Here is a 103697-nt window from a genome sequence, read left to right as displayed (position 1 = left end):
GCTCCGAACTCATGGCCCGCCTCACCGCCGCCGAAGCCAGCGTCGATCTCGATCGGCTCATCCGCCGCAAGCTCGGCGACCACGACTGGGCCAAGGTCATCAAGGTCTCCGACCGGATGCAGAACGCCCGCAACTTCATCCTCGACGACTCCCCGAACCTCACACTCTCCAAGATCCGCGCCCGGCTTCGATGGATGGCCGGACACGGCGCGCCGGCCGCCATCGTCATCGCCGACTACCTCCAGCTCATGAGCCCCGAAGGGTCAAGCAGCAACACCAGCCGCGCCCAGGAAGTCGCCCTGCTCAGCCGCGGTCTGAAGCTCCTCGCCATGGAGTTCGAGATCCCCGTCGTCGCCCTCGCCCAATTCAACCGGGGCTCCGTCGGCCGGCAGCCGCTCGTGACCGACTTCAAGGACAGCTCGGCAATCGAGCAGGACTCTAACGTCATCCTCCTCATGCACCGGCCGCTCGCCGAAGACGGCACCGACACCGGACCGCGAGCGGGCGAAATCGACGTGATCGTCGCCAAGAACCGCAACGGCGCTAACGGTCGCATCGTCCCGCTGATCTTCCAGGGCCACTTCGCCCGCCTCTCCAACTACCAGCACGGCTAGCCGAAAGGACACCCGATGATCACCTGGCCCGAACTCGTCGCCGCGGAACCGCGGCTGGCCGAACTCGAAGAAGCTGTCCGCGCCGAAGCCGCCACATCCGCCCCTGACCCCATGTGGTCCTTCTCGATCTACTGGTCGCGCACCCTCCGTCCCGCCATCCGGCCCCTCGTCGGATGGGACCGCGACACTGGCGCCCACCCCCACCTCGAATCCGAAGAGGCGTGGCATGCGGCCATCAGCCACTTGATCGGCCTGCTGCCCGCAGGCGAAGGGCTGTGGGCGACATGAGCCAGCTCAGCGTTGAGGAGATCGCCGAACTACGGAAAGACCCAACGAGCTTCCGCGACTACCTCCGTCACATCACGGGCCGCACCGTCGAAGCCGAACCGGCCAAGCCCACCCTGATCGCGGTCCCCGACCCCGGCTATCGGGTCGCCCACACCGGCGGCTGGCCCCTCGGCAGCGCCGCCACCGGGCCTACCCCGACAGGCGACACCTGCACCTGCGCGAAATGCCGGAGCAACCCCGCCAGCACCGTCGTGCGCCAGACCCAGGAAGGAACCGCCGCATGACCACCACAACCGACATCGCCCGCACCCACGGCCACGCCGGGTCGACCGCCTGTCAGGACTGCGGCACTACCGACAACCTGCACCTCGTCGTGTGGGGCGACCCGGAATCCGGCGAGAGCGGCACGTTCCTGGAGTGCTGCGGATGCGGTATCGCCGCCGGTGACCCGCCCGAGATCCACGACGACTGCGAGCCCGATGAGCCGGACGAGGAAAACGAAGACCCCGGCCCGACCGCCCGCGTCTTTCGCCGCGAGGCCGGCTGGACGCTCAGCCCGGCCCTCCCCCCGTCGCAGACCCCCGAGCCGTGCACCAGCAACCACTTCCGCCAGCAGGACGGCCGACCCGCCTGCACCGCCATCGCCGCATGGAAGGTCGTCGAAGACCACGGCATGCACCTCAGCATCGGCTTCTACTGCGACGCCGACCTGCCCGACGAGCACAAGCCGCAGGAGGCCACCGCATGAACGGCTTCCTCGACTTGTTCGCCGGCGGCGCCGGCGGCTGGCACTACGGCCTCGCCGCCCACGGCCTGACCTCGCGCGGCCTGGAGTTCGACCGCTGGGCTGTCGCCTCCCGGCGTGCGGCCGGCCATGACGTGCTGCTGTGCGACGTCACAACGGCCGATCCGCTCGAGCATGCCGTCGACGGTTTGGCTGCGTCGCCGCCGTGCCGCCCGTTTTCGCCGGGCGGCAAGCGGGAGGGCCTCGGCGACCGGGACGTGGTCGCGGAGGCGATCGACGACTTGGCGGCCGGCCGCGACAGCCGCGACCGGCTTCTCGCTCGCTGCGTCAACCCGGACAGCCTGCTGGCCGCGGAGCCGATGCGGTGGATCCGTGCGCTGCTGCCGCGAACCGTGGTGATGGAGCAGGTGCAGGCCGTGCTGCCGCTGTGGCAGCCAGCATCCGCGAAGCCGTCGGCCCGCTCTACGACGGCAGCTACGAGTACCGCGTGCTCGCCACCGTCGACTTCAGCCGGCGCCCTGGCCCGGACAACCCGGAGACCCGGGAGACGTGGTGGTCATCGCTCGCCACCATCCCCGCCGCCCCGTCTGCCTGACCCGCACCGGCGGCTCGCATCCCTAGTGCGAGCCGCCGGCCACCGGAACTCTCCCATCGACCTGAACGGAAGACCATGACCACCGACCAGACCCCGCACCGCGCCGTCCTCACCGTGACGGTCACCAGCCGCCCGGATGGCGGCCACTACTTCGACCCGGCCGACTTCGCTGCACACGTCACCGGATGGGTGCGTGCGGGGTTGAAGGGCCGACACGCGGTCGACGAGGTGACGATCGTCGACCAGGCCGCCGAGTTGGCGCGGGCGCAGGCTGAGGCGCACCAGTATCGGACGGCGCTTCAGGGCGTGGCGCGCAGGGAGGCCGCGACTTCTGTCCCGTCGCCGTCCGCAGACCGGGCCACGCTGCGGGACCGGATCCGGCGTGCCGTGTGCGTGGCCGAGGGCTTCGGCTTCGCGTGGGGCACCGACATGTTGGAGCCCGACGAGTACGGCGAGGTCGCTGACAGGGTGCTGGCTGTCCTGCCCGACCGGCCCGCGTTCGACCAGGCTGCCGATGTCGCCGAGGACGTGGCGGAGAGCCTGCGTAAGGACCACGAGTTCGAGCGCAGTACTGGCGCGCTGGACGTGATGACCGAGCTGCGTCGTCTGGCCGCCGAGCAGCCCACCGAGACGCAGGCCTCCACCGCCGACAAGGCCGCCGCGCAGGGCATGTCCCCGGCCGAGTACCGGGCCGCCTCCCACCGTTCGGCCGTCGAGCAGATCCGGACGGCCGCCCAAGGCCTGTACGCCACGGCCGCGATCAGGGTGATGGCCGCGCTGGACGCCGAGCAGCCCGACACCCTCACCCCGCGCCGTGGCGACCCGGTCGAGGCGTGGCTGAAGGCGCGGCGAAAGTACACGACGACGTGGCACGACTGGCACACCCTCGACGACCTCCTCGACGCGTACCGGCTGCACGCCGACACCGGCACCCCGCTCGGCAAGCACGTCTGCGAGGGCGACGGCTGCGACCACCAGGAGCAGCCCGACACCCAGACACGGGAGGCCGCGCGCTGCGTGTGCGGCCATCCCATCGAGCTCCAGGACGAGGACGACCCCACCACCTGGATCCACACCCCCGGCAGGGACACCCACTGCGTCGACGCCCGGCCGCTCCCCTCGGACACGGCCGTCGTCCTGCAGGTGGTCTCCAACTGGCACCGCGGCAGCGAGAGCCGGGACGTCCTGGTCGAGGAGCTGACGCTGGCCGGGTTCGCGGTCCCGCACTCCTGCAAGAACTGCGAGGGCATCGACCCCGACACCTGCCTGATGAACCCCGACCGGCCGTGACCACCCTGCCCGCCTGCCTCCCGGCCGGGATCGCCGTGTGTGTGGTCGCGGCCGGGGTGTGGGTGGTGGTGGGGGTGGTGTCGGCGGGGATCGACTGGCGGGAACGCAGAGCCGCCCGCGCGGACCGGAAACAGCCCCGAGAAAGCCCCTGACGGCCCCTGGGAGCCGCGAACTCGCCTCCCGGGTCCCCGTGAGCCGGAACCAGCAGAGAGGCGCTGAGAGCCTCTGCCCCGCCTATCCGTCAGGAGTAAGCCGTGAAGCCCTACCGAGTCCTCGTCACCGGGTCGAGGGACTGGCCCAAGCCCGCCGACGTCTTCGCCGCCCTCAACGAAGCCCAACGCCAAGCCGACGGCCGTCTCCTCGTTGTCGTCCACGGCGTCTGTCCCACCGGAGCCGACGCCCACGCACGCCAGTGGGCACGCGCCCGGCAAGGCCAGGGCGAGGCCGTCATCGAAGACCCGCACCGCGCGAACTGGCGGCCGGGCGGAGTCCTCGACCGCTCCGCCGGGTTCCGCCGCAACGCCGACATGGTCCGGCTCGGCGCGGACGTGGTGCTCGCCTTCACCGGCCCGTGTGCCAAGCCGAACTGCCGCGAGCCAAAGCCTCACCCGTCCCACGGCACGTCGCACTGCGCCGATCTCGCCGAAGCCGCCGGGATCCCCGTGAGGCGGTGGACCGCATGAGCCTTCCCGACGGCACCACCCTCGGCGCCCTCCGCCGCGAACTCGCCCAACTCGTCGCCATCGCCGACAGCGCCGAACGCCCCAAACCCACCCGCATCAACCCGCCCGACCACCCGATGCCCGGCCACGAATGGACCGTCACCGAACACGGACACCCGTACACCCAACGCACCTTCGACTGGGTCATCCGCTCCGTCGACCAGTCGGAACACACCGACGCCGTGTACGTCTCCTCGCCTGACTGCACCAACCCCGGCGAGGACTTCACGCCCATGACGCCGACCGACGCCCGCCGCCTGGCCATGGCGCTCCTCGCCGCCGCCGACCGGGCGGACCACCTCACCGCTGGCGTGCCCCGCCTCGAAGAGCGACGCACCCCCGCCTGACCCCCTGCTCTTCGGCCGCCCCCGCCCGGGGCGGCCCGAAAGGAAACCCGACGTGACCGAACAGTCCACCCCCGAATTCGGCAAGCCCTTCGTCCTCGTCCGCGATACCGACGTGTCAGGCGTCTCCGGTGTCGGCATCGTCGCCAACGGCATCCTCTGGCCCGACGGACAAGCCGTCATCCACTGGACCGGCAGCGCCTACCCCACCACCACCCCGCACCCCGGCGGCATGGAATCCGTGATCGCCGTCCACGGCCACGGCGGAGCCACCCGCGTCGTCTGGCAGTCCATCGAGGCCAAGATCCCCAAGCCCCGCTACGGCGAGGTGTGGCCCGAACTCGTCGGCTACGTCCAGGAAGCCGTGAACGACGGCGGCCAGATCGACCCCGCCCACCTCGCCGCCTACATGCGGGAGCTGCGGCACAAGGCCATGGCCCCGACCCGCGAGTGGATCCGTTCGATGACCCACGCCAGCGGCGACACCGACACCCCCGCCTGAAGGAGACCGCGATGCCGATCACCCAGCACGACCAGCCCGTCTACAAGCTCGTCTGCAGCAACATCAACTGCTACAGCGACGACTGGACCGCCCTCGACCCGGACGGCGACCCCAAGTACTTCGACAGCCAGCAGGCCGCCCGCCAGTGGGGCCGCGCCAACGGCTGGGACACCGGCGACCCCGTCCTGTGCCCGGCCGACGCTGCCGACGCCCGCGCCCGGCGTGAGCAGGCCGCCGACATCGCCGACGCCATCCGCGACGCCCTGTAGCCCGCCCCCGCCTGAGCCGCACGCCCGACCCGAAAGGCCACGCCGTGAACGACAGTCCCGCCGACCAGCTCCGAGCAGCAGCCGCCAAGCTGCGCCAGGCCCGATTCCCTGCGGCCATGACCGCCACAGCCAGCACCGCCGCCCTGATCGGGGCGCGACTGCCGCTGGCCGACTGGCTGGACGAGACAGCCCGTAACTCCGAGCCGTTCGAACAGATCAACCACCACGCCCTCGCCGTGGCCCGCGCCATCCTCGGCACCCCGGACCAGCCATGACCGACCCCCTCCACGCCGCCATCGGTGCAGCCCTCCACCCCCACGGCATCACCAACCCAGACGTGATCACCGCCGCAGCCGAAGCCGCCGCAATGATCCTCGGCCGCGACCGCTGCACCCACGAACGCCGCATACACGCACAACACCACCACACCACCGTCGACGACTGCCCGTGGTGCATGACCAGCAGCCCAGCCGACCGGACACCCGCACCAGCCGTCGCCGTCGCGGTCGCCGCGAAGGGAGACCTCCTATGACCCCCCAGACGAAAGCCCGCTACAGCACCGCCGCAGCCACCCTGTTCGCCGCCGCCGGCATCTACGCCGGCGCCACACACCCCGCCCTCGGCGCGCCGGGAGCGGTCGCGGCGATCGCCCTGTACCTCGTTGCCCGTTCCTACCGGCGTGAGCACTGGCAGGCGGCCGTCGACTGCGAGCAGGCCCGGCGCGTGGCGATCGTCATCCCCGACCCGGCGCCGATGCCCGACTGGGAGCAGCTCGCCGAACAGGCCCGGTACGACGAAACGTTCGGCGACATGATCAGCCACTGGAACGAGGACGCCGCGTGACCTCCCACCCCATCGACGAGAACCATGGGCACTGGTGGCTGGTGACCGGCCGCTGGCAGCGCCTGCACGCCATCCCCGCCGACAAGATCACCCCCGTTCAGATGCGTACCGCCATCGACAACAACGAGCCCATCGGAGCCCCTTCCGTCTGCGGATGGCCCCGCGGATGGGAGATGCCCGGCATCGCCTCCCGCCTCGGACTCCGCCGCTGCGTGCACTGCTGTCGTGCCCTCGGCATCCCGCCCGGGAACGGAACCCCGGCCAACGAAACCGACCTTGCGGCGAAGGGATCCACGACATGACCCGAGGTCCTGCCCGCATGCCGCTCACCCCCAGACAAGCCCAAGTCCTCACCGCAGCCGCCACCGGAGCACCCCTCAGTCAGGTCGCCTCCCGGCTCGGCATCACCCGCGAGCAGACGGCATCGCATCTCTCCCGCGCCTACCAGCGGCTCGACGTCACCCACCTGCCCCGCGACCAGCGGCGGGCCGCAGCCGTCCGCATAGCCGTCCGACGCGGACTCATCCCCAACCCGACGGAGACAGCACCATGACCGACACCCCCGTACACGGCTGCACGATCGACGGGCAGCCCGCCATACCCATCCTCGTCGCCGAGTACAACCGGCTGATCACCGAACTCGCCGAAGCCCGCGCCACGAACCAGCGCCTGAACTACCGCGCCCAACAGTCCGAGTCCGAACTCGCCGCCTATCGCCGGGCCGTCCGCCAGTGGGAGATCACCGACAACAGCACCTACGTGCCCCTGCGCAGCATCGCCGCCATCGCCAAGGCCGCAGGCATCGACGTGCCTGAACGGTGGGAACTCCACTACCAGCGCGTCGAACGCGCCGAAGCGGAGATCCAGCGGTACGCGGAAGCCGAGTCGGCAGACGCGGCGGCCGGTTCCTACGCCGGCCGCGCCGAAGCGGCCGAGCGCGAGCGCGACGTGGCCCGCCAGCATGCGGCAGCCATCTCCGCCCAACGCGACCGCCTCCGCCAGCGCATGAACGCTCTCGCCGACCGGTGGGACCACGCCCTCGCCCCCGACAAGCCCTACGCCCGCACCCTCCGCGACGAGATCAGCTGCGCGCCGTTCGATCCCGAAGGCGCGATGAAGGTGCAGGAGTACCGGGAGCGCGGGCGACGGCTGTGGGCGTTCCGCTGCTGGGGCACCGACACCTGCGACGGCTGGCTCGGCCTGGGGCACTACACGCAGTCGTCAGCGCTACTGGAACGAGAGCGCCATGTGGCCGAGGAGCACGCTGCGGCCGCGCACGGGCTGGCCGCTGAACAATCGCGAACAACCCTGAACAACCCGCCCGGCAGCAACAACGCGCCCGAGCCGGCTGCCCGTATCCGCCAACTGCTCGACCTCCTCCACGAGATCTTGGACGAGCAGTACACGCCGATGCGGGAGGGCGACGGCACCGGGGCGGTCGACTACTACCAGGCGCCGCGCGCCCTGCCGATCGTGTATGACCGGTGGGTGGCGGAACGCGACGGGAAGGTGCGGACGTGACCCGCGCCCACGCCCCCAAGCCCAACCAGCGGGAACGCGCCGAACGGCAGACCACCATCGACACCCTGCTCCAGCGCGCCCTCCGCGGCATGCTCACCATCCCCGAAGCCGCCCTCCTCGCCGAGTACTGGCGGGCCGAGCAGCGGCTCGCGGACAAGACCCGCCGCAGCCTCGGCGCCACCACCCGCGCCCTCGACAGCCACCGGGCCGCCGCCGACGCCGAAATCCAGCGACTCGAAAAACAGATCGAAGACCTCGCCGCCGACCACAAACCGCAGGAGCACGCCGCATGACCGTGCACCATCACCCCGCACCGATCCTCGACCAGCACTGGCAAGGGGAAGAGCTCGCCGCCGACGACACCCACCGCTACCTGTGGCTGTGGCACGGCTTCAACATCCGGCTCATCGCCGTCCCCCGCGACGACAACCTCGGCTACGACCATGGCTGGTGCTATCCCCGCGACCAACAGACAGTCCGGGACGCCGTGGCCGCCTGGAACCCCGACACCCAAGACGAGCCCGCCGGCTGGCACAAACGCCCCACCGCGCCGGTGCGACGTGCCCCGTGCCGCGACGAAGAACCCGACTACAACCGGCCGCGCTGCGTCCACGGCAGCTACCTCCATGACGGATGCCGCACCATCGGCTGTCCAGAGCAGAGCTGGCTGTGACGAGGGGCCCTCACCCGACCCGGGTGCGGGCCCTCGAGCCCGTCAGGGCTGCTTTTCCTGTTCCCGCAGGAACTCCTCCACCACCGCCGTGTTCCGGCGCATCGCAGCCCTCAGCTGGTTCCGCTGGAAACGGTCCCGCCCGTCGTTGACGACCTGCTGCCAGCCCTCCCGGCCGTCCGCGAGCCGCTCGCACACCAGGAATTCGATGATGTCCTCCAGGCTCGGCCTGAACCGGCGGCCGCCCACCGGGAAATGAAGCTTCTCCAGCGGCCGCTTCTCGTCACCCTGCCGGTTCAACGTCTCCAACGCCGACGACTGGCCGTGAACCTGCAGGTGAGCGCTGGTGTACTTGTCTTTCTCCCGCTCATAGTCGAAATGGCACAAGCAGGTTTCCAATTCCTCATCGGAAAAGATCCCGCAGTACGACTTGTGGACCGTCAGATAGCGGCATTCGTGATCCAAATGAACCTGGTAGCTGAGGTTCATCCAGACTCGCGGCTTCTTGTTGTCGATCCGCACAGGAAAACCCGTCGGCTGCGTCAGATTCGAACGCGACAGACCACTGCCCACAGTGAACACCGGCACACTCTCAAGCGGGCGTTGCACAGCCCGCAACCGCACATCGCGGCAGATCGTGGCGTTCAGTACTCCCTGGAGCTCCTGGGCGAAGTCGTAGGCCTTCCGCTCCAGGTCAGAGGTCAACCGTGCCGCCAATCGATACCCACAGGGCGTGCGCCTGGGACGACGCGAAGTCGCGAAGCCGCGCCTGCTCCTTCAGTTCGGCGTAGGTCAGACCAAGTTCGGCGAGAGCCTGCCGGGCCGCTTCCCGGAATTCCTCCGCAGTCACGACGATCACAGTCTCGTCGTCGTGATCCGTCGCCCACTGCTCGATCACGGTCATCGCTATCCCCCCAGACGGCGTTTGATGTTTTCAGTCTGCTGCATAGGTCTGACAGCGTGACCCAACTAGCCAGCAGACACTAGGGGTATGCCCCAGATAGTCGAAGAGTTACCAACTTCCGAGTGACCAACACCACCCGCTGATGACAAACAATCAGACAATGAACAGCCGCCCCAACTGGCGGCTGGGGGTCGCTGCTAGGCCGTCGGAGCGCGACCGGGCCGCCGCCGCGGCGAACGTGACGTCACCCGAACGGGGCGGCTACTCACCCGCGCCGCGGGCAGGCATCCTGCATGGCAACCCTCATCGCTGTCGACCGGAACGGCATCCAGCACGTCCTCATCGCCAACGCCACCGACGCGCCCTGCCCCGACCCCGACTGCACCGTCGACAACCTTGTGACAACAGAGATCGTCCACGCCGACCAGACCGCAGAGATCAACTACGACGGATGCGGCCACGAATACCTCACCGCGACACCCACACTCGGCGAGACACTGCAAAACAGCAGGTCCGCCCGCTGAACAGCGAAGCAGTATCAAAGCGGTACCGCTTTCGGATAGCCTCAATAAGCGGTAGCACTTTCACCGGGAGGCAGCGATGAGCAGCGAGCCGTGGACCATCGAGTCGATCCGCGACGCCCTCGGCAACCCCGCCCTCGCCCAGCGCTTCCTCAGCGAAGTCAACCGGGCACCCGCCCACCAGCTGCTCACCGTTTTCGCGAAATGGCAGGGCATCGCAGAGCGCACCCTCGCAGCCGTCCAGCGAGGCCGCGAAGCCGCCGCCGTCGAAGCGGCCGGCGGAGAAGTGCCCGGCGACTGGCGTGACGTCACCGAACGTGTTCTTCAGGAAGCTGAGCGGATTCGCTCACGCGGAGCCGCCTGACCTGCTTGAGTGAAGGCGTGTACGCCCTCCGCTGCGACGCCGTGAACCAAGCAATCTGGGACGGCCTCCCCGACGAAGCCAGCGCCCGACTCGCCCTCGCCCTGGCCGACGCCTGCACCGACCCCATCGCCGCCACCCAGCCCTACGGCGAAGACGACGGAATCATGCGCACCCTCGTCACCGGCGACATCCTCATCGTGATCTACCTCGGGCAACAGACCAAGACGCTGCACATCTTCCAGATCGACTACCTCGGCTGACCGCCCCCGAGGCCCCCGGCGCCCGTGGCACGATGCCGTCCCACACGCACCAAAGGGGGCAACCATGATCGAAGCCAAAGGCCACAACGGCCAGATCGTCTTCGACGGCCAACACGTCACCATCACCCGCAAAGGCATCCTCGCCCGCACCAGCGTCGGCAAAGGCGAAAAACGCTGGCACATCAGCCAGATCAGCGCCACCCAGTGGAAGCCAGCCGGAGCCTTCATCAACGGCTTCATCCAGATCTCCGCAGCCGGCGGCAACGAACGCCGCAGCACCTTCGGCAGCCAAACCCGCAGCGCCGTCCAAGACGAAAACTCGGTGATCTTCACGCGGAAGCAGCAGGCCGGCTTCGAACAGCTGCGCGCCGCCATCGACCAAGCCATCGCCGCACAACACGCAGCCCCGCAAATTGCCCAGCTCGCTGGCGTCGCCGACCAGCTCGCCAAGCTCGCCGACCTCCACAAGCAAGGCGTGATCACCGTCGAGGAGTTCGAAGCCGGGAAGAACCGCATCCTCGGGGGGTGACGGAACGACGAAGGCCCCCACCCGCACGATGCGAGTGGGGGCCCTTTGGCGTGCCGTCAGGCGCGCGACACCTCGATCTCCCCAACGGCCGCCTTCACGGCGTCGATTGGATCGCCGAGGGACGTCAGATCGAACCACTCGCCTCGCACGCGGTAGACGTCGAAGTGGACGTGAAGATCGCGTTCGTAATCCCCAGCCATGGACCACAGCAAGTGGAGGTCCATCGGCTGACCCGTCTGGAGCTCCCTCAGCCGGCGCATCGGATCCTTTGCGATGCCAATCTTCACCAGCTGCGTACCGTCTGCCGCGATCAGATAGGTGTGCGGCTTGGTGCCGATCGCCGTCTGTTTTGGCGATCGGGGAGGAATGTCGGCAGGCCTGGGCTGCTCAGGCACCAGCTGAACGTCTTCCGGATGTGGGATGCCCTCGCGAGCGTAAGCCCACCTTCGGAATTCCTCATCCATCGGCTTACGAGGTTGCGCCGTTGAGGGGCGGGAGCAGAGCCACTGCTCCTTGAACCACCACGCGGGCCGGTCGATCGTGTCGTGGAACTTGGGTACCACTTCCAAATGGTTGGTCAATGAGTCTCCTTGGCGGGGGCGAGCGTGTTGTCGAGGTGCTCCTGCACGGGCTCGAACAGTCCGTAGGGCACGTACTGCGGGATCTCGTCGAGCCCGACCCAGGCGACGGCGTCGAGCTCGTCGGCGTCGGCCACGTGTGCCTCCCCGTCGACCACATCGCAGGCGGTGTAGCTCATCTCCCGCTGCGTCTTCGGGTGCACACGCTGCCCGATCAGCCGAGCAGCCTTCACCGTGAGGCCGGTCTCTTCCAGCGTCTCGCGCACGGCCGCCTGCTCCGGAGACTCGCCCGCCTCGATCGCGCCCGCGGGGAACTGCCACATAAGCTCTCCCTCGGAGATCCGGCGCCGCACCATCAGCACCTTGCCGTCGGCAACGATGATGGCGGCGGCGATGCCAGGCTTCTCGGTCTTCGTCTCGGTCATGCCAGCGCCTCCCGATCAACCTTGTCGGCGGTCCTGCGGATCCATTCACGGCTGAAAGGGACGTGTTCCGAGATGAGCGTCAAGGAGCAGCCGGCACGGCGCGCTTCGGCGATCGTCTGCTCCAGCTGCGCTCGCCTCATGCGGTGCTCGGCCGCGGCCTCATCGACGAGGCGTAGAAGTTCCTGGGCCCTGGGGCTGTCGAGGGAGAGTCGAGGAGGCTTGGGCCGCAAAGCCTCGGCTACGGCTTGCTGTACGAGCGGAATGGGGTCGCTGTCGAAGGCGAACCACTCGCCGTGGCAGCGGCGATCAGCGAAGTGTCGGTGAAGCTTTGCCTCCAACTCGCTTCCGCCCGGGTGCGACCAGAGGACTGCAAGCGGCACTGGCGACATGCGTTGGATGTCGGCGACGCGTTTCGTCAGGTTCGTCGTTCGGCCGATCTTCACGGTGTTGCTGCCTGGCGTACCCAGTACGTAGACCAGCTCTGCGGTCACCGAGCCCCCTGTTCGTAGCTCCAACCACTGCCAGTACCTCGATACTCCGAGACTGGGATCGGGTGCGCGCCTTCCCTCATCCGCTGTCGGTACAGCAGGCCGTGCAGGTGGTCGACTTCGTGTGCGACGAGTCGAGCCATACCCCGCTCGAAGATCGTGATCCGCTCCTGTCCGTCGATGTCCATGTGCTCGACGCTGATCGCCAGCGGCCGGGGGACCCTGCCGCGCACGTCGAAGAAGCTGAGGCAGCCCTCGTACTGCTCATCTGTCTCGCGCGACTCTTCGACGATGCGCGGGTTGAACAGGGTGATGGATCCGCCGTCAGGGGGGCGGACGATTGCGACGGCCCGGTCGATGCCGATCTGCGTTGCTGCCATACCCATGCCCTTGCCGAAGACGTGCACGGTGGACGCCCGTTCGGCAGCGGAGATCAGTTCGGCGACAACCCGGCGCGCGTCCTCGGCTTCGTCCGGTAGGACGAACGGGCGCGCGGTCTTCGTCAAGATCGGGTCGCCCTCTTGGACGATGCCAACGGCGCGCATCCTCTCGCTCGCGGTGGCTTCGGGCTCCAATACGTGCAATGTATTCTCCTGGTTTGGGCGGGTTCGGAACTTCCATTCAAGCCGATAACGGGCGTGCAGAGGCGGGTCTTCGGTCGACCACGAGAAGACGCGCCGGTCGTCTTCTTCAGTGCGGCGGATTGCGGTGCGGAACGGCATCGCCTCAGCGGTCATGCTCGTCTCCGTGCCCCACACGACTGGGTCGAGGGCAGCCGGGAAATCGAGGCGAACGCTCATGCGCCGCGTCGGCAGCCGCACCGCTCGCTGGAACCATGAGCCCCACTTCTCATCGCCCACGGTGTAGCTGTACTCCAGCCACACCGACTCGCCCGGGTATAGCGGGTACTGGCCGAAGAGTAGCCACAACTCCTTGAAGGCGTCCCGGTCATGCTTCACCCGCCACGTCAGGGGCTCGCCGTCGATCGAAGCGCTGAGGCCGATCTCCTCCCACGTCAGGGGATGTTCGCGATAGTGCTGGTTCGAGCGCTCGGGATCTCCCGGATAGCGGTCGACGGAGATCCGGACCAGGTATCGGGTCACCGGGTCGGGGCTGTCGTTGTACAGCCGGCGCCGCTGGGTGGCCCGGTAGGTGCGGCCGTCGTAGTGGAGCGTCGTGTCCTCGTGCTTCACGATCAGGCTGGTGGCGTGCGAGTCCTCGCCATTCGATGCAGTGTGCGGTGTCGTAGCCGGGCGTCCTTGAGTCTCAAGTTCCCGGAACGTGCGACGCAGAGCGCCGCCGGTGTTGAGGACGTCGTCTGCCTGGTTGGCGAAGGAATCCGAGGGGGCAAGCTGGCCGCCCTCGACCTTCGACACATAGGACGGCGTGTATCCGACCCGGTTGGCGAGGGCGGATTGCGAGAGTCCCCGCACGTCGCGCCAGTACTTGAGCTCAGCGATGAACGCCTCTGCTGCTGCCTGCTGCTCGGGCATGGCTCCCCTGCCTGTGCCTGTGATTGAGGTGTGAGTGATCGGCTCTCAAGATGTCGTCACAGCCTCCCCAGGCGCTTTGCTGCTGGTGAGGGGAGGTTCCGACATGCTGCTTCAACCTGCAGTTGGACCGCTATGCGTCCCGCTTCGCGCTTCGCACTGTGCGCTCCCGAAGTGGCGGTACGCCAGCCGCGTTCGCGATCCGGCGGATGTGGTTGCGGTCGTAGGGGGTGTGCTTCTCGACCTCACCTGGCCTGAGGTTGCGCTCCATGAGGTGCTTCACGATCGCGGAGTGGAGCGCGTCGCGCCGCTTATCGAGAGCCCTCTCCGCCGCTTCGTAAGCGGCGCTGAGCTTGTCGAGCTCCTTCGATGCGGCGTCCCGCCGGGCGTTCTCCTCATCCGTCATGGCGAGATGATCCCACACCCCTCGATTGCAACCTGAGGGGTCAATAACTACGAGATCCGGCCACCTTCCCCTTTGGGCTTGCGCTTGATGCCTCATGTTGCAACTATAGAGCGCATCAGGCCGCTACGACAGGGCAAGAAGAAGCCCCATTCGGTGCTGGAACACCGAACGGGGCGATGGTTCGGATCGTGAGAGGACCCAGAACCATGAAGAGCATCGCACATCTCCCCGCCGAGCGCGGGGTAAGCCTGTCCCTCGAAGCCGAGGTGATGGCGGACGTCGACACCGGCCAGCTGGCACTTGTCGCATCCGCCAACCCCCGGCTCTCCGACTTCGCCGAGACGTCGCCGGCCCGCCTGCGTCAGATGGTGACGGCGGCCCGGGCGCGTCTCGCCGAGTTCGAGCGTCTCGCGGACGAGCAGGAGGCCCGCGACACGCTGGCCGCCCTCCTCGCCGAGCACGGGATGCGCCTGCAGGAGTGGGACCTCAGCTCCCTCGACTCGCAGATGCGCGACCACATCAAGGCCGTGCACGACCCGACTGTGGGCGGCGGCCACGTCGTCATCGTCCCCACGGGCCAGGACCCGATCGCTCGCCTGGCCGCCGTCCGCGACCTGATCGCAGACGTGCGGGGTGCCGAATGAGCGCCCCGGTCCCCTCCCCGTCGCCCGGCGACATCCTCATGGCCGCCCGCGTTGCCGACCACCGCGCCCACTGCGCCAGCTGCAGCGGGCGCGCCGAGGAGGCCGAGGCCCGGTACGCCGCATACGGCGAGTCCTTCCGACGCGTCGACCGCCTCACCCTCGGCCTGCACGCCGCACGCCGCACGACGGTGACGTCGTGAGCGCCCCGACTGTCTCGACTGACCGTCTCGCGCATGAGGCGGCGTCGCATGTCCGGGTGACCCCTGAGGTGCAGCGCGCGGTGGCCGACGACCACGGCAAGACGAAGGATGCGTTGCCGTCGAGGCCGCGCGGACCGCACCCGTACCGAACGGCGGCAGTCTGATGGGCGCCGAACTGGAGCGTCTGGTCGCCGCGCAAGCTGCGGCGGATGCCGTGGTCCGCGCGGTTGGTCAGCCCGTCGGCTGCGGTCCGCTGCTGCGGGTGGCTGTGACGGACGCCGAGACGAACGTGCGGCTCGCTACCTGCTTCGTCAGCTACGAGGTGGACGCCCGGCCGGCCCTTCGACTGGTCGGGGAGCAGCGGTGACCGACGACCAGTACGCCGAGATGCTCCGCAAGCTCCGCGAGGCCAACAAGCGATCCGAGGAACGCCCGAAGTAGTCCCCTAGACCGCCGCGGTGCGGTCCGACAATCCCCCCGTCCCGCACCGCGGCACCCACTTCGCACCACCCCCCCGTCCCCACCGACCCAGAAGGGCCGATGCGCCATGTCTCAGATCCACATCAGCGCCCTGGATGAGGGCGATGAACTCGGCATCAGCGAGACCCCCCAGTGCTGCGACGCCGTCATGGACACATACCCCGGCGGCTTCCAGTGCGGCCGCTGTGACTCTTTCGTCAACTACGACGGCAATCGCACCGTCACCCACGTTCAGATCAACTGACCACCCCCCATCGCACCTTCTGACCCGAGAGGGCCTGTGATCCACGATGTCTCCGTTCCTGTTCGACGCCGATCTCGCCGCCACCGATCTGGGCCGCCGCGCCCGCGCTGTGACCTTGGTGGGTTCCGTGCCGGTCATGTCGATCTCCGACTTGTTCGTCGAGTATGCGGCCGCGGTCGCCCGCCGGGACACGGCCCGTCAGGCGGAGATCCGCCGCGGCGCCGGCCCCGACCTGCTCGCTGAGCTCGACGGCTTCCACTACCTGGCAGCGGCGTGAAGACCACCGACCCCGACGACCTGCGAGCCATCGCCCGCGAGTACCGGGCCATCGCCGACCGTCACGAAGCGAAGGGGCGGCAGCGCCTCGCCCGAAACTTCCGGGCTCACGCCGACGACTGCGAGCGACGCGCAACTGGAGAGGAGGCGTGATGTTCACCCGCTGGCGCAGGATGCGTGCCGACCGCCGCCGTTGGGCTGCCGCGCGGACTCTCGCCGATCTGGGTGGGCTGATGGCGCTGTGGCTGGAGGGCGAACTGTCCTTGTGGCCGGGCTACACGCCGGGCTACGGCCCGGACGAGGAGACCGCGGACCTGGTCCCGGTTCTGGCCCGGGCGAATCGGGCCGGGTTCGTCACCGACCAGTCGCAGCCCGGCTGCGACAGCCCCGGCCATGACGGGCGGCGTTGGGAGCAGCGGGCCGCAGTGTCCGGGCTGGTCGGCGACGATCGGCTGCTTTTCGCACTGGCCAGGGTCGCCGAAGCCTGCCAGTTGACGTTCCTGGTCCGCACCGCAACCGACAGCGACCGGCCGGCTGTGACGGTCACGAAGGTCGACGGGGAGCCGTACACCGCATTCGGCGCCCCGCTCACCGGCCGGGACCTCCGCCGCCTGTGGCAGGGCGTATCGGCCGCCGCCATCGACGAGATCGGCGCCGCGTGGCAGGTGACGCTGGCCGACCCCCACTACGGGCCCAGCAACCGCCTGTGGACGGCGCTCGCCGACGCGGTCGACCTCCACGACGCACTCCTCGGCCTCGTCGCCGAAGCCGCCAACCCCCGCTGAACGAGCCGATAGGAGCCCGCCATGAGCCGCTTCACCGTCACCCGCCGGGGAACATCCGGTCCCGGTATCGGGGGCGAGTACACGTACAGCGCCCGCGCCGACAGCCCGGAGGAGGCCATCGCCAAGACCGCGGCCAAGGCGAACCGGCCGCTCGCCCGGCTCAACCGGGGCGGCACCGTCCTCGACCCCGACCCGATCAACGTCACCCGAATCGACTGAAGGGGATCCCCATGTCGAAGCCCTCGTGGCTGCCGAGCCAGCTCGCCGACCGGGCCCGGACAGCCGACAACCTCGCCGCCGCCGCCGACCAGATGAACCGGTGTCGCAGCATCGCCGCCGGCCTCAACGCGGACGGCAAGAACCACCACGACGACCCGATCTGGCAGGCCGCGGTCCGTGAGTCGCACCGGCTCGCGGCCATCGCCGAGGCCGACGGAACCGACATCCACGACATCGGGGCCGAAGCCGCCCGTCGACGCAGCTAATCATTCATCCGATCCGAAAGGGGTCCGACATGGGCTTATTCAGCCGAACTCCGGAACCGAAGGGCTACCGCCCCACTGACGATGAGGTGAAGGCCGCCGCCGACAGCCTCAACGCTGGCAGCCAGACCGCAGCCGACGATCTGTACGCCCATGCCGGCGACTACCGGCAGGAGACCGCGTTGCGGATTCTCGGCCACTGCGTCGAGGACCCGTCGTGAGCGGGGACGTGTGCGAGCAGTGCGAGGAGCACGCCCGCAACGGATGCCCCAACCGGCGCAAGCCCAGCTGGTGGTGACTGACCGCCAGCCCGATCCGCACCCCTCAAACCTGGGAGTCCGCCATGCAGTACGCCCTCATCGCCTTGTCGATCGCCGCCCTGGCGGCCCTCGTCACGGTCACCCTGATCGCCCTCTTCGCCCCAGCCCGCCGCGACCGCTGAGGGGCCGCAGCACCGCCACTGCCTGAACCGCCGAAAGGAACCCCAATGCCCGTATACAGCAAGGGCGACCGCGTGACTGTGGTTGCTGCAGGCCCGGAGAACGCAGGCACGGTCGGCAAGACCGGCACCGTCGTCGACGACGGCTCCCTGTCCGGCGGCCTCATCGCCGTCAAGGGCATCGACAGCCGGCTCGTTGAGGCCGCCATGGGCTACCGCGGCTACACCGCTGACCAGCTGCGGAAGGCGGAGTCGTGATGCACACCGGATCCGCCGACGAACTCCGCGCCAAGACAGCCCGCAGCCAGGAGATCGGCCGCCAGATCGCCGCCCTCCTGAACGAGGCGGAGCGGCTCGCCCCCGGCGGGGTGTCCGCGCAGGTCCGCGGCCTCGGATTCACAGTCCGGCGGACCGGGGCCGGCTTCACCGCAGACGCGAGGTGAACGGCATGCGCCTCATCTATGCGGCCGGGATTCTCCTGCCGCTACCGCTGATCGTCATCACCTACCTGATCACTCACTGACCCCTGGAAGGGACTGATCCACCGTGACCGCCACATCCGTCGAGAAGGTCAACGGCACGCCGAAGACCTCGCCCGAGCCCCGGTTCGACCCGGTCGCCCTGGCCGAGGCGGAAGCGATCCGGACCCGCGCCGCCGCCGAAGCGAACGCCGCCCGCATCGACGCCGAAGCCAAGGCGGAAGCCGAGAAGACCAAGGCGGCCGAGGAAGCCGAACGGCAGCGCATCCTCAACGAGCGCGCCCGCATGCGCCTGGAGAAGGAACAAGCCGACCACACCGCTGCGCTCGCCAGGCGCGCCGCCGACACCGCCAAAGCCAACGCCGAACGCGAGAAGGCGGAGAACGCCGCCGCAGAGCAGGACGCCGCGGACGCGAAGCGCGAGGCGGAGCAGCGGCGGTCGGAACACTGGTGGAAGTGGGGCGCCCGCAGCATCTACGCCACCGGCCTGATCATCGCCGCGCCCGTCCAGTTCATGCACTTCTGGGACCCTGCGCGGAAGTTCCTCATCGCCGCCCCCGCACTCCTCGAAGGGTTCGCCCTCGTCCTCGCCCTCGGTGCCGCATGGGCTGTCGCCCACCGCCGCGACGTCCTGCCGTACCGGATCGGCATCATGGCCGGCGCGATCATCGCCGCCGCCGTCAACCTGTACGGCGGCCTGACCGATGAGGCCATCGGATTCAACGCCGGCCTCATCGGAGCCCTCGCATCCGTCGGCGGCCCCGTCGTTCTGATGGCCTACGAGCACGGCATCGCGCAGCGCGCCGACGGCATCCCGTCCCGGCGTGAGCGCCGTGCCGCGCGCCGGGCGAAGGAAGCCTCCGACCGTGCGAAGGAGAAGGCGCGCGTTGAGAAGCAGGCCGCCGACGCGAACGCTGCCGCCGATAAGGCCGCCGCGCAGAAGGCTGCCGAGGAGGAGCAGGCCCGCAAGGACGCCGACCGGCAGGCGAAGCACCCGGACGTGTGGGAGGTCGCCGACGCGCTGCGCTCCGCCCGCGGCTCCCGGTACGTGACGGACCAGATCTGGGGCGAGACGTGGCTCCTCGTCACGGGCTGCAAGACGGTCGGGATCCGCGCCGAAATCGAAGCCCAGTCGCGCGCCGCACAGGCCCACATGCGGACCGTCACCGAAGCCCCCGTTCTCGGATCCATGTCACTGGTCAGTTCCCAAATGGGCCCCCGCCGCAAGAAGGACCCGAACACCCCCGACGGGCGCCGCAACAACGGCGGCACCCCGCCCGTCCGACGCCCCGGCGACACCGCCCCGTACAGCACCGCCGCGAAGAAGCAGGCGGCCATCGAGCAGACTGCTGCCGCCGCCAAGAACTCCCGCCCGAACGCCGACTAACCCACCCCGTTGAGAGGTCACCCATGAACACCGTCATCCGCCGGATCGCCGTCTCGGGCAGTGCCGCCGTCGCTCTCCTCGGAGGCGCCGCCACCGTCGCCGCCGCTTCGGAGACCGCGTCCGCCATCGAGATCCAGAACCGCATCGACCGCGCGACCGGAGCCCCCGTCGCCCTGCCCGACGGCCGCGTCATGCACATCCGCGGCCTCGACACCGCCGGCCGGTCCGCAACCCCGGAGCAGCACACCGCCGTCGCGGTCCTCGCCTCCTACAAGGCCGACGCCGACGACCCGGCCGGCATCACCAACGGCCTCACCCCCGACAGCGGCTCCGGCAGCGCCCTGCAGAACCCGCTCAACAGCGGCACCGGCACCGGCGCCGTGCAGACCGGCGTCAACGACCAGATCACCACCCAGGCCGGCGGCGGCACCATCGGCGTCGGAATCGTCTCCATCCTCGTCCTGGCGATCGTCGTATTCGTCAAGGTCAAGCACAGCGGCCTGAAGGTGGCCGACGCCGTCATCGGAGTGCTCTTCGGGATCGCCCTCGCCGGCACCACCTTTGGCGCGATGGGCTCCAACCTGACCAACTCGGTCGTCGGCTCGCTGGGCAGCATGCTCAGCAACCTCGGCTAGCCACCACCCGGCGGGGCCCACACCGGGCCCCGCCCCCTCCCGGAAAGGACCGGCCCCGTGGCCACCGAAGCCCAGCCCACCCCCACCGAGCAGCAGACCGGCATCCCGCCCATGCCCGCCGAACCGCCCCGAGCCCCCGGGCCGTCCCGCAGTGACCGCGCCAAGGACGTCCTCAAGGAGCAGTCCGGCCACGCCAAGGCCCGCCTCTCCGACTGGCTGGGCGGCGGCGACCTCGACCCCGTCACCGTCATCCAGCTCGCCACCGCTAAGAAGCAGCGCAAGCGCACCGAGCAGCTCGCCCAGCAGCAGCGCCGCGTCGCGGAGGGCTACGCCCGGCACGCCGTCGCCAAGGCGCAGGCCGAGGCCAGCGAGTCCGGCGGCAATGCGGGCGCCCTGGCCGCACTCAGCGGCCGGGTCGCGGCGGAGGAGACGAAGCTTGCCGAGATGCAGGCAATCCCGCTCCTGCCGCCGACCGACCGGGAGATCGCCGCCGCCCGCAACGGCAAGAAGGCATCCCGTGCCGCCATCGTCGCCGGTGGCGGGCTCGGCGCGATGTCCGTCCTCGGCACCGCCGTAGAGCAGGCGGCCAGCGGGCAGCCCATGCTGCTCGCGGCCCTCGGGACGGCGGCCGGGTACGGCTGGTACCTCGTGAGCCGCCCTTTCGACGCCGGCCAGCCTGCACCTGCCCCGAACATGGAGACGCAGCAGCTGGCCACCCCGGTCGTCCTGACGAAACCGGAATCACTGCCCCGGATGCGGGAGTTCAACGCCCCACCGCCGCCGGCGCTCACGGTTGAGGAACTCGACCAGGCCCTGCGCAACATCGGCGAAGTCAAGCCCAACGAGCAGATCCAGATCCTCGCCGTCCCGCAGCGAGATGGCGACGGCAACACCACCGTGGTGTTCGACCTGCCGCCGCGGACAACCGTCGCCGAGCTGAGGAAGAAGCTGCCCAAGCTGGCCGGTGCGCTCGGCCGCGACGTGTCCATGGTCGACGTTGAGAAGGCCGGCACCGAGGCCCGCACCTCGCTCTGGATGACCGACAAGGACCCGTTCGCAGACACCCGCCCGTCGCCTCTCCTCAAGAAGCCGGCCCAGATCGACGCCTGGAAGGACGGCGTGCCCGTCGCCTGGAACAAGCGCGGCATTGCCGTCCGGCTGGCGATCAAAGACCAGTCGTTCGTCATCGCAGGCAGGAGCCGGTCCGGCAAGGGCGTCGGCGCCTCCAACCTCGTCGTCGGCACCTCCTTCGACCCGCGGATCAACCTGCGCATCGTGGCCGGGAAGAACAACGGCGAGTGGGACCCCTACGCCAAGACAGGCAGTGCCTCCACCTACTTCAAGCCCAGCCCGGAGCGCCTGCTGGCCCTGCTCAAGGCGCTGCTCGCCGACAAGGACCGGCGCGAGGCTGCTCTCGGCGCGCTCGGCAAGAGCAAGCTCGTCACCCCGGTCATCGAGCAGGTCGGCGGCTTGGAGTTGCTGGTCATCGACGAGCTCGCCACTTACACCCGCCCGGGCAAGCTGCTGCGCGAGGAGATCCTCGAAGCCCTCATCGAACTGTCTGCGGTCGGTCTGAGCTCGGGCATCTTCATGATCCTGATTACGCAGTACCCGGAGGCGGATGTCATCCCGCAGGCGCTGGCCATGAATTGCGGCGCCCGCTGGGCGATGGCCGTGGAGAACGCCACCCAGTCCAACGCGATCCTTGGCGGCGGGCAGGCCAGCGCCGGCAGGGACGCCTCCAAGTTCGACCCGCCGCGGCCCGGTTTCGGATGGCTCGTGAACACGTCCGCTGGCGTGACCGACCTCGCGCGCTCCTTCGACCTGGACGAGGACGAGCGCGGCGAGATCACCATGCTGCTGGAGAAGTCGGCGAAGATCCGCGAGGCCGCGGGCCGCCTGGCCGGGCAGTGGGAGGACCCGATCGAGAAGCACCTCCTGAACGCGACGGGCCTGTCGTCTGCTGCCGGCGGCCCGAAGCGGGACGGGGCGCCGGGCCGGAACGTTCTCAACCGCACGCCGGAGCAGCGCATGCAGATGGACGCCCTCCGCGGGTGCCTGGTGGCGATGACGACGACGCTCGGGCGGGACGTGGCGCAGGTACGGGAGATGGCCGAGATCATCGGCGGCGGCATGGCGGAGACGCGCCTCAGCAAGCTCCTCCGGGACGCCGGAGCCGGCGGAACCGTCAAGGTCGACATCGAGGGCCTGGGCCGTGTGAACGGCTACCAGAAGGCAGACATCGCTGACGCGCTGAGTCTCCTCGAAGGCAACTGAACGACCTGCAATATGTGATGGTTTGCCCCGGACTGCGACCCTGGCAGCGCCCTATATGTCCCGGACTGGCCGCATAGCAGTCCGGGCGACACCCGGACGTTGTCCGGACGGCGTCCGCTCTCTGTCCGGCTCACCGAGGGGTGTAGTCCGGGGCAAACCATCCCATGTCCACCCGAACAAACCACCATAAACCAGAAATGGAGCCACACTCATGCCCAAGACCTGGGACCGCGGCGACGCCAAGCGATTCGCCCGCCAGCTCGAGCTCGGCCGGACCTACTGGATCGTCATGAACGTCGCCCGGAACATCGCCCCCTACGAAGACGCCCAACTCTGCTCCGCCTACGTCTTCACCAAGCGGCTGCCGTTCACCGGCACCCCCTGCACCGACGGCGACTACAGCGCCGAAACCCTCTGCCAGAACTTCGGCCCCGTCTACGACGAGAAGCCCCGCGGTATCCGCGACATCGCCGGCGCCGCCCCCCAGGTCGCCGGCCCGCTGCCCGCCGGCTACGAGGCGATCCTCGACCACGCCGAAATCCGCGGCGTGGAGAAGCTGGCCAGCGACGGATCCAACCCCCGCAAGCGCCGCCTCATCGGCACCTGGCGCGTCTGACCCCAACCCGAGAAGGAGAACCCCGATGTCCGACCTGGAGATCACGCACCAGTCCGTGCGCGACTACATCGCCGCCAAGAAGCGCGGCGACCACGCCACCACCGACCGCGTCGTCCGCGAGGTGCAGGAGCGCTTCGCCACCCGCGCCACCGACGGCAGCGAAGCCGCTCAGCTGCTCCACGCCACCATGCACGTCCGCTTCGGCGAAGACCTGTAACCCGACCCCGCCCACCGGGAAACGATCAAGGAGGACCCATGGGAATGCATTCCCCGACCATCCAGCGCTTCGTCGACGCATGGCTGCGCGGTGACGACGACGCCATCAACCGGATCACGATCGAAGTGAACGAGCGCGGCGACGACGCCGAAATTGTCGTCCTCGCACGCGCCATGGCCGCAAACCCCTACGGCGAAGGGGCGTGAACGCGATGTCCAGCCGAGAAGAGACCTTCAAGGCCGCCGTATCCGCAATGAGGCGCGGCATGCAGCTGAACACTCAAGGGGCCGACAGCTCCCACCCCGACTACGCCGCGGTGATGCCCACCCTGCACGCTGCCATCGCCGCCGGATACACCGACGCCGAGGTCTACCAGGCGGCCACCGCGCCGCAGTAGTTGAGCCGGGGCGCCCCTCGAATGCCTGGAAGCGACCAGGGGCGCCCCGTCCACCCCGCCGACACGAAACCGAACGAGGAGATCAACATCATGCCAGGTCGCATGACCGACCAGGAATGGGAAGCCCAGAACGGCGCCCTCTCCCCGGAGGAAGCCCGCGCGCAGGGCCTCTGCTGGCACTGCACCGGTAAGGGCAAGCTGTACACCGCCTTCGGCGGCGACCAAGTCACCGTCCCGTGCGGCGAATGCCGCGGCGACGGCAAGGACCGGCCGTGACCATTCGGACCGCGGCCCGCACCGCCACACCCGCACCCGCCGTCGACCTCGAGACCCGGCTCGCCCTCGCCGAAGCTGCCATGAACGTGAGCCTCGCCAACGCCTCCGCCGCCATCGAGATCAACACCGCCCACATCCCCATCGACCCCATCCCGCACGTCGACGCCGCGCTGCTGATTACCCCCGCCGCCAGCCCCTGCCCCTACCGGACCACCGTCGCCACAGCCCTATGGCGGGCCCGCAACCAGCTCGCCGCCCGAGGCTGGTGCACCGGGGCACTCCGCGACGAACAAGGCGCCATCTGCCTCATGGGAGCCATCCGGGCGACAGCCCCCAGCGGAAGCCTCGCCGACACCGCGATGGCGGTCCTCCTCGAAGCGATCCGCCGCGACTTCCCCCACGTCGACTCCGTGCCGGCCTGGAACGACACCCGCGCCACCCCACACCTCGCCGACCGCTACCTCGACCGCGCCGCCGAACTCGCCCACGCCCGCAACCTCTAAGGAACCCCATGGAATTCACTCGACAAGAACCCGACCGCGGAAGCCAGACCTGCGGCTACCAAATCCAGATCGGAAGCTGGCACAACGACGGCAACCGCTTCTGCACCAAGCAGAAGGTCAAGGGCCTGTACTTCTGCCAGGAACACCACGACTGGCTCGTTCAAGACGAGCCTGACGGGATCATCCGCATGGCCCCCGGCAACGCGATCGGGAGGTGACCGTGGGAATCTTCATCAGCCACGGCGTCCCGTCGACCCGGTCCGCCACCACCATCGCCAACCTCGGCCAGCATCTCGCCCACGCCCTCACCAGCAGTGAATGGCGTGAGGTCACCTACCTGTTCGACGGACACGTCTCCGTCCCCGTCTCCACCCCGGCCACCCAAGCCGGGCGCGTCGGCCAACTGCTCGGCAAGGCCGCCAACAGCCGCGCCATGAACCCGGAATGGGCCCAGCTCGCCAGCCTCCTCGCCGCATCCGCCAACCGGGCCGCAGCAGCAGGCCAGACCTGGGAATGGACCTGATGGCGGACACCTGGAACGGCCAGCCCCTGCCCAACCGCAGAGTGAAGCACACCAACATCAACTACCGGCTGTACGACCGCCGCACCGGACGACTCCTCAGCTTCAACTCCACGAACAGCCTCGACTCGCTCGTCACCGACGTGCTCCGCACCCAGCAAGAACACCCCAACGCCACGATCACCGCCATCGAATACGACGGCCCCGCCTACTGAGCAGAACGCCGCGACCGTCACGTTCGCCTGACCTCAGCCCAACACGCCGGGGCCCCGGCCGGAACCCTCACCGTCCGGGGCCTTCGCCCTACCGAGTACCGCCCGCGCCATCCACCGGGCGCCCGACACCTGCCGTGGCGGCATCGCCAACTGCAAGCCGGCCGCGACAAGCATCCGCAGGCCCTCCGCCGTCTCCGACTCGTCATCGCCCTGAACCGTGAACCTCAGCGCCATACCGGCAGTCTGCCCGGCAGGTGGGGGAGGCGGGGCGGGAATCGGAGAAGCAGCCGATGCTTCCGGCACCCGGAGCCGGCCTACTGCGCGGCTTCGTCTGCCTCCAGCGCGAGCGGCAGGGCTTCGGCGGCCGCCCGTACCTGAAATGCCTCGTCCGGGCAGGGCGATCCTGCGATGCCGGCGTTGGCGTCGCCGGGGCATTCGTGGAGGGTGTAGGAGGTGGCTCCGTTGACGATCTTCATGATCTTGTTTTTGGTCCGGGGATAGCTGCCGCCGGTCTTCTCGATGACGTCTTCGAGGTCGTTGGCGTTGGAGGCGATGGCGGCAATCTGATCAGCGCAGGCCTGCTCACCGACGAGGTTGCAGAGCCCGGGCTCGGTAGCGGCGAGTTTGGTGAACGTCGGCCCCCAGTCCTTGGCGAGGCCGGGGCCGGTCGGGCTGGGCTTGCTGTCGGCGTCCCCGCTGCTGCTGGTGCAGGCAGTCAGGAACAGCGCGGCGAGCCCAACGGCGGCGGTGATGAGGTGGTGCATGTGTCCCCCCTTGCGGCGTGTGCGGGCAGGGTAGGGCACGACACCGACAAGGGGTGAGGGGGATGGCGGAGGTTCACGCGAGAGAGGCCCCGCACCGGGTGATCGGGCGGGGCCTTCGCTCACGTCGAGGTGGATTCGTCGATCCAGGTGAAGCCGCTCAGGAGGATGGCGGCGAAGGCGAGGCAGCCTGCCGCGAGCGCGGCATAGTCGGTCCAGGGTTCGGTGCCCAGCCAGAGCATCAGGACGGCGACGCACGACAGGACGGCCCCGACAGCAAGCGCTGCGACCACCGTGACTGAAGGCCCTTGGCTGCTGTTCACGGTGTGGTCTCCTCGCCTGGACGCACCGGCGGCGCGTCGGGACTCGCTTCCCATACCTCGGCCACGGCCCCATCGTAGTCCCGTACCTCGAACCGCCCGGTCGGAACGAACACGGCCTGCGCGTGCGTGCCGTCGTCAGGCGGCTCCCACCTGGCGGGTGGCTCCGGCGGCAGCTCTGCTCGGTCGATCCAGCGGCCGTCCCAGCGGGGCGGCAGAAACCAGTCCGGTGCTCCGGCGGCCGCGCGGAGGACGACGAAGTCCGGCTCGCTCACGTCGTTTCCTTGGTCTGCCGCACGCCCACCACAGGACGCTGAGATGCGTCCGGGCCGGCACCCCCGCCGCTCTTTGCCTCACGCGCCTTCCGGGTGACGCGGTCGTGCATCAACTCGATGAGCACGTCCGACCGTGAGCGCCCTTCCTCGATCGTTGCGTCGAACTCCTTGAGCAGTTGCTGCGGCGGCCGGAACGAGATGGGTGGTGTCTGGCCGGTCTTGGGCCGCGCCATGAGTCCTCCTTGGATTCCGTATTACAGGAACCACTATCTATCTGCGGAAGTCGCTTGACAACCCTGCCGGTCCGGGTGCATTCTCGTATTACAGAAACTGCACCGCATCAGGGAGTCGAGATGAACTGGACCACCGAGACGCTTCGCTCCGGGATCGCCCTGGAGGTCGCCTCCGACGACCACGGACTCATGGGCACGCCCGGCACGTGGTACCGGGTCCGCCAGGGCGACCGCGTCGCGCTGACCACCCGCAACCGGGGTGACGCGCTGCGCCTGTTCCAGCGCCGGGTGCGCCTGGTCTCCGGCGCCTGACAGTCGAAGCGCCCTCGGGCGTCCGCCGCCCGGCTCTTCGGGGCCGGGCCCCGCCACCGTCCCGTACCCCGCCGTCGCCCGCGTCCAGTTCCTCGCCACCACCCTCGCCGCCTAGGAGCCCGTCATGCTGAACCCGCTCACCGGCTGGGAGCCCGGCCTCCAAGTCCGCTACCACGGCAGCCTCACCCAGCTGCACGGCGTGTACGCGGCCCACCCCTGCACGTGCCTCCGCTGCGACGACCCCGTCTACGGGACCGTCCGCTACCAACTCGCCGACGAGAACGGGACGGTCGTCGTGTCCTGCGTCCGGCCTGCCTCCATCACACCCGAACCCGACGAGGACGCCGAGCCGGAGACTGAGTGCGAACGCGGCGACTGCCTCGGCATCCACCGTAGCCCGGACGGCTACCGCGACTGCGACGGCAAACCCATCTGACCCATCGCCGCCGCGGCGGCCGAGAGGAGCATCCCCATGCAGGTCATCACCGTCACCGACGACGGCACCCTCCGAATCGAGTTCACCGCCGACGAGGCCAAGCAGATCCGCGAAGACGTCGAAGCGAACTGGACCCAGGCCAGCAGCGCGGGCAAGGAACTGGTCCGCTACATCGACACCCTGTACGGCGAGCAGCGACCCCGACACCACCGGCCCACGTTCCCCGGCGGCGGATTCTGACCCGAGCGCGCCCCGCACCAACCCGCGAGAGGATCCACCCATGACCGTCACCGACTGGCCATACGACGCCGACCGCGACGACCCGCTCACCGAGCTCCGTATCCCCGTCACCAGCACCCACCCGGACTGGCGATATATCGCATGCTTCGACCGCGAGTCCGAAGCACGACCCACCAGCATCGAAGCGCAGCAACTCGCGTCATACATCGAGCAGTACAAGGTCTACTTCTTCGGCGTCGACGGCTGGTACAAGCGCAAACTCGAAGAGAAGCCGTTCGACACCGACGCCGTCACCCGCATCTTCCACAAGTGGGGCGATGGCGACTGGTCCTATCGCATCGTCACCTGGACGTCCGGCCCGTTCTGGGTGCCGCTGGCACCCCGCAGTCGAGGGGGCCGCTACGACACCGTCAAGACTGGCCCACTCTCCCTCGAGCAGGTCATGGATCGCGACAAGCACATGCACACCGAATACCCAAGCAAGGACTGGGCCGCATGGAAGGCCACCCACCCGGACGTATTCCCGACGTGACCACCACAACCGTGTGGCCCTGCTTCGCCGTCCGAAGCAGGGCCACAGGCATGTCATGGGCCATTGGCCCGCATTGCCAACCACATGGTGCACCATTGGCCTAAGTGTCACCCTGCTTCCCGCACCACACGAGGAGCTCCGCCGTGAACGACCACCCCGCCGAGTCCACCAAGCTGTGTGAGTGCGGCTGCGGAACGCCGACCAAGCTTGCAAAGAATGCCGATGCCGCATCAGGGCGCAAGAAGGGCGAGCCGGCCCGCTTTGTGAAGGGGCACCACACCCGTCTGTTGCGGCGCGAAGGCTGCACCGTGCCTGACTGCGGTGGAAAACACTTCGCCACAGGGCTCTGCCAGAAGCACTACGCTCGCCAACTTCGGCACGGCAACCTCACCGGCCTGCACCCTCAGGGCACTGCGGAGGAGCGTTTCTGGCTCCGAGTCGAGAAGAGTGAAGGCTGCTGGAACTGGCAGGGGGGTCGAGGAGATCACGGGTACGGGCACCTCGCGAATGATGACGGAATCGACATCTCGACCCATCGCTTCTCGTACCAGCTTCACAACGGGCCTATACCGCCGGGGATGGTGATCTGCCACCGCTGCGATAACCGCGCCTGCGTGAATCCCGACCACCTGTTTCTGGGAACTCAGCGCGACAACGTGCAGGACATGATCCAGAAGGGGCGGCGCGTCTCCTATTGGGGCCAGAGGGCGCACTGCAAGAACGGCCACCCCTACGACGAGGCCAACACCGTCATCAGGGGCGACGGGTCACGTCGCTGCCGTGCCTGCAATCGAATGTGGGATGCGGAGAGGCGGGCCAAGAAGGCGGGGATTGCGCGATGAGCCAGGAGATGTGGTTGAAGTACGAGGGGTACGTCCCCCCTCCGTGCGTGTCTTGCGGCCGGACGCTCTGGGTGGTCGAGGCGGATAGGTTCGCTTGTCGGCCGTGTGAAGACGTCACCGTGACGCGCCTCGCCGAACTCCCCGGGCTGTACCGGCAGATCGACACCACCGCGATGCTCATGCGCGGAGCCCAACGGGCCGGCGGCGGAACGTCCGGCAGCAAGACACCGCCTGTCCCGCCCCGTCTTGAAGTACTCGCCCTCGTCGGCCCCGGCGGTGTCGCAGCCCGGCTGTCGGCGATCGAAGACTCCTGGCGGCGAACCCTCGGCTGGACCATCGCCCCCTGGCGCGGCAGCCCCGCCCAAGCCGTCCCCGAACTGGCCCGGTTCCTCGCCAACAACCTGCTGTGGGCATGCGGCAGCTACGAGCCCGTCGGCCAGGACATCGACGAACTCCGCAAACTGCACGGCGAGCTGAAGGCCCTCGCCTTCGGGGAGAAGCGAGCCGGGCGCGTCGGTATCGGATCCTGCCCCGCGCCCACCGAGGACGGCTGGTGCGGACAGCCGTTGACCGCGGCCACCGACAACCACCGCGTCCACTGCCGGGCATGCGGGGCGCGCTGGGACGGGCTTGGTGAATGGCGGGAACTCCGGGCCGCGCAGGAAGCCGTGGCGGCGGAGCATGCCAGGCAGATGGAGGCGGCAGCGTGACGTGGCGAGACGCCCTCCTGTACGGGCCGGGCTGGGCAGCCTGCGCGATCATGCCCGTCATCTGGTGGCTGGAACGACGCTTGAAGCGCAGCTGCGAGGCACGTTGGGGAGTCCCATACGACTCGAGGGACTTCACGTGAGCGACATCGCCGATTTCCTGCGGGCCCGGTACGCCGAACGGCGGGCGATTGCCGAAGCGGCTGCCGCCCTGCAATGCGACCCAGAAAACGGCTGGGTCATCCTCGACCACAGCAGCTATACCCAATCCGAGAAGCGCCGCTGGATCTCTCCGCACATCGGCATGCTCCACGAATCCGAGCCAGCCGAGCACATCGTGGCCAACAACCCGGCCGTCGTCCTCACCGACCTCGACGCCAAGCTCGGGATCGTCGACCATTACGAGAAGACCCAGGCATACGCAGAGGTCCAGCAGCGGCACGAGTACGTGCTTGCCGCTGGAGCCTGCGCGGTTGCGCTCAAGATCCTCGCGCAGCCCTATGCCGGCCACCCCGACCATCGAGGCGAGGAGTGGACACCGTGAACCTCCGCGACCTCGCCGACGAATGCGACCGCGAAGCCAACAATGCCTGGCGCCACACCGAACGCTGGCGACTCCGCAACACCGCCAACCTCTACCGGCGCATGATCTGCAACCGGGCCGCCGCCGACCCCACCACCCACACCCTCGACCACGCCATGCTCATCGACGTCACCGAACGCTGGTGCCGCCAACACGGCTACCGCGTCGCCGCCGGAATCGGCGGCGCAACCATCCAACGCGGCGACGAACCCACACTCGTCGTCCGGCCCGGAGACACGCTGCACTGGGATGGCGAGAAGATCAGCGTGGAGCTCGGGCGATGAACACCAAAGGCGCCCGCCCCTAGAAGGCGTGCTTGCCAGTTCAGCAACATGACTTGCCGGATGATCAGGGGCGAGCGTATGGTGTGCTCCAATCGATCTCGCTGTGTCTGGAGGGCCACCCAACAGGTGGCCCTTTCGCATGTCCGGGGGTGATCGAATGCCCCCGCAGCTCGTCACTGAAGACCTCGCCGCCTACTGGACCGGTCGGCCGCCAGCCACCATCCGCCGCTGGGCAGCCGAGGGCCGCCTCACCCGACACTACGACGCCGCACGGCGACGCAACGGTGTCCTCTACGACCTTGCCGAACTCCCAGCAGCCAAGCGCGACACGGACACCCGCGCGCTCATCGCCTCCGCCGACACGCCACCCGTCATCGAGCAGGCGCCGTTACTCGCCGCATAAGCCCCCTGCGCAGGTGCTCGCAGGGAGGGTCTTGAAGCGCCCAGCGCTCGGCCCAACCGTCCGCCCGGTCCTAGTGGGGGGCCGGGCGGACGACAATCCTCACGGAGGAGGCGTCGTGGCAGTGGTCGGAAGCAGCACCCTACGGTGCCCCATCTGCAGCATTGAACTCGAAGTGCCAGTCTCGGCGCTGCCTTATGAAGGCCGGTCCGCTCCGGCGATGTACCTGTCGTTCGACCTGGCCGAAGTCCGCGACCACGTCGCCGAACACGACATGGGGTCGCCCGTCGGTGTCGACATGCCGCTCGCCGAGACCGCATAGACCGGGGCTGGCCGCTCACCCCGGGCCCCGACGTCCCGCCGCCCGCGCCACCCCATGCCCGCAGGCGGCGGGACAGCCAACACACCGACGAGGAGGCCGCCGTGGCCGACACGCACACCATCACGATCACCGTGACCGCCACCGGCGAAGTCACCCACCCCCAGCCGGAGACCGACGAGTCTCCCCACGACGAGGAGACCACCGATGGCTGAGGGACTGTCCACCTCCCTGGTATCCAGCTGGCTCAACACCCTGCGCGCGGCCGGAGCCGCCTTCGGGCCGGTCAGCACCTACGCCCAGCTCCACACCGCGAACCCCGGCGCGGCCGGCACCACCGCCATCAGCGCCGGATCCACGGCTCGGTCCGTATTCACGTTCGCCGCCTCGTCGTCCGGGTCGGCGCTCGCGCTGACGGGTACGAACCCGTCGTGGACGAACGGCGGCACCTCGGAGACGATCACCCACCTTTCGATCTGGACGGCATCGAGCTCGGGCACGTTTCTGTTCTCCGTCGCCCTGTCCGCGTCGAAGGCCTGGTCGTCCGCGGACACCTTCACCGCGACCGCGCTCGGGCTCTCCCTCGGCGTCCAGGCCAGCTGATCGAACCCGCCGTCTGACCGTCGGGAGGCCGTCGTGGCACGGATGTGGACGACGGGCTTCGAACTCCAGTCGACCAGCCTGGAGTTCGGCGTCAACTCCGGGGCCGTCGTCACCGGATCGCCGTCGATCTCCACCAGCGTGCACCGCGCCGGCACCGCGTCCCTCCGCTCCAACCCGACGGCGGCGACGGCGTTCATCGAGCACCAGCTCACCACCGGCGTGGTCATGCGGACCATGCACCGGCTCTACCTGCGCGTCGACACCCTCCCCGACACCGCGACCAACGTGTACGGCATCGGGCAGAACGGATATTTCCCCGGCCTGCTGCGGCTCCAGACCGACGGCACGCTGGTCCTGCGCGACGGTTTCACCGAGACCACCCTCACCGGCACCTCGACCGCGCTCACCACCGGCGTCTGGCATCGCATCGAGCTGGACTACACCGACGTCGACAACGGCGGCGTCATCGCGAGCGGCATCTCCGCGTTCAAGGGCTACCTCAACGGCACCCTGTTCGCCGACACCCTCTGCTCCAACATCACCGGCTTCAGCCGCATCCGCATGGGCGTACAGCTCGCCGCGACCACCGACCTGTACATCGACGACGTCGCCGTCAACGACACCACCGGCACAGCCCAGACCGGCCTCCCCGGCGCAGGCAACGTCGTCCACCTGAAGCCCAACGCGGCAGGCGACAACAACGGATTCGCCACTGTCGTCGGCGGCACCGCCGGAGCCGCGAACAACTACACCCGCGTCTCCGAGACCACCCCCGACGACGCCACCTCCTACAACGCCACCACCGCGACCGGCACGACGACCATCGACGACTTCAACGTCGACTCGACGTCGTCCGCCGGCATCGGAGCCTCGGACACGATCACCCTCGTTCAGGTCGGCGGCCGAGTCGGCTCGAACGCGGCGACCGCAGCATCGATCGTGTACCGGATCAAAGGGCAGGCGTCCGGGACCGTCTCCGAGTCCGCATCCGTCTCCGTCGCGGTCAGCGGCTGGTCGACCCACAAGGTCGGGTCGCCGTTCCCGTACCAGCTGACCGCCTACACCAACCCGCAGACCTCCACCGCCTGGACGCCCTCGACGCTGGACACGGCGCAGATCGGCTACCGCGGCAACGTCAGCCAGTCCACCGCCCGGCGCGTCTCCACTCTGTGGGTGCTCGTCGAGTACGTGCCCGCCTCCGCAGTCGAAGGCGGCGGCAGCCTCGCCGCCACCGCCACGGGGTCTGCCACCGGGACGGTCGCGGTATCCGGAACGACAGCGCTCGCCGCGACCGCGACCGGAAGCGCGACGGGCGACCGGCAGGCGATCGCCAGCGGCACCCTCGCAGGCGTTGCCGGGCTCAGCGGCACGGCGGTACGCGCCACCGGCAGCACGGCAGCCCTCGCGGGCACTGCCACCGCCGCGGCAGACGCGGTCGTCGACGCAGCTGGGACCGCGGCACTCTCCGCGACCGCCACCCCGACCAGCGCAGGCAGCATCGGGCGCGCCATCGCAGGCGATCTCAACGCCACCGCTGCCGCCGACAGCACGGCACTGCGGGACGCTGCGGCAACCGGTGCCCTCGACGCAGTCGCGGCCGGGACCGCGGACGCGGCGATCAGCACAGAAGGCACAGCAGGGCTCGCGGCGGAAGCCACCGCCACCAGCACCGCCTTTACCGGACACGTCAGCAGCGGCCAACTCGACGCCATCGCAACAGCGACCGGCGAAGGCCTCCGCGCCGCCACCGGCAGCGCGGTCCTGGCCGGCACCGCCACGGCAGACGCCTCCGCCACCCTCCAAGCCCGAAGCGGCAGCGCACTCGCCGCAACCGCGACCCCGGCGGCGGATGGAACGGTCACCGGCAACGGCGAAGTCACGGCCGGCCTCACCGTCACAGCCGAGATCGCCGCCGACAGCCGCCTCGACCTCGTAGCCGCCGGCGAACTTGCGGCCGCCGCTGCACTGGCCGCTGCAGGAACCCGGGATGCGCGCAGCACGGCAGCACTGCCCGCGTCCGGCACGCTTGCCGCCACCGGCAGGATCGACACAGCCTCGGGCAGCGACCTGGCCGCCACAGCCGTCGCGGCGGCGGCAGGAACCGTCGACGTCCGCGCCGGCGGATCCCTCGCCGTCACCGCGACAGCGTCCACGGCGGCCAGCCTCAACCGGCTCCTCGCCGCGGCCCTCGCAGCCCACGCAGGCATCACCGCAACGGCAGGCGGCGACGAAGGCGCCAACGTGACGCTCACCGTCGGGCCGCCGACATCCCGGTGGTCGGCAGTCGTCCAAGAGCGGCGCCGGACCGCGACCGTGCTCCCGCCGCGATGGGAGGCCAGCGAACCGTGCAGCTAGCCCAGACCAGCCGTGAATACGTCCGCGTCGCCATCACCGCCACCGACGACAACGGCAGCCCGGTCACCTCCACCAGCCCGCGGCTCGCATTCCTCACAGGCGAAGGCAATCCCGAAGACGACGACTGGCACGACGCCGAGACCGTCAGCGGCTACGCCCGCGTCATGGTCGGACCCACCGCCATCGAACTCGACGTCGGCAACTACTGGGTGTGGATCAGCGTTTCGGCTGGCGCCGAACAGCCCGTCGAGCGAGCCGGCCGCCTCCGCATCTACTAGCTGTGCCATCTCATGAGGTTGGTGGCTTCGCTCTGAGCCAGACGTGCGTCAGCCCCGGCGGGCTCCGCCGGGGCTGATCTGTTCTCTGGTCCTGTCAGTGGTCGCCGGGGCGGCCCAGGTGGACGGGGCACGGTCCGTAGGCGCCGGGGTGGTTCGGGTCCTCGGGGTGGACGTGCGGGATGCCGGAGAGTCCGCACTTCGTCTTCGGGTCCTCGTCGCAGTACTCGATGCAGGTGCAATCGTCGATCTCGTCGAGGTCCTCGCGGGACAGCGTCGTCTCCACCGGCTTGGTCTTCTCGATCTTCATCAGCATGTTCAACCCCTAGTCAGCGCGAATTTCTGTATTACAAGAATGAGGCGACGCCGCGCCCTTGTCAACCCGACTGGGTAGATGGATGCTAATTTCTGTACGACAGAAATCCAGGGAGGGAGCATGGCAGGCAGGCCGGCCACAGGGCAGACGCCACCGGTCTCGTTCCGGCCGCCGGTCGCGCTCCGTCAGGAATTGGACGAGCTGGCCAAGGCCGAGGGGCGCGACCGCTCCGACGTGTTGATCGAAGCTGCGCACGATTGGGTCCGGAAAAAGCGGCGCGAGCAGACCGCGGCCAAGGAGCAGCCTGAAGCGACGTAGTGGGCCAGCGCTCCGTAATTCCCAACGGGCTGCCCGCACTGACGGCCACAATGACTACGGTCAACTGCAAGCCGTCACGAGGAAGGGAGGGACGCACGGTGCCGAATCTCGACCGCGCGGAACACCCTGTCCTCGTCGTGTCGATGGCTGCCGCCTGTGCGTACACCCATGGCCGGTCACCGCAACGCTCCACTCACACCCGAAGGTCGGCTGCGCCTCTGTCTGCGCGTAGCGGCTGGACGTCCGATCGCTCACGTCGCGGCTGAGGCCGGGATCTCCCGCCGCTGTCTGGCCAAGTGGTACGGCCGATGGCGGGCCCACGGCGAGGACGGCCTCCTCGACCACTCCTCCCGCCCGGCAGCCAGTCCGACGCGCACGAGCGAGGACATCGAGGACCTGGTGGAGACACTGCGACTTCAGCAGAAAGTACGGGCCCGCCCGTCTCGCCGCCGAACTGGAGCGGCTGTACGGCATCACCGTGGCGCTGGCCACCGTGCACCGCATCCTTGTCCGGCGCGGCCTGAACAGGCTGCGTGACCTGGACCCGCCGACTGGCGAGGACCTGCGCAAGGTCGCCCGCTACGAGCACGAGCACCCCGGCGACATGCTCCACGTCGACGTCAAGAAGCTGGGCCGCATCCCCGCCGGCGGCGGCTGGCGCATTCACGGCCACGGCACCGACGCCGCCCGCGCCTCCAAGCGCACCGGTCCGGACACAGGGAAGGTCGGCTACACCTACCTCCATACAGCCATCGACGACCACTCCCGGCTCGCCTACACCGAGTCCCTGGATGACGAACGCGCCGTGACTGCGGCAGCCTTCTGGCATCGGGCCGTCGCGTTCTTCGCCGCCCACGACATCACGCCGATCCGCCGGGTCCTCACCGACAACGGTTCCTGCTACCGCTCACGGGACTGGGCCGCCGCGCTCGCCGAGACCGGTACGAAGCACAAGCGGACCCGGCCGTACACGCCGCGGACGAACGGGAAGGTGGAAAGGTTCAACGGGACGCTGGCCCGTGAGTGGGCCTACGTGCGCGCCTACACCTCCGAGCACGAACGCCGGGCGGCGCTGGCTGACTTCCTGAACTACTACAACCACGAGCGTCCGCACTCCGCGCTCGGAGGCCGGCCACCGATCAGCAGAACCTCCGGGAGCGACTACCGCGTCGTGTTCGACCTGCCGCCGGAACCGCTGAGCACGGCCCCGCGGCAGCTCGCGTTCGAGGACCTCGTGGAACCAACGTCATGAGGCAACACAACTAGCCCAGGGAGCCCGCCATGGCCGACGGCCGCCCCAGTCCGTACAGCGGGCCGCTGGTCTCGGTCATCGCCCCATCCCGGGGACGCCCCAAGGCCCTCGCCGAAAGCATCGACGGACTCCTCGACCTCGCAGGAAACCCCAACCGCGTCCAGGTCCTCGTGGCCGCCGACCCCGACGACGCAGCCACCCATGCCGTCCGCCTCCCTGCGCAAGCATCGATCTGGACGGCGCCGGCGCGGTATGGCTACGCCCGGCTCCACGAGTACGTCAACGCGCTCGCCGCCCAGGCCCAGGGCAAGTGGCTGATGCTGTGGAACGACGACGCCCGCATCCTCACCCAAGGATGGGACCAAAAGATCGCCGAAGCCCAGCAAGGCGTTCTATGGCCGCACAGCAACGACATTCCGACCTGCAACACCTTCCCGATCTGGCCCCGCGCCTGGACCGACCACATCAGGCACGTCAGCCTGTCCCCGCACTGCGACTCATGGATTCAGTTCCTCGGACAGACCCTCGACCGGCACCAGCGCGTCGACATCGAAATCCTCCACGACCGGGCAGACCTCACCGGCGGCCACAACGACCAGACCCGAGCCGAATCACTGGCCGGCTATCGCACCGCCGACTACGGCAGCCCCCGCATGGAAGCCGCACGAGCCGCCGACATAGCCGGGCTCCGCACACTCCTCACCGCCTGACGGCCGGGCTCGAACCCGGACCCGCGCCCCGGAAGGTACACCGCACATGGCACGAATCGGATGGATCGGCCTCGGGAAACTTGGCTTGACATGCGCACTGACCCTGGAGAAGCACGGCGGCCACCAGGTCTACGCCTACGACCCGTCTCCACGCCCCCAGCAGATCCTCAATGGCGCCGTCCCGCCGCCCGAAGAGGCTGGCATCGAGGAGCTGCTCAACGGCTCTCGGATGCTGGTCATGCCGTCGCCGGACGATGTGGTCGAGGCCAGTGAGGGCATCGTCATGCTGTCCGTGCAGACTCCGCATGACCCCCAGTACGGCGGCGAGACCCCGATCGTCGACCAGCCGGCCGACTTCGAGTACGGCTACCTGGTCCAGGCTGTCCGCGACGTCGCGCAGGCTGCCGAACGGCAGGGCAAGGAAATCACCCTCGTCGTCATCTCCACCGTGCTGCCGGGCACCACCCGCGCTCATCTCGCGCCGCTGTGCGGGCCGAACACGCGACTCGTCTACGGGCCGTACTTCATCGCCATGTCGACAACGGTGCAGGACTTCCTGCACCCGGAGTTCGTGCTCCTCGGCTCCGACCACTCCGAAGCGGTCGCTGACGTCGCAGACCTGTACCGAACCGTCCACGACCGGCCAATCCATCCGGTGTCGATCGAGTCGGCGGAGCTCACCAAGGTCGCCTACAACTGCTTCATCAGTATGAAGATCGTATTCGCGAACATGGTCATGGAGATCTGCCAGAAAACCGGTGCCGACTGCGACCAAGTCGCCGACGGCCTCGCACTCGCCACCGACCGCATCACCTCCCCGGCTTACATGCGCGGCGGTATGGGCGACTCCGGCGCCTGCCACCCACGAGACAACCAGGCCATGTCCTGGCTCGCCCAGCGCCTCGACCTGTCCGCAGACCTCATGGGCTACGTCTCCACCGCCCGCGAACAGCAGTCCGTGTGGCTCGCCGACCTCGTCGAACACTGGCACCGCTTGAGCGGCCTGCCCATCTGCCTGCTCGGCAAGGCATACAAGCCCAACGTCACCCTCACCAACGGATCTGCCGGTCTGCTCCTCGCCCACCAGCTCCGCGACCGCGGCCTCGACGTCCAGCACCACGACCCGTTCGTCGACGGCAACATCACAGACGAGTCGCTGACACCCGCCGTGTACGCCGTCACCACCAGGCACGACTGCTTCCCCAACTACGGCATCCCGCCCGGCTCGATCGTCATCGACCCCCACGGCTACATGCCGGACCGCCCCGGCGTCACCACCATCCGTGTAGGGAGGAAGACGTGAGCGCTGAAGACGTCATCAACGCATGGGACCTCCCCGGAGCTCGCGACGCCATCCATCCCACACGCGGAATCTCCGAGGCCGCCTACCGGGCCTCCGGGAAGACCCAAGCAGACCTCCTCGCCGCCGACATCCCTGACGGAGTCAAGGTCATGGACTTCGGGTGCGGCGACGGCCGCGTCGCCATTCCCCTGAAGGCGATGGGGTACGACGTGACCGGCGTCGACACCTCTCCACGCATGCTGGCCGCGCTCGCCGAAACCGATCCCGACCTGGCGACGTTTCAGTCCGACGGCGGCGACTTCGGCAAGCACCTCGGTCGTCGCAAGATGGACGCCGTCGTCTGCCTCGCCGTCCTCATCCACCACGACTACGACACCGGCGAACAACTCATCGCCAACCTGCGATCCGTGGTGAAGAAGGGCGGCCTCCTCGCCCTCGACTGGCCCGCATCCGAACAGCCCGCAGAGGGCGGCAGCTGGATAGCCGTCACCACCTGGGACCGCAACCGGCAAGACGAACTCGCCGCGAAGCTGAAGATGCAGCGGGTCGAAGCCGGCCGGCCCTGGAGCGTCTGGCAGGCCCTGTGACCGTCGCCGCCGTCATCCCGTGGCGGCCCGGCAGCCCGGAACGCAACGCCCACCACGAGACGGTTCGCGCCCACCTCGCCGGGCTCTTGCCTGACGCGATCCACCTCGACGCCGACAGCGGGCACGATCCGTTCTCCCGGGCCGGCTCCCGCAATGAAGGCGTTCGCCAGGCACAGACGGCAGGCGCGGACGTCGTCGTCATCTGCGACGCCGACACCCTCGTCGAGCCCGAGCCCCTGCGTGCGGCCATCGCTGCGGCAGGCGACGGCGTCATGCACCTCCCATACGCCTGGTATCGAGGGCTCAGCGTAGACGGCACGGCCCAGCACCTCGCTGGGGCGCCGGCCGACGAATGCCCGGCCGACCTCGCACATCAGTGGGCGACCGGCGGCATCATCGTCATTCAGCCCGCAGCCTGGTGGCGGGCGGGCGGTATGGACGAGCGCTTCACCGGGTGGGGCATGGAGGACGCTGCGTACCGGATCTGTGCGGATGCGCTCCTGGGCCCGACGGTCCGCCACCCCGGCACGATCACGCACCTGTGGCATCCGCCCGAGTCGGGCCTCGGTAGCCCGCAGCATGTTGCGAACGGGCAGCACTGCCAGCGCTATGTCGACGTCACCGACGACCCGGACGCGCTCCGGGTCCTCATCGCCGAACAGAACGGCATCCCTGCGTGAGCGGCCAGTGGCTGGCCAAGCAGACCAGCGACACCGACGTGCACGTCATCCCGCTCGACGACCTGATCGTGCACGACTACACCGACCTCTGCCCGTGCGGGCCAACGCCGCGCCGCGAGCCGCGCGGAGACGGGTCGGACGGGTGGATCCACACCCACCACAGCCTCGACGGCCGCGAAGCCCACGAGACCTGAACCCACGGAAGGCCCGCGCCCATGGACCTCCACGCCTGGATCACGCAGGAAGTCGATCACCGCCAAGTCGCCTCGCTGGAACTCGCACTCAACCCGGCCGGAGTCCTACGTCGCTGCGAAGCGGACCGCCGGATCCTCGCCCGACACCAGCGCGACCCTGCAGCGGCGGACACGCCCCGCGCCGCGGCCTGCGAGGGATGCGGAGTCCAGTGGGTGCAGGACGAATGCGAGCCGAACGTCGGCAACATCAACGACTGCCCCGAACTCCTCGATCTCGCCCACGCCCACGGGCTCACACCCGAGACCCTCGCCGGTCTCGACCGACCACAGACGCCTGAGCCGAAGGCCGACGTCAACAGCCGGTACGCCAACGGCGGCATCCTCACCCCGCCAATCACCACCAGCGACGTACCCGAAGCGCTCCGCGGACCCCACTGGAAGCCCTGCCCCTGATCGGAGGTGCCCGTGGCCCTCCGACTCCGCATCCTCCTCGCGCTGGTCGCCGCCGCAGGCCTGCTGTTTGCCGCCGCCCCGCCCGCCAGCCCGGCCGCCGCACCCATCTACTCCGGCACCGGCTGGAAGATCGCCACCCGCTGGGGCATCTACAGCCTCAACCCCGACCCCTACACCGTCGTCTGGGCGGACACTGCGGCCCGCACCAAGCTCAAGCCGTACATGACCAAGTCGGCCGCGCACGCAACCTCCGTCACCGGCGTACAGATCACCGTCAGCGACACCATCGACACCAGCCCCGCAGACGTCTGCCCCGCCCGGCACCGCATCGTCGTCCGCTACAGCTACCGGCCCGTCGGCCTCGAAGGCATCTCCCAAGCCCGACCCTGCTACGAAACCACCAACGGCAGCGCCTGGGGCGGCAACATCCTCATCGACAACGAGTACTGGCTCTACCCCGGCTGGTTCTCCGCCGATCCCGTCAGAGACGACACCTACCGCGCCAACGTCGTCGCCCACGAACTCGGCCACATCCTCGGGTTGGACCACGCCAACGTCGACCTCGACAAAGACGGCAAAGTCGAAGATCAGGAATGCGTAGCCACCTCCGGCGGCAACAAACCACTCCTCTGCAGCCCCGTCGCCGGCGGCTACCACAACCCTACCGACGCCGGAAAATTCGTCCTCTCCTTCGACGTCCCCGGCCTCCGCCAGCTCGCCGCCAACTGGAACCTCCGCTAAACCCACCACCAGGAGCCCGCGCCATGGCCCGCTACCTCATCACCTACCTCGACGGCGAAAGCGAAAGCATCACCGCCGCCAAGCTTGAACCCTCCAGCGGCCAGTACGTCGCCTGGGTGGGAGACGGATCCGCAGCCGCCTACATCCCGATCAGCAACGTCCGCAGCGTCGTGCGCCAAGCCGACCAGGCGGTGACCGACTGATGGCCCGCATCCAGATCCTTGAACTCCCCACCATCTACCGCGACGAAGGCCCCGACGAGACACCCTTCATCCTCGTCATCGACCAAGCCCCCGCAGGCGGCGACGCCTACGACGTATTCCGCCGCAACCTCCAAGCACACGACGACATCGTCGAGCGCACCGGCGCCCGCGCCGTCCTCTGCTTCGCGGACACTATCGAAATCCCCGCCAACGAGACGCCCGTCGACCCTGACGGATACCCGCTCAAGATCCGCGTCGAAGGCGACTTCGAAACGTTCCGGGAGCAGGTCCAAGACGAGATCCGCAAGGCACAGCAGGACATGCGAGAGGCCGTCGATCGCCGTGCCTGACGTGACCGTCAAGGTGTCCGACGGAATCCGCGAGGTCACAATCGAGGTCAGCGGATCCGATCACGATCCACTCGAACGTGCCGAAGCTGCGGCCGTGCGACTCCTCGACCGGGCCGCCGTTATCGCACCAGCCGGACAACGCACCGGCTTCAACAGCTGGGCACTCGGCAGCGACACCGAACGCAGCCCCGAGGAGTAGCCGTGGCAGCCGTCGAACTCGCCGTCGACAACGAACTCCTCAATGACTACGACGTCATGCAGCCCTTCATCGGCGGACCCGAACTCGGGCGACGCATCGACCCCTTCGCCGACCACGTCACCTTCATCACCCTCGACATCGACGAAGCACCCGAGACCGCCGCCACCATGGAGATCATGATGGAGTGCGTCCTCCACCACGGCACCCGCATCGTCAGCGCCACCTACTACGACGAGGCCGGGACCAAGCTCGCCACCGTCGAGCGCCCCGCCGACAGCGGATGGATGCACCAGCTGTGAGCGGCGGCTGGTCCTCGTCCGACCGCAAGGCTCGGCTCCCGTCCGGATGGGCCAAGATCCGCGCGCGCATCCTGCAACGGGACCCGATCTGCAAGATCTGCAACGTGCGGCCGTCCACCCACTGCGACCACATCGTGGCCAAAGCCGACCTGAATGGGCCGTCGGATCTGCAAGGCGTGTGTGGCCCCTGCCACGACCAGAAGTCCAGCCGCGAAGGTAACGAGGCGCAGCGCGCCAACCCGAAGCCAGGCCGCGCGCGACCGCAAGAACCCCACCCCGGATTGAGGTGACCATGGCCGCCTACCTCGTCGTTCACTCCGAGCACCGCCGCGAAGACACCCTCATCGAAGACGCCAAGATCACCGTCGAATTCGTGGACGGCTGGGTCCTCTTCAGAGACCGCACCGTCTTCGAAGACCACCGCGTCGCCATCGCCATACCCGCCGCGCAAGTCCTACGCGTCGAACGGGTAGACCAACCACAGACACCCCAAGACCAGCATCCCGCGCCGGCCAAGGAGTGAACTGACGTGGCGAGCAAGGGACGAGGAAGCCGAAGCCGACGAGGCAACGCCGAGACACTGCGACGCTACTGGGGACCCACAGGAGCAGGCGGAGCCCGCATCAGGTGGGGCACACCAGGGGATTGGTCGAGATGCAACCGACTCCTTTCGAGGTACCTCGGAGCACGAGCCAAGGGCTACTGCCAGCTCATGCACATCAGGGCCACGGGCGTCGCCACCGGAAGCAGGCTCAACCCAGGCAGGCGCAGCCGGTAGGCAGCCGGCCGCAGGGCGGAGGAGGCAGGCATGGCAGCCGTCGGCGCGGTCCAGGTCCACTGTCCCGAGTGTGGCGTCGCAGTACCGATCACGACGCAGATCACGTCGGAAGGCCGCGAAGGCGACACGCTGATCATGAGCGTCGAGCCCGACCTGACCGATGTGATCGCCCACGCTTGGACTCATGATCAAGATCCAGATGGTCTTTGAATCCATGATCCAACACCGAAACGGACATAGGGGGCATATCCCCCTATCCCAAGATCAGGAAGCTCGGCCCCGTATAGCACCTGACATCGCCCCCGGGTTTCCAGGGCGCTGACCTGCAGGTATGCGAGGGCGGCCTGACGGCCTTCCGGCCGGCTGATCGTCCCGACACGGTAACTGTGCAGGTCAAATGGCTGTAGTCGTTAACTTGACTCGCTAGACTGGCTGCATGCCAGGGACGCTTCAGAAGTGCGAGCACTGCGGTGGTGACCTGCCGGTGGTGCACCGGTCGGACCGCCGCTACTGCTCGAACTCCCACCGCGTCCTCGCGGCTCGAGCCCGCAAACGCGCACGCGATGCGAACATCGCCGCCGAGCAGCAGGCACGCATCCCGACGGAGTTGACCTCCGGCCCCCGCTGGGTGCGGCACAAGGACAAGGTGCCGATGCGCGTCGACGGCCGCTTCGCCTCGGTGAAGGACCCGTCGTCCTGGTCGGACTACCCCGCGGTGGCCGGCTCGCGCACAGGCGACGGCATCGGCTTCGTCCTGACGGCCGGTGACGGCATCGTCGTAGTCGACCTGGACCATGCGGTGGAGGGCGGCCGGGTATTGCCGTGGGCGCAGGCGATCGTGGACCGGCTGCCGCCGACGTACATGGAGCGTGGCCGGTCCGGTACCGGCCTGCACCTGTGGTTCCGTGGCGCGGTCCCGGCTGGCCGGCGCATCCGCCGGGGGGAGTTGGCGGTCGAGGTGTACTCGGATCGCCGCTACATCATCGTGGGCGACCGGGTTCCTGGTACGCCGTTGAGTCTTGCCGAGCTGCCTGATGCGGCCGGTTTGGTCGCCTCGCTCTGACGCCCCGGCGGCGTCCGTGGGGCGTCGTTGTTTCCAGCCCTCTGCGCGCCCTGGTGGCGTGCTCTGACCCTGGAGGTCGTCATGGGCGCTCGTGGACCTATCGGTAAGCGCTCCGAGGAGCGCATGGGCCATCGCTCGAAGGAAGATAAGGACTCGATCACCAAGGCCCCTTCGGGCGCTCCGGACGATCTGCCCGACCTGCCGGAGCCGAGTCCGCTGTGGGATCCGATCGCGACGGACTGGTATCTGTCGCTGCGAAAGTCGGGCCAGGCTGCGTTTTACCAGCCGTCGGACTGGGCCGTGGCCCGCTATGCCGCGGAGTTGATGTCGCGGGTTCTAGACTGCTCGGAGCGCGGCCCCAACGGGCAGCTGGTGGCGGCTCTCAACTCGGTGATGTCGTCGCTGCTGACGACGGAGGGCGACCGGCGCCGGGCGCGGATGGAGCTGGAGCGGAAGAAGCCAGCTTCGCAGGGCGACGCCGATGTGACGGTCCTTGATGACTACCGCTCCGCCTTCAGCGGCTGAGGCCGACGAGTCGGTCCCGGAGGTAGTCGAACCCGTCGTCATCGGCCCAACGTGGACGCGTGACGAGGTCGGCAACTTTGTTGAGCCCGCGTTCACCCTTGGGCATCACGTCTGGCGGTGGGCTGAGAAGAGCCTCCAGCATGGTGCCGGTCGACCGTGGCGTTTCACCTCGGAGCAGATCCGGATCCTCTTCTGGTGGTATGCCCTTGACCCGAAATCCGGGGAGTTCGTCTATCGGGATGCTGTGCTCCAGAGACTCAAGGGATGGGGCAAGGACCCGTTCGGGGCGACATTGTCCGCCGCCGAGTTCGTGGGGCCTTGCAGATGGCACGGACGGATCGCGAAGCGGGGCGAGATCCCTGGGGTTCCCGAAGGGCAGCCTGTAGGGGAGTCCCACCCTGAGGCTTGGGTGCAGATCGCTGCTGTGTCGAAGGACCAGACCCGCAACACAATGATCATCTTCGGCTCACTGTTCACGAAGGAAGCCAAGGCCGAGTACGGCATCGAGGTCGGCAAGGAGATCGTCTACGCCCACAAAGGGCTTAGCCGCATCGAGGCAGTGACCTCGTCGCCTCGATCGCTTGAGGGCGGCCGGACAACGTTCACGCTGCTCAATGAGACTCACCACTGGATTGAGTCAAACCAGGGCCACGAGATGGCCGCCACAATCGAGCGCAACGCGACGAAGTCGGCCGACGGGTCAGCCCGAACCTTCGCGATCACCAATGCTTTCGAGCCCGGTGAAGATTCGGTGGCTGAGCAGACGCGGGACGCCTATGAGGCGGCCGAAGCCGGCCGAGCCGAGGACACCGGCATTCTGTACGACTCGCTGGAAGCCCCGCCCGAGGCGAAGCTGACGCGGCCGTGGCTGGAGAAGGTGCTGAAGGCGGTCCGGGGTGACTCGGTCTGGCTGAACATTCCGCGCATCATGAAGTCGATCCTCGACGTCCGTAACCCGCCAAGCCGCTCTCGCCGCTTCTGGTACAACCAGATCGCCGCGGCCGAGGACGCGTGGCTGTCTCGCTACGAGTGGGATGCCTGCAAGCGTGATGATCTGGCGCTTACAGACGGCGATGAGGTCGTCCTCTTCTTCGACGGATCCAAGAGCGACGACGCGACGGGTCTGGCCGCTTGCAGGATGTCGGACGGTCTGGTGTCGGCTTTGGGTGTGTGGCAGAAGCCGCCCAACTGGCCGGCGCCGAACACGCCGGGCTTCGTGCCCTACCGGGTGCCGCGGGATGACGTGCACGGCGTCGTCGAGAATGCGTTCGCCCGGTTCAAGGTGCTGGCGTTCTTCGCCGACCCGGGCTCTGGCCAGGATGACGACGACGGCGAGATGTACTGGGACACCTACATAGACACGTGGGGTCAGACGTGGGGTCCCAAGCTGGCGCTGCGCTCGGTGTTGTCCGGCCCGAAGGCGCACGCGGTGCGCTGGGACATGCGTGATTCACGCAATCAGGAGACGTTCACGGATGCGGTGAAGCGCGCGCATGCGGACGTGCTGGAGCGAACGCTGCTGCATGACGGCCACAAGGTGCTGCGCACGCATGTGATCAACGCCCGTCGGCGGACGAACCGTTGGGGCATCACGATCGGCAAGGAGCATCGTGAGTCCGCTCGGAAGATCGACTTGGCGGTGTGCATGGTCGGAGCGCGGATGCTGCGCCGGATGATTCTCAACTCGCCGAAGCGGTCGAAGAAGAAGACGCCAGGTCGCGGGAGGGTGGTGGTGCTGCGGTGACCCTTTCCATCCCTGAACTTCCGCTGGTGTATCTGTCGGCTGACGAGCTGGCGCTGGTCAACCTGCTGCGGGCGGACATGCTGCGCGACCGGTGGGCCCTGCAGTTGCGGGATGCCTACTTCAACGGCGAGCAGCTGGTGCGGGATCTCGGGATCAGCATTCCGCCACAGCTCAAGGGTCTGCATACGGTGATCGGCTGGCCGCGGGTCGGACTCGAATCCCTTGAGGAGCGCCTCGATCTGGAGGCGTTCCGGTGGGCGGACGGCTCGGACTCGTCGGAGTTGACGGAGATCGCCGAAGCCAACGACCTGTTCGACGAGTCGTCGCTGGCCCACCTGGACGCGCTGGTGTACGGACGCGAGTACCTGGCCGTGGGCTCCGGGGACTGCGACGGCGACTGCCCGCCGCTGATCTCCGCCGAATCGCCGCTGGACATGACGCTCCTGTGGGACGCCCGTCTGCGCATGGGCACGGCAGCGCTTCGCGAGTGCGCGGCCGACACCTACATCGAGTCCGGGCCCGACGAGCGGATGCTGGTCCTGTACCTGCCGGACCAGACGGTGATGTGCCTGCCGAACGCTTCGGGCGGCTGGGAAGTCGTCGACCGCGACATGCACGACCTGGGGGTTGTGCCGGTGGTCCGGCTGGCGAACCGGCAGCGCACCGCGGACCGGGTGGGAAAGTCGGAGATCACCCCCGAGGTCATGTCCATCACGGATGCCGCTTGCCGGCGTCTGATGGGCATGGAGGTGGCGAGCGAGTTTTTCGGCGCCCCGCAGCGCTACATCCTGGGGGCTTCGGAGTCTGCCTTTCAGGACGCAGAGGGCAACGCCAAGAGCGCCTGGGAGACGTACATCGGCCGGATGCTCGCGTTGGAGCGGGACGAGGACGGCAACATTCCCGAGGTCGGCCAGTTCGCGGCGCACGACCCGTCCGGCCAGACGAAAATCATCGACCTGTACGCGAGGATCATGGCGTCGCAGATGTCGGTGGCCCCGCACGTCCTGGGCTACAGCAGCGACAACCCGGCCTCGGCGGACGCCATCCGCTTCGCCGACAACAGGCAGGTCAAGAAGGCCGAACGCCGCATCCGCCGCTTCGGCGCCGGATGGCAGCAGGCCATGCGACTGGCCTTGTGGGTACGGGACGGCGAGCCGCCGGAGAAGTCCCGGCGCATCGAGACGGTCTGGCGGAACCCTGCGACGCCCACGGTGGCGGCCCAGGTCGACGCCACGGTCAAGCTGGTGCAGGCGGGCATCATTCCCGCGGATTCCGACGTGACGCTGGAGATGGCCGGCTTCACCGAGACACAGAGGCAGCGCATCGCCGCGGACCGCCGGCGAAGCAGCGGCCGGGCCGGTAGTGCCTCGCTGATGGAGCGACTGGCTGCGCTCGACTCCGGCGACAGTGGTCGCAGCCCGGAGCCGTCGGAGGCCGACGTTGGCATCGACGACCTCTGACGGATCGGCTTCGTCCGGCAGGTGGCGTGCAGCGCAGCGTGGTCTGACCAGGCTGCTTCTGCGGGACCTGCTGGTGTTGCGTCGGCTTCTCGACCCGAACCGTCTGCAGGCGACGGTGCCGCCGTGGATCGACGCGGTGACCGAGGTCGTCGCCCGCTACTCGGATACGTCGGCGACTTTGGCCGCCGACTTCTACGACGGGGAGCGGGACGCGGCCGGCGCCCCAGGCACGTTCACGGTGCCACTGGCCGATCCGCCGCCGGACGAGCAGGTGGACGCTTCCATGCGGTGGGCCACGAAGGATCTGTGGCCGCGCGACGAAATCGAAGCGACGGCGGCCCAACTGGAGCCGCTCGACGTCCGGCTCGAAGCCGCGATGGCCAAAGCGGACTCAGCAGCACAGAAGCTCACCGCGGACGGCGGCAGAGAGACACTTCGGCAGGCGGTGAAGCAGGACCGTCAGGCGGTGGGCTACGCACGCGCTGCAGCGCTCGGAGCGTGCGCCTTCTGTCGACTCATGGCTTCGCGCGGGATGGTCTACAAGACTGCCGGAACCGCAGGTCAGGACGCGAACAATCGCTTCAGTGGCGACGCCAGCGTGGCCAAGTTCCATAACGATTGCCACTGCACAATCACTCCCGTCTTCCGCGGTCAGCGGTTCGAGCTGTCTCCGCATGCGGCGCGGTGGGATGAGATCTACCGCGAGTACGCCCAAGGTCATCCGGGGGACCAGCTTCGCCTGTTCAGGCGGGCGCTGGCGGAGCACGACTCGAATCCGCTCCCTGGATCCAACTGATCGATGAGGTCGCCCTGGTGGCGGCCTTTCTCATTTCCACAGCCCCTGGAGGGCCGATCCGTCATGTCCGAAGAGATCACTGTCGAGCCGACTGAGCCGACCGAGCCGAGCTCCGTCGATCCCGAGACCCCCGAGGTTCCTGTGGACCCGGTGGATCCCGACCCCGAGACGCCCCCGGAGGGCGACCCGGAGCCGTTCGACCGGAAGAAGTTCGAGGCCGAGCTGCGCAAGAAGAACAGCGAGGCCGCGAACCTCCGCAAGCGTCTGAAGGAACTCGAACCGCTGGCGCAGAAGGCCAAGGAGTTCGAGGACGCGAAGAAGTCGGAGACCGAGCGTCTCACTGACCAGCTGACCCGGGCGAACGAGCAGATCGCCGCTACCCGCAAGAGCCTCGTCGAGGCTCGCGTGCAGGCTCTGGCCGGTGCGCAGGTGGGGGAGCGGGCGGCGTTCACCGATCCGGAGGATGCGGTTGGCCAGCTCGATCTGACCTCGTACATCGACGAGTCGGGCTCGATCGACGAATCCGCTATCGAGGCGGATCTCCAGGCGCTGTTGGAGCGCAAGCCGCACTGGGCGAAGACCCAGCCCCCGGAGGGCCCGCGGCGTCCCGCACCGGATCGCACACAGGCGTCCGGCGCCAACAAGAAGCAGGCCCCCAACCCCCGCGACGAGTTCGCAGGGTGGCTGAGTTCGAAGCTCACGTAGCTTCGGGAGAAGAGACATCATGGCGGTCACCGCCCCCCTGACACTGGCCAATGTGGACGGTGCGCTTCTGCCGCGCACCATCACGGCCCCCATCTTCGAGAAGTCCGTGGAGGCGTCCGCGGTCATGCAGCTGGCACGCCCGGCACCGCTGGCCCTGGACGCGACGACGTCCGTGCCGATCCCGATGGACGTGCCGGTCGCCGACTGGGTCGGCCAGGCGGCGAAGAAGCCGCTGTCGACCGGCGGCGTCGACGTGAAGCAGATGCAGGCCAAGAAGGTCGCGGTACTCATCCCGGTCGCAATGGAGGTCGCGAAGACCAACGCGGGCGGCCTGTACGACCAGTTGCAGAAGGATCTGCCGACGGCGTTCGCGCGGGCCTTCGACCACGCGACGATCCACGGCAAGACGATGAAGGGTGCCACGGGCCCGTTCACCGAATACCTGGCAGCGACCACGAACAGTGTGGCGCTGGGCACGGCGGCCCAGGCCGACGGCGGCATCTGGGCGGACTTCGTCAACGGCATGGCGGAGGTCGTCGACAGCGACTGGGACTACACCGGAACGGTCGCCGACCACCGGCTGAAGCCGTCGCTGCTCCTGGCGACGGACACCACCGGCCGGCCGATCCTGGTGGACACGCAGACGCCGGGCACGAACATGGCGGCGGCGGGCACTCTGATTGGCGAGCCGCTCGCCTACTCCCGGTCGGTATCGGGAAAGCAGCGTCGGCAGTCCACGAGCTCGGACACGGGCCTGCGGGCGATCGGCGGCGACTGGTCCCAGGCGGCATACGGCGTGGGCATGGACATCACCGTGCGGATCTCCGACCAGGCCACCTACGTGGACGAGGAGGGCGGCGTCCACAGCGCGTTCCAGGAGAACCTGGTTTTGATCTTGGCCGAGGCCTACTACGGCTTCGTGCTGGGCGACGTGGACGCGTTCGTCAAGTACACCGGCACCCCGTCGGGGTCCTGATGGCGAGGGCTGTCCCGGTGTCCGCGCCGGGCGGGGCAGCCAAGCCCCTGAAGATCGTCGCCAGGGTTCATGCCATGCCTCCGGAGCACAATGCGGGGGCCGAGCACATGCTCGTGTCGATGCTGCGGCCTCTGGTGGAGCGCGGGCATGACGTGTCGGTGTGGCTGTCCCGCTATGGGAAGGCCCACAAGGAGTACGAGTACCGCGGCATCAAGGTGATCCCGCTGGAGTCGCGGCTCGACTTTTCGTCCGCGGTCCGGCGGGCGGATGTGCTGCTGGCGCATCTGGAGACGGTTCCGTCGACGGCGTCTCTGGCTCGCGGGTACGGCAAGTCGCTGGTCGTGGTGTGTCACAACACGCACCGGCCGACGTTCCGGGACGCGGCGGCCGGCGGGACCGCACTGGCGGTCTACAACTCGCTGTGGATGGAGCGGGAGGCGGAGTTGTTCTTCGCCGAATACCCCAAGTCCATCCGTCCTGAGGCGTCGCTGGTGGTGCGGCCGCCGGTGTTCGCCGACGAGTACGCGACGAAGCCCGGCACCGCGGTCACACTGGTCAACTGCAACCCGGAGAAGGGCGGCAAGGTCCTCAAGGCCCTCGCCGAACGCATGCCGGACCAGCAGTTCCTCGCCGTCCGAGGCGCCTACGGCGAGCAGATCATTCCCGATCTGCCGAACGTCGAGGTCGTCGAGCACGTCCGCGGCGAGGACATGCGGGAGAAGGTGTACGCCCGCACGCGGGTGCTGCTGATGCCGTCGTCCTACGAGTCGTGGGGCCGCGCGGGCTGCGAGGCCCTCGCTTCGGGGATCCCCGTGGTCGCGCATCCGACGCCGGGTCTGACGGAGTCGCTGGGCGAGGCCGGGATCTTCGTCGACCGCGAGGATGTGGCGGGCTACGAGGCGGTGCTGCGGAAGCTGAAGACGGCCGCCGAGTACCGGCTCGCCAGTAAGCGGGCGAAGGCCCGTTCCGCCGAGCTCGACCCCACAAACGATCTGTCTGCTTGGTGTTCCGCTATGGAGGGCCTGGCCCGGTAGGAGGTCATGATGGCGTTCGTTCCTCCTACTGCCGAACATCTCGGCCTGTATCTCGGGCTGCCGGAGATCGACGGGGACCGGGCTGACCTGCTCATCGCGACGGCTGTGTCTCTGTGTCAGACGATCGTGAAGCCGCTGCCTGAGGGTGCGGAAGCGGTCGTCCTGTCGGTTGCTGGACGCGCCTACGTGAATCCGCAGCAGGTGTCCTACGAGACGATCGGCCCGATGTCGGTGCAGCGTCCGCAGGGCTCGGGCGGCCTGTATTTGACGAAGAGCGACAAGTCGGCGCTCAAGTCTCTGGCGGGCCGGGGCGGTGCGTTCACGGTCGACCCGACGCCTGCGACCGCTGATCCTTCTCCGACTTGGCCGATCGATGATCTGTCCGGCTGGGCTGAGGACTATGAGGCGGGCTGGGGGTATTCCTGATGCCGGCCCCGTATCCGTTCGGGGAGACGGTGCGCATCGTGCGCACGGGCGAGTCGCCGGGGCGTGGGCCGCGCGGCCAGCCGCTGCCGGGCCCGGATGAGTCGTTCGACTTGGAGGGCTGTGCGGTGACGCCGCGCTCCGAGACGCCTCAGGTGGGCGGCACGGAGCAGCAGGGCCGCGACACGGTGATCGTCGGCTGGACCGTGAATGCGCCTGCCGCGCCGGCCGCCAAGATGCCCTTGCGGACCACCGATGAGGTGGTCATCCGGGGCGTGAAGTGCGAGATCACGGGCGAGCCCGGCGACTGGGGCAGGTCGGTGTTCACCGGCACCCGTGGTCCGATCCAGTTCGCCGCCGACCGTGTCACCGGCTGACCTATGGGGGTGTCCGTTGGCTGCCCGATTCAAGATGAGCCGCCAGGGCGTCGGCAAGATGCTGCGGATGCCCGGAATGCAGGCGGAGATGCTGCGCCGGGCCGACGTCATCAAGGACGTCGCGGTGGCGATCTCTCCGGTCGACGTGGGCGGCCCGCACCCGGGCCACTACAAGGGGTCCTGGGAGACGGACGGTACGGCTCGCGGAGGCCGGAACCGTGACCGCGCGGTGGGCTACGTCCGCAACACCGCCTACTACGCACGCTGGGTCGAGTACGGCAACGGAACGCCGGGGGCCCCAGCGCACCACGTCCTGCTGCGTGCGGCGTTGATGGGCGGGCGGAACCAGTGACCGCGATCGTCGACATCGAGCTGGAGCTCATCACGCGCGGCACCGCACGGTTCCCGGATGCCGTCGTGCGGGACGAGGTGGACAACGACCTCGGCGAGGAACTGCCGACGATCCAGATCACGCAGATTCCCGGCGGTGGAGACGACGGAATCCGGCTCGCCCGGATGATTGTCGACATCGACGTGTACGCCGCCGACCGGGCTGCTGCGATCACGCTCATGCGCGATGTGCATGCCTGGGTGACGGGCGAGCTGCGTGGCTCGTCCACGGCGGACCTCGTCATCGGCCGGACGGGCTGCCTGAGTCTGCCCGCGATCCGCCCCTACACGAACACCGCTCTGCGTCGTGCAGGCGGAACCTACGAGATCTTCTGCCACCCGGTCTCCTGACCGTTCGGGCCCGCGCCGGACCCCCTTTTCCCGCCCGTGCGCGGGCTCTTCGATGCTGGAGGCATCTCATGGTCAACATCACCCGCGCTGCGGATCTCCTGGAGGTCGGTGCGAACGGCGCCGGCTGGACCGCCCCGCTGGGCACCGCCTCGCCGGCCGATCCGGAGGTTCAGCCGCTCTCTCCGTGGCTGCCGCTGGGCGCAATCAGCGACGACGGTCTGGTCCAGGGTTTCGACGAGGACTCGCAATCGTTCACACCGTGGGGTTACACGGCTCCGATCCGCACCACGATCACGTCGAGCCTGCGGACGTTCGGGCTGACGGTGTGGGAGACGGGCCGCACCACGGTGCAGAGCCTGCAGTACCGAGTCGACGTCGCGGATCTCGCCCCGGTGTCGGGGCTGACCTCGTTCGCGGAGACCGCATCCCCGGAGCCGGACCGCAGGGCGTTCTGGTTCGTCGTCCTGGACGGCGACTCCTTCCAGCGCGGCTTCTACGTGCCCGAGGGCGAGATCACCGAACGCTCCGACGTCTCCCACAAGCAGGACGAGGTCGCGGGCTTCGAGTGGACGATCACCGCCTACCCGGACGCGTCCGGCCAAACGGTTTACCACGCTGACCGGGTGCCGGCCACGGCCGCGTACACCGGGTCCTGAGACGGGTGGGCGGGCTGTACAGCCAGCCGGCGCGGGCCCGGCCCGCCCACCTCCTAAATCCTGCCCGCGCCACAGAACGAAGGAGGCCCGCGCCATGGCCAACAGCACCCCCCGCACAGCAAGCAGCAGGAAGCCCCGATCGGCAGCACGAGCGGCGTCGCGGCCTGCAACCGCACGACAGAATGCCGAGCCCGAGGAGGCGGAGGTCTCTGCGGCGGACGCCCAGGAGATCGAGGCCGAGGGCCACTACGTCACCGCCGAGCTGTGCGGGGAGGAAGTGCAGGTCATCCCGTCTACGGTGTGGAGGTCTTCCTGGCAGCGGATGCTGAACCAGGGCGACCTCGACGGGTTCGCCGAGAAGATCCTCGCCCCGGAGGACTACGAGCTATATCTGGAGCTCGATCCGACGATCGCCGAGTTCCTGGAGTTCGCGCAGGACGCCGCGGGGCGTGCGGGTGAGAGCCTGGGAAACTCCAGTGGACCCGCTCCGTCGTCGAGGCGCACGCGGAGGCGGTAGAGGCGGATCTGTTCCGCTACTACAACGGTGTCGACCTCCTGGACGTGCACCGCGGGGAGATGTCGTGGCGGCGGCTGCGGGTCCTCATCCAGAATCTGCCTGCCGAATCGGCGACGTGGACGGCGCTCCGTAACGGCCTTACGGCGGAGGAGATCTCCAGGCAGTCGGAGCACGGCGAGCCCGAGAAGGGCCGCTGGTCGCAGGCCGACCAACTCCTTGCCTCCGCGGTGGACGCGATCCGCCGCGTCGAGTGGGTGCTGTGGAGCGTGAACATCGAGCAAAGGTCGAAGCGCCCGGATCCCCCGGAGCCGATGCGTCGTCCGGGTGCGGGGCCGAAGGCGAAGAAGCGGGCGCGGCTCACCGAGGACAGCGCCGGAACCCTCTTCCAGTTGATCAACGGGGGCGCCGCGTAGGGCGCCGGGAGGAGGCTTCCGGTGCCCGCCATCTCTGTTGGCAGTGTCGAGGTCGATGTCCTGCCCAACGTGCAGGGCATCTACAACCGTCTGCGCAGCGCTCTGGTGCCGGCGGCGACGCGGGCGGGCCGGGATGCCGGTGACGCGGCGGGGCGCGCGTTCGGTCCGGCGATGCAGGGCCAGATCGGCAACGTAGGCCTTCAGATCGGGCAGCGGATCGGGCAGCAGATCGCCAGCCGGATCACGGCTTCTCTGCGCACCGCCATCCGCAATGGGGTGACGCAGGGCGGGCAGACGGCCCGCCCTGTGGCGACTCGGCAGGGCGAGGAGACGGGCGGCGCGTTCGCCCGCTCGCTGCGGGCCCGCCTGCAGGCCGCGTTCCGGTCCATGCCCAAGCTGGACGTGCGCCTGTCCGACACCGGCATCGACGCGGACCTGGCCCGGCTGCGGGCACGGCTGGAGACCCTCGCGGGCAAGACGGTCGGCATCGACATCGACGCCGAGACGGCTCGGGCCGAGGCCACAGACATCGAGGAGCGGCTGCGCCGGATCGGCGCCGCACACCCCAACGTCGCGGTGCGCGCCGACACGGCGGCGGCCATCGCCCAGCTGCGGCTGCTGCGGGAGCAGATCGACGAGGTGTCTGCGCATCCGGCGCACATTCGGGTGGAGACGGACGGCACGTTCGGGCAGCGGCTTCGCGCGCAGGTGCAGGCCGCTGAGGCGTCTCTTCCGAACATCAACCTGACCGCGGACTCCACTGCGGCCGAGGTGGAGATCGCCCGGCTGCGTGCGCAGTTGACTGCGCTGCGGGATGTGCGGATCGGCGTCGACATGGACACGGCGACGGCGACCGCCCGCATAGATGCGATCCAGGCACGTCTGCAGCGCCTTTCTGCGTCGGACGCGGATGTCGCGGTCCGCGTCGATTCGGCGGCTGCGGCGGCGCAGTTGGCGGCGATCCAGGCGCTGGTGAACCGGCTGGACGGGCAGACTGCGCGGGTCAACGTGCGCGTGTCTGGCATGCAGATTCTGGTGGCGTCGGCGCTGGCGTTCGGTCCGGCGATCATTCCGGCGCTGCCGGTCGTCGCGGCGGGCCTGGGTGCGATTGCCGCGGCCGGTGTTGCTGCAGCGGCGGGTATCGGCGGTATCGCGCTGGTCGCGATTCCTGCTTTCAAGCAGATCTCGACGGTGTTGCAGGCGCAGAAGGCTGCGCAGGATGCGGCGTCGCAGGCCACGTTGCGGGGCGGGCAGGCGGCGTCTCAGGCGGCTCAGAAGGCGTTGCAGATGGCCGGGGCGCAGCAGCAGCTGGCGTCGGCGGAGCGTAACGGGGCCCGGCAGATCGCGCAGGCGCAGCAGGCTGTGCGCCAGGCCCGGCAGCAGGCGGCGGACGCGGTCGTCCAGGCGGCGCGGAAGGTTCAGGACGCGGAGCGGTCGCTGGCGGACGCTCAGCGGGACGCGAAGCAGGCCCAGGCCGACCTGACGGCCGCTCACCGTACTGCGGCGCAGGAGCTGGAGGACATCAACAACCGGCTGGCGGGCTCGAGGCTTTCGCAGCGTGACGCCGAGATCGCGTTGAAGGAGGCGACCGCCCAGCGCAACGCGGTTCTCCGGAACGCGAACGCGACCGAGCTGGACAAGCAGAAGGCGCTGCTGGCCTACGACCAGGCGGTTCAGCGGCTGAAGGAGCAGACGCTTGAGACGGGCCGGCTGAAGACGGAGACGGTTGCCGCGAACATGGCGGGCGCCGAGGGCTCGAAGACGGTTACGGACGCCCAGAATCGGGTCGCCGAGTCCCAGCGGAAGGTGACGGACCAGCAGCAGGCGCTGCGGGAAGCCCAGGTGGACACGGCCCGTCAGGTCGCCGACGCTCAGCAGCGGGTGTCGGAGGCGACGGCGAATGTGGCGGTCGCGCAGCAGTCTGCGGCGGACGCGGTCACTTCGGCGCAGCGCCAGATTCAGTCGGCGTCGCTGTCGGCGGCCGGGAGTGTGGATCAGGCTGCGATCGCTCAGGCGAAGTATCAGGCGGAGTTGGCGAAGCTGACGCCGGCGGCCCGGGAGACGCTGACGGCGTACACGGGTCTGAAGACGGCGTTCTCGGGCTGGTCAAAGTCGCTTCAGCCTCAGGTGATGCCGATTTTTACGCGGGCCATCAACGGGTTGAAGAACAGTCTGCCGGGCCTGGCGCCGTTCGTCGTCGCGGCCGCGACGGCGATCGGTGGTTTGCAGGACCGGGCGTCGAAAGGCTTCAAGTCGCCGTGGTGGCAGTCCTTCAAGAAGGACCTGCTGGAGTCGGTGGTGCCTGCCATCACCGGCCTTGGTGTCGGCTTCGCGAACATCTTCAAGGGCATGGCGGGGATCGTGCAGGCTTTCCTGCCGCACATGGATTCGATCTCGGAGACGATGCAGCGGATCACGGGCCGGTTCGCGAAGTGGGCGACGAATCTGAAGGGCTCGCCCGAGTTCGAGCGGTTCCTTGATTACAGCGCGAAGATGGGCCCGATTCTGGCCGAGACGCTGGGCGACGTGTTCAGCGGGATTTTCAACGTGAGTCGTGCTCTGTCGCCGATTTCGACGGTCGTGCTGAAGGTGTTGGGCGGGATCTTCGACGCGATCGGCATCGTCGCGGACAAGGCTCCGTGGCTCATCCAGCTGATCTACGGGATCATCGTTGTGACGAAGCTGTGGGCGATCGCGCAGGCCGTTTTCAACGCGATCATGGCGGCGAATCCGTATGTGCTGGCAGCGCTGGCGATCGTCGCCTTGATCGGCTTCGTCGTCTACGCCTACAACAAGTTTGGCTGGTTCCGCAAGGCCGTCCAGGCGGCGTGGGACGGGATCAAGTGGGCGGCGCAGGCCGTCGTCGACTGGTTCAAGGGCCCATTCGTCGGCTTCTTCACGAAGACCCTCCCCGGAGCGTTCCAGACGGCCCTGAACTGGGTGAAGCGGAATTGGCCGTGGATCATCGGCGCTTTGGGCGGGCCGATAGGCCTCGCCGTCGTCGCGGTGATCAAGCACTGGGATTCCATCAAGGGGGCGTTCTCGTCCGCCTGGGACTGGATCAAGCGGAATGTGTTCTCGCCGATCGGCACGTTCTTCACGAAGACGATTCCGGGCTGGGCGACGACGTTCCAGCAGAAGGTGGTCGCCGCGTTCAACCTGGCGAAGACGGGCATCAAGACCGCCTGGGACGGGATCAAGAGCGTCACCCGGGCGCCTGTCCAGTACGTCGTGGACTTTGTCTACAACACGGGCATCCGCGGCGTCTGGAACAAGATCGCCGGGGCGTTCGGTGCTCCGAAGCTGCCCGAGTTCAAGTTCCGCCGCGGTGGCGTCATGCCCGGCTACACGCCCGGCAAGGACGTTCACAAGTTCGTCTCTCCGACGGGCGGGGCACTGGAGCTGTCGGGCGGCGAGGCCATCATGCGGCCGGAATTCACGAGGGCTGTGGGCTCGGGGTTCGTGAACACGCTGAACGCGATTGCCCGTTCCCGGGGCGCGCAGGGCGTGAAGGCTGCCCTGGCACCGGCGTTCGGCGGGAACCCGGCGGCTCCGACGGACCGCTCGCTGAAGTACTCGGCCGGCGGCGTCACGCAGTCGTTCGCGGACGGCGGCATCTTCGGCTGGATCAAATCAGCCGGCTCCGCGGCGCTGGGCGCGGGCTCGGCAGCCTGGAACAAGATCAAGGAGGGCGCGTCCTGGCTGACGGACACCCTCCAGGCGTCCGCGCGCGCGGGCGTCAAGAACGTCGTCGACCCGCTGCTCAAGTCGTTCCCCGGCATGGACACCGGGATCGGGCAGCTGATCCGCCACATCCCGACCAGGATCGTCGACGCCTTGTTCGGGTACTCGGAGAAAGCCGACGAGAAGGGCGCCGGAGGTATCGGCGGGCCCCGCATCCAGGCCGCGCTGAACTGGGCGAAAGCCCAGGCAGGCAAGCCGTATCTGTGGGGCGGCGTCGGCCCGGCCGGTTTCGACTGCTCCGGGTTTATGGGGGCGATCGAGAACGTCATCCGGGGGCTGAAGCCGAACTCGCGGCGCTGGGCTACCGGGGCGTTCTCCGGCAGCGTCGCGCCTCCCGGCTGGGTGAAGGGCGGGGCTTCGGCGTTCCGCGTCGGAATCACGAACGCCGGCGTCGGGCACACGGCGGGCACGCTCGGGAAGACGAACGTCGAGTCGAGGGGAGGCGACGGCGTCGTCGTCGGGGCGCGCGCCCGCGGCTACAAGGACGGACTGTTCACCTCCTGGTACGGGTTCAAGCCGGGGTCCTACGACTCCGGCGGCTACCTGCAGCCCGGCCTCAACCTGGCCTACAACGGCACAGGCAGGCCGGAGCCGGTGTTCACGCGGCAGCAGGCGAACGCCCTGACGTCGGTGGCGGCACGCGGTAGCGCGTCCGGACCGGCGTCGTTCGAGGGAGACCTGTACCTCGACAGCGGCGAGTTCCTCGGCAAGGTCCGGGGCGAGGCGACCGCGGTCGTGCACCAGGAGCAGCAGAAGCTGATCTCCGTTCTGAACGCGAGCTGAGGAGGTTCCCGTATGACGATCCCCGGGAACTTCCTCAGCAGTGCGACAGAGAGCATGGATCCGTCGATCTCCGGGTGGACGGTCAAGCTGAACTGCACGCTGTCGAAGGGCGCCGGCGGCCGGAACGGCGAGGGCGTCCTGACGGTCAAGTCCGTGGCGTCCGGCGAGATGCAGGCGCGGACGGTGTCGTCGTATCCGATCGTCGACGGAACGCTGTACCAGGCGTTCGCCGACGCGTCGGGTGCGACGGTGCCGGAGCGGATCGGTATCCGCTGGCTGACCGCGGCAGGCGTCGAGGTGTCCATCACATGGTCGCCGACCACCGCTGCGGCGTCCGCGACGTGGCACCGGATCAGCGTTGGCGGGGTCGCACCGGTGGGGGCGACGCAGGCTCAGGTGCTGCTGTCGTCCACGCCGGCCGCCGGCCTCGTCAACAGCTTCTACGAGAACGTCTACCTCGGCCTGCCCTACCGGTCGCCGGGCAACTTCCTCAGCTTCAACGCCGAGTCGACGGACGTGGACGCCACCCCATGGACGTCGGAACTGAACTGCAGCGTCTCCCGCACGGTCCCGGCGCTGGACTGGGGGGCCACCTGGTATTACGCGGGCGGCCCCATGGCCACGATGACGGTCACCGCGTCCTCAAACGCGGCAATGCGGCTGACAGAGCGGCCCGGGATCACGCCGGGCGTCGAGTACCTGGGCTACATCTACCTGAGCCCGCCCACGAGCGGGTCGACGGCCTGGGTCGAGCTGCGCTTCTACGACAGCGGCGGCACCCAGATCCAGGCCACCAAGTCCATTCTGGCGGCCCCGGGCACGGGCGCGTACCGGCAGATCGTGTCGGACATCGCACCAGCCGGCGCTGCGACATGCTCGCTGGCGGTCGGCCTGGACAGCCCGACCGCAGCCCAGATCCTGCGCGTCGACACCGCGGTCATACGGTCCATGACAGCGGTGATGGCCGGCACGGTCGTCCCGTACTCGTCGGCGAGCTTCGAGCAGTCGGCGGGCGGCTGGACCGTGACGTCCGGGGTGGCTACCGCAGCCCGGTCCACGCCGTGGGGAGCCGCTGCATACGCGGGCAGCTACAGTCTCGCGGTCGCATCGGCGACGGCGACTTCGTCGACCTGGCGCTCGCCGCTGTTCAATCTCTCGAATCCGGTCGGCCAGAACTTCCGCGCGATGATCGTCTGCAAGCTCAACGCGGGCAGCTGGACCACGATCACCGTGAAGATCCACTGGTACAGCGCCGCGTCCGGCGACTTGGGAGTTTCGACGGGGACGGCCTACGCGCTGCCCGGTGGCTCCTGGTTCGCGATGACGACCGACGCGGTCGCCCCCGCAAGCACAGCGAAGGCCGCGATCGAAGTCGTCGGCGTCGCCGGGTCGGTGACCAGCAGCCTGTGGATGGACTACACGGCGCTGTGGCCGGTGCTGCCGCTGACTGCGGTCACCGAGCACGACGACCGCGCCTACGCCACGCTGACGCTGCGGGAACTGACCGTCGACTACCTGATCACTGTCTACCGGGTGACGGCCGACGGTACCCGCACGCCAGTGCGCGGCCCGTCCGGGCTGTACGACAAGGACGTCATCACCTCCGACCTGCTCATCATCGAGGACCACGAGGCACCGCTCGAGCAGGTCGTCTACTACTTCATCGAGATCTACACGGCGGCCGGGGTTCTTGCGTCGACCCGCAACTCCTCGGTCATCACGCTCGACGTCGACGACGTCAACTTCTGCTGGCTGAAGGATCCGGGCAATCCGCAGCGGAACATGCAGATCCTGGTCAAGCAGGCCCCCGACTGGTCCGATCCCATCGAGCAGACCGCGCACAAGGTCCGCGGGAGGCAGAACGCGGTCATCCTCAGCGACATCCGCGGCGGCCAGGAGGGCAGCCTCGCCGTCTGGACCCGATCCGACGACGAACGCAAGGCTCTTCGCTGGCTGCTCAGCTCCGGCAACGTCCTGCTGTGGCAGACCGCCCCGGGCATGGGCGAAGACGACGTGTACGTCAACGTCGGCCCCGTCGCCCGGCCGCGGGTAAGCCCGGTGGCGACGGAGGAGTGGCGGGAATGGACGCTGCCCCTGACGGAGGCCGACATGCCCGTCACCGTCGGCGTCAACGGCAGCGCAGACCGCACCTGGCAGAACGTCCTGAGCGGCTTCGCGACCTGGCAGGCCGTACTCGACGCGTATCCGACGTGGGAAGACGTGCTCCTCGACCAGCGCAGGTAGGAGGTGCGGTGTACCCCGTCTCCGACCGCTTCCTCGCCCGCCTCGCCGAATCACACCAGGTCGCCAGCCAGGTCAAGCTGTTCCTCACCGATGGGCGGGTCCTCGACCTGGAGCACGAGGGCGGCTCGGTGCAGGTCGACAGGCAGGCGGCGATCCGCCGCACCTGCTCGGTCACTGTCGCAGACCCGACGCTGATCCCGCGCACGGCCGCCGACGAGCTCGCCATAAACGGGGCCAGGCTGCGAGTCAGCCGCGGCGTGTTCTACGGCGACGGCTCCTCGGAGCTCGTACCACTCGGCGTGTTCCGGCTGGACGAAGCGGGCGGCGACGTCAACGACGGCCCGGTGACCTTGCAGGGCAAAGACCTCTCGGCCGTCATCCAGGACGACCAGTTCACCGACCCGTGGACGTCGACGGGCACCGTCGTCGCTGCCGTCACCGCGCTGGTGCAGCGCTCCGTGCCGGACGTCGAAGTGGTCTCGACGATCGTCGACGTGGCGATCGGTCGCCGCGTCTTCGACATCGAGGCGGACCCGTGGGTGGCCTGCAAAGAGATCGCCGCCGCAGCCGGCGCGGAGGTGTACTTCACCCCGGACGGCACCGTCACCATCGCCACCCTGCCGGACATTCTGACGACGACTCCGGTGTGGGAGATCGCAGCGGCGGAGGGCGGTGTCTACATCCGCGCCAACCGCGGCATGTCCAGCGCCGGCGTCAAGAACGGCGTCCTCGCCCGCGGCGAGAACACGGCCGACAACGTGGCCCCTGTGCGGGCCCTGGTTACCGACAACGACACGAGCAGCCCCACCTACTGGGGCGGTTCCTTCGGGCGCCGCCCCCGCTTCTACTCCTCGCCGACGCTGATCACGACCGGTGCTTGCACCGCTGCAGCAACGTTGCTGCTGGCGCAGGCGAAAGCCCCGAACGCCTCCGGCGACATCAGCTCGCTGCCGAACCCTGCGCTCGAGGCCGGCGACGTTCTGCGCATCACGCACCCTGACGGGTCCCGCGAGCTGCAGCAGCCCGCCAGCTTCACCGTCCCGCTAGGCCAGGACGGCGACTTCCCGATCAGCACGATCTCGGCGAAGGAGGACGCGTGACCGAAGCGAAGTCGGGACAGGGCGTCCACCGCGACCTGGCGTCGGCGATGCGGCAGCAGGCGAAACGCACGGGCCAGTCGACGCCCAGTGTCCGCGGCTCCGACTGGCGGCTGGCCACCGTGTCCACCGTGAACTCGGACGGCACTGTCGCCGCAGACACCGACACCATTCCGAGCATTCGCCGCCTCGCCACCTATCAGGCGCCTGCGGTGGGCGACGTCATCGTCATCTCCCAGTCGTCGACGGGGAACTGGGTCGCGCACGGCCGGATGGTGCCGGCCACCGGCGATGCCTGGACCGCGCCGTCCTTGACCTCGCCGTGGATCAACTACCCGGGTGGTGGCAACTACCAGGGCGCCCGCTACAAGAAGCAGGCCGACGGCATCGTCGTCATCGAAGGCCTCATCGCCTCCAACGGCACTTCCGTGTCCGGCGTTTCCAACGTCTTCACGCTCCCGGCCAGCTACCGGCCCACCGCGACTCTCGTCTTCGGGACGCTCAACACCGGCAACGTGATCAGGCAGCTCGAGGTGGTCGAGACCGGCGTCGTCCGGTTCGCCGCCCTGCCCGCCGGCGCCGTCGGCTTCATCTCCATCAACTGCCAGTTCCTAGCCGCCACCACCTAGGAGGACACACGCCTCATGGCCGGACAGGACTCCTACTCGCAAGGCATCGTGGTGGCGTCCCTGACAGACGCTCCGAATGCTGAGGCGCTCGCCCGCAACCTCGCCGACGCCATCGCCCCCCGCACCGTGATGCGGTTCGCGTCCGCGTCCGCCCGCTCGGCGGCCCTAACCGGGGCGACTGCGCCCGTCGAGGGCATGGTGTCCTGGCTGCAGGACACGAACTTGCTGTACGTGTACGACGGTTCCGCCTGGCAGGTGCAGTCGAGCTACGAGCTGATGGCGTGGACCGCGATCACATCGCTCGGTTCGTTCGCGGGCGGCTTTTCGGCCTCGTCCCCGGCGCCGCGCATGCGGAAGCTGTCGATCCTCGGGGTGGAGGTGTGGGAGTACGAGGGACGCATCACCGCCAGTTCGTTGTCGGCCGCCACCACGACGACGATGTTCACCTTCAACGTGGGGCACCGGCCGGCGAGCGGCCACGGCTACATGACCTACAACAGCTCGCACTACGCGTCCCGGGTGACGATCTCCCAGACGGGCGTGATGTCGGTGTCCGTCCCCGCAGAGGCGGGCGGCTCGGTGACGACGATCTATCTGGACGGCATCCGCATCACCAACCCGGCCCTGTGAGGAGCGACATGAAGCGCCGCTTCCTGGCCGTCCCCGCTCTTCTCGCCGCGCTGCTCCTGGCTCCGGCCGGTCCTGCCGCGGCACCGGTCGCATCCGCGACTGCAGCCTCCGATGTTCTCGTCACCGAGCCGGGCACCCGGCTCGCCCTGATCTCCTGTGCGCTCCGCAACACCGGCTCGGGCTGGGCGGTGATCGCCGACGTCGGGCATCAGCCGTCTGGGTGCGACGCCGTGGTCACGCACGCTGACCATCTCGAACTCCAGCACGACGTCGACGCGGCGAAAGTCTCGAGCCTTGCGGTCACCGTCGACGAGACCTATGCCAAGTCCGGGCTCCGTGTCGGTGCGTCCGTCGGCTTCGACCTCTCGAACATCTATCTCTACTCCGGCACGGCCGGGAGCACGGCCCTCAATCCGGCAAGCGTCTCAGCGACCAACGGCAACCTGTGGGTGCAGGGCTACCTGGTCCTCCCCGCCTCCTGACACCGCCCGCCACCCTGCCGCCCCGAGCCTCCCGGCCGGGGCTTCGTCATGTTTGGAGCAGCCATGCCCGACCTGTGGATGCCGGGCGCAACCCGGCTCGACATAGGCGACCACCAGCCGACCGACGGCGGCCCCGCCAAGGCTATTGGCCACATCACGTGGGACAAGAACGCGTCCGCAGCCAAGCCGATCGCGCTTGTGTCCTATGAGACTCTGCGCGACTACTTCGGGAAGAACCCCGCGGGTCAGGCCGTCGCCCCGCATGTCTTGTGGGATCCGTTCACGGGCCGCGTCACGCAGTTCGTCCCGGCGAACTGTCGGTCCAAGTCCCTGGCTGACGAGGCTGGCGGGACGCGCACCAACCGGGCGGGGAGGGTCGTCATTCAGGTCGAGGCGTTGTTCTTCCCGTACTGCAAGGTCGACGGGAAGGTGTACGCCCGCCTGGTCGACACCCCTTGCAAGGGCTGGGCGGAGCTCCAGGCGTGGGTGAACTCCTGGGGCGTGCCCAACACGTGGCCGATGGGCAGGCCGACGAGCTTCGCCCCGAACCGGTCCGAGTCCGTCTGGGAGTCGAAGGCCGGCTGGTACGGCCACAGTCAGGTACCGGAGAACGACCACCAGGACCCGGGCAGTTGGCCGGCGTTCGTCAGCGAGCCGAAGCCGCCCACTCCCACCCCGACCGTTCCGAAGCCTGTTCAGGAGTCCGACGTGCCTGCTGCCCTCAACGAGTCCAACAAGATCGACGTCGAGGTCGGCGGCGACTGGCTGCCGCTCGCCTTCAAGGACGAGGGCGCGCTGCTCGCCGGGCCCGTGCCCGTCCTGGACGTCACCGTGCATCTGTACTTCGACACGGCGGCCAGCCCGGACACGAAGGTGCAGGGCCAGTTCTACCTGACCAACGCCGACGACAGCGGGGCGTCCAACGCTCTCGTCGTCGACAAGCGGGGCGGCGGCGGCCACCAGTTCACCCACAGCCAGCCCATCCCCGCGGGCAGGAAGCTGTGGTTCCAGGTGCGGGCCATCAGCCCCGACGGCAAGCCCGTCACCCTCCTCCACCGCGTCGCGTCCGGACCGTACTGGACCGCCTGACCTCAGCTCGTCCTCAGAGAAACGAGAACCCCCGTGAAGATCAGAATCTTCGGACGTGAGCCCGCCCTCGCCCTGAACACGCTCAGCGGCATCCTCGGCCTCATCGTCACCTTCAACGTCGGCCTCACCGAGAACCAGGCCGGATGGCTCGTCGCGGGCACCTCCGCCGTCCTCGGCGCCATCGCAGCCGCCCTCACGCGCCCCGTCGCGGTCCAGGCCTTCACCACACTCGTCGCCACCACCGCCTCCGCGGTCGCCGCGTTCGGCTACGACGTCGCACCCACCACGACCGCCGCCGTCAACGGCGCACTCCTGGGCATCATCATGTTCATCACCCGCGGCCAGGTCTCCCCTGCCAGTCCCACCGCGCCCGCGAACACGCCGGCCCGGGGCGTGTAGATGCCGCGACGTGCACTACGGCGGCTCCGTCGGACGCTCGGCCGGCGCGGGGCGTTCCTGCTGTCGTTCGGCACGGTGTGGACGCTGATCGGATACGGCCAGGTCACCTCCCCGCCACCGGACCAGCGCGGCCTGAAGCTGCTGCTGGACAGGGTGCCGCTGGACGTGTGGGGCTGGCTGTGGATCACGGCCGGGCTCGTCGCGATCGTGTCGTCGTTCCTGCCGCAGGGCTCCGACCGGTTCGGTTTCTTCGCCCTGGTCGTGATCGTTGCGCCGTGGATCATCTCCTACCTGTATGCCTGGTGGGACGGCGGCTTCCCCAGAGGGTGGATCGCGGCAGCCCTGTACGGCGGGTTGGCGATCGGAATCATGGTTGCGGCCGGATGGGGGGAGCCTCCGCGGCCCAAGAGAGAAGAGCCACCGTATGCCTGACGGGAACACCATCGCCACGCTTCTCGGGACGATCGCGACCGGGGGGCTGGCGGCTTGGGCCGCACGCTCGGCGAAGCGCACGAAGCGGCAGGAGAACCGCGACGACTTCACCGAGATCAAGAAGGCGCTGAACGAGCGGATCGACGACCTGAAGAACGATCTCACCGGGCAGCAGGAACAGATCACCGGGCAGGGCGCGGCAATCTCCTGGCTGGTCGTGGACCGCAGGAGTCTTGTGGCGACGATCCGTGGCGCGGGGTTGAAGCCGCCGGCACCGCGCCCGATACCGGACCGGGCCCGGCCATACCTCGACAGCGTCGACGTGTGAGAACTGGAGTGCGATATGCCCACACGTGATCCACGTCCGATGGAGCCACGAAGCCGTGAGGGCGGTGCGGACATCGGCAGTCTCGTCGCGATGGGCGTCGAGGAAGCCCCGCCGATCCCGGAACCACCCACCCCGCCGCCTCCCGTGGAGGGCTGACCAGTGGCTGACGACGAAGAGCTGCCGTTCTGGCTGTCCCCACGCCCGTTCCGCGAACCGAAGCTTCCACCGCGCGACGAAGACGAGTGACCCGGCCCCTCCCTCTGGGAGGGGCCTACCGCTGTTTCTGCGGGCGGAACGACAGCGCATGCCCCGTCAGATTGGGGCGTCGCCGTTGCCCTCGATGCGGATCCGGAACTGGCCGGCTGGGGAGTCGAGCCAGTCGGAGATGTCGGGGCGGATGAAGTCGCCCTGGCCTCGGTCCGTGCGGAGGGTCCCCTGCTGCAGGTTGACCATCTCGATGGGCTTGCTCTGGTCGGGGACGGTCAGGGTGCCGCTCCAGGAGGTCCGCCTGCCGACGGCGACCTGGGTGAGGCTCGCGGTGACGGGCAGCTCGCGTCCGTTGTCGAGGATCAGGGCGGCGGGGCCGGTGTAGGTGCTCATGTTCGGCGAGCGTAGCGGCCTGCACTGACATTGGGTGCCGACGCGGCGCGCGTCTGCTGACGCGTAACGCTCCGCTGGGTGCTGCCAGTTGATCAGCAGCGACCCTCGATAACATGCCATATCACGGGCGAAAAAACGGTACAATTGGCTATGTCCCAGAACCCCCTGAACCCGCGCCCAGAAGCAGTTGCTGCCGCCGATTGGTGGGCACAGCAACTCGACCAGCCGCCCGTCCATGGGCTCGGCGCCCGAGAGCAGACGGACATGGCGAACGCCGCGACCGCCGTCGGCCGGACAGAGAAGACACCCGAGCAGATCGAAGCCTTCCGTGTCGCGCTCGCAGAGGTGATCGAGCAGAAGCTGAGGGAGCGCCCCGAGGAGTGGCGACCAGACAACCCGTCGTGGGCCAGCGCCTTCCGCCAGATCGCGGGCGACTATCGACCCGCCCAGGAGTTGGAGACGGCCGCCGAGGAGGCTGGCTTCAAGCTGAAGATGTTCGACGTGCCTATGAAGACGGTCATGTGGGTCAACCCTGGGATCGTCAAAGTAGCGGTCGGGCATGGCGGCATCACGGAAGTCGTATGGCAGGAGGGCTGGTGACCGAAGCCATCGTCCCGCGCCAGCCGGACGCCACCCCCGCCGTCTACGACGCTGCGACGCTCGCTGTCCTGCACGCCATGGAGGAGGCAGCCGAGAAGCACCTCGACGCCATCCGCCCCGAGAACACGAAACGCGGATACGCCAACGACTGGGCGCTGTGGAAGGAGTTCCACGGCTGGCTGACCGAACTGACCGGGCACCCGCTGCCGTTTACCGCCGTCACCAAGGGCACGCTCGTCGGCTTCGTCGTCTGGCTCGACACCATCAAGCTCGCCGCCCCCAACTCGATCGACCGCCGGATCACCGGCGTCACCGTCACCGCACGGAACGAACACGGGGTCGAGGTGCCCAAGGCGGCAACGGTCGCCGCGCGGCAGGCCCTCAAGCCGCTGAAGAACGACCCCGAGCGCATGGCCCGCGGCCGAGGGAAGGCCGCCGCCGTCACCCCCGAGCAGCTCCGGCAGATGAATGCTGCTGTCGCCGACGGACTCACCGGGCTCCGTGACCGCGCCCTCTGGCTCATGGCCTTCGGGATTGCCGGACGCTCCGCCGAAGTCGCCGCCCTGCGCGCCGAGGCGGTCGTCCACGTCAGCCAGGGCCTGGAGGTCCACGTACCCGCGGTGAAGGGCCGGCCACCCCGAGACGTCGTCGTCGGCTACGGCCGCAACCCCGACACCTGCCCCGTCCGAGCCTGGCTCACCTGGCGCGCCGCCACAGGCATCACCGCCGGACCCGCCTTCCTGCCCATCGACGTCTGGGGCACCATGGGCGACCGCACACTGTCCGCCGAAGCAGTCCGCGAGATCATCGCCCGCAACGCCGAACGAGCAGGCGTCGCCGTCCGACTGACCGGCCACAGCATGCGAGCCGGATTCATCACCACATCAAGGCGCGCCGGGAAGCGCGAGGAGAAGATCCGCGAACAGTCCGGCCACGCCGAGAACAGCCCCGCCTTTTGGGGCTACATCCGCGAAGCCGACAAGTGGACCGGCGCGGCATCGGAGGACATCGGGCTGTGAACTCGATCTGCACCGCAACGACCGTGTCCGGGTGCCCCTGCAAGGCGCAGGCTAGCCAGTGGCCGCAAGGTGTCGTCGGCAACCCGCAACTCTGTGGACGCCACCTGCCCGTAGACCTGCGAGAGATACGCGACGTCGGCTTCGCCGAGCTGGAGCGGCGCCGCGCTGAGCGCCTGGACGCCCGCGACCCCGTGTGCTGGTCGTGGGCTCCGGAGATCCCGCTCGACCGCATCGCCGACGAATACGGGTGGAGTGCGGACGACTTCACGCCCCGATTCCGCGAGCGCGACGAGCAGGCGCTACGCGTGGCTCTCGCGGCGTGGCACGGACGCAGGTGTGCCGTATGCGGATTCCACGGCCTGCGCCTCGTCGACGACCACGACCACGACACCGGGCTGATCCGTGGCCTGCTCTGCCGGAGCTGCAACGGCCGCGAGCCGCCCGACGACGGCCTCTTTCGGAAGTATCGCGACAGGCCCCCGGCGGAGATCCTGGACATTCGCCTGCGCTACTGGGATCACTTCCACGGATGGGCAGAGCCGCGCGCCATCAACCCGAATCGGCTCGACAACCACCCCGCCTACGCGCTCGCGGCCCGGCTGGGGGAGCGCCTCCAGCAAGACGGAGCCGACGGGGACGCGGGCCTGTGAACTACTTCCGGCCGCGATCTTCCGCGCTGGCCGGATTGTGGTGCATGGTGTCTGTGGGTGATCCGGGACCCCCAGGTGCGGAATCCCCCTCGCTGGGCCCTGCCGTCCTGCTGCGGGACGGCGGGGCCCGCCGCGACGCCCCTCTCTTCCGCCCGTCGCGCCTGCACCCACTCCTCCACCAGCAGCCCGCGCGACACCCGCTCTGCTTCCCGCCACAGCCTGCCCTGCGGTCGGCACCACCACAGTCCGGGGCCACCACTCGACTTGCCCCAGAATTCAAACACGTGCTCTAGTCGAGGGATGGCACGAACCCGCACCGACCACCTCACCGACCTGCAAGAGCGCATCCTCGCCGTCATCCGCCAGAGCATCGCCGACCGCGGCGACAGCCCGACGCTGCAGGAGATCGGCGCCGCCGTAGGCCTCGGCTCACGCAGCGCCGTGCACTACCAGCTGGCGCAGATCGAACGGAAAGGCGCAATCACCCGCACCCGAGGCCAGCACCGCGGACTCCGGCTCACATGAACGCCAACCGCTACCACCTCACCCTGACCGCCAACGGCCGGCCCGTGATGCAGGGCTGGTGGGCGAGCGAGGCTACGGCCCGCGCGCAGTGCACCGTCTGGATCGGATCGTGGGGCAGCCTCCCGGGCGCACGGATCGCGCTCGTCGACGAGGAGGCGGGCGAGACGTTGACGACCTGGCCGGGGGAGAGCTGAGCGTCTGCCATCCTGGCGGGAACGCGAGGAGGCCCCATGTCGCACCGCCCGTACCCGAACCGCGAACGCGCCCTCCGGCAGCTGGAGCGGCACGTCGATCCCGCGCCTGCGATCCCGGCGCCCACCGCCCTGCTGCAGTTCGGAGAGAGCATGGCCCGCATGCGGGAGGGCGCACGGCGGGTACTGGCCGCGCAGTTCGCCGTCGACGAGTACCGGCTGTCGACACGCCCCGGCATTGTCAGTGGCGGGGCGTAGCCTGAGGGTCCGGCAGTCGTTTTTCGAACAAGTCGGGTTGCTGTGGTTGCTGGTCGCTCCGTCCCGGCGTGATGCACCGGGGCGGAGCGCGCTGCCTTGGAGGGCCGATGTTCCGTCGCCTGCTCCACCGCTTCCGCCTTGGCGGAGCAATGCCGCCGCCCCGGCCGGGCCCTGACGCGCAGACCGTCACACTGTCGCCTGGCTGGGTGGAACTGCCGCCCGGCCCGAAGGATCAGTATCCGGCTGAGATCATCGCCCGCATCAACCAGGGGAGGCATCCGTGAGCATCACGATCAGGCTCGTAGGTGGCCCCGCCGACGGGCGCACCCTCCCCGTCTCAGATGACGAGCCTCCTTGGCGGTACCTGATTCCGCTGCCGACGTCGGTTGCCGACCTGCTGTCCACTTCTCTCGAACCGGACCCGATTCCGGCCGCCGAGTATGAGCCGATCCTGAGCGGCGGTTGGCCATCCCGCGCCGACGACGGCGCCTATCTGTACCAGCACCGCGTCCCGCCGGTGACCCCAGAACAGCGGCAAGCCCTGGAACGTTCGCAGCGTGAGGCGCAGGCTGCGGAGGAGGCGCGAGCCGCGGAGACGGATGCGGCATGGCAGGAAATCCGCAGGGAGCGCCCGCACTACCCCGAGGACTGGCGGGACCTCTTCTAGCCTGCCCCCGCCAGCGCGGGACGGCCATCACGCCGCTTCGACGACCCCGCCCCGCTCGGCCGCTACCGCGAGTGTCCACTCCGCGACGAGTTCCTCGTACCGCCGCCGCGACTCCCCGTACAGCCAGCCGCCGCACGCAATGACCAGCGCACGGATCTCGACGTTCACCACAGTAGACGGGCGCACAGGCCTCCACAGTGACGAGGTGGGGAGCATGTCGATCAGTCTAGGCGCGGGGTCTGACAGCGGGCTACGAGCCGGGCGGCTGGGGCGAAGCCGTGACGAAGCTCCCCAGGCCCGGCTCCGTGTAGATGAGGCCTTCATCGCGCAGCCCGCGGTGCACCTTCTGGGCGGTAGCCTGCGCGATCCCGAACTCCGTCGCCAGCTGCACGACCGACGGCACACGGGTGCGCGGCGGGTATGTGCCGTCCGCGATCCGCTGCCGGATCACCTCAGCCACCTGCTTCCACCTGGGCACATCCGCCTCGAATTCGATCACACCGTCAACGTGACACGCCAGGGTGTACCACGCGAGCGGTCGCATACGTGGCACGCCATAGCATGCTATGGCTAAGCTGCTGAAATGCAGCGCCCCGCGACCGCACGGCCGGGGAACCATCCGGCGAGCGGAGCGTCGATATGACCCACCCTACGGGCCGAGCCGTACCAGCACGCGAGCGCTACGAGGCGCTCATCGGTGAGGCCGAGCACGCCACCGGCATCCTGCCGACCATCGACGACTGCCGGCGCCTCACCGACGGCCTCCGGGACGCGATCCGCGACCTCGCCGACCAGGTCCGCCGAAAGCAGGACCGGCTCCCCGTCGGCGGCATCGACTGGACCATCTGCGAGCAGGCCCTCCTCGGCGCGCAGGGCGCACTGTGCGGCAGCCTCGGGCTCGGCCTGCGGTCCGCGGCCCTGCATGTGGCCACGCTGGGTGCCGCTGCCCGTCGGCTCGTCGAGTGCATAAGCCGCGGCTGATCCTGCCCGCGATTGCGGGCCGTTACCCGCAGGAACGTTTGGCCAAGGCTCGACCTGCGGTTACGGAAACGTTCTCACTGCATGCATCCGGTCAGATATATGCGTCGATGACCTTGCGGTGATCGAGTCGGGCGTGTTGGGTGTTGACAGAAAGTCAGCGATCTCGGAGGAGGTCGACCACATGCATGCCCAGGGCGCGCGCGATCCGTATCAGAGTGCCAATGCGGGCGTCGGCGGTCCCGGCCTCGATCTCTTGGTAAGTGGAGCGGGCGACGCCGGCTGCAAGGAGGACGCTTTCCTGGGTGCGGTTCTGTCGGAGGCGGGCTATCCGGATGCGGTCACCGATGGCTTGGAGGTCGCGGCGGAGCCAGTCGTCGGTGTCGGGCAGGTGGGGCACCTGACACACCGTCTGATGAAGATCATCGTAAGTCAGCCCGGAATACCGGGCCTTTTCTGATCATGAAGTTGACGGGCGAGGCTCTATGGGCGATCTGGTGGATGCTGCAGGGCTCAATGCAGTGACCGTTAATAGAACGCGCGTTCATCCGGAGAGGTGAACCACCTCCAGCCGACACGTCCGACTGAACAGCCAAGGGAGCGGGGCAGCACCCCCGCCGGCCGTCACAACGGGAGAGCGGAAATGGACCGACAGCAGATCCTCGACCTATACGGCTGGGCGCCAGGGATCTGCTTCCGGCATCCCTCCAAGGGGGAGGTGCCGACGGCGGTAGTTGGCGTCATCCACCCCCAGGCGAGCGCCGAGCGCGAGGTTCGCGGCTGCGCCGACTGCGTCATCGCCATGGAAGACATAAGGCGCGAGGAAGCAGCCCGCACGGGAAGCGAGTACCAGCCGGGACAGGTCGGGGAAGCGGCGGGATGACCTGTCCCGACCTTGCTCAGGACGCCGACGGCTGGGGAGGATCTGGGGAGTGGCGACCGCCGGGGAGCGATGGGGGAGCGCCAGAACTTCAAGTCAAAGTCACTCGCGTGAACTCAAGGGAACTGAAAGGCAGCAGGTCGGCGGGCTGTTGAGGGTAAGCGGCCGCAGGATGCCTGGCCGATACGTTGTTAAGATAAGTTCTATCTGAACCGGTACCGGGCCGTCGTCTGGCTCTATCTCGCCGACGAACTACGGCAGTTCGCCTCCGAGAAGACCAACGCTTTCCTGCTCACCGGCCGGACCCCCGAGGTGTTGCGGAGCCAGCTGGCTGCGGGCGTCGACCTGCGGGCGAGGAACTGGCGGGGACGCCATCTGGGCTTCCTGCTCCGCCAGACCGACGGCCCCTGGCAGCGCGCCGGAGCTCTCGCCGGGTTCCTCGACCCGCTCCAGGTCGCGGAGATCGTCAAGGACCCCTACGAGCGGGCCCACCTGAACAGGTTCCGGCCGGGACCGCCGGCCCACGGTGCCCCCGGAACGCCCGCCGCACACCTCGTCGAGAAGATCATGACGGCGGACGACCCCGACGAGATCGCCTGGCTCAGGTCCGACCTGGCGAACACCCTGGACGAGGCCCGCGCCGACCAGCCCGCACCGCGCCCCGCACCGAAACCGGCCGTGTCGGGTCCCGCACCCCATCCCGTCCCACCGCACCGGCCGAAACAACCGGTCACGCCCGACGTACCGGCCGTACCCGAACAGCCGGCCGTGCTCGAAGAGCCGGATCGGCCGAGGCGCGGTCTGCTGAGCCGGCTGTGCCGTCGGAACGCGTGACGCACGGGATCGACACATTTAGAGCGCCCGGAACAGGCCCTCCTGGACGACCGACACCAGCAGACGCCCCTCGATGTCGTAGATGCGCCCACGGGCCAGACCGCGTCCGCCGGTGGCGATCGGCGACTCCTGGTCGTACAGGAACCACTCGTCCGCGCGGAACGGCCGATGGAACCACATCGCATGGTCCAAGGACGCCATGTCGAAGTTCCGCGGCCCCCACAGGGGCTCGACCGGCAGGCGGACGGCGTCCAGGAGGGTCATGTCGCTGGCGTAGGTGAGCGCGCAGGTGTGGACGAGCGGGTCGTCGCCGAGCGGCCCGACCGCGCGCATCCACACCGCGCTGCGCGGCTCGGCCTCCTTGACGTCCTCGGCGCTCCAGCGCAGCCGGTCCGCGTACCGGATGTCGAAGGGCTGACGGCGCGCCATGCGCTCCAACTGCTCGGGCAGCGCGCCCAGATGCTCCCGGATCTCCTCCGCCACCGTCGGCAGTGACTCCGGGTCCGGGACCTCGCGGGCCGGCGGCAGCTGGTGCTCGAAAGGACCCACCTCAGGTTTGTGAAAGGAGGCGGTGAGATTGAAGATCGTGCGGCCCTGCTGCACGGCGGTGACCCGGCGCGTCGTGAACGACCGCCCGTCCCGCACCCGTTCGACCTGGTACACGATCGGCACACCCGGCCGGCCCGGTCGAAGGAAGTACGCGTGCAGCGAGTGCACGGGCCGGTCGCCGTCGGTGGTCCGGCCGGCCGCGACCAGCGCCTGGCCCGCCACCTGGCCGCCGAAGACCCGCTGCAGGGACTCCTGCGGGCTGCGGCCGCGGAAGATGTTGACCTCGATCTGCTCCAGGTCGAGCAGGTCGACGAGTCTCTCAGCCGGATTCGTCATCGGTGCGCTTCTCCTGTGCCTGCTTCGCTGTCTGTTCCTGTGCTGTCGGTTCTTGCGCTGTCGCTTCCTGCGTCTCCAGCGTTCACAACTGGCCGACGGCCGTCACACGGACGACGGCGCGGCCCTCGGCGTCGGAGGCCGTGAGGTCGACCTCCGCGCTGATGCCCCAGTCGTGGTCGTCGTTGGGGTCGTCGAAGATCTGACGGACGCGCCACAACGCGTTCTGCGGCTCCTCCTGGATGACGAGCAGTTTGGGTCCCCGGGCGTCCGGGCCGGTACCGAGGTCGTCGTACTCGTCCCAGTACTTGTCCATCGCCTCGCCCCACGCGTCGGCGTCCCAGCCGGCCTCGGCGTCCAGCTCGCCGAGTTGGTCGACATGGTCGAGAGCGGCGAGCTCGACGCGGCGGAACATGGCGTTGCGGACCAGGACCCGGAAGGCCCGCGCGTTGGCCGTGACCGGCTTGACCTCGTCGGCCTTCTCCTGGGCCTCCTCGGCCGTCATCTCCGCCGGATTGGCGAGCTGCTCCCACTCGTCCAGCAGGCTCGAGTCCACCTGCCGCACCATTTCGCCCAGCCACTGGACGAGGTCCTGCAGATCCTCGGACTTGAGGTCGTCCGGGATGGTGTGATCGAGGGCTTTGTAGGCGCTGGCGAGGTAGCGCAGCACGATGCCCTCGGTACGGGCCAGTTCGTAGTGGGAGACCAGCTCGGTGAAGGTCATCGCGCGCTCGTACATGTCGCGGATGACGGACTTCGGCGACAGCGGGTGGTCGCCGACCCACGGGTGGCTCTTGCGGTACGTGTTGTACGCGTGGAAGAGGAGCTCCTCCAGCGGCTTCGGGTAGGAGACGTCCTGGAGACGCTCCATGCGCTCTTCGTACTCGACGCCGTCCGCCTTCATCGCGGCCACGGCCTCGCCGCGCGCCTTGTTCTGCTGGGCGGCGAGGATCTGGCGCGGGTCGTCCAGCGTGGACTCCACGACGGAGACCATGTCGAGGGCGTAGGAGGGCGACTCCGGGTCCAGCAGCTCGAACGCGGCCAGCGCGAAGGTGGACAGCGGCTGGTTCAGCGCGAAGTCCTGCTGCAGATCCACGGTCAGGCGGACGATGCGGCCGGTGGCGTCCGGCTCGTCGAGCTTCTCCACGATGCCGCCGTCCAGCAGCGAGCGGTAGATCGCGATCGCGCGCCGGATGTGCCGCAGCTGCTGCTTGCGCGGCTCGTGGTTGTCCTCCAGCAGGTGCCGCATTGCCTCGAAGGCGTTGCCGGGGCGGGCGATCACCGACAGCAGCATGGTGTGCGTGACCCGGAAGCGGGAGGTCAGCGGCTCCGGCTCGGACTCGATGAGCTTGTCGAAGGTGTTCTCCGTCCAGCCCACGAAGCCTTCCGGCGCCTTCTTGCGCACCACCTTGCGGCGCTTCTTCGGGTCGTCGCCCGCCTTGGAGAGGGCCTTCTCGTTCTCGATGACGTGCTCGGGCGCCTGCGCGACCACCAGGCCCGCCGTGTCGAATCCGGCCCGGCCGGCCCGGCCCGCGATCTGGTGGAACTCACGGGCCCGCAGGGTGCGCACCCGGTTGCCGTCGTACTTGGTCAGCGCCGTGAACAGCACCGTGCGGATCGGCACGTTGACGCCGACGCCGAGCGTGTCCGTACCGCAGATCACCTTCAACAGGCCGGCCTGGGCGAGCTTCTCCACCAGACGCCGGTACTTGGGCAGCATGCCGGCGTGGTGGACGCCGATGCCGTGCCGCACGTAACGCGAGAGGTTCTGGCCGAACTTCGTGGTGAAGCGGAAGTTGCCGATCAGGTCGGCGATGCGCTCCTTCTCCTCGCGCGAGCACATGTTGATGCTCATCAGCGCCTGCGCCCGCTCCACCGCCTGCGCCTGCGTGAAGTGCACGATGTAGACGGGCGCCTGCCGCGTGTCCAGCAGGTCGGTCAGGGTCTCCGTCATCGGCGTGTACCGGTACTCGTAGGACAGCGGCACGGGCCGGGTCGCCGAGCGGACCACCGCCGTGGGCCGGCCGGTACGCCGGGTGAGGTCCTTCTCGAAGAACGACACATCGCCGAGCGTCGCCGACATCAGCACGAACTGCGCCTGCGGCAGCTCCAGGATGGGGATCTGCCACGCCCAGCCGCGATCGCCCTCTGCGTAGAAGTGGAACTCGTCCATGACGACCTGGCCGACGTCCGCGTGCTTGCCGTCGCGCAACGCGATCGACGCGAGCACCTCGGCGGTGCAGCAGATGACCGGGGCGTCGGAGTTCACGGACGCGTCGCCGGTCAGCATGCCGACGTTCTCCGTGCCGAAGATCTTGCACAGCTCGAAGAACTTCTCCGACACCAGGGCCTTGATCGGAGCGGTGTAGAAGGTGACCTCGTCGCGGGCGAGAGCCGCCAGATGAGCGGCCGCCGCGATCATGCTCTTGCCGGAACCGGTGGGCGTCGACACGATCACGTTCGCACCGGAGACCACCTCGATCAGCGCCTCCTCCTGGTGGGGGTAGAGCGTCAGACCGCGCTCCTGCGCCCAGGACTCGAAGGCTTCGTACAGGGCGTCGGGATCTGCGGTCGGAGGCAGCTGATCGATGAGGGTCACGACCCCATCTTGCCTGCCCTCGCCCTTGATGGGGGAATCGGCTGCCGGGCCGAAGATCACGGCCGCTACGCTGTGTCGCCGACGGAGCGTCATCGCACCCGGTCAACTGGACAGCGGCACACGAGGAATAGGGCGGGCAACGGCCATGATGGGACCAGCACACTCACTGTCGGGGGCCGCCGCCTGGCTCGGGGTCGGTGCGGCGGCCGCCGCGGCCGGGCACACCATGCCCTGGCCGGTTCTGCTCGTCGGTGCGCTGATCTGCGCCGGGGCCGCGCTCGCCCCGGATCTCGACCACAAGGCCGCCACCATCTCCCGGGCCTTCGGCCCCCTCTCGCGCTGGCTGTGCGAGATCGTCGACAAGCTCTCCTACGCCGTCTACAAGGCCACGAAGAAGCAGGGCGACCCGCGCCGCTCCGGAGGGCACCGCACGCTCACCCACACCTGGCTGTGGGCGGTCATGATCGGCGGGGGCACCTCGGCGCTGGCGATCACCGGTGGCCGCTGGGCGGTGCTGGTGATCCTCTTCGTGCACATGGTGCTGGCGATCGAAGGCCTGCTGTGGCGGGCGGCCCGCGGCTCCAGCAGCGACGTGCTCGTATGGCTGCTCGCCGCGACCAGCGCCTGGATCCTCGCCGGTGTCCTGGACCAGGCCGGCAACGGCTCGGACTGGCTGTTCACCGAGCCCGGCCAGGAGTACCTGTGGCTGGGGCTGCCCGTGGTGCTGGGCGCCCTGGTGCACGACATCGGGGACTCGCTGACCGTCTCGGGCTGCCCGGTCCTGTGGCCCATCCCGATCGGGCGCAAGCGCTGGTACCCGATCGGTCCGCCCAAGGCGATCCGGTTCCGCGCGGGCAGCTGGGTCGAGCTCAAGGTGCTGATGCCCGTGTTCATGCTGCTCGGGGGAGTGGGCGGGGCAGCCGCCCTCAACTACATCTGACGGCCGGCGCGCATCGCGCCGGTTCAGGTCATGGCCCCGCCGTCGCCGTACCGCCGCTCGAAGCGGGCGACGCGGCCCTCCGTGTCCACGGTGCGCGCCGTGCCCGTGTAGAAGGGGTGGCTCTCCGAGGAGATCTCCACGTCCACGACCGGGTAGGTCTCGCCGTCGTCCCATTCGATCGTCCGGTCGCTGGTCGCGGTGGACCGGGTCAGGAAGGCGTAGCCGGCCGTGCGGTCGCGGAAGACGACCGGGTGGTAGTCGGGCTGCTTGTCCTGCTGCATGAGCACTCCTCGTGCGGTGGAGGTGGTGGCGACGGGCCGGGGACGGTCGGGTCGGCCACCGGGGGGTCAACCGGACAGGGCGTCCTCGTCGACGATGTGCATCGCGGCCTCCTCGGCGGAGGCGGCCGCGCCGTCGATGCCCACGTCCGTGGCGATCAGCGCGCTCTCGTCGTCCTCGTGGACGCCTTCGTCGGGCGCCACGAGCCGGCCGGAGCGAGCGGCGCCGACCTCGTTGTCGAGGAGTTCCCCGTCGGTGCCGTCGCAGTCGCCGATGCCGTCGCCGTCGGGCACGTCGAGATCCGGCACCTCCTCGGCGAGCCGCTGGTCCAGGCTCTCCCCCTGCCGGCGCTCCGCGGCGGTCACCCCGGCGTGTTCCACGGCCCAGGGGCGGTCCGGTGGGGACCAGCCGCGGTCGAGGGGGTCCCCGACACCGTCGTTGTCGAGAGTGTCCTCCGCGTCGAGCAGTCCCGTGTCCTCCTGGATGTCGGACGAGTCGGGCTGGTAGACGTCGTCTCCCCATCCGTCGGCGCTGTTCACGGCTACCTCCAGTGGGTGACCGGCCGGTTCTCCCCGCGGTCGGCGGTGGGGTGCCGCCGCACGGGGCACCGGCCGGGCGCGGCGTGTTCCGGATGGATTCCGACGGTCTCCCGCGCGGGTGCCGCCTTCCAGCGTTCCACCCCGCTTCGGTACCGCGCAACGCCAGAGGACGCACGGAGTCCGCTTCGGGCCGCCTGGCCCAGGGCGGCGGCACCGCGACCTCAGGCCGCCCGCACCGCCCTCTGCGTCGCGCCGGGCGCGGGGAGCGGCGCGGGCACGGGCGCCTGCCCGGCTCCCGGCGCGGACCGTGCTGCCGACGGCGGTCCCACCGAAAGCGCAGGCAGCAGGTCCCGCAACCGCACCGGCCTCGGCTGCGGCACCCGCACCGGCACCGGTCGTGACACCGGCGTCGGCTGCGGTACCCGCACCGGCACCGGTCGTGGCACCGGCGTCGGCTGCGGTACCCGCGCGGGCACCGGTCGTGGCACCGGCGTCGGCTGCGGTACCCGCGCGGGCAGCGGTCGTGGCACCGGCGTCGGCTGCGGTACCCGCGCGGGCACCGGTCGTGGCACTGGCCTCGGCTGCGGCACCCGCATCGGCACCCGCGCCGGCATCGGTCGTGACACCGGCGCGGGCGCATGGGCCGGCACGCCGCTCACCGGCCCCGGCTCCCCCCGACCACCGCTTTCCTCCTCACCTGTGCCACGACCGCCAGCGCGCCGTGTACACCCCGTCTCACCCGTGCCACGACCGCCAGAGCGCCGCGTACGCACCGTCCGCAGCGACGAGCTCGGCGTGGCTGCCCAGCTCGCTGATGCGACCGTTTTCGACGACGGCGATGACGTCGGCGTCATGAGCGGTGTGCAGCCGGTGCGCGATGGCGACGACGGTGCGGCCGTCCAGGACACGGGCGAGGGAGCGTTCGAGGTGGCGCGCGGCACGCGGGTCGAGCAGCGAGGTCGCCTCGTCCAGGACGAGCGTGTGCGGGTCGGCCAGCACCAGGCGGGCCAGCGCGATCTGCTGGGCCTGTGCAGGGGTGAGCGTGACGCCGCCGGAGCCGACCTCGGTGTCGAGGCCCTCGGCGAGCGCCCGCGCCCAGGCCTCCGCGTCGACCGCGCCCAGCGCCGCCCACAGCTCGGCGTCCTGCGCGCCCGTGCGGGCGAGCCGGAGGTTGTCGCGCAGGGAGCCGACGAAGACGTGGTGCTCCTGGTTGACGAGCGCCACATGGGAGCGGACCCGTTCGGCGGTCATCCGCGACAGCTCGGCGCCGCCGAGGGTGATCCGGCCGTCGCGGGGCGCGTAGATCCCCGCGAGCAGCCGGCCCAGCGTGGACTTGCCCGCGCCGGAGGGGCCGACCAGGGCCAGCCTGGTCCCGGGGGAGACGTCGAGCGACACCTCGCGCAGCACGTCGACGCCCTCGCGGTAGCCGAAGTGGACCTGGTCGGCGTGCACGTCGCGCCCGTCCGGCGCCAGCCCGGGCTCCCCGCTGTCCGGCTCGATGTCGCGCACTCCGACCAGCCGGGCCAGCGACACCTGGGCCACCTGCAGCTCGTCGTACCAGCGCAGGATGAGGTTCACGGGGTCGACGAGCATCTGCGCCAGGAGCGCGCCCGTCGTCAGCTGCCCGACCCCGATCCAGCCCTGCAGCACGAACGCCCCGCCGAGCATGAGCACGGAAGCGAGCACCGTGACGTGCACCATGTTGATCACCGGGAACAGCACCGAGCGCAGCCACAGCGTGTAGCGCTCCCAGGCGGTCCACTGCTGGATGCGCTGCTCCGAGATCGCGATGCGACGCTCGCCCAGGCGATGGGCCTCGACGGTGTGGCCGGCGTCCACGGTCTCGGCGAGGGCGGCGGCCACGGCGGCGTAGCCGGCGGCCTCCGAGCGGTAGCCGGCCGGGGCCCGCTTGAAGTACCAGCGGCAGCCGACCACCAGCAGCGGCACCGCGACGAGCACGGCCGGCGCCAGCGGCGGCGCCGTGACGACGAGCCCGCCGAGCAGCAGCGCGGCCCACATCACGCCGATCGTCAGCTGGGGCACGGCCTCCCGCATCGCGTTGGCCAGCCGGTCGATGTCCGTGGTGATGCGGGACAGCAGATCGCCCGTCCCGGCCCGCTCCAGCACGCCCGGCGGCAGCCGCACCGACCGGACGAGGAAGTCCTCGCGCAGGTCGGCCAGCATCCGCTCGCCGAGCATCGCGCCGCGCAGCCGCACCTGCCGTACGAAGGCGGCCTGGAAGACCAGGGCGACGACGAACAGCGTGGCGGTCAGTTCGAGGTGGAGCTCGCGCGCTCCGTCCGACAGCCGTTCCACGAGGTCGCCGAGCAGCCAGGGGCCCACCATCGAGGCGACCACGGCGATCGTGTTGACGAGGAGGAGGAGCAGGAAGGCGCGGCGGTGCCTGCGCAGGAGTTCGGCCACGTAGGCGCGTACGGTCGCCGGGGCGCCGACGGGCAGGGTGTTCGCCGTCTTCGGTGCCGCCGGGTCGTACGCGGGTGGCGCCACGCCGATCATGCCGTCTCCTCGATCTCTTCGCGTGCGATCTCTTCGTGCGCGATCTCGTCCAGTCGCGGCTCTTTCAGGTCCTTCAACACACCGCTCAGAGAACGCTCTTCGGCCTCCTCCTCGGTCTCCCTGGTCACCACGGCCCGGTACCGGGGCTCGGAGTGCAGGAGTTCGCGGTGCGCGCCGACCGCCACGGCCTCGCCCTCGTGCACGAGCACGACCCGGTCGGCCCGGTCCAGCAGCAGCGGGGACGAGGTGAACACGACCGTCGTGCGCCCGTCCCTCAACTGCCGCAGGCCCTCGGCGATCCGTGCCTCGGTGTGCGAGTCGACGGCCGAGGTGGGTTCGTCCAGCACGAGGACCTCGGGGTCCGTGTACAGGGAGCGGGCCAGCGCGAGCCGTTGCCGCTGGCCGCCGGACAGGGACCGGCCGCGTTCGGTGATGCGGGCGTCCATCGGGTCGTCGGCGTCCAACGAGCCCTGGACGAGCGCATCGAGGACGTCCCCGCACTGGGCGGCGGCCAGCGCCGCGTCCGCGTCGACCGCGCCCGAGGCGGGCACGTCGAGCAGATCGCGCAGGGAACCGGAGAGCAGCACCGGGTCCTTGTCCTGGACGAGGACCGCCGCGCGGGCGGAGTCCAGCGGCAGTTCGTCCAGCGGGACGCCGCCGAGCAGGACCGACGGGCCGTCCTCCGGGGGGTGTCCGCCCAGCCGCTCCGCCAGCCGTCCGGCCGCGTCCGGGTCGCCGCACACCACGGCGGTGAGCCGGGCGGCCGACGCGAGCAGGCCGGTGGCGGGGTCGTACAGGTCGCCCGAGGGAGCATCCGCCGCGCGCGATCCGCCGATGTCGGTGGCGCGCTCCAGGGACAGCACGCCGGCGGCCCGTTTGGCCGAGGGACGGGAGAAGGAGTAGGCCATCGCGATCTCCTCGAAGTGCCTGAGGGGATAGGTCATGACCATGACGGAGCTGTAGACCGTGACCAGTTCGCCCACGGTGATGCGTCCCTCGCGGGCCAGATGGACGCCGTAGCAGACGACCGCGATCAGCAGCAGGCCCGGCAGCAGCACCTGGATGGCGCTGATCAGGGACCACATGCGCGCGCTGCGCACGGCCGCGTGCCGGACCTCCTGCGAGGCGCTGCGGTAGCGGTCGAGGAACAGTTCCTCGCCGCCGATCCCGCGCAGCACCCGCAGGCCGGCCACGGTGTCGGAGGCGAGTTCGGTGGCGCGTCCGGCCTTCTCGCGCTGGAAGTCGGCCCGTCGTGTCGCCCGTGGCAGCAGGGGCAGCACCGACAGCGCGAGGGCGGGCAGGCCCAGGGCGACGACGATGCCGAGCGCCGGCTGGTAGACGACCAGGCCCACGCAGACCAGCACGATCGTGAGGGCCGCGGCGGTGAAGCGGGACACGGCCTCCACGAACCAGCCGATCTTCTCCACGTCGCCGGTGGAGACGGCCACGACCTCGCCGGCGGCGACCCGCCGGGTCAGCGCCGAGCCGAGCTGGGAGGCCTTGCGGGCGAGCAGTTGCTGGACCCGGGCGGCAGCGGTGATCCAGTTGGTGACGGCGGCCCGGTGGAGGAAGGTGTCCCCGATTGCGGTGGCGGCGCCGCACAGGGCCATCACGCCGCCGGTGAGGGCGAGCCGGGTACCGGAGCGGTCCACGACGGCCTCGATGGCGAAACCCACGCAGAACGGCTGCGCGGAGACGGCGACGAAGTGCAGCAGCCCCCAGGCCAGGGCCTTGAACTGGCCGCCCGACTGGTTGCGGCCGAGCCACCACAGGAAGTGGCGCCCTGAGCGTACGTCCGGCACACCCGGGTCGGGGTACGGAAGGTCTTGGATCTGCATGACGTCCCAGTGGCTCGAGTCAGTGAAGAAGGGGAAGGGGGAAGGGGAAAACGGAAGGGCAGGGCAGGGCGGGGGAGCGGCAACAAACCGTGCAAGGTTCGCGTCGCAGGGTGGTCAAAATCAACCGGTTTTCCATGGCGGCGACGGGATCCGGAAGCCGCGTCATTGCGGGGAGGGGGCGACTCCCCGTAGAACACCGGCCATGAGAAGTCGGATCATCATGTCCATGCTCACCGGAGCGATCCTCCTGGCGGGCACCGTCCTCGGCAGCGGCACGGCGCAGGCGGTCCCCGCCGAATTCGGCGCCGACTGGCACGATCCGGTGACCGCGGCCCCACCCGTGGACCGGCCTGCGGGGAAGTCCTGCGAAGTGACCGTCGCCGAGGCACAGTTCCGGGACTTCACCCCCTACCGGGGCACGTACACCCCGCCGGACGACTGCGGGGACCGCTGGAGCAAGGTGGTGCTGCGGCTCGACGGCAGGGTCAAGGGGCGGCAGTTCGACCGGCTCGGCTATCTGCACGTCGGCGGCGTCGAGATATTCCGCACCTCGACGCCGCAGCCGTCGCCCGACGGCATCGAGTGGTCCGTCGAGAAGGACGTCACGCGCTACACCGACACCCTCCGCCGTGGCCAGGACGTCGAGATGCTCATCGGGAACGTCGTCGACGACACGTACACGGGCGTACTCGACGTCAAGGTCACGTTGACGTTCTACGCCGGAAAGCCCGTTGGGAAGCCCGTCGGGAAACCTGGCGCGAATCCGGCCACGGCCCCAGCCGCGACCGCGGCCGCAACCCCGGTCGCGATCCCGGACCGCGTCCTCACGCTCGGCGCGGACAACACCCTCACCACACCCCGCAACAGCGAGCGCATCCTCGCCGAGGTGTACGCCACCGGCTCGGGCGGCGGCTGCGAGGAGTACTGGTACCTCAGCGTGCCCGACTCCGCCCCGTACTCCTGCCAGGCCGACGACGGCCCGTACCGCGAGGTGCAGATCAAGGTCGACGGGCGACTCGCCGGCATCGCCGCGCCGTTCCCGAACGTCTGGACCGGCGGCTGGTCCAACCCGTTCCTCTGGTATGTCGTCCCGGGCCCGCGCGCCTTCGACGTCAAGCCGATCGAATACGACCTGACCCCCTTCGCCGGGATCCTCAACGACGGCCGCCCGCACCGGATCGAGGTCTCCGTCGTCGGCGTGCCCGAGGGGCAGAGCGGCTGGAGCGCGCCCGTGAACGTCCTCGTCTGGCAGGACGCCCACCGCGCCCGGGTCACCGGGAAGCTGACCCGCCACGAAGCCGGTGAACTCGTCAACTCCTCGACGTACACGCCCGGCACGGAACACCGCGTCGACTCCGAGGGCGGGCACCGACTGGCCGTCGCCGGGTACGTCGACACCTCGCACGGCCGGGTCACGACCGCCGTCACCCGCACCCTGGCCACGGCCTCGACGCACCGCTGGACCGACGGCGAGAACACGGACGGCCTGGACGCCCGTTGGGCGGACGCCGAGACGGTCGCCGTCGACGGCCGCGCCACCCGGGTCGACCGCGTCTACACGATGAACGGGACCACCACCGTCGGCGCGGACGACCGGCGGCGCACCGTCCTGACCCTCGGCGACCGGGCCGACGCCGTGACGACCCGGCACGGCCGCCGGACGTCCTGGTCGATGCTCGACGACACCTACACGGGCGACGCCACCTTCACCCTCAACGTGCCCCGGGATCAGCGCCATGCCGTCGGCACCACGAGCGAGCGCTACCGGCTGTACGGCTCGGACGGCTGCCACGACCGCCGACTGACCACGGTTCAGGGGGTGCTGACCGAGGACCTCAGCGGCTGCTGAGTCCTATGTCCGTGTGCTGAGTCACTCCACGTCACTCCACGGGGGGATTTACACGGCGGAAACGCGGAAGTCTCGTGCGCGATCAACGGCGCCTTCAAAGTGATCGCCACGGAAGCGACTTTCCGTATCGCAGAAGTCCAGTCCCCGGCTGCTGTGTTCCACCGTCCCCCCAAGGAGTGCCCGTGCCGCCGTCCGCCCCGTCCCCGTCGCGACGCGTCGCACGCATACTGCGTACCTCACTCTTCGCGCAGGTCGCCTGCGCGCTCGTCCTCGGCATCCTCGTCGGAAAGCTGTGGCCCGACGTCGCCACGGACCTCCAGCCGCTCGGCGACGGCTTCACCCGGCTCATCAAGACGATCATCTCGCCGCTGGTGTTCTGCGTGGTCGTCGTCGGCATCGCCAAGGCCGGTGACCTGAAGGCCTTCGGCCGGATCGGGCTCAAGGCCCTGATCTGGTTCGAGGTCGCGAGCACGCTCGCCCTGCTCATCGGGCTCCTCGCCGCCAACATCGTCCAGCCCGGCGCCGGGATGAACGTCGACCCGGCCACGCTCGACACCTCGGCGGTCGACGCGAAGACGGGCGGCGGTTCGCTGCCCACGACGACCGAGTTCATCGTGAACGCGCTCCCCACCAGTTTCGTCGGCGCCTTCGCGGAGAACTCGCTGCTCCAGGTGCTCATCCTGGCCTGTCTGGTGGGCGCCGCGCTGCTGCATCTCGGCCACACCAAGGTGCCGAAGGTGCTGCCGGCCATCGAGCAGGCCCAGGAGATCATCTTCGCGATCGTCGGCTTCGTCATGCGGCTGGCGCCGATCGCGGTGTTCGGCGCCATGGCCGTCCTGATCGGCAACTACGGCCTCGGCGTGATCGAGACCTACGGCAAGCTGATCGCCCTGTGCTACGCGGCGGCGGCCCTGTTCGTCGCGCTGCTCGGCCTCGCGCTGCGGCTGGTCACCGGGCTGAGCCTGTGGAAGTTCCTGCGCTACATCCGCGAGGAGATGCTGCTCGCGCTGGGCACCGCCTCCACCGAGTCCGTCATGCCACGCGTGATGCTGAAGCTGCGCAGGGCCGGAGCCCGCGACGACGCCGTGGGCCTGGTGCTGCCCACGGGCTACTCCTTCAACCTCGACGGCGCCTCGCTCTACCTTTCCATCGGCACCCTGTTCATCGCCCAGGCCGTGGGCGTGGACCTCAGCCTCGGCCAGCAGGTCACCGTGATCCTGGTGCTCATGCTCACCAGCAAGGGCATGGCCGGCATCCCCGGCTCGGCCTTCCTCGCCCTGTCCGCGACCGCCTCCTCGCTGGGGGCCATCCCGGCCGGCGCGGTGGCCCTGCTGCTGGGCGTGGACCGGATCATGGACTCGATGCGCGTCGTCACCAACCTCCTCGGCAACTGCGTGGCGGTCTTCGCCGTCTCCCGCTGGGAGGGCGCGCTGGACCTGGAACGGGCCAGAAAGGTCCTGGACGGCGAGGCGGTCGCCGTCGCCGACGCGGAGGAGGAGCCTCAGGCCGCGGCCGCGGCCGCGCTCGACGCGGAGGCTGCGGTTCCCGATCGGCTCACCAAGGAAACCGCCGCTGACCGCAGTTGACGGCCGGCGTCGACACGACGGGCCGTGGCCGCCCCTCCCGCAGCACGGAGGGGCGGCCACGGCCCGTTCTCACGTTCAGCAGGTCCGCCCCTGCTCCTCCTGGGGCTGTCGCTCACCCTCCGACGGCCCGCCCATCAGCGCGTTCAGCAACCCGCCGAGCACCCGGCGCTCCAGGTCCGTCAGCGGATCCAGAATCTCCTCCGCGGCGGACACCCGCGCGCCCCGCAGCTCCCGAAGGGCCGCGCGGCCGGTCTCGGTGAGCTCGATCCGTATCACCCGCCGGTTGGTGGGGTCCGGCATCCGCCGCACCTTGCCGCTCGCCTCCAGCCCGTCGACCAGCGTCGTCACGGCCCGGGGCACCACCTCCAGGCGCTCGGCGAGATCGGCCATGCGCGGCGGCGCCTCGCAGTGCGCCAGGGTGCGCAGCAGCCGCGCCTGAGCCGGCGTGACACCGAGCCCGCTCTGTTGCAGATGGCGCTTCTGGATGCGGTGCACCCGGCGCGTGAGCTGCAGCAGCTGCTCGGCGAGCAGGCTGTCGGAATCGGGGGTGGTCATGTGGGAACAATATCAGGATGCCGTTCATTGTGAGTATAGGTAACAATGAGCTATGCTCCGTCAGTCCTCACCGTCTCACACTCCGTAGGAGCCATGCCCCGCGACAACATCGACTGGACCCCCTCGCCCGGCACCTCGACCGACGAACCCCGGCAGGTGCGCCGCATCCTCACGCTCTTCAAGCCCTACCGTGCCCGGCTCGCGGTCGTCGGCCTGCTGGTCGCCGCCTCGTCCCTGGTCGCGGTGGCCACCCCGTTCCTGCTGAAGGAGACGCTGGACGTCGCCATCCCCGAGGGGCGCACCGGCCTGCTGAGCCTCCTCGCCCTCGGCATGATCCTCAGCGCCGTCCTCGGCGGCGTCTTCGGCGTCCTGCAGACCCTGATCTCCACCACGGTCGGCCAGCGCGTCATGCACGATCTGCGCACGGCCGTCTACGACCGCCTGCAGCGCATGTCCCTCGCCTTCTTCACGCGCACGCGTACCGGCGAGGTGCAGTCCCGCATCGCCAACGACATCGGCGGCATGCAGGCCACCGTCACCTCCACCGCCACCTCCCTGGTCTCCAACTTCACCAGCGTGGTCGCCACGATCATCGCGATGGTCGCCCTCGACTGGCGGCTGACGGTCGTCTCCCTGCTCCTGCTGCCGGTCTTCGTCTGGATCAGCCGCCGGGTCGGCAACGAACGCAAGAAGATCACCACGCAGCGTCAGAAACAGATGGCCGCGATGGCGGCCACGGTCACCGAGTCCCTGTCGGTCAGCGGCATCCTGCTCGGCCGCACCATGGGCCGCTCCGACTCCCTCACGCGGGCCTTCTCGGAGGAGTCCGAGCAACTGGTCGACCTCGAAGTGAGATCGAACATGGCCGGCCGCTGGCGCATGGCCGTGATCGGGATCGTCATGTCCGCGATGCCGGCCTTCATCTACTGGACCGCAGGCGTGACCCTCCAGCTCGGCGGCCCCGATGTCTCCCTCGGCACGATCGTCGCGTTCGTCTCGCTCCAGCAGGGCCTGTTCCGCCCCGCCGTCAGCCTGCTGTCGACCGGGGTGCAGATCCAGACGTCGCTCGCGCTCTTCCAGCGCATCTTCGAGTACCTCGACCTCCCCATCGACATCACCGAGCGCGAGAACCCGGTCCACCTCGACCAGATCAAGGGCGAGGTCCGCTTCGAGGACGTCGGCTTCCGGTACGAGGACAAGGGCGGGCCCGTGCTCGACGGCATCGACGTCACCGTCCCCGCCGGCGGCAGTCTCGCCGTGGTCGGGCCGACCGGCGCGGGCAAGTCCACGCTGGGCTATCTGGTGCCGCGCCTGTACGACGTGACGGGCGGTCGGGTCACCCTCGACGGCATCGACGTCCGCGATCTCGACTTCGACACCCTCGCGCGCGGGATCGGCGTCGTCTCGCAGGAGACGTATCTCTTCCATGCCACGGTCGCCGACAACCTGCGCTTCGCCAAGCCGGACGCCACCGACGAGGAGCTGCACACGGCGGCGAGGGCCGCACAGATCCACGACCACATCGCCGCCCTGCCCGACGGCTACGACACGGTCGTCGGCGAGCGCGGTCACCGCTTCTCGGGCGGTGAGAAGCAGCGGCTGGCCATCGCCCGCACCATCCTGCGCGACCCACCGGTGCTGATCCTCGACGAGGCGACCAGCGCCCTGGACACCCGCACGGAACGGGCGGTCCAGGAGGCCATCGACGCGCTCTCGGCCAACCGCACCACGCTCACCATCGCCCACCGCCTGTCCACCATTCGGGGGGCCGACCAGATCCTGGTGCTCGACTCCGGTCACGTGGCCGAACGGGGCACGCACGAAGAGCTGTTGGAGCGGAACGGGCGATACGCGGCCCTGGTGCGACGAGACGCCCGCCTGGAGCCGACAAGATGAAAGTATGGCAAGTTATGTCGGGTTTGTGACGCTATGGGGGTTACCGTGCCCGCATGCAGATCAACACTCCGCCACGGAGCCCGAGGGGCCCGAGGGGCACGATTCGACTGACGCGCCGGGGCCGTCTCGTCCTCATCGCGACCGGAGCCGTCGTGGCCGGCACCGCCGTGGCGGTGCCGTTGCTGAGCCCGGAGAGCCCGGAGAGCCCGAAGAAGGAGCAGGCGAAGCCCACGTCCCTGGTCATCCCGGAAGGCTGGCGGGCGAGCCAGGTCTACGCGGCCGTCGACAAGGCGCTCGAACTACCGCCCGGCACGACCGCCAAAGCGTTGCCGACGGCCGGTCTGAAGCTGCCGAACGACGCCGACGGCAACCCGGAGGGCTACCTCTTCCCGGCGACGTACCCGCTGGAGAAGGCGACCCCGCGGACGCTGCTGTCGTACATGGTCGACACGGCGAACAAGAAGTTCAACAAGGCGCCGATCGCGGCGGGCGCCCAGCGCAACGCGATGAACGTCTATCAGGCGGTCACCATCGCCAGCCTCGTCCAGGCCGAGGCCGCCACCAAGGCGGACATGGGCAAGGTGGCCAGGGTCGTGTTCAACCGCCTGGAGCGCGGGATGCCGTTGCAGCTGGACTCCACCATCAACTACGCGCTGAACCGCTCCACGCTGAACACCACGGAGAGCGACACCCGCATCGAGAGCCCCTACAACTCCTACCAGCGCATGGGCCTGCCGCCGACGCCGATCGACAACCCCGGCGAGGAGGCGCTGCGCGCCGCCATCAGCCCCACCCCGGGCGACTGGCTGTACTTCGTCACGGTCCGGCCGGGCGACACGCGCTTCACGGCGAGCTATGCGGAGCACCGGCGCAACGTCGCCGAGTTCAACCGGAACCAGCAGGCGGCCCCCAAGAGCCCGAGCAGCTCGGCGGGCACGAAGGGCGCGAAGAGCACGTCGGCGGCGGCCGGCTGACTCGGCGGGTGCGTCAGGCGACGGCGACGGAGTCTTCCGCGAGCAGCCGCCTGATGTCCCGTACGGCCGCGCGTCCGGCCCGGTTGGCGCCGATGGTGCTGGCCGACGGCCCGTAGCCGACGAGGTGGACACGCGGATCGGCGACCGCGCGCGTGCCGTCGATCCGGATCCCGCCGCCCGGCTCGCGCAGCCGCAGCGGCGCGAGATGGTCGACGGCGGCCCGGAAGCCGGTCGCCCACAGGATGACGTCGGCGGCGAACCGCCGCCCGTCGTTCCACTCCACGCCGTCCTCGGTGATCCGGTCGAACATGGGCAGCCGGTCCAGCACCCCGTCGGCCAGCCCCTGCCGGATCGCGTCGTTGAGCGGCAGCCCGGTCACGGACACGACGCTCTTGGGCGGCAGCCCCTGCCGCACCCGCTCCTCCACGAGGGCGACCGCCGCCCGGCCCACGGATTCGTCGAAGGGCCCCTCGCGGAAGACGGGAGGCCGTCGGGTCACCCAGGCGGTGTCGGCCGCGTACGGCGCGATCTCCAGCAGATGCTGGGTGCCGGACGCCCCACCGCCCACCACGATCACCCGCAGCCCGGCGAACGCCTCGGGACCCGGGTACTGCGCGGTGTGCAGCTGCCGCCCGCGGAAGGTCTCCTGGCCGGGATAACGCGGCCAGAACGGCCGGTCCCAGGTGCCGGTGGCGTTGATCAGGGCCCGCGCCGACCATGTTCCGTCGGAGGTCTCGACGAGCAGCCGCCCACCGGCGCCCTCCCGGACGGCCGTCACGTCGACCGGCCGCCGCACCCGCAGGTCGAAGGCGCGTTCGTAGGCGTCGAAGTACTCGGCGATGACCTCGGACGACGGCCGTTCGGGATCCGCGCCGGTCAGCTCCATGCCGGGCAGCGCATGCATCCCGTGCACCTTGCCGTACGTCAGCGAGGGCCACCGGAACTGCCAGGCGCCTCCAGGGGCCGGAGCGTGGTCGAGCACCACGAAATCGCGCTCCGGCTCGAAACCGGTGCGGCGCAGGTGATAGGCGCCGGCCAGACCTGCCTGACCTGCGCCTATGACGACCACCTCGACCTCACGCAAGTTGTTCACGCTTCTACCAACGGAACGGTGGGCGTGGATCTTCCCGCGTCCGCTGTGACTACGAGGACACGCGCGCGGGCGTGGTCGAGGGCGGCAGATCGCCGTTGTAGCGCGGGTCCACGAACGCAGCGAAGTCCACCTTGCGCGGGATGAGCTTCAGCTCGGTGAACGTGTCGGCGATCCGCTGCTCGGAAGCGATCAGCGGCTTGTCGATCGCGACCGAGATCCGGGTGGAGTTCGTCCGCCGCACCGAGGCCAGCGCCACCTCGTACGGCAGCCCGGTCTCCTTCGCCCACACCTCGGCCCACTCCTCCTGGTGGTCGTACACCCAGGCCGTCGCGCGCCGCAGTCGCTCCAGGTAGTCCTCGATGGCGGCGGCCTTCCCGGCGTCATCGAGCGCGGCCGGGGCCGCCACCTGGAAGGTGAGGCCGTTGGTGACACCGTCACCGGTGGTCAGCACCCGGCCCTGCTTCGCCTGCAGCACCTGCGAGGTGTACGGGTCCCACACCGCCCACGCGTCGACCTTGCCCGACGTGAACGCGGCGAGCGCGTCGGCCGGCTGGAGGTACTTGACCTTCACATCGCTCAGACTCAGTCCGGCCGCTTCGAGGGAGGCCACCAGTTGGTAATGCGCGGAGGAGCCCTGCGCCACGGCGATGGATCTGCCCTTGAGCTGCTCGGGCTTCGTCAACTCGGAATCATCGGGTACGAGGACGGCGTCGCCCTTGGACGTGCCGTGGAAGGCGGACACGACCGTGATCTTCGAGCCGGCGCCGGCCGCGAAGACGGGCGGGGTGTTCCCGACGCCGCCGATGTCGATCGCCTGGGCGTTGACCGCCTCCAGAAGCCGCGGTCCGGAGGTGAACGTGGACCACTTGATCTTGTAGTCGAGGTTCTTCAGCTCGCCCGCGGCGCGCAGCACGGCCTCGGAACCACCCTTCTGGTCTCCGACGTTGAGAGTGAGAGACCCCTTGCCGTCGGTGTCACCGCCCGCGCCCGTGCCGGCGGACGCGTTCCCGCCGCAGGCGGTGAGCAACAGGGCGAGGGGAAGGAGCAGGGCCGCGGGGAGCGGACGTCGTCGCATGGGGGGTCCGTTCGGGAGGGGAGGTGGAGTGTGGGGGTGGTGGGAGGCGGCCGGAGTTGGTCGATGGTGGTGGCGGCAGGCGACGCTCAGGCGGCTTCGGCGGTGGCCGGGTCCACGCCGAGGCGGCGCAGCAGTCCGGCACGCAGTTCCGCGAAGCGAGGATCGGCGATGTCGCGCGGGCGATCGAGGTCGATCTCCTGCTCGTGGGCGATGACACCGTCGTCCATCACCAGCACCCGGTCGGCGAGCAGCACGGCCTCCTCGACGTCGTGCGTGACCAGGAGCACGGCGCAGCCGCGGCGCTGCCACAACTCCCCGACCAGACGCTGCGCGTTGATACGGGTGAGCGCGTCGAGCGCACCGAAAGGTTCGTCGAGCAGCAGCAGATCGGGTTCCCGCACCAGCGCCCTGGCCAGGGAAGCGCGCTGCGCCTCGCCGCCGGAGAGGGTCTTCGGCCAGGCGTCGGAGCGATGTCCGAGCCCCACCTCCTCCAGGGCCTTGTCGGCGACGGGGCGTTCGGGCCGGCCCGGCAGTCCGAGGAGCACGTTGCGCCACACCTTCTTCCACGGCATCAGCCGCGGCGCCTGGAACGCGACGGCCTTGCGGCGCGGCACCAGCACGGTGCCCGCGATGTCACGGTCGAGCCCGGCGAGGATGCGCAGCAGCGTGGACTTGCCGCAGCCGCTGCGGCCCAGCAGGGCGACGAACTCGCCCGGCCGGATGTCGAGCCGGAGGTCGTCGATGACGGCACGCCCGTCGAAGGAGCGGGTCAGCCCCGCGACGTGGACCGCCTGCGGCGTCTGCGCCGCCCGGGGGCTCAACGGCCGGTGAACGTCGGTCGCCATTGCAGCAGCAGCCTTTCGAGGGAACGGACGACGAAGTCGGCGAGCAGGCCGAGGAAGGCGTAGACGATGAGGCAGACCACGATCACGTCGGTGCGCAGGAAGTCCCGCGCCTGCACCATCAGGAAGCCGATGCCGGAGTCGGCGTTGATCTGTTCGGCGAAGACCAGCGCGAGCCAGGCGATGCCGAGCGAGTAGCGCAGGCCGGTCAGCGCGCCGGGCAGCGCACCCGGCAGGACCACGTGCCGCACGAGTCCCCAGCGCGACAGCCCGAGCGACTCCCCGGCCTCGATCAACTGCGCGTCCACGCCCCGGATGCCGGCGTAGACGTTGAGGTAGAGCGGGAAGGTGACCCCGAGCGTGATGATGGCGATCTTCGGGGTCTCGCCGATGCCGAACCAGATGATGAACAGCGGGATGAGCCCGACGAACGGCACGGTCCGCAGCATCTGCACCGGGGCGTCGACGAGGTCCTCCCCGATCCGGAACAGCCCCGACACCAGGGCGAGTCCGGTGCCGATGACGGTGCCCAGGAGCAGCCCGGCGGCCACGCGCTGGAGCGAGGTGCCCATGGCCGAGGGCAGGGACCCGTCGGAGACGAGATCACCGGCGACCTGGGCGATCCGGCCGGGCGAGGCGAGGACGTCGGAGGCCAACGCGCCGGTGGCGCTGAGGAGTTGCCACAGCGCAAGGAGCAGAACCGGCCCGGTGGTACGGCGCAGCCAGCGGGGGACGCGGGCGCGGCGGGAGGATCGGGGCACGATGGCGGTGAGAGAGACGGAACCCTCGGCTGCAGATACCGCAGATACCGCAGAGTCTGCAGATGCAGAGGAAATGTCCACCTCGGAGGGCTCGGGTGGGGCGTGGCTGATGCTCATGGGGGCTCCACGGAACGGAGGGGAGCGGTGGGGTGGGCGCGCGTCAGCGCCGCCACGTCACGATCGGCTCAATCGACGAGGGTGAAGTGAGGCGAGAGACGAAGCCAGAGCCAGGAAGCCTGGAGGTGCGGAAGTGCGGAAGCCTGGAAGACGTCAGCGGCCGCGACGACACGCGGCGGAGGCCACCCGCAGCAGGTCGATGTGACCGCGCGTGGTGAGCAGGGCTGAACGCAACATGCGGCCGAACGTAGTCAGCCTGCATGCCCACGGTCAACGGGCGTCTCGCAGATCGGACTCCGGAACGTCAGGATGGGAGCATGTCAGCTGCGTTCACCACCCGAGTTCTGCACATCGCCTCCGGTTCCCGGGAGAGGGTCGTCGACATCACCGGCGACTGTGAGGCGTTCCTGCGCGAAGAGGCCGCCGGCCGCAACGGCCTCCTGAACGTCTTCGTCCCGCACGCCACGGCCGGCATCGCGGTCATCGAGACCGGCGCCGGCAGTGACGACGACCTGCTCGCCGCCCTGCACACGCTCCTGCCCGCCGACGACCGCTGGCAGCACCGCCACGGCAGCCCCGGCCACGGCCGCGACCACGTCCTCCCGGCCTTCGTGCCACCCCACGCGACCCTGCCGGTTCTCGACGGGAGACTGGAACTGGGCACCTGGCAGTCGGTGTGCCTGGTGGACACCAACAAGGACAACCCCGACCGCCAGGTGCGGGTCAGTTTCCTGGGCTGAGCGAGATCATCCTCAGACACGCTCCGGCCCGGTCGTGGCTGTTCGATTCATCGCCAGCCACGACCGGAGACGCCTCGCATGTCCCATACCGACGGGGAGTCGAGAGTGGCGAGTGGTGAGGAGCGGCCGTCGAGGGCGCCGGTGGAGCGCATGACGAGTTTCGGCAAATGGATGTCCTGGCTCAGCCGCCCGCTCGGTTCGGTCGGCGAAAGTCCGAGCGAGTCGATGCTGTGTGCGCGGGAAGGGGGCAGGTCGCGCAACCACATCGTCACCACCTTTCCCGGCATCGTGGCCAGAGCCGCCTCGATCAGGTCGCGCCAGACATCGTCGTCGACGGCCTCGCATTCCACGATGGTGGTCGGGGTGGGACCGTCATCGGTGTCCACCGCCGTGCGATGAGCGATCAGGTAGCCGACGGTCTCGTCCGCGTCTGCCACCAGGTGGAAGTACCGTGCCAGTGGGTTGGAGCCCCGCCAACGGAAGTACTCCTCGTCACGGACCACCCGGACACTGCCGAGAGCAGGGATTTTCGAGGCCAGCGCCGGCATCTCGGGGGTGCTGCCGGCGACGGGCCTGATCGTCGCCCCTGACCGGGAGCCCTGGCGGGCTGCCAGGCCTTTCCACGTCTCCTGGGTCATCAGGGGCACGTCGCGTTCGGCGCCGGCGACCGGCCAGGGTCCGATCGCCGTCCAGCCGCTCATCAGCATCGCGGGCCCGGCAGGCTGGTCGCCGAAGTCGAGCAGCCACGGTATGCCGTCGGCGCGCAGTCGGTGAATGAGCCGGTCCAGCATCTGCCGGAACAGAGGTCCACCCCGGTGTGCGGGAGCCACCACCGTATCGGCGAGACACGGCAACATGACTTTGCCGTGGCCGTCCACATGCCACGACGATCCGAAGACGCCCAGCATGCCGACGAGTTCGTGTCCGTCCCATGCCAACGTGACGTATCGGTCGTCCAGGTAGGGGTTGTCCTTGAACTTCCAGTCGAGATACGAGGCGTTTCCCTGGGGGCCGCCCTGCCAGAGCATCTGCTGGAATTCGACGACGGCATCCCGATCCTGCGAGGTGTATTTCGCGATCCGGTAGTCGGTCATGCCTGACCCGCTTTCGACGGTTCTTCGCTGTCGCTGCCCTGGCGTAGTTTCCCGATCACGAATTCGGTGATGTCGCGGACTGTCTGGAAGTTGTCCAACGACAGATCATGGGCCGTGACGTCGAACTCGAACTCTTCTTCCAGGACCACGAACATCCGAATGAAACCGACGGAATCGATCAGGCCGGACTCGATAAGGTTCGTATCGGCTGTCACCCCGTCCAGGAACATCTTGTCCCGCAGTCTTTCCAGGATGATCCTGGCGACTTCTTCGCGTTCGGGAAACTGAGTCATGCTTCACCCGCTCCTCTCGTCGAGAAAAATCTGCTGAACTGCCAAGTGGTCGGTCTTTCCATTGGCGTTCACGGGAAGGGAATCGCATGCGCGCCACTGCGAGGGAACCATGTACTGCGGCAATTTCGCCGCCAGCGAGGTGCGCAGCTGTGCCGGACTGGGCCGAGTGCCGGGCGCCGCGACATAGGCCGCACAGATCCGGTTTCCCTCGGCCCCGGGGGCCGGGACGCTGACCACGGCGCAGTCCATCAGTCCGGGCAGGTCGTGCAGTGCTGCCGCCACTTCGTCCAGCTCGATACGGTGACCGCTCGATTTGATCTGGCGGTCCGCACGTCCGTGAAAGTGGAACACTCCCTGGCTGTCCTGACTGGCCAGGTCACCGGTCCGATACCAGCGTCTGTCCGACCCGGACGGCCACTCGAGGAAAGATCTCGCCGTCAATTCGGGATCACGCCAATAGGCCGGTGTGAGCCCAGCGCCGGAAATATGGAGGTCACCGACGACATCGGGCCGAGCAGGGCGCAGGTCGCCGTCCAGTACCTGGAAATGCTTGCCGGGCACCGGCCGGCCGATCGGAACGGCTGCCGCGGCCCCGTCCGGAACCGTCCGCAGCGTGTGGAAGCTCGCCACGATCGTCGTCTCGGTCGGCCCGTACATATTGGTGAACTGGACATGGGGCAGCCGGGTCATCCAATGCCTCAGCACAGGGAGCGAGAGTACGTCCCCACCCCAGAACACCCTTCGCAGGTCGGGAAAGTCTCCGTGCGCCACCACATCCCGACCGGCCATGGATGTCATGACCGAGGGCACGGTGAGCCATTGCGTCAGCCGCGATTCCCTGATGAACTCCGCCACCGTACTGGGAAGCAGGTTCCGTCGCCCGGAGACCAAATGCAGTTCCGCTCCGGCGGAGAGCGCTCCGAACACATCCCAGAGTGAGCCGTCGAAGTGCAGCGGCAACTGGCACGATATCCGGTCGCCGGGCCGTAGTCCGAAGTGCTGGTTGGCCCAGGTGACGAAGTGAGCCACATTGCCGTGGGTGATGGGCACGCCTTTCGGGCGGCCCGCGGAACCGGAGGTGAACAGGACATAGGCGCAGTCACCGGCAGCGACCGGCGCGGGGGCCGTGTCTGCGGCGGATTCCTCCTCCCCGAGCCGGAAGACGCCGCTGAGCGCAGGTGAACCGACCGTGTCCGCGATCCGTTCGGCGAGGCCGGCGCACTCGGGAGCGACGATCAGCCGACATGGTGCGCACTGTCGCACCACGGATGACAGCCGGAGCACCGGGCTCGCCGCATCGAGGGGAACGCAGACCCCGCCGGCTTTCAGGACCCCGAGGACGGCGACGACGGCCGTGGGCGATTTCGGCACCAGCAGGCAGACCCGGTCCTCGGGTCGCAGACCACTGGCGACAAGAGCGTTGGCCAGACGATTGCTGCGGCGCTCGAGATCGCCAAAGCTCAGCCGCTCGGCCCCGTCCACCACGGCCCAGTCGTCGGGACGGCGTTCGGCCTGGGCGGACACCAGCCGTTCGAGACGTTGCCCCACCGCTGTCACCGGGCGCTCCTTCCGGAGGGCATGGCCCTCACGGTTGCCCTGACCTCGACACCGTCTCCGACAGAGCCGGTGAACCCCTGTGCTCCGGCGGGACCGTAGAGAACCGTGTCGGCCACCGTCTCCCGCGCGATGAACGCCTGATACGGGCTGACGGCGGTCGCCACGTCGGCCGGGACATCGAAGGTCAACTCGATCCGGTCGTGCAGTTGCAGCCCCGCCGACCGACGTGCCTGCTGCGCGACCCTCACCAGATCGCGGGCCATCCCCTCAGCGGCCAGTTCCTCGGTGACCCGGGTGTCGAGCGCGACGATGCCGGCGTCGCCGGGCAGTACCGCGGTCCCCGGAGCGTCGGCGACCATGTGCCGCTCGGTCTCTTCGGGCCGCATGGGAATCCCGGCGACGGTGATGCCGCCGTCCGGCTCCTCGGTCCAGGCGCCGGCCGCGACGGCTTCGATCACTTCCTGGGTCCGGCTGCCGAGCCGACGGCCACAGGCCCGTGCGTTCACCGAAAGCTTCGACCGCCCGTAGGGGGCGATATCGGTGGCGAACACAACCTCCTTCACATTGGCCTGGTCCCGGATCAGTCCGGCGAGCGGTTCCAGGGCGGCGTTGTCGTCGGAGACGACGGTCAGCTCGGCGAGCGGCAGCCGGACTCGCAGTCCGTCCGCCCGGCGCAGGGACAGGGCGGTCGACACGATCTGTCGCGCCCGTTCCATCGCGGTGACCAGCGCCTCGTCCGCGGGGAGTTCCGACGCATTCGGCCAGTCGGTCAGATGGACCGAACGGTTGCCGGTCAGCCCTCGCCATATGTGTTCGCTGATCATCGGGAGCAGCGGTGCCATCACGCGGCAGAGCACTTCGAGCACGGTGTGCAGCGTGTCGATCGCAGCGGAGTCTCCGGAGGCGAACCGGGACCGCGAACAGCGGATGTACCAGTTGGTGAGCATGTCCACGTACGCCCGTACCGCCGCGCACGCAGCCGACAGGTTGTGGGCTTCCATGGCTTTGGTGGCAGCGGCCACCAGAACATGCGTGGCGGCAAGCAGATACCGGTCCAGCACGTGCCGGCTATCGGTTCGCCGACGGCCCTCGACGCCTGAAGTCCCGGCATACAAGGCGAGGAAAGACCAAGCGTTCCACAACGGCAGGACGGTCTGGCGCAGGGCGTCCTGGCTGCCGCGGTCGGTCACCACGAGGTCGCCGCCCCGTACCAGCGGCGAGCTGATCATGGACCAGCGCATGGCGTCCGAGCCGTCGCGATCGAATATCTCACCGACGTCCAGGTAGTTGTTCCGCGACTTGGACATCGCGTGACCGTCAGTGCCCAGAACCACTCCGAGAACCGAGCAGTTGCGGAACGCCGGACGGTCGAACAGTGCTGTGGCCAGGATGTGCATGTAGTAGAACCAGCCGCGGGTCTGGGACTGGTACTCGACAACCAGGTCGCACGGGCTGTGGCGCTCGAACCACTCCGTGTTCTCGAACGGATAGTGGACCTGGGCGAACGGCATGGACCCCGTCTCGAACCAGCAGTCCAGGACTTCGGGGATCCTTCGCATCGTGGAACGCCCGGTCGGGTCGTCGGGATTCGGCCGGGTCAGCTCGTCGATGGCAGGACGGTGCAGGTCGGTCAGGTGCACCCCGAAGTCCCGTCGCAGTTCGTCCAACGAGCCGTAGACATCGGTTCTCGGGTACGCCGGGTCGTCCGACACCCATACGGGCATGGGGGCGCCCCAGTACCGGTTCCGGGAGATGTTCCAGTCGTGGACGTTCTCCAGCCACTTGCCGAACTGCCCGTCGCGGATGTGCTCCGGCGCCCAGGTGATCCGCTGGTTGAGTTCGAGCATCCTGCGGCGTATGCCGTCGAGTGCCAGGAACCAGGACGACAGCGCCCGCTCGATCAGCGGGGTCCCGCATCGCCAGCAGTGCGGGCAGGTGTGACGGTACGTCTCATGGCGCAGCACGGCGCCGGCGGCCGTGAGATCCCGAACGACGGCCGGGTTCGCGTCGAGGACCGACTGCCCGGTGTAGGAAGGCACTTCGTCGGTGAACCTGCACCCCGCGTCGACGGGGAGTACCAGGGCGATACCGGCCGCTTCGGCGACAGCCTTGTCCTCTTCGCCGAAAGCGGGAGCGACCGGCACGAGACCGGTTCCTTCATCCGTACTGACGTGGGTTGCCGTGAGCACCCGGTGCGCGCGGTCTTGGTCGGCGAAGAAGCCGAAAACAGGGGTGTACCGACGGCCCGCCAACTCTTCGCCGAGGACCGTGGCCACGACCCGGTCGGCGAGGTTCTCGCCCAGTTCGCGAGCGTAGTCCGACAGCCGGTTTGCGGCCAGCACATAGCGCTCTCCGCCGTGCTCCACGGTGACGTATTCGGCTTGGGGATGCACGGCGATCGCCAGAGTGGACGGCAGTGTCCATGGAGCGCGTGTCCAGACGAGCGCCAACTCGCCTGTCTCCAGCCGAAATCGCACCGTCAGTTCAGGATCCGATCGTTCTCGGCCGGTGTCCCTGTGATCCATGGTGCCCTCGCTCTCGGAGTCCGAGAGCGGCGTCTCACACGATCCGCAATACCAGGATATCGAGTGGCCCTGATAGACCAAACCCTTGTCCCACAGGGTTTTGAAGGCCCACATGACGCTTTCCATGTATTCCAGGTCCATGGTCTTGCAGTCGTCGTCGAAGTCCACCCACCGGGCCTGACGAGTGACGTAATCCCGCCACTCGCCGGTATGACGCATCACCGAAGTGCGACAGACCCGGTTGAATTCGGCCACACCCAGCGACTCGATGTCGAGCTTGGAAGAGATGCCCAGCTGCTTCTCGGCTTCCATCTCGGAAGGCAGACCATGGCAGGTCCAACCGAAGCGGCGTTGGACGCGGCGCCCACGCATCGTCTGGTAGCGCGCAGTCGCGTCCTTGGCGTAGCCGGCCAACAGATGCCCGTAGTGCGGCAGACCGTCCGCGAACGGAGGTCCGTCGAGGAGGACGAACTCTTTTTCGCTGTTCACGTCCGCCGTGCGCGCCTTGACGCTTTCCCAGAAGGTCTTGTCGCTCTCCCAGTACGCCAGAACTGCTTGTTCTATTCCAGGAAGAAAGGGACGCGCAGGCACGCCGTCACTCGGCTGTATTTTCGGATACGCCATGGCCAGGACACTCCCTGCGGTTGGACACTCGCGACGCAAAGCCTGTCGTGGCTGCACAGGCCGGAAGGCCTCTCAGTCTAGGGATTCCCGGTAACTCCTCGTTCATTTCTGCGCGCTGGAGCAATGGCTCAAGAATTACCCGCCTCCGTCTACGATCTGGCGTCGTGTCTATACGAATAGCCCCCGCCCCCGGACCTGCTCGCAGCCTCACGTCGGCGACGTTGTTCATGACGATGGGCAACGGCGCCTTCATGACCTGCTCGGCCCTGTACTTCACCAAAGTCATAGGGTTCTCCCCGGAACGACTCGGGCTCGGACTGACCATCGCGGGCCTGGCCGGACTGCTGGCCGGAGTGCCCCTCGGCCACTTGGCGGACCGCAGGGGCCCACGGGGGACAGCGGCTGCGCTGGTGGCCCTCAACGGGATCGCGGTCGCCGGCTATCTCTTCATCGGCTCGTTCGTCCAGTTCGTGCTCGTGGCCTGCGCGTTCGTCGTGCTGGAAAGAGGCGGCCGAGCGGCTCTCCAGGCGACGATCGCCGCCGTGCTGCAAGGCGCGGATCTCGTCCGCACGCGTGCCTACCTGCGTTCCGTCAACAACATGGGAATCGCCGTGGGCGCGCTGCTGGCGGGAATCGCGCTACAGATAGGCACCCACAACGCCTTCCGCGTCGTGATCGTCCTCGACGCACTGAGCTTCGTGGTGTCCGCGCTGCTGCTGATGACCCTGCCGCCGACGACTCCGGCGCCTGCCGCCGCCCCCGGGGAGCCCCGGCTGGCCGTTCTGCGGGATCGCCCGTTCGCATTGATCACACTCATCAGCGTGGTGCTGTCCCTGTACGCGGTGTTGCTGGAGATCGTGCTTCCGCTGTGGATCGTCAGTCACACGGCGGCTCCCCGGTGGCTTGTGACCCTGCTGTTCCTGCTCAACACCGCGAGCGTGGTGTCGTTCCAGGTCCGCATCGCGAAGAAGGTGGACAGCCTGCCCCTGGCCGTCGCGGCGTTCCGGCGCTCCGGAGTGGTCCTTCTCCTGTCGTGCGTGCTGTTCGCGCTCTCGTCCACCGGAACGACCGTCGCGGCGAGCGCACTGCTCGTCCTGGGCGGCGCGGTCCACGTCTATGGCGAGATGGTGCTGTCCGCCGCGGCCTGGGTGGTGAGCCACGAACTGGCGCCGCCGGAGAAGCAGGGGCAGTACCAGGGCTTCTTCTTCACCGGCTACGCGGCTTCCGTCATGATCGCTCCCGCCCTGCTGGCGTCTCTGATCATCGGGTACGGGGCTCCCGGATGGTTCGTCCTCGGTGGAGCGTTCCTCCTGTCCGCCCTGGCCATGGGCCCGGCCGTCCGCTGGGCGGCGCGGACCCGCGCGCAGTACTTCGGCGCCTCCTCCGTCCTGTCGGTTCCCGTGAAGGGTGTCTCGTGACCATCGACGCTGACCTCCCGCACTACCCGGTCACCCGCACCGGCTGCCCGTTCGACCCGCCGGCCGCGTACGTCGGTTGGAACCAAGCCGGGGGTCTGCGCAGAGTCAGACTGTGGAACGGACGCGAGGCCTGGGTGGCAACACGCTACGAGGACGTGCGCGCCGTCCTCGCCGACCCGCGCATCAGCAGCGACGGAGCCCGGCCGGACATGCCCACGGTCTCGCCGGCTTCGCAGGTCATGACACCGCTACGGGCTTCCTTCAACCGGATGGACGATCCGGACCACACCCGTCTGCGGAGCATGGTGGCCCGTGACTTCTCAGCCCGGCGGACGGCCCGACTCCGACCCCGGATCCAGGAGATGGCCGACGAGCTCATCGACACGATGACGCTCCACGGGTCACCCGCCGACCTGATGGCCGAGTTCGCGCTCCCGTTCCCCTCCCGGGTGATCTCACTGATGCTCGGCATTCCTTACGAGGAACACGACTTCTTCCAGCAGCACAGCATCGCGCTGCTCGACACACACTCCTCGGCCGAGGAAGTGGAACAGGCCGGAACGGAGATGCGCAGGTTCCTGCGCGAACTGACGGCGGCCAAGCAACGCCGGCCCGGGGACGACATCATCAGCCTGCTGGTCACCGAACAGCTTGCCGTCGGCAGCATCACCCGCGACGAACTGGTCGACCTTGCCCTGCTGCTGCTGATCTCCGGGCACGAGGCGACCACCAACATGATCGGGCTCAGCGTCCTCGCCCTGCTGGGCGATCCCGTGCAACGAGCCCGCGTGCGGGACACGGACGACCCCGCCTTCCTGGCGGGAGCCGTGGAGGAACTGCTGCGATACCTGTCCGCGGCCGACGCCGGTTTCGCCCGCGTCGTCACCGAAGACGTCGAGATCGGCGGTCGGCTGCTGCGCGCGGGTGACGGGGTGTTCGTCAGCCTCTCCGCTGCCAATCGGGACGCCGGAGTGTTCGACGCCGCGGACACGCTGGACCTCGGCCGTACCGCCGCCCACCACCTGGCGTTCGGGCATGGCCGGCACCAGTGTCTGGGGCAGAGCCTGGTCCGGGTGGACCTCCAGACGGCGTTGCCCACCCTGTTGCGACGGCTTCCGCACCTGCGGCTCGCCGTGCCCGCCGAGGAGATCCCCTTCGCCCACATGGGCACCTTCGGCCCCCTGGAACTCCCCGTCGCCTGGTGACATCCGTTCCCCCTGACCCCCGGGAAAGCGTCCTTTCAGCAGACCGGACATCGGCAGACCGGACATCGGCGGGGCGAGCCCGAAGTCGGGAGACAGAATGGCATGCTGAT

General features: G+C 69.0%; 149 protein-coding genes and 2 pseudogenes (1 of these 151 running past the window's edge). 120 read left to right on the top strand and 31 right to left on the bottom strand.

From position 1 onward, the window contains the following. The 19 genes from ACWCPF_RS26130 to ACWCPF_RS26040 form a co-directional block, all read left to right on the top strand. A protein-coding gene (locus ACWCPF_RS26130; RefSeq protein ID WP_451047523.1) for a replicative DNA helicase crosses the window boundary here: on the top strand, window positions 1–614 show its 3' end. The gene continues 736 nt to the left of window position 1, outside the view; only the last 614 of its 1350 coding nucleotides appear in the window; its start codon lies off the left edge, out of view; it ends in the stop codon at window positions 612–614. Window positions 615–629: 15 nt separating this feature from the next. Beyond that, window positions 630–902, top strand: coding sequence for a hypothetical protein (locus ACWCPF_RS26125; protein WP_451047522.1), 273 nt, complete (start codon window positions 630–632; stop codon window positions 900–902). Beyond that, window positions 899–1186, top strand: coding sequence for a hypothetical protein (locus tag ACWCPF_RS26120; RefSeq protein WP_451047521.1), 288 nt, complete (start codon window positions 899–901; stop codon window positions 1184–1186). The genes ACWCPF_RS26125 and ACWCPF_RS26120 overlap by 4 nt, the downstream gene beginning before the upstream one ends. Next, on the top strand, window positions 1183–1650 hold the full coding sequence (locus ACWCPF_RS26115; protein WP_451047520.1) for a hypothetical protein: 468 nt from the start codon (window positions 1183–1185) through the stop codon (window positions 1648–1650). Before ACWCPF_RS26120 ends, ACWCPF_RS26115 begins: the two co-directional genes overlap by 4 nt. Continuing rightward, complete coding sequence (locus tag ACWCPF_RS26110; protein ID WP_451047519.1) at window positions 1647–2321, top strand: DNA cytosine methyltransferase; 675 nt, start codon at window positions 1647–1649, stop codon at window positions 2319–2321. Before ACWCPF_RS26115 ends, ACWCPF_RS26110 begins: the two co-directional genes overlap by 4 nt. Next, window positions 2318–3532, top strand: coding sequence for a hypothetical protein (locus tag ACWCPF_RS26105; protein WP_451047518.1), 1215 nt, complete (start codon window positions 2318–2320; stop codon window positions 3530–3532). The genes ACWCPF_RS26110 and ACWCPF_RS26105 overlap by 4 nt, the downstream gene beginning before the upstream one ends. Continuing rightward, on the top strand, window positions 3529–3684 hold the full coding sequence (locus ACWCPF_RS26100; protein WP_451047517.1) for a hypothetical protein: 156 nt from the start codon (window positions 3529–3531) through the stop codon (window positions 3682–3684). Before ACWCPF_RS26105 ends, ACWCPF_RS26100 begins: the two co-directional genes overlap by 4 nt. A 102-nt stretch (window positions 3685–3786) precedes the next feature. Continuing rightward, window positions 3787–4215 (top strand): SLOG family protein, encoded by a 429-nt coding sequence (locus ACWCPF_RS26095; protein ID WP_451047516.1) that lies wholly within the window; start codon window positions 3787–3789, stop codon window positions 4213–4215. Continuing rightward, the gene (locus ACWCPF_RS26090; protein WP_451047515.1) at window positions 4212–4601 is read left to right on the top strand and encodes a hypothetical protein; all 390 of its coding nucleotides are present in this window, start codon (window positions 4212–4214) and stop codon (window positions 4599–4601) included. The genes ACWCPF_RS26095 and ACWCPF_RS26090 overlap by 4 nt, the downstream gene beginning before the upstream one ends. Before the next feature lie 52 nt (window positions 4602–4653). After that, window positions 4654–5100 carry a hypothetical protein gene (locus ACWCPF_RS26085; protein ID WP_451047514.1) on the top strand — a complete coding sequence of 149 codons (447 nt, stop codon included), beginning with the start codon at window positions 4654–4656 and terminating at the stop codon, window positions 5098–5100. A gap of 11 nt (window positions 5101–5111) precedes the next feature. Next, window positions 5112–5369, top strand: a complete 258-nt coding sequence (locus tag ACWCPF_RS26080; RefSeq protein WP_451047513.1) for a hypothetical protein — start codon at window positions 5112–5114, stop codon at window positions 5367–5369. Between the two features lie 116 nt (window positions 5370–5485). Then, window positions 5486–5644 carry a hypothetical protein gene (locus tag ACWCPF_RS26075; protein ID WP_451047512.1) on the top strand — a complete coding sequence of 53 codons (159 nt, stop codon included), beginning with the start codon at window positions 5486–5488 and terminating at the stop codon, window positions 5642–5644. Further along, the gene (locus tag ACWCPF_RS26070) at window positions 5641–5901 is read left to right on the top strand and encodes a hypothetical protein (RefSeq protein ID WP_451047511.1); all 261 of its coding nucleotides are present in this window, start codon (window positions 5641–5643) and stop codon (window positions 5899–5901) included. The genes ACWCPF_RS26075 and ACWCPF_RS26070 overlap by 4 nt, the downstream gene beginning before the upstream one ends. Then, entirely contained in the window at window positions 5898–6212 is a 315-nt protein-coding gene (locus tag ACWCPF_RS26065; RefSeq protein WP_451047510.1) for a hypothetical protein, read from the top strand. The genes ACWCPF_RS26070 and ACWCPF_RS26065 overlap by 4 nt, the downstream gene beginning before the upstream one ends. Continuing rightward, window positions 6209–6514 (top strand): hypothetical protein, encoded by a 306-nt coding sequence (locus ACWCPF_RS26060; protein WP_451047509.1) that lies wholly within the window; start codon window positions 6209–6211, stop codon window positions 6512–6514. Before ACWCPF_RS26065 ends, ACWCPF_RS26060 begins: the two co-directional genes overlap by 4 nt. Then, complete coding sequence (locus ACWCPF_RS26055) at window positions 6511–6765, top strand: response regulator transcription factor (protein ID WP_451047508.1); 255 nt, start codon at window positions 6511–6513, stop codon at window positions 6763–6765. The genes ACWCPF_RS26060 and ACWCPF_RS26055 overlap by 4 nt, the downstream gene beginning before the upstream one ends. After that, a complete protein-coding gene (locus tag ACWCPF_RS26050; protein WP_451047507.1) occupies window positions 6762–7733 on the top strand; it encodes a hypothetical protein in 972 nt (323 codons plus the stop codon). The genes ACWCPF_RS26055 and ACWCPF_RS26050 overlap by 4 nt, the downstream gene beginning before the upstream one ends. Continuing rightward, on the top strand, window positions 7730–8026 hold the full coding sequence (locus ACWCPF_RS26045; RefSeq protein ID WP_451047506.1) for a hypothetical protein: 297 nt from the start codon (window positions 7730–7732) through the stop codon (window positions 8024–8026). Before ACWCPF_RS26050 ends, ACWCPF_RS26045 begins: the two co-directional genes overlap by 4 nt. Further along, window positions 8023–8406 (top strand): hypothetical protein, encoded by a 384-nt coding sequence (locus ACWCPF_RS26040; protein ID WP_451047505.1) that lies wholly within the window; start codon window positions 8023–8025, stop codon window positions 8404–8406. Before ACWCPF_RS26045 ends, ACWCPF_RS26040 begins: the two co-directional genes overlap by 4 nt. 42 nt (window positions 8407–8448) lie before the next feature. On the opposite strand, the gene ACWCPF_RS26035 is transcribed toward ACWCPF_RS26040, so the two are convergent. Both ACWCPF_RS26035 and ACWCPF_RS26030 read right to left on the bottom strand, forming a co-directional pair. After that, window positions 8449–9108 carry a hypothetical protein gene (locus tag ACWCPF_RS26035; protein ID WP_451047504.1) on the bottom strand — a complete coding sequence of 220 codons (660 nt, stop codon included), beginning with the start codon at window positions 9106–9108 and terminating at the stop codon, window positions 8449–8451. Next, complete coding sequence (locus ACWCPF_RS26030; RefSeq protein WP_451047503.1) at window positions 9098–9307, bottom strand: hypothetical protein; 210 nt, start codon at window positions 9305–9307, stop codon at window positions 9098–9100. Before ACWCPF_RS26030 ends, ACWCPF_RS26035 begins: the two co-directional genes overlap by 11 nt. Window positions 9308–9600: 293 nt before the next feature. On the opposite strand from ACWCPF_RS26030, the gene ACWCPF_RS26025 reads away from it, so the two are divergent. The 4 genes from ACWCPF_RS26025 to ACWCPF_RS26010 all read left to right on the top strand — a co-directional run bounded on the left by ACWCPF_RS26025 (window position 9601) and on the right by ACWCPF_RS26010 (window position 10981). Then, window positions 9601–9831 carry a hypothetical protein gene (locus tag ACWCPF_RS26025; RefSeq protein WP_451047502.1) on the top strand — a complete coding sequence of 77 codons (231 nt, stop codon included), beginning with the start codon at window positions 9601–9603 and terminating at the stop codon, window positions 9829–9831. Window positions 9832–9907: 76 nt separating this feature from the next. Next, complete coding sequence (locus ACWCPF_RS26020) at window positions 9908–10192, top strand: hypothetical protein (RefSeq protein WP_451047501.1); 285 nt, start codon at window positions 9908–9910, stop codon at window positions 10190–10192. A 41-nt stretch (window positions 10193–10233) separates the two neighbouring features. Then, complete coding sequence (locus ACWCPF_RS26015; RefSeq protein ID WP_451047500.1) at window positions 10234–10452, top strand: hypothetical protein; 219 nt, start codon at window positions 10234–10236, stop codon at window positions 10450–10452. Between the two features lie 64 nt (window positions 10453–10516). Then, a complete protein-coding gene (locus ACWCPF_RS26010; RefSeq protein ID WP_451047499.1) occupies window positions 10517–10981 on the top strand; it encodes a DUF4429 domain-containing protein in 465 nt (154 codons plus the stop codon). A 56-nt stretch (window positions 10982–11037) separates the two neighbouring features. Here the strand turns inward: ACWCPF_RS26010 and ACWCPF_RS26005 are convergent, their stop codons facing one another. The 5 genes from ACWCPF_RS26005 to ACWCPF_RS25985 form a co-directional block, all read right to left on the bottom strand. Continuing rightward, entirely contained in the window at window positions 11038–11562 is a 525-nt protein-coding gene (locus ACWCPF_RS26005; protein WP_451047498.1) for a GIY-YIG nuclease family protein, read from the bottom strand. Then, on the bottom strand, window positions 11559–11984 hold the full coding sequence (locus ACWCPF_RS26000; RefSeq protein ID WP_451047497.1) for an NUDIX hydrolase: 426 nt from the start codon (window positions 11982–11984) through the stop codon (window positions 11559–11561). The genes ACWCPF_RS26005 and ACWCPF_RS26000 overlap by 4 nt, the downstream gene beginning before the upstream one ends. Next, on the bottom strand, window positions 11981–12475 hold the full coding sequence (locus ACWCPF_RS25995; RefSeq protein ID WP_451047496.1) for a GIY-YIG nuclease family protein: 495 nt from the start codon (window positions 12473–12475) through the stop codon (window positions 11981–11983). The genes ACWCPF_RS26000 and ACWCPF_RS25995 overlap by 4 nt, the downstream gene beginning before the upstream one ends. Further along, window positions 12472–13965, bottom strand: coding sequence for a peptide deformylase (locus tag ACWCPF_RS25990; RefSeq protein WP_451047495.1), 1494 nt, complete (start codon window positions 13963–13965; stop codon window positions 12472–12474). The genes ACWCPF_RS25995 and ACWCPF_RS25990 overlap by 4 nt, the downstream gene beginning before the upstream one ends. A gap of 130 nt (window positions 13966–14095) precedes the next feature. Then, window positions 14096–14368, bottom strand: a complete 273-nt coding sequence (locus ACWCPF_RS25985) for a hypothetical protein (RefSeq protein WP_451047494.1) — start codon at window positions 14366–14368, stop codon at window positions 14096–14098. A 206-nt stretch (window positions 14369–14574) separates the two neighbouring features. Between ACWCPF_RS25985 and ACWCPF_RS25980 the strand changes: the two genes are divergently transcribed. The 24 genes from ACWCPF_RS25980 to ACWCPF_RS25865 all read left to right on the top strand — a co-directional run bounded on the left by ACWCPF_RS25980 (window position 14575) and on the right by ACWCPF_RS25865 (window position 25440). Next, window positions 14575–15012: a hypothetical protein gene (locus ACWCPF_RS25980; RefSeq protein WP_451047493.1), complete on the top strand. Its 438-nt coding sequence runs from the start codon at window positions 14575–14577 to the stop codon at window positions 15010–15012. After that, a complete protein-coding gene (locus tag ACWCPF_RS25975) occupies window positions 15009–15212 on the top strand; it encodes a hypothetical protein (protein WP_451047492.1) in 204 nt (67 codons plus the stop codon). The genes ACWCPF_RS25980 and ACWCPF_RS25975 overlap by 4 nt, the downstream gene beginning before the upstream one ends. A 163-nt stretch (window positions 15213–15375) precedes the next feature. Further along, a complete protein-coding gene (locus ACWCPF_RS25970) occupies window positions 15376–15579 on the top strand; it encodes a hypothetical protein (RefSeq protein WP_451047491.1) in 204 nt (67 codons plus the stop codon). Window positions 15580–15759: 180 nt separating this feature from the next. Further along, a complete protein-coding gene (locus ACWCPF_RS25965) occupies window positions 15760–15936 on the top strand; it encodes a hypothetical protein (protein WP_451047490.1) in 177 nt (58 codons plus the stop codon). 46 nt (window positions 15937–15982) lie between these two features. Next, window positions 15983–16213 carry a hypothetical protein gene (locus tag ACWCPF_RS25960; RefSeq protein ID WP_451047489.1) on the top strand — a complete coding sequence of 77 codons (231 nt, stop codon included), beginning with the start codon at window positions 15983–15985 and terminating at the stop codon, window positions 16211–16213. Beyond that, window positions 16210–16365: a hypothetical protein gene (locus tag ACWCPF_RS25955; RefSeq protein WP_451047488.1), complete on the top strand. Its 156-nt coding sequence runs from the start codon at window positions 16210–16212 to the stop codon at window positions 16363–16365. Before ACWCPF_RS25960 ends, ACWCPF_RS25955 begins: the two co-directional genes overlap by 4 nt. Then, window positions 16365–16997, top strand: coding sequence for a DUF6919 domain-containing protein (locus tag ACWCPF_RS25950; RefSeq protein WP_451047487.1), 633 nt, complete (start codon window positions 16365–16367; stop codon window positions 16995–16997). The genes ACWCPF_RS25955 and ACWCPF_RS25950 overlap by 1 nt, the downstream gene beginning before the upstream one ends. Before the next feature lie 21 nt (window positions 16998–17018). Further along, on the top strand, window positions 17019–17216 hold the full coding sequence (locus ACWCPF_RS25945) for a hypothetical protein (RefSeq protein WP_451047486.1): 198 nt from the start codon (window positions 17019–17021) through the stop codon (window positions 17214–17216). 11 nt (window positions 17217–17227) lie between these two features. Then, window positions 17228–17482, top strand: a complete 255-nt coding sequence (locus ACWCPF_RS25940) for a hypothetical protein (protein WP_451047485.1) — start codon at window positions 17228–17230, stop codon at window positions 17480–17482. 29 nt (window positions 17483–17511) lie between these two features. Next, on the top strand, window positions 17512–17700 hold the full coding sequence (locus ACWCPF_RS25935; protein ID WP_451047484.1) for a hypothetical protein: 189 nt from the start codon (window positions 17512–17514) through the stop codon (window positions 17698–17700). A 266-nt stretch (window positions 17701–17966) separates the two neighbouring features. Next, entirely contained in the window at window positions 17967–18176 is a 210-nt protein-coding gene (locus tag ACWCPF_RS25930) for a hypothetical protein (protein ID WP_451047483.1), read from the top strand. Continuing rightward, a complete protein-coding gene (locus ACWCPF_RS25925) occupies window positions 18176–18361 on the top strand; it encodes a hypothetical protein (protein ID WP_451047482.1) in 186 nt (61 codons plus the stop codon). The genes ACWCPF_RS25930 and ACWCPF_RS25925 overlap by 1 nt, the downstream gene beginning before the upstream one ends. Before the next feature lie 103 nt (window positions 18362–18464). Beyond that, on the top strand, window positions 18465–19784 hold the full coding sequence (locus ACWCPF_RS25920; RefSeq protein WP_451047481.1) for a hypothetical protein: 1320 nt from the start codon (window positions 18465–18467) through the stop codon (window positions 19782–19784). Window positions 19785–19807: 23 nt separating this feature from the next. Next, window positions 19808–20419: a hypothetical protein gene (locus ACWCPF_RS25915; RefSeq protein ID WP_451047480.1), complete on the top strand. Its 612-nt coding sequence runs from the start codon at window positions 19808–19810 to the stop codon at window positions 20417–20419. Window positions 20420–20476: 57 nt separating this feature from the next. Beyond that, the gene (locus tag ACWCPF_RS25910; protein ID WP_451047479.1) at window positions 20477–22696 is read left to right on the top strand and encodes a hypothetical protein; all 2220 of its coding nucleotides are present in this window, start codon (window positions 20477–20479) and stop codon (window positions 22694–22696) included. 211 nt (window positions 22697–22907) lie between these two features. Beyond that, entirely contained in the window at window positions 22908–23312 is a 405-nt protein-coding gene (locus ACWCPF_RS25905) for a hypothetical protein (RefSeq protein WP_451047478.1), read from the top strand. A 25-nt stretch (window positions 23313–23337) separates the two neighbouring features. Further along, entirely contained in the window at window positions 23338–23529 is a 192-nt protein-coding gene (locus tag ACWCPF_RS25900; RefSeq protein ID WP_451047477.1) for a hypothetical protein, read from the top strand. A gap of 38 nt (window positions 23530–23567) precedes the next feature. Next, complete coding sequence (locus ACWCPF_RS25895; protein ID WP_451047476.1) at window positions 23568–23735, top strand: hypothetical protein; 168 nt, start codon at window positions 23568–23570, stop codon at window positions 23733–23735. Between the two features lie 59 nt (window positions 23736–23794). Then, a complete protein-coding gene (locus ACWCPF_RS25890; protein ID WP_451047475.1) occupies window positions 23795–23926 on the top strand; it encodes a hypothetical protein in 132 nt (43 codons plus the stop codon). Window positions 23927–24028: 102 nt separating this feature from the next. Then, a complete protein-coding gene (locus tag ACWCPF_RS25885) occupies window positions 24029–24202 on the top strand; it encodes a hypothetical protein (protein ID WP_451047474.1) in 174 nt (57 codons plus the stop codon). Continuing rightward, entirely contained in the window at window positions 24199–24705 is a 507-nt protein-coding gene (locus ACWCPF_RS25880; RefSeq protein WP_451047473.1) for a DUF6197 family protein, read from the top strand. The genes ACWCPF_RS25885 and ACWCPF_RS25880 overlap by 4 nt, the downstream gene beginning before the upstream one ends. A gap of 8 nt (window positions 24706–24713) precedes the next feature. Beyond that, window positions 24714–24923 (top strand): hypothetical protein, encoded by a 210-nt coding sequence (locus tag ACWCPF_RS25875; protein WP_451047472.1) that lies wholly within the window; start codon window positions 24714–24716, stop codon window positions 24921–24923. Window positions 24924–24925: 2 nt separating this feature from the next. Beyond that, entirely contained in the window at window positions 24926–25228 is a 303-nt protein-coding gene (locus ACWCPF_RS25870; protein WP_451047471.1) for a DUF7739 domain-containing protein, read from the top strand. Then, window positions 25228–25440 carry a hypothetical protein gene (locus ACWCPF_RS25865; protein WP_451047470.1) on the top strand — a complete coding sequence of 71 codons (213 nt, stop codon included), beginning with the start codon at window positions 25228–25230 and terminating at the stop codon, window positions 25438–25440. Before ACWCPF_RS25870 ends, ACWCPF_RS25865 begins: the two co-directional genes overlap by 1 nt. 314 nt (window positions 25441–25754) lie before the next feature. Here ACWCPF_RS25865 and ACWCPF_RS25860 read toward each other — a convergent pair whose 3' ends face one another. The 4 genes from ACWCPF_RS25860 to ACWCPF_RS25845 form a co-directional block, all read right to left on the bottom strand. Then, complete coding sequence (locus ACWCPF_RS25860; protein WP_451047469.1) at window positions 25755–26204, bottom strand: hypothetical protein; 450 nt, start codon at window positions 26202–26204, stop codon at window positions 25755–25757. 119 nt (window positions 26205–26323) lie between these two features. Then, window positions 26324–26524 carry a hypothetical protein gene (locus tag ACWCPF_RS25855; protein ID WP_451047468.1) on the bottom strand — a complete coding sequence of 67 codons (201 nt, stop codon included), beginning with the start codon at window positions 26522–26524 and terminating at the stop codon, window positions 26324–26326. Continuing rightward, the gene (locus ACWCPF_RS25850; protein WP_451047467.1) at window positions 26521–26796 is read right to left on the bottom strand and encodes a hypothetical protein; all 276 of its coding nucleotides are present in this window, start codon (window positions 26794–26796) and stop codon (window positions 26521–26523) included. Before ACWCPF_RS25850 ends, ACWCPF_RS25855 begins: the two co-directional genes overlap by 4 nt. After that, on the bottom strand, window positions 26793–27029 hold the full coding sequence (locus tag ACWCPF_RS25845; protein ID WP_451047466.1) for a hypothetical protein: 237 nt from the start codon (window positions 27027–27029) through the stop codon (window positions 26793–26795). Before ACWCPF_RS25845 ends, ACWCPF_RS25850 begins: the two co-directional genes overlap by 4 nt. A 120-nt stretch (window positions 27030–27149) precedes the next feature. On the opposite strand from ACWCPF_RS25845, the gene ACWCPF_RS25840 reads away from it, so the two are divergent. The 13 genes from ACWCPF_RS25840 (at window position 27150) to ACWCPF_RS25780 (ending at window position 34920) form a co-directional block, all read left to right on the top strand. Next, window positions 27150–27341 (top strand): hypothetical protein, encoded by a 192-nt coding sequence (locus ACWCPF_RS25840; protein WP_451047465.1) that lies wholly within the window; start codon window positions 27150–27152, stop codon window positions 27339–27341. 124 nt (window positions 27342–27465) lie between these two features. Then, window positions 27466–27777, top strand: a complete 312-nt coding sequence (locus ACWCPF_RS25835) for a hypothetical protein (protein ID WP_451047464.1) — start codon at window positions 27466–27468, stop codon at window positions 27775–27777. A gap of 36 nt (window positions 27778–27813) precedes the next feature. Further along, entirely contained in the window at window positions 27814–28017 is a 204-nt protein-coding gene (locus ACWCPF_RS25830; protein WP_451047463.1) for a hypothetical protein, read from the top strand. Between the two features lie 40 nt (window positions 28018–28057). Further along, complete coding sequence (locus ACWCPF_RS25825) at window positions 28058–28549, top strand: hypothetical protein (protein ID WP_451047462.1); 492 nt, start codon at window positions 28058–28060, stop codon at window positions 28547–28549. 143 nt (window positions 28550–28692) lie between these two features. Continuing rightward, window positions 28693–29391 carry an HNH endonuclease signature motif containing protein gene (locus tag ACWCPF_RS25820; RefSeq protein WP_451047461.1) on the top strand — a complete coding sequence of 233 codons (699 nt, stop codon included), beginning with the start codon at window positions 28693–28695 and terminating at the stop codon, window positions 29389–29391. Window positions 29392–29510: 119 nt separating this feature from the next. Next, window positions 29511–30101 (top strand): hypothetical protein, encoded by a 591-nt coding sequence (locus ACWCPF_RS25815; protein WP_451047460.1) that lies wholly within the window; start codon window positions 29511–29513, stop codon window positions 30099–30101. A 136-nt stretch (window positions 30102–30237) separates the two neighbouring features. Then, a complete protein-coding gene (locus tag ACWCPF_RS25810) occupies window positions 30238–30642 on the top strand; it encodes a DUF6221 family protein (RefSeq protein WP_451047459.1) in 405 nt (134 codons plus the stop codon). Continuing rightward, window positions 30639–30965, top strand: coding sequence for a hypothetical protein (locus ACWCPF_RS25805; protein WP_451047458.1), 327 nt, complete (start codon window positions 30639–30641; stop codon window positions 30963–30965). Before ACWCPF_RS25810 ends, ACWCPF_RS25805 begins: the two co-directional genes overlap by 4 nt. A gap of 157 nt (window positions 30966–31122) precedes the next feature. Further along, window positions 31123–31368, top strand: a complete 246-nt coding sequence (locus tag ACWCPF_RS25800; RefSeq protein ID WP_451047457.1) for a helix-turn-helix domain-containing protein — start codon at window positions 31123–31125, stop codon at window positions 31366–31368. A 115-nt stretch (window positions 31369–31483) separates the two neighbouring features. Beyond that, window positions 31484–31687, top strand: coding sequence for a hypothetical protein (locus ACWCPF_RS25795; protein WP_451047456.1), 204 nt, complete (start codon window positions 31484–31486; stop codon window positions 31685–31687). 204 nt (window positions 31688–31891) lie between these two features. After that, window positions 31892–32287 carry a phage tail fiber protein gene (locus ACWCPF_RS25790; protein WP_451047455.1) on the top strand — a complete coding sequence of 132 codons (396 nt, stop codon included), beginning with the start codon at window positions 31892–31894 and terminating at the stop codon, window positions 32285–32287. 33 nt (window positions 32288–32320) lie between these two features. Then, window positions 32321–34642: a hypothetical protein gene (locus tag ACWCPF_RS25785; protein WP_451047454.1), complete on the top strand. Its 2322-nt coding sequence runs from the start codon at window positions 32321–32323 to the stop codon at window positions 34640–34642. Beyond that, window positions 34633–34920: a hypothetical protein gene (locus tag ACWCPF_RS25780; RefSeq protein ID WP_451047453.1), complete on the top strand. Its 288-nt coding sequence runs from the start codon at window positions 34633–34635 to the stop codon at window positions 34918–34920. The genes ACWCPF_RS25785 and ACWCPF_RS25780 overlap by 10 nt, the downstream gene beginning before the upstream one ends. A 94-nt stretch (window positions 34921–35014) precedes the next feature. On the opposite strand, the gene ACWCPF_RS25775 is transcribed toward ACWCPF_RS25780, so the two are convergent. Continuing rightward, window positions 35015–35233 (bottom strand): hypothetical protein, encoded by a 219-nt coding sequence (locus tag ACWCPF_RS25775; protein ID WP_451047452.1) that lies wholly within the window; start codon window positions 35231–35233, stop codon window positions 35015–35017. A gap of 120 nt (window positions 35234–35353) precedes the next feature. Between ACWCPF_RS25775 and ACWCPF_RS25770 the strand changes: the two genes are divergently transcribed. From ACWCPF_RS25770 to ACWCPF_RS25570, 41 genes and pseudogenes are all read left to right on the top strand, one after another. Next, window positions 35354–35551 carry a ribbon-helix-helix protein, CopG family gene (locus ACWCPF_RS25770; protein WP_451047451.1) on the top strand — a complete coding sequence of 66 codons (198 nt, stop codon included), beginning with the start codon at window positions 35354–35356 and terminating at the stop codon, window positions 35549–35551. Between the two features lie 168 nt (window positions 35552–35719). Continuing rightward, window positions 35720–36698 (top strand): annotated as a pseudogene (locus tag ACWCPF_RS25765) (IS481 family transposase); the annotation flags it as partial. A 134-nt stretch (window positions 36699–36832) separates the two neighbouring features. After that, the gene (locus ACWCPF_RS25760; RefSeq protein ID WP_451047450.1) at window positions 36833–37513 is read left to right on the top strand and encodes a hypothetical protein; all 681 of its coding nucleotides are present in this window, start codon (window positions 36833–36835) and stop codon (window positions 37511–37513) included. Between the two features lie 46 nt (window positions 37514–37559). Then, window positions 37560–38816: a hypothetical protein gene (locus ACWCPF_RS25755; RefSeq protein ID WP_451047449.1), complete on the top strand. Its 1257-nt coding sequence runs from the start codon at window positions 37560–37562 to the stop codon at window positions 38814–38816. Beyond that, a complete protein-coding gene (locus ACWCPF_RS25750) occupies window positions 38813–39403 on the top strand; it encodes a class I SAM-dependent methyltransferase (RefSeq protein ID WP_451047448.1) in 591 nt (196 codons plus the stop codon). The genes ACWCPF_RS25755 and ACWCPF_RS25750 overlap by 4 nt, the downstream gene beginning before the upstream one ends. Beyond that, window positions 39400–40083, top strand: a complete 684-nt coding sequence (locus ACWCPF_RS25745) for a glycosyltransferase family 2 protein (RefSeq protein ID WP_451047447.1) — start codon at window positions 39400–39402, stop codon at window positions 40081–40083. Before ACWCPF_RS25750 ends, ACWCPF_RS25745 begins: the two co-directional genes overlap by 4 nt. Continuing rightward, complete coding sequence (locus tag ACWCPF_RS25740) at window positions 40080–40277, top strand: hypothetical protein (protein ID WP_451047446.1); 198 nt, start codon at window positions 40080–40082, stop codon at window positions 40275–40277. The genes ACWCPF_RS25745 and ACWCPF_RS25740 overlap by 4 nt, the downstream gene beginning before the upstream one ends. Window positions 40278–40298: 21 nt before the next feature. Further along, on the top strand, window positions 40299–40730 hold the full coding sequence (locus ACWCPF_RS25735; RefSeq protein WP_451047445.1) for a hypothetical protein: 432 nt from the start codon (window positions 40299–40301) through the stop codon (window positions 40728–40730). Between the two features lie 12 nt (window positions 40731–40742). Next, entirely contained in the window at window positions 40743–41471 is a 729-nt protein-coding gene (locus tag ACWCPF_RS25730; RefSeq protein WP_451047444.1) for a hypothetical protein, read from the top strand. A gap of 23 nt (window positions 41472–41494) precedes the next feature. Beyond that, the gene (locus ACWCPF_RS25725; RefSeq protein WP_451047443.1) at window positions 41495–41674 is read left to right on the top strand and encodes a hypothetical protein; all 180 of its coding nucleotides are present in this window, start codon (window positions 41495–41497) and stop codon (window positions 41672–41674) included. Further along, a complete protein-coding gene (locus ACWCPF_RS25720; protein WP_451047442.1) occupies window positions 41674–42024 on the top strand; it encodes a hypothetical protein in 351 nt (116 codons plus the stop codon). Before ACWCPF_RS25725 ends, ACWCPF_RS25720 begins: the two co-directional genes overlap by 1 nt. 1 nt (window position 42025) lies before the next feature. Beyond that, window positions 42026–42223, top strand: a complete 198-nt coding sequence (locus ACWCPF_RS25715) for a hypothetical protein (protein WP_451047441.1) — start codon at window positions 42026–42028, stop codon at window positions 42221–42223. 2 nt (window positions 42224–42225) lie between these two features. Beyond that, window positions 42226–42522 carry a hypothetical protein gene (locus ACWCPF_RS25710; RefSeq protein WP_451047440.1) on the top strand — a complete coding sequence of 99 codons (297 nt, stop codon included), beginning with the start codon at window positions 42226–42228 and terminating at the stop codon, window positions 42520–42522. Continuing rightward, window positions 42519–42812: an HNH endonuclease signature motif containing protein gene (locus tag ACWCPF_RS25705; RefSeq protein ID WP_451047439.1), complete on the top strand. Its 294-nt coding sequence runs from the start codon at window positions 42519–42521 to the stop codon at window positions 42810–42812. The genes ACWCPF_RS25710 and ACWCPF_RS25705 overlap by 4 nt, the downstream gene beginning before the upstream one ends. Window positions 42813–42814: 2 nt before the next feature. Continuing rightward, window positions 42815–43045 carry a hypothetical protein gene (locus tag ACWCPF_RS25700; RefSeq protein ID WP_451047438.1) on the top strand — a complete coding sequence of 77 codons (231 nt, stop codon included), beginning with the start codon at window positions 42815–42817 and terminating at the stop codon, window positions 43043–43045. A 285-nt stretch (window positions 43046–43330) separates the two neighbouring features. Continuing rightward, on the top strand, window positions 43331–43510 hold the full coding sequence (locus ACWCPF_RS25695) for a hypothetical protein (RefSeq protein ID WP_451047437.1): 180 nt from the start codon (window positions 43331–43333) through the stop codon (window positions 43508–43510). Between the two features lie 226 nt (window positions 43511–43736). After that, on the top strand, window positions 43737–44363 hold the full coding sequence (locus ACWCPF_RS25690; RefSeq protein WP_451047436.1) for a bifunctional DNA primase/polymerase: 627 nt from the start codon (window positions 43737–43739) through the stop codon (window positions 44361–44363). A 123-nt stretch (window positions 44364–44486) separates the two neighbouring features. After that, window positions 44487–44888, top strand: a complete 402-nt coding sequence (locus tag ACWCPF_RS25685) for a phage terminase small subunit (protein ID WP_451047435.1) — start codon at window positions 44487–44489, stop codon at window positions 44886–44888. Further along, window positions 44860–46632, top strand: a complete 1773-nt coding sequence (locus tag ACWCPF_RS25680; RefSeq protein WP_451047434.1) for a terminase — start codon at window positions 44860–44862, stop codon at window positions 46630–46632. Before ACWCPF_RS25685 ends, ACWCPF_RS25680 begins: the two co-directional genes overlap by 29 nt. Continuing rightward, window positions 46629–48092 carry a phage portal protein gene (locus tag ACWCPF_RS25675; RefSeq protein WP_451047433.1) on the top strand — a complete coding sequence of 488 codons (1464 nt, stop codon included), beginning with the start codon at window positions 46629–46631 and terminating at the stop codon, window positions 48090–48092. The genes ACWCPF_RS25680 and ACWCPF_RS25675 overlap by 4 nt, the downstream gene beginning before the upstream one ends. Next, window positions 48073–48888, top strand: coding sequence for a VG15 protein (locus ACWCPF_RS25670; protein ID WP_451047432.1), 816 nt, complete (start codon window positions 48073–48075; stop codon window positions 48886–48888). The genes ACWCPF_RS25675 and ACWCPF_RS25670 overlap by 20 nt, the downstream gene beginning before the upstream one ends. Before the next feature lie 63 nt (window positions 48889–48951). Beyond that, complete coding sequence (locus ACWCPF_RS25665) at window positions 48952–49593, top strand: hypothetical protein (RefSeq protein WP_451047431.1); 642 nt, start codon at window positions 48952–48954, stop codon at window positions 49591–49593. Between the two features lie 19 nt (window positions 49594–49612). Then, window positions 49613–50569, top strand: a complete 957-nt coding sequence (locus ACWCPF_RS25660) for a phage major capsid protein (RefSeq protein WP_451047430.1) — start codon at window positions 49613–49615, stop codon at window positions 50567–50569. Window positions 50570–50643: 74 nt separating this feature from the next. Further along, the gene (locus ACWCPF_RS25655; protein ID WP_451047429.1) at window positions 50644–51603 is read left to right on the top strand and encodes a glycosyltransferase family 4 protein; all 960 of its coding nucleotides are present in this window, start codon (window positions 50644–50646) and stop codon (window positions 51601–51603) included. Window positions 51604–51609: 6 nt separating this feature from the next. Continuing rightward, on the top strand, window positions 51610–52029 hold the full coding sequence (locus tag ACWCPF_RS25650; RefSeq protein ID WP_451047428.1) for a hypothetical protein: 420 nt from the start codon (window positions 51610–51612) through the stop codon (window positions 52027–52029). Then, on the top strand, window positions 52029–52403 hold the full coding sequence (locus tag ACWCPF_RS25645; RefSeq protein ID WP_451047427.1) for a hypothetical protein: 375 nt from the start codon (window positions 52029–52031) through the stop codon (window positions 52401–52403). Before ACWCPF_RS25650 ends, ACWCPF_RS25645 begins: the two co-directional genes overlap by 1 nt. Before the next feature lie 16 nt (window positions 52404–52419). Continuing rightward, the gene (locus ACWCPF_RS25640) at window positions 52420–52755 is read left to right on the top strand and encodes an HK97 gp10 family phage protein (protein ID WP_451047426.1); all 336 of its coding nucleotides are present in this window, start codon (window positions 52420–52422) and stop codon (window positions 52753–52755) included. Beyond that, window positions 52752–53144 carry a phage tail termination protein gene (locus ACWCPF_RS25635; RefSeq protein WP_451047425.1) on the top strand — a complete coding sequence of 131 codons (393 nt, stop codon included), beginning with the start codon at window positions 52752–52754 and terminating at the stop codon, window positions 53142–53144. Before ACWCPF_RS25640 ends, ACWCPF_RS25635 begins: the two co-directional genes overlap by 4 nt. Before the next feature lie 68 nt (window positions 53145–53212). Then, a complete protein-coding gene (locus tag ACWCPF_RS25630; protein WP_451047424.1) occupies window positions 53213–53800 on the top strand; it encodes a phage tail tube protein in 588 nt (195 codons plus the stop codon). A 94-nt stretch (window positions 53801–53894) separates the two neighbouring features. After that, window positions 53895–54317 (top strand): hypothetical protein, encoded by a 423-nt coding sequence (locus ACWCPF_RS25625; protein ID WP_451047423.1) that lies wholly within the window; start codon window positions 53895–53897, stop codon window positions 54315–54317. 44 nt (window positions 54318–54361) lie between these two features. Further along, window positions 54362–54730 (top strand): hypothetical protein, encoded by a 369-nt coding sequence (locus ACWCPF_RS25620; protein ID WP_451047422.1) that lies wholly within the window; start codon window positions 54362–54364, stop codon window positions 54728–54730. 21 nt (window positions 54731–54751) lie between these two features. Further along, on the top strand, window positions 54752–59257 hold the full coding sequence (locus tag ACWCPF_RS25615; RefSeq protein WP_451047421.1) for a hypothetical protein: 4506 nt from the start codon (window positions 54752–54754) through the stop codon (window positions 59255–59257). Between the two features lie 12 nt (window positions 59258–59269). Continuing rightward, on the top strand, window positions 59270–61501 hold the full coding sequence (locus tag ACWCPF_RS25610; protein ID WP_451047420.1) for a hypothetical protein: 2232 nt from the start codon (window positions 59270–59272) through the stop codon (window positions 61499–61501). 8 nt (window positions 61502–61509) lie between these two features. After that, entirely contained in the window at window positions 61510–62601 is a 1092-nt protein-coding gene (locus tag ACWCPF_RS25605) for a DUF5047 domain-containing protein (RefSeq protein WP_451047419.1), read from the top strand. After that, window positions 62598–63227 carry a hypothetical protein gene (locus tag ACWCPF_RS25600; protein ID WP_451047418.1) on the top strand — a complete coding sequence of 210 codons (630 nt, stop codon included), beginning with the start codon at window positions 62598–62600 and terminating at the stop codon, window positions 63225–63227. Before ACWCPF_RS25605 ends, ACWCPF_RS25600 begins: the two co-directional genes overlap by 4 nt. Before the next feature lie 15 nt (window positions 63228–63242). After that, the gene (locus ACWCPF_RS25595; protein WP_451047417.1) at window positions 63243–63857 is read left to right on the top strand and encodes a hypothetical protein; all 615 of its coding nucleotides are present in this window, start codon (window positions 63243–63245) and stop codon (window positions 63855–63857) included. Between the two features lie 8 nt (window positions 63858–63865). Then, window positions 63866–64339 (top strand): hypothetical protein, encoded by a 474-nt coding sequence (locus ACWCPF_RS25590; protein WP_451047416.1) that lies wholly within the window; start codon window positions 63866–63868, stop codon window positions 64337–64339. 63 nt (window positions 64340–64402) lie between these two features. Beyond that, the gene (locus ACWCPF_RS25585) at window positions 64403–65428 is read left to right on the top strand and encodes a hypothetical protein (RefSeq protein ID WP_451047415.1); all 1026 of its coding nucleotides are present in this window, start codon (window positions 64403–64405) and stop codon (window positions 65426–65428) included. A 33-nt stretch (window positions 65429–65461) separates the two neighbouring features. Beyond that, a complete protein-coding gene (locus tag ACWCPF_RS25580; RefSeq protein WP_451047414.1) occupies window positions 65462–65827 on the top strand; it encodes a hypothetical protein in 366 nt (121 codons plus the stop codon). Continuing rightward, window positions 65828–66259, top strand: a complete 432-nt coding sequence (locus ACWCPF_RS25575; RefSeq protein WP_451047413.1) for a hypothetical protein — start codon at window positions 65828–65830, stop codon at window positions 66257–66259. After that, window positions 66252–66587 (top strand): hypothetical protein, encoded by a 336-nt coding sequence (locus ACWCPF_RS25570; RefSeq protein ID WP_451047412.1) that lies wholly within the window; start codon window positions 66252–66254, stop codon window positions 66585–66587. The genes ACWCPF_RS25575 and ACWCPF_RS25570 overlap by 8 nt, the downstream gene beginning before the upstream one ends. 312 nt (window positions 66588–66899) lie before the next feature. Here the strand turns inward: ACWCPF_RS25570 and ACWCPF_RS25565 are convergent, their stop codons facing one another. Next, the gene (locus ACWCPF_RS25565; protein ID WP_451047411.1) at window positions 66900–67187 is read right to left on the bottom strand and encodes a hypothetical protein; all 288 of its coding nucleotides are present in this window, start codon (window positions 67185–67187) and stop codon (window positions 66900–66902) included. Window positions 67188–67337: 150 nt separating this feature from the next. Here ACWCPF_RS25565 and ACWCPF_RS25560 point away from each other — a divergent pair, with 150 nt between their 5' ends. The 7 genes from ACWCPF_RS25560 (at window position 67338) to ACWCPF_RS25530 (ending at window position 71097) form a co-directional block, all read left to right on the top strand. Continuing rightward, window positions 67338–67787: a hypothetical protein gene (locus tag ACWCPF_RS25560; RefSeq protein WP_451047410.1), complete on the top strand. Its 450-nt coding sequence runs from the start codon at window positions 67338–67340 to the stop codon at window positions 67785–67787. Further along, window positions 67784–68806: a tyrosine-type recombinase/integrase gene (locus tag ACWCPF_RS25555; RefSeq protein WP_451047409.1), complete on the top strand. Its 1023-nt coding sequence runs from the start codon at window positions 67784–67786 to the stop codon at window positions 68804–68806. Before ACWCPF_RS25560 ends, ACWCPF_RS25555 begins: the two co-directional genes overlap by 4 nt. Beyond that, on the top strand, window positions 68803–69456 hold the full coding sequence (locus tag ACWCPF_RS25550; protein ID WP_451047408.1) for an endonuclease domain-containing protein: 654 nt from the start codon (window positions 68803–68805) through the stop codon (window positions 69454–69456). The genes ACWCPF_RS25555 and ACWCPF_RS25550 overlap by 4 nt, the downstream gene beginning before the upstream one ends. Window positions 69457–69756: 300 nt before the next feature. Beyond that, complete coding sequence (locus ACWCPF_RS25545) at window positions 69757–69981, top strand: LexA family protein (protein WP_451047407.1); 225 nt, start codon at window positions 69757–69759, stop codon at window positions 69979–69981. Next, window positions 69978–70175, top strand: a complete 198-nt coding sequence (locus ACWCPF_RS25540) for a hypothetical protein (RefSeq protein WP_451047406.1) — start codon at window positions 69978–69980, stop codon at window positions 70173–70175. The genes ACWCPF_RS25545 and ACWCPF_RS25540 overlap by 4 nt, the downstream gene beginning before the upstream one ends. A gap of 36 nt (window positions 70176–70211) precedes the next feature. After that, window positions 70212–70430 carry a hypothetical protein gene (locus ACWCPF_RS25535; protein WP_451047405.1) on the top strand — a complete coding sequence of 73 codons (219 nt, stop codon included), beginning with the start codon at window positions 70212–70214 and terminating at the stop codon, window positions 70428–70430. Between the two features lie 280 nt (window positions 70431–70710). Continuing rightward, on the top strand, window positions 70711–71097 hold the full coding sequence (locus tag ACWCPF_RS25530) for a hypothetical protein (protein WP_451047404.1): 387 nt from the start codon (window positions 70711–70713) through the stop codon (window positions 71095–71097). Between the two features lie 27 nt (window positions 71098–71124). On the opposite strand, the gene ACWCPF_RS25525 is transcribed toward ACWCPF_RS25530, so the two are convergent. Together ACWCPF_RS25525 and ACWCPF_RS25520 are read right to left on the bottom strand one after the other, a co-directional pair. Then, window positions 71125–71283: a hypothetical protein gene (locus tag ACWCPF_RS25525; RefSeq protein ID WP_451047403.1), complete on the bottom strand. Its 159-nt coding sequence runs from the start codon at window positions 71281–71283 to the stop codon at window positions 71125–71127. 64 nt (window positions 71284–71347) lie between these two features. Continuing rightward, entirely contained in the window at window positions 71348–71557 is a 210-nt protein-coding gene (locus ACWCPF_RS25520) for a GntR family transcriptional regulator (RefSeq protein WP_451047402.1), read from the bottom strand. Between the two features lie 179 nt (window positions 71558–71736). On the opposite strand from ACWCPF_RS25520, the gene ACWCPF_RS25515 reads away from it, so the two are divergent. From ACWCPF_RS25515 to ACWCPF_RS25500, 4 genes and pseudogenes are all read left to right on the top strand, one after another. Next, window positions 71737–72078 (top strand): DUF6415 family natural product biosynthesis protein, encoded by a 342-nt coding sequence (locus tag ACWCPF_RS25515; RefSeq protein ID WP_451047401.1) that lies wholly within the window; start codon window positions 71737–71739, stop codon window positions 72076–72078. Between the two features lie 118 nt (window positions 72079–72196). Next, window positions 72197–72535 (top strand): hypothetical protein, encoded by a 339-nt coding sequence (locus ACWCPF_RS25510; RefSeq protein ID WP_451047400.1) that lies wholly within the window; start codon window positions 72197–72199, stop codon window positions 72533–72535. A gap of 183 nt (window positions 72536–72718) precedes the next feature. Further along, entirely contained in the window at window positions 72719–72958 is a 240-nt protein-coding gene (locus ACWCPF_RS25505; protein ID WP_451047399.1) for a hypothetical protein, read from the top strand. A gap of 195 nt (window positions 72959–73153) precedes the next feature. Beyond that, window positions 73154–73789: pseudogene (locus ACWCPF_RS25500) on the top strand (DUF6397 family protein); the annotation flags it as partial. A gap of 18 nt (window positions 73790–73807) precedes the next feature. Here the strand turns inward: ACWCPF_RS25500 and ACWCPF_RS25495 are convergent. Further along, complete coding sequence (locus tag ACWCPF_RS25495; protein ID WP_451047398.1) at window positions 73808–74674, bottom strand: acyl-CoA thioesterase; 867 nt, start codon at window positions 74672–74674, stop codon at window positions 73808–73810. An 82-nt stretch (window positions 74675–74756) separates the two neighbouring features. Next, a complete protein-coding gene (locus tag ACWCPF_RS25490; RefSeq protein ID WP_451047397.1) occupies window positions 74757–77270 on the bottom strand; it encodes a DEAD/DEAH box helicase in 2514 nt (837 codons plus the stop codon). 145 nt (window positions 77271–77415) lie between these two features. Between ACWCPF_RS25490 and ACWCPF_RS25485 the strand changes: the two genes are divergently transcribed. After that, window positions 77416–78210 carry a metal-dependent hydrolase gene (locus ACWCPF_RS25485; RefSeq protein ID WP_451047396.1) on the top strand — a complete coding sequence of 265 codons (795 nt, stop codon included), beginning with the start codon at window positions 77416–77418 and terminating at the stop codon, window positions 78208–78210. A 23-nt stretch (window positions 78211–78233) separates the two neighbouring features. Here ACWCPF_RS25485 and ACWCPF_RS25480 read toward each other — a convergent pair whose 3' ends face one another. The 4 genes from ACWCPF_RS25480 to ACWCPF_RS25465 all read right to left on the bottom strand — a co-directional run bounded on the left by ACWCPF_RS25480 (window position 78234) and on the right by ACWCPF_RS25465 (window position 83383). Next, a complete protein-coding gene (locus ACWCPF_RS25480) occupies window positions 78234–78491 on the bottom strand; it encodes a type B 50S ribosomal protein L31 (protein WP_451047395.1) in 258 nt (85 codons plus the stop codon). Between the two features lie 66 nt (window positions 78492–78557). Further along, window positions 78558–79028, bottom strand: coding sequence for a DUF5709 domain-containing protein (locus tag ACWCPF_RS25475; protein ID WP_451047394.1), 471 nt, complete (start codon window positions 79026–79028; stop codon window positions 78558–78560). A gap of 735 nt (window positions 79029–79763) precedes the next feature. After that, window positions 79764–81545, bottom strand: coding sequence for an ABC transporter ATP-binding protein (locus ACWCPF_RS25470; RefSeq protein ID WP_451047393.1), 1782 nt, complete (start codon window positions 81543–81545; stop codon window positions 79764–79766). Further along, window positions 81542–83383, bottom strand: a complete 1842-nt coding sequence (locus ACWCPF_RS25465; protein WP_451047392.1) for an ABC transporter ATP-binding protein — start codon at window positions 83381–83383, stop codon at window positions 81542–81544. Before ACWCPF_RS25465 ends, ACWCPF_RS25470 begins: the two co-directional genes overlap by 4 nt. Window positions 83384–83585: 202 nt before the next feature. Here ACWCPF_RS25465 and ACWCPF_RS25460 point away from each other — a divergent pair, with 202 nt between their 5' ends. Next, entirely contained in the window at window positions 83586–85232 is a 1647-nt protein-coding gene (locus tag ACWCPF_RS25460) for a peptide-N4-asparagine amidase (protein WP_451047391.1), read from the top strand. A 182-nt stretch (window positions 85233–85414) separates the two neighbouring features. Further along, window positions 85415–86818, top strand: coding sequence for a cation:dicarboxylate symporter family transporter (locus ACWCPF_RS25455; RefSeq protein ID WP_451047390.1), 1404 nt, complete (start codon window positions 85415–85417; stop codon window positions 86816–86818). A gap of 75 nt (window positions 86819–86893) precedes the next feature. Here ACWCPF_RS25455 and ACWCPF_RS25450 read toward each other — a convergent pair whose 3' ends face one another. Then, complete coding sequence (locus ACWCPF_RS25450; protein WP_451047389.1) at window positions 86894–87373, bottom strand: MarR family winged helix-turn-helix transcriptional regulator; 480 nt, start codon at window positions 87371–87373, stop codon at window positions 86894–86896. A gap of 93 nt (window positions 87374–87466) precedes the next feature. On the opposite strand from ACWCPF_RS25450, the gene ACWCPF_RS25445 reads away from it, so the two are divergent. Next, window positions 87467–89269: an ABC transporter ATP-binding protein gene (locus tag ACWCPF_RS25445; RefSeq protein WP_451047388.1), complete on the top strand. Its 1803-nt coding sequence runs from the start codon at window positions 87467–87469 to the stop codon at window positions 89267–89269. 53 nt (window positions 89270–89322) lie between these two features. After that, window positions 89323–90243, top strand: a complete 921-nt coding sequence (mltG, locus tag ACWCPF_RS25440; protein ID WP_451047387.1) for an endolytic transglycosylase MltG — start codon at window positions 89323–89325, stop codon at window positions 90241–90243. 13 nt (window positions 90244–90256) lie between these two features. Here the strand turns inward: mltG and ACWCPF_RS25435 are convergent, their stop codons facing one another. From ACWCPF_RS25435 to ACWCPF_RS25415, 5 genes are all read right to left on the bottom strand, one after another. Continuing rightward, the gene (locus ACWCPF_RS25435; protein ID WP_451047386.1) at window positions 90257–91336 is read right to left on the bottom strand and encodes an NAD(P)-binding domain-containing protein; all 1080 of its coding nucleotides are present in this window, start codon (window positions 91334–91336) and stop codon (window positions 90257–90259) included. 49 nt (window positions 91337–91385) lie between these two features. Next, window positions 91386–92411 carry an ABC transporter substrate-binding protein gene (locus ACWCPF_RS25430; RefSeq protein ID WP_451047385.1) on the bottom strand — a complete coding sequence of 342 codons (1026 nt, stop codon included), beginning with the start codon at window positions 92409–92411 and terminating at the stop codon, window positions 91386–91388. A gap of 86 nt (window positions 92412–92497) precedes the next feature. Next, window positions 92498–93256, bottom strand: coding sequence for an ABC transporter ATP-binding protein (locus ACWCPF_RS25425; protein ID WP_451047384.1), 759 nt, complete (start codon window positions 93254–93256; stop codon window positions 92498–92500). Further along, the gene (locus ACWCPF_RS25420; protein WP_451047383.1) at window positions 93229–94131 is read right to left on the bottom strand and encodes an ABC transporter permease; all 903 of its coding nucleotides are present in this window, start codon (window positions 94129–94131) and stop codon (window positions 93229–93231) included. The genes ACWCPF_RS25425 and ACWCPF_RS25420 overlap by 28 nt, the downstream gene beginning before the upstream one ends. Window positions 94132–94284: 153 nt before the next feature. After that, complete coding sequence (locus ACWCPF_RS25415) at window positions 94285–94368, bottom strand: putative leader peptide (protein ID WP_313884353.1); 84 nt, start codon at window positions 94366–94368, stop codon at window positions 94285–94287. Between the two features lie 80 nt (window positions 94369–94448). Here ACWCPF_RS25415 and ACWCPF_RS25410 point away from each other — a divergent pair, with 80 nt between their 5' ends. Then, window positions 94449–94871 carry a secondary thiamine-phosphate synthase enzyme YjbQ gene (locus ACWCPF_RS25410; protein WP_351916358.1) on the top strand — a complete coding sequence of 141 codons (423 nt, stop codon included), beginning with the start codon at window positions 94449–94451 and terminating at the stop codon, window positions 94869–94871. Between the two features lie 47 nt (window positions 94872–94918). Here the strand turns inward: ACWCPF_RS25410 and ACWCPF_RS25405 are convergent, their stop codons facing one another. The 4 genes from ACWCPF_RS25405 to ileS are packed head-to-tail and all read right to left on the bottom strand — an operon-like array spanning window position 94919 to window position 100964. Then, entirely contained in the window at window positions 94919–95965 is a 1047-nt protein-coding gene (locus tag ACWCPF_RS25405; RefSeq protein ID WP_451047382.1) for a GNAT family N-acetyltransferase, read from the bottom strand. Next, window positions 95962–96258 (bottom strand): acyl carrier protein, encoded by a 297-nt coding sequence (locus tag ACWCPF_RS25400; RefSeq protein WP_451047381.1) that lies wholly within the window; start codon window positions 96256–96258, stop codon window positions 95962–95964. The genes ACWCPF_RS25405 and ACWCPF_RS25400 overlap by 4 nt, the downstream gene beginning before the upstream one ends. A 3-nt stretch (window positions 96259–96261) precedes the next feature. Beyond that, on the bottom strand, window positions 96262–97815 hold the full coding sequence (locus ACWCPF_RS25395; RefSeq protein ID WP_451047380.1) for an amino acid adenylation domain-containing protein: 1554 nt from the start codon (window positions 97813–97815) through the stop codon (window positions 96262–96264). Continuing rightward, on the bottom strand, window positions 97812–100964 hold the full coding sequence (gene ileS, locus ACWCPF_RS25390) for an isoleucine--tRNA ligase (protein WP_451047379.1): 3153 nt from the start codon (window positions 100962–100964) through the stop codon (window positions 97812–97814). Before ileS ends, ACWCPF_RS25395 begins: the two co-directional genes overlap by 4 nt. A gap of 164 nt (window positions 100965–101128) precedes the next feature. Between ileS and ACWCPF_RS25385 the strand changes: the two genes are divergently transcribed. Beyond that, window positions 101129–102382 carry an MFS transporter gene (locus tag ACWCPF_RS25385; protein WP_451047378.1) on the top strand — a complete coding sequence of 418 codons (1254 nt, stop codon included), beginning with the start codon at window positions 101129–101131 and terminating at the stop codon, window positions 102380–102382. Next, a complete protein-coding gene (locus ACWCPF_RS25380) occupies window positions 102379–103587 on the top strand; it encodes a cytochrome P450 (RefSeq protein ID WP_451047377.1) in 1209 nt (402 codons plus the stop codon). The genes ACWCPF_RS25385 and ACWCPF_RS25380 overlap by 4 nt, the downstream gene beginning before the upstream one ends. Window positions 103588–103697: the final 110 nt, after the last annotated feature.

Source organism: Streptomyces sp. NPDC001858 (genome assembly GCF_053594615.1).
This window is presented reverse-complemented; position numbering and strand designations above follow the sequence as displayed.

What these genes read in the sequence shown, in the direction of transcription:
- ACWCPF_RS25480 (WP_451047395.1), bottom strand. Translation starts at nt 78,491, where the DNA reads ATGCAGCAGGACAAGCAGCCCGACTACCACCCGGTCGTCTTCCGCGAC.
- ACWCPF_RS25975 (WP_451047492.1), top strand. Translation starts at nt 15,009, where the DNA reads ATGAGCGCCCCGGTCCCCTCCCCGTCGCCCGGCGACATCCTCATGGCC.
- ACWCPF_RS25930 (WP_451047483.1), top strand. Translation starts at nt 17,967, where the DNA reads ATGCCCGTATACAGCAAGGGCGACCGCGTGACTGTGGTTGCTGCAGGC.
- ACWCPF_RS25665 (WP_451047431.1), top strand. Translation starts at nt 48,952, where the DNA reads ATGTCCGAAGAGATCACTGTCGAGCCGACTGAGCCGACCGAGCCGAGC.
- ACWCPF_RS26110 (WP_451047519.1), top strand. Translation starts at nt 1,647, where the DNA reads ATGAACGGCTTCCTCGACTTGTTCGCCGGCGGCGCCGGCGGCTGGCAC.
- ACWCPF_RS25925 (WP_451047482.1), top strand. Translation starts at nt 18,176, where the DNA reads ATGCACACCGGATCCGCCGACGAACTCCGCGCCAAGACAGCCCGCAGC.
- ACWCPF_RS25420 (WP_451047383.1), bottom strand. Translation starts at nt 94,131, where the DNA reads ATGAGCATCAGCCACGCCCCACCCGAGCCCTCCGAGGTGGACATTTCC.
- ACWCPF_RS25685 (WP_451047435.1), top strand. Translation starts at nt 44,487, where the DNA reads ATGGGCCATCGCTCGAAGGAAGATAAGGACTCGATCACCAAGGCCCCT.
- ACWCPF_RS25610 (WP_451047420.1), top strand. Translation starts at nt 59,270, where the DNA reads ATGACGATCCCCGGGAACTTCCTCAGCAGTGCGACAGAGAGCATGGAT.
- ACWCPF_RS25680 (WP_451047434.1), top strand. Translation starts at nt 44,860, where the DNA reads ATGACTACCGCTCCGCCTTCAGCGGCTGAGGCCGACGAGTCGGTCCCG.
- ACWCPF_RS26000 (WP_451047497.1), bottom strand. Translation starts at nt 11,984, where the DNA reads ATGACCGAGACGAAGACCGAGAAGCCTGGCATCGCCGCCGCCATCATC.
- ACWCPF_RS25535 (WP_451047405.1), top strand. Translation starts at nt 70,212, where the DNA reads ATGTCGCACCGCCCGTACCCGAACCGCGAACGCGCCCTCCGGCAGCTG.
- ACWCPF_RS25415 (WP_313884353.1), bottom strand. Translation starts at nt 94,368, where the DNA reads ATGTTGCGTTCAGCCCTGCTCACCACGCGCGGTCACATCGACCTGCTG.
- ACWCPF_RS25950 (WP_451047487.1), top strand. Translation starts at nt 16,365, where the DNA reads ATGTTCACCCGCTGGCGCAGGATGCGTGCCGACCGCCGCCGTTGGGCT.
- ACWCPF_RS25980 (WP_451047493.1), top strand. Translation starts at nt 14,575, where the DNA reads ATGAAGAGCATCGCACATCTCCCCGCCGAGCGCGGGGTAAGCCTGTCC.
- ACWCPF_RS25560 (WP_451047410.1), top strand. Translation starts at nt 67,338, where the DNA reads ATGTCCCAGAACCCCCTGAACCCGCGCCCAGAAGCAGTTGCTGCCGCC.
- ACWCPF_RS26030 (WP_451047503.1), bottom strand. Translation starts at nt 9,307, where the DNA reads ATGACCGTGATCGAGCAGTGGGCGACGGATCACGACGACGAGACTGTG.
- ACWCPF_RS25895 (WP_451047476.1), top strand. Translation starts at nt 23,568, where the DNA reads ATGGGAATGCATTCCCCGACCATCCAGCGCTTCGTCGACGCATGGCTG.
- ACWCPF_RS25585 (WP_451047415.1), top strand. Translation starts at nt 64,403, where the DNA reads ATGCCCGACCTGTGGATGCCGGGCGCAACCCGGCTCGACATAGGCGAC.
- mltG (WP_451047387.1), top strand. Translation starts at nt 89,323, where the DNA reads ATGCAGATCAACACTCCGCCACGGAGCCCGAGGGGCCCGAGGGGCACG.
- ACWCPF_RS25725 (WP_451047443.1), top strand. Translation starts at nt 41,495, where the DNA reads ATGGCCCGCTACCTCATCACCTACCTCGACGGCGAAAGCGAAAGCATC.
- ACWCPF_RS25845 (WP_451047466.1), bottom strand. Translation starts at nt 27,029, where the DNA reads ATGGCGCGGCCCAAGACCGGCCAGACACCACCCATCTCGTTCCGGCCG.
- ACWCPF_RS25840 (WP_451047465.1), top strand. Translation starts at nt 27,150, where the DNA reads ATGAACTGGACCACCGAGACGCTTCGCTCCGGGATCGCCCTGGAGGTC.
- ACWCPF_RS25990 (WP_451047495.1), bottom strand. Translation starts at nt 13,965, where the DNA reads ATGCCCGAGCAGCAGGCAGCAGCAGAGGCGTTCATCGCTGAGCTCAAG.
- ACWCPF_RS25935 (WP_451047484.1), top strand. Translation starts at nt 17,512, where the DNA reads ATGGGCTTATTCAGCCGAACTCCGGAACCGAAGGGCTACCGCCCCACT.
- ACWCPF_RS25445 (WP_451047388.1), top strand. Translation starts at nt 87,467, where the DNA reads ATGCCCCGCGACAACATCGACTGGACCCCCTCGCCCGGCACCTCGACC.
- ACWCPF_RS25900 (WP_451047477.1), top strand. Translation starts at nt 23,338, where the DNA reads ATGTCCGACCTGGAGATCACGCACCAGTCCGTGCGCGACTACATCGCC.
- ACWCPF_RS25660 (WP_451047430.1), top strand. Translation starts at nt 49,613, where the DNA reads ATGGCGGTCACCGCCCCCCTGACACTGGCCAATGTGGACGGTGCGCTT.
- ACWCPF_RS25505 (WP_451047399.1), top strand. Translation starts at nt 72,719, where the DNA reads ATGGACCGACAGCAGATCCTCGACCTATACGGCTGGGCGCCAGGGATC.
- ACWCPF_RS26125 (WP_451047522.1), top strand. Translation starts at nt 630, where the DNA reads ATGATCACCTGGCCCGAACTCGTCGCCGCGGAACCGCGGCTGGCCGAA.
- ACWCPF_RS25540 (WP_451047406.1), top strand. Translation starts at nt 69,978, where the DNA reads ATGAACGCCAACCGCTACCACCTCACCCTGACCGCCAACGGCCGGCCC.
- ACWCPF_RS25760 (WP_451047450.1), top strand. Translation starts at nt 36,833, where the DNA reads ATGGCCGACGGCCGCCCCAGTCCGTACAGCGGGCCGCTGGTCTCGGTC.
- ACWCPF_RS25625 (WP_451047423.1), top strand. Translation starts at nt 53,895, where the DNA reads ATGGCCAACAGCACCCCCCGCACAGCAAGCAGCAGGAAGCCCCGATCG.
- ACWCPF_RS25645 (WP_451047427.1), top strand. Translation starts at nt 52,029, where the DNA reads ATGCCGGCCCCGTATCCGTTCGGGGAGACGGTGCGCATCGTGCGCACG.
- ACWCPF_RS26120 (WP_451047521.1), top strand. Translation starts at nt 899, where the DNA reads ATGAGCCAGCTCAGCGTTGAGGAGATCGCCGAACTACGGAAAGACCCA.
- ACWCPF_RS25430 (WP_451047385.1), bottom strand. Translation starts at nt 92,411, where the DNA reads ATGCGACGACGTCCGCTCCCCGCGGCCCTGCTCCTTCCCCTCGCCCTG.
- ACWCPF_RS25545 (WP_451047407.1), top strand. Translation starts at nt 69,757, where the DNA reads ATGGCACGAACCCGCACCGACCACCTCACCGACCTGCAAGAGCGCATC.
- ACWCPF_RS25405 (WP_451047382.1), bottom strand. Translation starts at nt 95,965, where the DNA reads ATGACCGACTACCGGATCGCGAAATACACCTCGCAGGATCGGGATGCC.
- ACWCPF_RS25860 (WP_451047469.1), bottom strand. Translation starts at nt 26,204, where the DNA reads ATGCACCACCTCATCACCGCCGCCGTTGGGCTCGCCGCGCTGTTCCTG.
- ACWCPF_RS25655 (WP_451047429.1), top strand. Translation starts at nt 50,644, where the DNA reads ATGCCTCCGGAGCACAATGCGGGGGCCGAGCACATGCTCGTGTCGATG.
- ACWCPF_RS25970 (WP_451047491.1), top strand. Translation starts at nt 15,376, where the DNA reads ATGGGCGCCGAACTGGAGCGTCTGGTCGCCGCGCAAGCTGCGGCGGAT.
- ACWCPF_RS25875 (WP_451047472.1), top strand. Translation starts at nt 24,714, where the DNA reads ATGGAATTCACTCGACAAGAACCCGACCGCGGAAGCCAGACCTGCGGC.
- ACWCPF_RS26065 (WP_451047510.1), top strand. Translation starts at nt 5,898, where the DNA reads ATGACCCCCCAGACGAAAGCCCGCTACAGCACCGCCGCAGCCACCCTG.
- ACWCPF_RS26025 (WP_451047502.1), top strand. Translation starts at nt 9,601, where the DNA reads ATGGCAACCCTCATCGCTGTCGACCGGAACGGCATCCAGCACGTCCTC.
- ACWCPF_RS25575 (WP_451047413.1), top strand. Translation starts at nt 65,828, where the DNA reads ATGCCGCGACGTGCACTACGGCGGCTCCGTCGGACGCTCGGCCGGCGC.
- ACWCPF_RS25835 (WP_451047464.1), top strand. Translation starts at nt 27,466, where the DNA reads ATGCTGAACCCGCTCACCGGCTGGGAGCCCGGCCTCCAAGTCCGCTAC.
- ACWCPF_RS25650 (WP_451047428.1), top strand. Translation starts at nt 51,610, where the DNA reads ATGATGGCGTTCGTTCCTCCTACTGCCGAACATCTCGGCCTGTATCTC.
- ACWCPF_RS25425 (WP_451047384.1), bottom strand. Translation starts at nt 93,256, where the DNA reads ATGGCGACCGACGTTCACCGGCCGTTGAGCCCCCGGGCGGCGCAGACG.
- ACWCPF_RS26040 (WP_451047505.1), top strand. Translation starts at nt 8,023, where the DNA reads ATGACCGTGCACCATCACCCCGCACCGATCCTCGACCAGCACTGGCAA.
- ACWCPF_RS25700 (WP_451047438.1), top strand. Translation starts at nt 42,815, where the DNA reads ATGGCCGCCTACCTCGTCGTTCACTCCGAGCACCGCCGCGAAGACACC.
- ACWCPF_RS25885 (WP_451047474.1), top strand. Translation starts at nt 24,029, where the DNA reads ATGACCGACCAGGAATGGGAAGCCCAGAACGGCGCCCTCTCCCCGGAG.
- ACWCPF_RS25565 (WP_451047411.1), bottom strand. Translation starts at nt 67,187, where the DNA reads ATGAGCACCTACACCGGCCCCGCCGCCCTGATCCTCGACAACGGACGC.
- ACWCPF_RS25830 (WP_451047463.1), top strand. Translation starts at nt 27,814, where the DNA reads ATGCAGGTCATCACCGTCACCGACGACGGCACCCTCCGAATCGAGTTC.
- ACWCPF_RS25755 (WP_451047449.1), top strand. Translation starts at nt 37,560, where the DNA reads ATGGCACGAATCGGATGGATCGGCCTCGGGAAACTTGGCTTGACATGC.
- ACWCPF_RS26055 (WP_451047508.1), top strand. Translation starts at nt 6,511, where the DNA reads ATGACCCGAGGTCCTGCCCGCATGCCGCTCACCCCCAGACAAGCCCAA.
- ACWCPF_RS25775 (WP_451047452.1), bottom strand. Translation starts at nt 35,233, where the DNA reads ATGCTGATGAAGATCGAGAAGACCAAGCCGGTGGAGACGACGCTGTCC.
- ACWCPF_RS26115 (WP_451047520.1), top strand. Translation starts at nt 1,183, where the DNA reads ATGACCACCACAACCGACATCGCCCGCACCCACGGCCACGCCGGGTCG.
- ACWCPF_RS25825 (WP_451047462.1), top strand. Translation starts at nt 28,058, where the DNA reads ATGACCGTCACCGACTGGCCATACGACGCCGACCGCGACGACCCGCTC.
- ACWCPF_RS25465 (WP_451047392.1), bottom strand. Translation starts at nt 83,383, where the DNA reads ATGCAGATCCAAGACCTTCCGTACCCCGACCCGGGTGTGCCGGACGTA.
- ACWCPF_RS25570 (WP_451047412.1), top strand. Translation starts at nt 66,252, where the DNA reads ATGCCTGACGGGAACACCATCGCCACGCTTCTCGGGACGATCGCGACC.
- ACWCPF_RS25915 (WP_451047480.1), top strand. Translation starts at nt 19,808, where the DNA reads ATGAACACCGTCATCCGCCGGATCGCCGTCTCGGGCAGTGCCGCCGTC.
- ACWCPF_RS25410 (WP_351916358.1), top strand. Translation starts at nt 94,449, where the DNA reads ATGTCAGCTGCGTTCACCACCCGAGTTCTGCACATCGCCTCCGGTTCC.
- ACWCPF_RS25460 (WP_451047391.1), top strand. Translation starts at nt 83,586, where the DNA reads ATGAGAAGTCGGATCATCATGTCCATGCTCACCGGAGCGATCCTCCTG.
- ileS (WP_451047379.1), bottom strand. Translation starts at nt 100,964, where the DNA reads ATGGCGTATCCGAAAATACAGCCGAGTGACGGCGTGCCTGCGCGTCCC.
- ACWCPF_RS26010 (WP_451047499.1), top strand. Translation starts at nt 10,517, where the DNA reads ATGATCGAAGCCAAAGGCCACAACGGCCAGATCGTCTTCGACGGCCAA.
- ACWCPF_RS26080 (WP_451047513.1), top strand. Translation starts at nt 5,112, where the DNA reads ATGCCGATCACCCAGCACGACCAGCCCGTCTACAAGCTCGTCTGCAGC.
- ACWCPF_RS25940 (WP_451047485.1), top strand. Translation starts at nt 17,228, where the DNA reads ATGTCGAAGCCCTCGTGGCTGCCGAGCCAGCTCGCCGACCGGGCCCGG.
- ACWCPF_RS26020 (WP_451047501.1), top strand. Translation starts at nt 9,908, where the DNA reads ATGAGCAGCGAGCCGTGGACCATCGAGTCGATCCGCGACGCCCTCGGC.
- ACWCPF_RS26075 (WP_451047512.1), top strand. Translation starts at nt 5,486, where the DNA reads ATGACCGCCACAGCCAGCACCGCCGCCCTGATCGGGGCGCGACTGCCG.
- ACWCPF_RS26070 (WP_451047511.1), top strand. Translation starts at nt 5,641, where the DNA reads ATGACCGACCCCCTCCACGCCGCCATCGGTGCAGCCCTCCACCCCCAC.
- ACWCPF_RS25960 (WP_451047489.1), top strand. Translation starts at nt 15,983, where the DNA reads ATGTCTCCGTTCCTGTTCGACGCCGATCTCGCCGCCACCGATCTGGGC.
- ACWCPF_RS25770 (WP_451047451.1), top strand. Translation starts at nt 35,354, where the DNA reads ATGGCAGGCAGGCCGGCCACAGGGCAGACGCCACCGGTCTCGTTCCGG.
- ACWCPF_RS25630 (WP_451047424.1), top strand. Translation starts at nt 53,213, where the DNA reads ATGGTCAACATCACCCGCGCTGCGGATCTCCTGGAGGTCGGTGCGAAC.
- ACWCPF_RS25720 (WP_451047442.1), top strand. Translation starts at nt 41,674, where the DNA reads ATGGCCCGCATCCAGATCCTTGAACTCCCCACCATCTACCGCGACGAA.
- ACWCPF_RS25485 (WP_451047396.1), top strand. Translation starts at nt 77,416, where the DNA reads ATGATGGGACCAGCACACTCACTGTCGGGGGCCGCCGCCTGGCTCGGG.
- ACWCPF_RS25735 (WP_451047445.1), top strand. Translation starts at nt 40,299, where the DNA reads ATGGACCTCCACGCCTGGATCACGCAGGAAGTCGATCACCGCCAAGTC.
- ACWCPF_RS25495 (WP_451047398.1), bottom strand. Translation starts at nt 74,674, where the DNA reads ATGACGAATCCGGCTGAGAGACTCGTCGACCTGCTCGACCTGGAGCAG.
- ACWCPF_RS25450 (WP_451047389.1), bottom strand. Translation starts at nt 87,373, where the DNA reads ATGACCACCCCCGATTCCGACAGCCTGCTCGCCGAGCAGCTGCTGCAG.
- ACWCPF_RS25690 (WP_451047436.1), top strand. Translation starts at nt 43,737, where the DNA reads ATGCCAGGGACGCTTCAGAAGTGCGAGCACTGCGGTGGTGACCTGCCG.
- ACWCPF_RS25945 (WP_451047486.1), top strand. Translation starts at nt 17,019, where the DNA reads ATGAGCCGCTTCACCGTCACCCGCCGGGGAACATCCGGTCCCGGTATC.
- ACWCPF_RS25985 (WP_451047494.1), bottom strand. Translation starts at nt 14,368, where the DNA reads ATGACGGATGAGGAGAACGCCCGGCGGGACGCCGCATCGAAGGAGCTC.
- ACWCPF_RS25800 (WP_451047457.1), top strand. Translation starts at nt 31,123, where the DNA reads ATGCCCCCGCAGCTCGTCACTGAAGACCTCGCCGCCTACTGGACCGGT.
- ACWCPF_RS26050 (WP_451047507.1), top strand. Translation starts at nt 6,762, where the DNA reads ATGACCGACACCCCCGTACACGGCTGCACGATCGACGGGCAGCCCGCC.
- ACWCPF_RS25400 (WP_451047381.1), bottom strand. Translation starts at nt 96,258, where the DNA reads ATGACTCAGTTTCCCGAACGCGAAGAAGTCGCCAGGATCATCCTGGAA.
- ACWCPF_RS25890 (WP_451047475.1), top strand. Translation starts at nt 23,795, where the DNA reads ATGCAGCTGAACACTCAAGGGGCCGACAGCTCCCACCCCGACTACGCC.
- ACWCPF_RS25590 (WP_451047416.1), top strand. Translation starts at nt 63,866, where the DNA reads ATGAAGCGCCGCTTCCTGGCCGTCCCCGCTCTTCTCGCCGCGCTGCTC.
- ACWCPF_RS25515 (WP_451047401.1), top strand. Translation starts at nt 71,737, where the DNA reads ATGACCCACCCTACGGGCCGAGCCGTACCAGCACGCGAGCGCTACGAG.
- ACWCPF_RS25790 (WP_451047455.1), top strand. Translation starts at nt 31,892, where the DNA reads ATGGCTGAGGGACTGTCCACCTCCCTGGTATCCAGCTGGCTCAACACC.
- ACWCPF_RS25865 (WP_451047470.1), top strand. Translation starts at nt 25,228, where the DNA reads ATGGCGGACACCTGGAACGGCCAGCCCCTGCCCAACCGCAGAGTGAAG.
- ACWCPF_RS25595 (WP_451047417.1), top strand. Translation starts at nt 63,243, where the DNA reads ATGGCCGGACAGGACTCCTACTCGCAAGGCATCGTGGTGGCGTCCCTG.
- ACWCPF_RS25905 (WP_451047478.1), top strand. Translation starts at nt 22,908, where the DNA reads ATGCCCAAGACCTGGGACCGCGGCGACGCCAAGCGATTCGCCCGCCAG.
- ACWCPF_RS26090 (WP_451047515.1), top strand. Translation starts at nt 4,212, where the DNA reads ATGAGCCTTCCCGACGGCACCACCCTCGGCGCCCTCCGCCGCGAACTC.
- ACWCPF_RS25470 (WP_451047393.1), bottom strand. Translation starts at nt 81,545, where the DNA reads ATGATCGGCGTGGCGCCACCCGCGTACGACCCGGCGGCACCGAAGACG.
- ACWCPF_RS25965 (WP_451047490.1), top strand. Translation starts at nt 15,760, where the DNA reads ATGTCTCAGATCCACATCAGCGCCCTGGATGAGGGCGATGAACTCGGC.
- ACWCPF_RS26105 (WP_451047518.1), top strand. Translation starts at nt 2,318, where the DNA reads ATGACCACCGACCAGACCCCGCACCGCGCCGTCCTCACCGTGACGGTC.
- ACWCPF_RS25695 (WP_451047437.1), top strand. Translation starts at nt 43,331, where the DNA reads ATGGCAGCCGTCGGCGCGGTCCAGGTCCACTGTCCCGAGTGTGGCGTC.